The organism is Streptomyces sp. NPDC058008 (assembly GCF_042886395.1).
GTDB lineage: Bacteria > Actinomycetota > Actinomycetes > Streptomycetales > Streptomycetaceae > Streptomyces.
Genome location: NZ_JBHVQX010000021.1, coordinates 57253 through 157968 on the forward strand (window position 1 = coordinate 57253; position 100716 = coordinate 157968).

At 72.2% G+C, this 100716-nt stretch carries 80 protein-coding genes, 2 tRNA genes, 2 pseudogenes and 1 riboswitch (1 of these 85 only partly in view); of the genes and pseudogenes, 33 read left to right on the top strand and 51 right to left on the bottom strand.

The features are described 5' to 3' along the window. Positions 1-1249, bottom strand: the 5' portion of a protein-coding gene (gene hutU, locus ACFVS9_RS21900) for a urocanate hydratase (RefSeq protein WP_383116097.1). It extends 416 nt beyond the left edge of the window; only the first 1249 of its 1665 coding nucleotides appear in the window; the start codon lies at positions 1247-1249; its stop codon lies beyond the left edge, outside the window. Between the two features lie 199 nt (positions 1250-1448). On the opposite strand from hutU, the gene ACFVS9_RS21905 reads away from it, so the two are divergent. The 4 genes from ACFVS9_RS21905 (at position 1449) to ACFVS9_RS21920 (ending at position 3644) form a co-directional block, all read left to right on the top strand. Further along, complete coding sequence (locus ACFVS9_RS21905) at positions 1449-1853, top strand: hypothetical protein (protein WP_383116098.1); 405 nt, start codon at positions 1449-1451, stop codon at positions 1851-1853. Continuing rightward, complete coding sequence (locus ACFVS9_RS21910) at positions 1850-2656, top strand: transcriptional regulator (RefSeq protein ID WP_389934655.1); 807 nt, start codon at positions 1850-1852, stop codon at positions 2654-2656. Before ACFVS9_RS21905 ends, ACFVS9_RS21910 begins: the two co-directional genes overlap by 4 nt. Positions 2657-2694: 38 nt before the next feature. Next, positions 2695-3162 (top strand): roadblock/LC7 domain-containing protein, encoded by a 468-nt coding sequence (locus ACFVS9_RS21915; RefSeq protein WP_389934658.1) that lies wholly within the window; start codon positions 2695-2697, stop codon positions 3160-3162. 107 nt (positions 3163-3269) lie between these two features. Continuing rightward, on the top strand, positions 3270-3644 hold the full coding sequence (locus ACFVS9_RS21920) for a hypothetical protein (RefSeq protein ID WP_383116101.1): 375 nt from the start codon (positions 3270-3272) through the stop codon (positions 3642-3644). Positions 3645-3653: 9 nt separating this feature from the next. On the opposite strand, the gene ACFVS9_RS21925 is transcribed toward ACFVS9_RS21920, so the two are convergent. Next, positions 3654-4193, bottom strand: a complete 540-nt coding sequence (locus ACFVS9_RS21925; RefSeq protein ID WP_389934760.1) for a hypothetical protein — start codon at positions 4191-4193, stop codon at positions 3654-3656. A gap of 139 nt (positions 4194-4332) precedes the next feature. Continuing rightward, the gene (locus tag ACFVS9_RS21930; RefSeq protein WP_389934662.1) at positions 4333-5181 is read right to left on the bottom strand and encodes a MurR/RpiR family transcriptional regulator; all 849 of its coding nucleotides are present in this window, start codon (positions 5179-5181) and stop codon (positions 4333-4335) included. 175 nt (positions 5182-5356) lie between these two features. Between ACFVS9_RS21930 and ACFVS9_RS21935 the strand changes: the two genes are divergently transcribed. Beyond that, entirely contained in the window at positions 5357-5938 is a 582-nt protein-coding gene (locus ACFVS9_RS21935; RefSeq protein ID WP_383116103.1) for a thioredoxin domain-containing protein, read from the top strand. A 39-nt stretch (positions 5939-5977) separates the two neighbouring features. On the opposite strand, the gene ACFVS9_RS21940 is transcribed toward ACFVS9_RS21935, so the two are convergent. After that, positions 5978-6781 (bottom strand): maleylpyruvate isomerase family mycothiol-dependent enzyme, encoded by an 804-nt coding sequence (locus ACFVS9_RS21940; protein ID WP_383116104.1) that lies wholly within the window; start codon positions 6779-6781, stop codon positions 5978-5980. 129 nt (positions 6782-6910) lie between these two features. Here ACFVS9_RS21940 and ACFVS9_RS21945 point away from each other — a divergent pair, with 129 nt between their 5' ends. Further along, the gene (locus tag ACFVS9_RS21945; protein ID WP_389934666.1) at positions 6911-7327 is read left to right on the top strand and encodes a hypothetical protein; all 417 of its coding nucleotides are present in this window, start codon (positions 6911-6913) and stop codon (positions 7325-7327) included. A 283-nt stretch (positions 7328-7610) separates the two neighbouring features. Here ACFVS9_RS21945 and ACFVS9_RS21950 read toward each other — a convergent pair whose 3' ends face one another. Next, positions 7611-9014, bottom strand: a complete 1404-nt coding sequence (locus ACFVS9_RS21950) for a cystathionine beta-synthase (protein WP_383116106.1) — start codon at positions 9012-9014, stop codon at positions 7611-7613. A gap of 155 nt (positions 9015-9169) precedes the next feature. Between ACFVS9_RS21950 and ACFVS9_RS21955 the strand changes: the two genes are divergently transcribed. The 3 genes from ACFVS9_RS21955 to ACFVS9_RS21965 all read left to right on the top strand — a co-directional run bounded on the left by ACFVS9_RS21955 (position 9170) and on the right by ACFVS9_RS21965 (position 12758). Next, on the top strand, positions 9170-10228 hold the full coding sequence (locus tag ACFVS9_RS21955; protein ID WP_383116124.1) for an SGNH/GDSL hydrolase family protein: 1059 nt from the start codon (positions 9170-9172) through the stop codon (positions 10226-10228). A gap of 160 nt (positions 10229-10388) precedes the next feature. Then, positions 10389-11609, top strand: coding sequence for an acetyl-CoA C-acetyltransferase (locus ACFVS9_RS21960; RefSeq protein ID WP_383116107.1), 1221 nt, complete (start codon positions 10389-10391; stop codon positions 11607-11609). 300 nt (positions 11610-11909) lie between these two features. Further along, a complete protein-coding gene (locus tag ACFVS9_RS21965; protein ID WP_383116108.1) occupies positions 11910-12758 on the top strand; it encodes a hypothetical protein in 849 nt (282 codons plus the stop codon). Here the strand turns inward: ACFVS9_RS21965 and ACFVS9_RS21970 are convergent. The 9 genes from ACFVS9_RS21970 to ACFVS9_RS22010 all read right to left on the bottom strand — a co-directional run bounded on the left by ACFVS9_RS21970 (position 12755) and on the right by ACFVS9_RS22010 (position 22796). Then, positions 12755-13084, bottom strand: a complete 330-nt coding sequence (locus ACFVS9_RS21970; protein WP_383116109.1) for a hypothetical protein — start codon at positions 13082-13084, stop codon at positions 12755-12757. The genes ACFVS9_RS21965 and ACFVS9_RS21970 overlap by 4 nt on opposite strands. A gap of 184 nt (positions 13085-13268) precedes the next feature. After that, positions 13269-14156: a Bax inhibitor-1/YccA family protein gene (locus ACFVS9_RS21975; RefSeq protein ID WP_383116110.1), complete on the bottom strand. Its 888-nt coding sequence runs from the start codon at positions 14154-14156 to the stop codon at positions 13269-13271. Positions 14157-14500: 344 nt separating this feature from the next. Further along, positions 14501-14587, bottom strand: a tRNA-Leu gene (locus tag ACFVS9_RS21980). A 249-nt stretch (positions 14588-14836) separates the two neighbouring features. After that, the gene (locus ACFVS9_RS21985) at positions 14837-17242 is read right to left on the bottom strand and encodes a glycoside hydrolase family 2 protein (protein WP_383116111.1); all 2406 of its coding nucleotides are present in this window, start codon (positions 17240-17242) and stop codon (positions 14837-14839) included. Next, positions 17239-18132 (bottom strand): ATP-binding cassette domain-containing protein, encoded by an 894-nt coding sequence (locus tag ACFVS9_RS21990; RefSeq protein ID WP_389934673.1) that lies wholly within the window; start codon positions 18130-18132, stop codon positions 17239-17241. Before ACFVS9_RS21990 ends, ACFVS9_RS21985 begins: the two co-directional genes overlap by 4 nt. Beyond that, positions 18132-19076, bottom strand: a complete 945-nt coding sequence (locus ACFVS9_RS21995) for an ABC transporter ATP-binding protein (protein ID WP_383116113.1) — start codon at positions 19074-19076, stop codon at positions 18132-18134. Before ACFVS9_RS21995 ends, ACFVS9_RS21990 begins: the two co-directional genes overlap by 1 nt. A gap of 4 nt (positions 19077-19080) precedes the next feature. Beyond that, complete coding sequence (locus tag ACFVS9_RS22000) at positions 19081-19986, bottom strand: ABC transporter permease (protein ID WP_389934676.1); 906 nt, start codon at positions 19984-19986, stop codon at positions 19081-19083. Next, positions 19983-20978 (bottom strand): ABC transporter permease, encoded by a 996-nt coding sequence (locus ACFVS9_RS22005; protein WP_389934678.1) that lies wholly within the window; start codon positions 20976-20978, stop codon positions 19983-19985. Before ACFVS9_RS22005 ends, ACFVS9_RS22000 begins: the two co-directional genes overlap by 4 nt. A gap of 84 nt (positions 20979-21062) precedes the next feature. Continuing rightward, on the bottom strand, positions 21063-22796 hold the full coding sequence (locus ACFVS9_RS22010; RefSeq protein WP_383116116.1) for an ABC transporter substrate-binding protein: 1734 nt from the start codon (positions 22794-22796) through the stop codon (positions 21063-21065). A gap of 224 nt (positions 22797-23020) precedes the next feature. Here ACFVS9_RS22010 and ACFVS9_RS22015 point away from each other — a divergent pair, with 224 nt between their 5' ends. The 3 genes from ACFVS9_RS22015 (at position 23021) to ACFVS9_RS22025 (ending at position 27573) form a co-directional block, all read left to right on the top strand. Further along, the gene (locus ACFVS9_RS22015; protein ID WP_383116117.1) at positions 23021-24040 is read left to right on the top strand and encodes a LacI family DNA-binding transcriptional regulator; all 1020 of its coding nucleotides are present in this window, start codon (positions 23021-23023) and stop codon (positions 24038-24040) included. A gap of 172 nt (positions 24041-24212) precedes the next feature. Beyond that, entirely contained in the window at positions 24213-24980 is a 768-nt protein-coding gene (locus ACFVS9_RS22020; protein ID WP_015577481.1) for an ABC transporter ATP-binding protein, read from the top strand. A gap of 58 nt (positions 24981-25038) precedes the next feature. Beyond that, positions 25039-27573, top strand: coding sequence for an ABC transporter permease (locus ACFVS9_RS22025; RefSeq protein ID WP_389934682.1), 2535 nt, complete (start codon positions 25039-25041; stop codon positions 27571-27573). Between the two features lie 65 nt (positions 27574-27638). On the opposite strand, the gene ACFVS9_RS22030 is transcribed toward ACFVS9_RS22025, so the two are convergent. The 14 genes from ACFVS9_RS22030 to ACFVS9_RS22095 all read right to left on the bottom strand — a co-directional run bounded on the left by ACFVS9_RS22030 (position 27639) and on the right by ACFVS9_RS22095 (position 44584). After that, positions 27639-28943: a class I SAM-dependent methyltransferase gene (locus tag ACFVS9_RS22030; protein WP_383116119.1), complete on the bottom strand. Its 1305-nt coding sequence runs from the start codon at positions 28941-28943 to the stop codon at positions 27639-27641. Between the two features lie 252 nt (positions 28944-29195). After that, on the bottom strand, positions 29196-30581 hold the full coding sequence (locus ACFVS9_RS22035; RefSeq protein ID WP_383116120.1) for an NAD(P)/FAD-dependent oxidoreductase: 1386 nt from the start codon (positions 30579-30581) through the stop codon (positions 29196-29198). 449 nt (positions 30582-31030) lie between these two features. Next, positions 31031-31972 (bottom strand): exopolyphosphatase, encoded by a 942-nt coding sequence (locus ACFVS9_RS22040; RefSeq protein ID WP_389934686.1) that lies wholly within the window; start codon positions 31970-31972, stop codon positions 31031-31033. Between the two features lie 35 nt (positions 31973-32007). After that, positions 32008-32550 carry a DUF501 domain-containing protein gene (locus ACFVS9_RS22045; protein ID WP_389934763.1) on the bottom strand — a complete coding sequence of 181 codons (543 nt, stop codon included), beginning with the start codon at positions 32548-32550 and terminating at the stop codon, positions 32008-32010. A gap of 88 nt (positions 32551-32638) precedes the next feature. Then, on the bottom strand, positions 32639-33109 hold the full coding sequence (locus ACFVS9_RS22050) for a septum formation initiator family protein (RefSeq protein ID WP_383116122.1): 471 nt from the start codon (positions 33107-33109) through the stop codon (positions 32639-32641). A gap of 94 nt (positions 33110-33203) precedes the next feature. Then, positions 33204-34490, bottom strand: coding sequence for a phosphopyruvate hydratase (eno, locus tag ACFVS9_RS22055; RefSeq protein WP_014155837.1), 1287 nt, complete (start codon positions 34488-34490; stop codon positions 33204-33206). A gap of 328 nt (positions 34491-34818) precedes the next feature. Beyond that, positions 34819-35511: a transglycosylase family protein gene (locus tag ACFVS9_RS22060; protein ID WP_383117725.1), complete on the bottom strand. Its 693-nt coding sequence runs from the start codon at positions 35509-35511 to the stop codon at positions 34819-34821. Continuing rightward, positions 35512-35682, bottom strand: a riboswitch (cyclic di-AMP (ydaO/yuaA leader). A 290-nt stretch (positions 35683-35972) separates the two neighbouring features. Next, complete coding sequence (locus tag ACFVS9_RS22065; protein ID WP_389934690.1) at positions 35973-36938, bottom strand: transglycosylase family protein; 966 nt, start codon at positions 36936-36938, stop codon at positions 35973-35975. A gap of 105 nt (positions 36939-37043) precedes the next feature. Continuing rightward, complete coding sequence (locus tag ACFVS9_RS22070) at positions 37044-38336, bottom strand: cytochrome P450 (RefSeq protein WP_383117723.1); 1293 nt, start codon at positions 38334-38336, stop codon at positions 37044-37046. After that, positions 38333-39319: a nucleoside triphosphate pyrophosphohydrolase gene (locus tag ACFVS9_RS22075; RefSeq protein ID WP_389934693.1), complete on the bottom strand. Its 987-nt coding sequence runs from the start codon at positions 39317-39319 to the stop codon at positions 38333-38335. The genes ACFVS9_RS22070 and ACFVS9_RS22075 overlap by 4 nt, the downstream gene beginning before the upstream one ends. A gap of 30 nt (positions 39320-39349) precedes the next feature. Then, positions 39350-40006, bottom strand: a complete 657-nt coding sequence (locus ACFVS9_RS22080; RefSeq protein WP_389934696.1) for a SurA N-terminal domain-containing protein — start codon at positions 40004-40006, stop codon at positions 39350-39352. Between the two features lie 170 nt (positions 40007-40176). Beyond that, positions 40177-41730 carry a protein kinase gene (locus ACFVS9_RS22085; RefSeq protein WP_383117720.1) on the bottom strand — a complete coding sequence of 518 codons (1554 nt, stop codon included), beginning with the start codon at positions 41728-41730 and terminating at the stop codon, positions 40177-40179. Beyond that, positions 41727-42380: a hypothetical protein gene (locus tag ACFVS9_RS22090; protein ID WP_389934699.1), complete on the bottom strand. Its 654-nt coding sequence runs from the start codon at positions 42378-42380 to the stop codon at positions 41727-41729. Before ACFVS9_RS22090 ends, ACFVS9_RS22085 begins: the two co-directional genes overlap by 4 nt. 95 nt (positions 42381-42475) lie before the next feature. Then, positions 42476-44584: an N-6 DNA methylase gene (locus tag ACFVS9_RS22095; protein ID WP_389934702.1), complete on the bottom strand. Its 2109-nt coding sequence runs from the start codon at positions 44582-44584 to the stop codon at positions 42476-42478. Between the two features lie 193 nt (positions 44585-44777). Between ACFVS9_RS22095 and ACFVS9_RS22100 the strand changes: the two genes are divergently transcribed. From ACFVS9_RS22100 to ACFVS9_RS22110, 3 genes and pseudogenes are all read left to right on the top strand, one after another. Continuing rightward, a complete protein-coding gene (locus ACFVS9_RS22100) occupies positions 44778-45590 on the top strand; it encodes a DUF4352 domain-containing protein (protein ID WP_389934705.1) in 813 nt (270 codons plus the stop codon). Positions 45591-46218: 628 nt separating this feature from the next. Beyond that, entirely contained in the window at positions 46219-46950 is a 732-nt protein-coding gene (locus tag ACFVS9_RS22105; protein ID WP_383117716.1) for an HNH endonuclease family protein, read from the top strand. Positions 46951-47183: 233 nt separating this feature from the next. Further along, positions 47184-47555, top strand: a pseudogene (locus ACFVS9_RS22110) (TetR-like C-terminal domain-containing protein); the annotation flags it as partial. Here the strand turns inward: ACFVS9_RS22110 and mfd are convergent. From mfd to ACFVS9_RS22125, 3 genes are all read right to left on the bottom strand, one after another. Then, positions 47533-51063 (bottom strand): transcription-repair coupling factor, encoded by a 3531-nt coding sequence (gene mfd, locus ACFVS9_RS22115; protein ID WP_383117715.1) that lies wholly within the window; start codon positions 51061-51063, stop codon positions 47533-47535. The pseudogene ACFVS9_RS22110 and the gene mfd sit on opposite strands and share 23 nt — an antisense overlap. Before the next feature lie 622 nt (positions 51064-51685). Beyond that, entirely contained in the window at positions 51686-54265 is a 2580-nt protein-coding gene (locus ACFVS9_RS22120; protein ID WP_389934709.1) for an ABC transporter permease, read from the bottom strand. Continuing rightward, positions 54262-55050, bottom strand: a complete 789-nt coding sequence (locus ACFVS9_RS22125) for an ABC transporter ATP-binding protein (protein WP_389934712.1) — start codon at positions 55048-55050, stop codon at positions 54262-54264. Before ACFVS9_RS22125 ends, ACFVS9_RS22120 begins: the two co-directional genes overlap by 4 nt. Positions 55051-55388: 338 nt before the next feature. On the opposite strand from ACFVS9_RS22125, the gene ACFVS9_RS22130 reads away from it, so the two are divergent. Then, positions 55389-57002 carry an MFS transporter gene (locus ACFVS9_RS22130; RefSeq protein WP_383117712.1) on the top strand — a complete coding sequence of 538 codons (1614 nt, stop codon included), beginning with the start codon at positions 55389-55391 and terminating at the stop codon, positions 57000-57002. 21 nt (positions 57003-57023) lie between these two features. On the opposite strand, the gene ACFVS9_RS22135 is transcribed toward ACFVS9_RS22130, so the two are convergent. From ACFVS9_RS22135 to ACFVS9_RS22145, 3 genes are all read right to left on the bottom strand, one after another. Continuing rightward, the gene (locus ACFVS9_RS22135; RefSeq protein ID WP_383117711.1) at positions 57024-57920 is read right to left on the bottom strand and encodes a cellulose-binding protein; all 897 of its coding nucleotides are present in this window, start codon (positions 57918-57920) and stop codon (positions 57024-57026) included. 204 nt (positions 57921-58124) lie between these two features. Beyond that, entirely contained in the window at positions 58125-60554 is a 2430-nt protein-coding gene (locus ACFVS9_RS22140) for an SUKH-4 family immunity protein (protein WP_389934715.1), read from the bottom strand. Positions 60555-60559: 5 nt separating this feature from the next. Beyond that, positions 60560-61537: an SMI1/KNR4 family protein gene (locus tag ACFVS9_RS22145; RefSeq protein WP_383117726.1), complete on the bottom strand. Its 978-nt coding sequence runs from the start codon at positions 61535-61537 to the stop codon at positions 60560-60562. A 238-nt stretch (positions 61538-61775) separates the two neighbouring features. Between ACFVS9_RS22145 and ACFVS9_RS22150 the strand changes: the two genes are divergently transcribed. Further along, positions 61776-62297: a YwqJ-related putative deaminase gene (locus ACFVS9_RS22150; RefSeq protein WP_389934718.1), complete on the top strand. Its 522-nt coding sequence runs from the start codon at positions 61776-61778 to the stop codon at positions 62295-62297. Positions 62298-62307: 10 nt separating this feature from the next. Continuing rightward, complete coding sequence (locus ACFVS9_RS22155) at positions 62308-62826, top strand: SUKH-3 domain-containing protein (protein WP_383117708.1); 519 nt, start codon at positions 62308-62310, stop codon at positions 62824-62826. 4 nt (positions 62827-62830) lie between these two features. On the opposite strand, the gene ACFVS9_RS22160 is transcribed toward ACFVS9_RS22155, so the two are convergent. Then, positions 62831-64144 carry a sensor histidine kinase gene (locus ACFVS9_RS22160; RefSeq protein ID WP_383117707.1) on the bottom strand — a complete coding sequence of 438 codons (1314 nt, stop codon included), beginning with the start codon at positions 64142-64144 and terminating at the stop codon, positions 62831-62833. A 611-nt stretch (positions 64145-64755) separates the two neighbouring features. On the opposite strand from ACFVS9_RS22160, the gene ACFVS9_RS22165 reads away from it, so the two are divergent. From ACFVS9_RS22165 to ACFVS9_RS22190, 6 genes are all read left to right on the top strand, one after another. Next, a tRNA-Gln gene (locus ACFVS9_RS22165) sits at positions 64756-64826 on the top strand. Positions 64827-64933: 107 nt separating this feature from the next. Further along, the gene (gene glmU / locus ACFVS9_RS22170) at positions 64934-66382 is read left to right on the top strand and encodes a bifunctional UDP-N-acetylglucosamine diphosphorylase/glucosamine-1-phosphate N-acetyltransferase GlmU (protein ID WP_383117330.1); all 1449 of its coding nucleotides are present in this window, start codon (positions 64934-64936) and stop codon (positions 66380-66382) included. Positions 66383-66502: 120 nt separating this feature from the next. Continuing rightward, positions 66503-67480, top strand: coding sequence for a ribose-phosphate diphosphokinase (locus tag ACFVS9_RS22175; RefSeq protein WP_203186723.1), 978 nt, complete (start codon positions 66503-66505; stop codon positions 67478-67480). Between the two features lie 230 nt (positions 67481-67710). Further along, positions 67711-68298, top strand: coding sequence for a 50S ribosomal protein L25/general stress protein Ctc (locus tag ACFVS9_RS22180; RefSeq protein ID WP_383117329.1), 588 nt, complete (start codon positions 67711-67713; stop codon positions 68296-68298). A gap of 111 nt (positions 68299-68409) precedes the next feature. Continuing rightward, a complete protein-coding gene (gene pth / locus ACFVS9_RS22185; RefSeq protein WP_383117328.1) occupies positions 68410-69003 on the top strand; it encodes an aminoacyl-tRNA hydrolase in 594 nt (197 codons plus the stop codon). A 75-nt stretch (positions 69004-69078) separates the two neighbouring features. Next, positions 69079-69549, top strand: a complete 471-nt coding sequence (locus ACFVS9_RS22190; protein ID WP_383117327.1) for a hypothetical protein — start codon at positions 69079-69081, stop codon at positions 69547-69549. 34 nt (positions 69550-69583) lie between these two features. Here ACFVS9_RS22190 and ppc read toward each other — a convergent pair whose 3' ends face one another. Then, complete coding sequence (gene ppc / locus ACFVS9_RS22195) at positions 69584-72313, bottom strand: phosphoenolpyruvate carboxylase (RefSeq protein WP_389934725.1); 2730 nt, start codon at positions 72311-72313, stop codon at positions 69584-69586. A 328-nt stretch (positions 72314-72641) separates the two neighbouring features. Here ppc and ACFVS9_RS22200 point away from each other — a divergent pair, with 328 nt between their 5' ends. Both ACFVS9_RS22200 and ACFVS9_RS22205 read left to right on the top strand, forming a co-directional pair. Next, complete coding sequence (locus ACFVS9_RS22200) at positions 72642-73628, top strand: acyl-CoA desaturase (RefSeq protein ID WP_383117325.1); 987 nt, start codon at positions 72642-72644, stop codon at positions 73626-73628. Beyond that, the gene (locus tag ACFVS9_RS22205) at positions 73625-74311 is read left to right on the top strand and encodes a TetR family transcriptional regulator (protein WP_383117324.1); all 687 of its coding nucleotides are present in this window, start codon (positions 73625-73627) and stop codon (positions 74309-74311) included. Before ACFVS9_RS22200 ends, ACFVS9_RS22205 begins: the two co-directional genes overlap by 4 nt. A 185-nt stretch (positions 74312-74496) precedes the next feature. Here the strand turns inward: ACFVS9_RS22205 and ACFVS9_RS22210 are convergent, their stop codons facing one another. Further along, complete coding sequence (locus tag ACFVS9_RS22210) at positions 74497-75294, bottom strand: trans-aconitate 2-methyltransferase (RefSeq protein WP_383117323.1); 798 nt, start codon at positions 75292-75294, stop codon at positions 74497-74499. An 88-nt stretch (positions 75295-75382) separates the two neighbouring features. Here ACFVS9_RS22210 and ACFVS9_RS22215 point away from each other — a divergent pair, with 88 nt between their 5' ends. Next, entirely contained in the window at positions 75383-75880 is a 498-nt protein-coding gene (locus ACFVS9_RS22215; RefSeq protein ID WP_383117322.1) for a MarR family winged helix-turn-helix transcriptional regulator, read from the top strand. Here the strand turns inward: ACFVS9_RS22215 and ACFVS9_RS22220 are convergent. Next, positions 75839-76633 carry a LuxR C-terminal-related transcriptional regulator gene (locus ACFVS9_RS22220; RefSeq protein WP_383117321.1) on the bottom strand — a complete coding sequence of 265 codons (795 nt, stop codon included), beginning with the start codon at positions 76631-76633 and terminating at the stop codon, positions 75839-75841. The genes ACFVS9_RS22215 and ACFVS9_RS22220 overlap by 42 nt on opposite strands. Positions 76634-76903: 270 nt before the next feature. Here ACFVS9_RS22220 and ACFVS9_RS22225 point away from each other — a divergent pair. Continuing rightward, positions 76904-77341: pseudogene (locus ACFVS9_RS22225) on the top strand (GNAT family N-acetyltransferase); the annotation flags it as partial. On the opposite strand, the gene galK reads toward ACFVS9_RS22225, so the two are convergent. From galK to galT, 3 genes are read right to left on the bottom strand one after another with little or no spacing between them, the layout of a single operon-like run. After that, a complete protein-coding gene (gene galK / locus ACFVS9_RS22230; RefSeq protein ID WP_389934730.1) occupies positions 77331-78506 on the bottom strand; it encodes a galactokinase in 1176 nt (391 codons plus the stop codon). The pseudogene ACFVS9_RS22225 and the gene galK sit on opposite strands and share 11 nt — an antisense overlap. Next, a complete protein-coding gene (galE, locus tag ACFVS9_RS22235; protein WP_383117319.1) occupies positions 78503-79483 on the bottom strand; it encodes a UDP-glucose 4-epimerase GalE in 981 nt (326 codons plus the stop codon). The genes galK and galE overlap by 4 nt, the downstream gene beginning before the upstream one ends. Beyond that, positions 79480-80523, bottom strand: a complete 1044-nt coding sequence (galT, locus tag ACFVS9_RS22240) for a galactose-1-phosphate uridylyltransferase (RefSeq protein WP_383117318.1) — start codon at positions 80521-80523, stop codon at positions 79480-79482. The genes galE and galT overlap by 4 nt, the downstream gene beginning before the upstream one ends. Positions 80524-80761: 238 nt before the next feature. Between galT and ACFVS9_RS22245 the strand changes: the two genes are divergently transcribed. Further along, positions 80762-82432: a sodium:solute symporter family protein gene (locus tag ACFVS9_RS22245; RefSeq protein ID WP_389934733.1), complete on the top strand. Its 1671-nt coding sequence runs from the start codon at positions 80762-80764 to the stop codon at positions 82430-82432. 15 nt (positions 82433-82447) lie between these two features. Beyond that, complete coding sequence (locus tag ACFVS9_RS22250; protein ID WP_383117316.1) at positions 82448-82735, top strand: hypothetical protein; 288 nt, start codon at positions 82448-82450, stop codon at positions 82733-82735. Between the two features lie 36 nt (positions 82736-82771). Here ACFVS9_RS22250 and ACFVS9_RS22255 read toward each other — a convergent pair whose 3' ends face one another. From ACFVS9_RS22255 to ACFVS9_RS22275, 5 genes are all read right to left on the bottom strand, one after another. After that, positions 82772-83464, bottom strand: coding sequence for a LuxR C-terminal-related transcriptional regulator (locus tag ACFVS9_RS22255; RefSeq protein WP_383117315.1), 693 nt, complete (start codon positions 83462-83464; stop codon positions 82772-82774). Positions 83465-83709: 245 nt separating this feature from the next. Next, on the bottom strand, positions 83710-85578 hold the full coding sequence (locus ACFVS9_RS22260) for a PQQ-binding-like beta-propeller repeat protein (protein WP_383117314.1): 1869 nt from the start codon (positions 85576-85578) through the stop codon (positions 83710-83712). A gap of 58 nt (positions 85579-85636) precedes the next feature. Then, on the bottom strand, positions 85637-87481 hold the full coding sequence (locus tag ACFVS9_RS22265; RefSeq protein WP_389934738.1) for a PQQ-binding-like beta-propeller repeat protein: 1845 nt from the start codon (positions 87479-87481) through the stop codon (positions 85637-85639). Positions 87482-87960: 479 nt separating this feature from the next. Then, a complete protein-coding gene (locus tag ACFVS9_RS22270) occupies positions 87961-89352 on the bottom strand; it encodes a PQQ-binding-like beta-propeller repeat protein (protein WP_389934740.1) in 1392 nt (463 codons plus the stop codon). A 422-nt stretch (positions 89353-89774) separates the two neighbouring features. Further along, the gene (locus ACFVS9_RS22275) at positions 89775-91592 is read right to left on the bottom strand and encodes an ABC-F family ATP-binding cassette domain-containing protein (RefSeq protein ID WP_383117311.1); all 1818 of its coding nucleotides are present in this window, start codon (positions 91590-91592) and stop codon (positions 89775-89777) included. 147 nt (positions 91593-91739) lie between these two features. Between ACFVS9_RS22275 and ACFVS9_RS22280 the strand changes: the two genes are divergently transcribed. Further along, entirely contained in the window at positions 91740-92390 is a 651-nt protein-coding gene (locus ACFVS9_RS22280) for a lipoprotein (RefSeq protein ID WP_389934743.1), read from the top strand. 348 nt (positions 92391-92738) lie between these two features. Here ACFVS9_RS22280 and ACFVS9_RS22285 read toward each other — a convergent pair whose 3' ends face one another. The 5 genes from ACFVS9_RS22285 to rsmI form a co-directional block, all read right to left on the bottom strand. After that, a complete protein-coding gene (locus tag ACFVS9_RS22285) occupies positions 92739-93638 on the bottom strand; it encodes a 4-(cytidine 5'-diphospho)-2-C-methyl-D-erythritol kinase (protein ID WP_383117309.1) in 900 nt (299 codons plus the stop codon). Beyond that, the gene (rsmA, locus tag ACFVS9_RS22290) at positions 93635-94507 is read right to left on the bottom strand and encodes a 16S rRNA (adenine(1518)-N(6)/adenine(1519)-N(6))-dimethyltransferase RsmA (RefSeq protein ID WP_383117308.1); all 873 of its coding nucleotides are present in this window, start codon (positions 94505-94507) and stop codon (positions 93635-93637) included. Before rsmA ends, ACFVS9_RS22285 begins: the two co-directional genes overlap by 4 nt. A gap of 110 nt (positions 94508-94617) precedes the next feature. Continuing rightward, positions 94618-95478, bottom strand: a complete 861-nt coding sequence (locus ACFVS9_RS22295) for a TatD family hydrolase (protein WP_383117307.1) — start codon at positions 95476-95478, stop codon at positions 94618-94620. Positions 95479-95510: 32 nt separating this feature from the next. Next, positions 95511-95903, bottom strand: coding sequence for a hypothetical protein (locus tag ACFVS9_RS22300; RefSeq protein ID WP_383117306.1), 393 nt, complete (start codon positions 95901-95903; stop codon positions 95511-95513). A gap of 173 nt (positions 95904-96076) precedes the next feature. Continuing rightward, complete coding sequence (gene rsmI, locus ACFVS9_RS22305; RefSeq protein WP_383117305.1) at positions 96077-96973, bottom strand: 16S rRNA (cytidine(1402)-2'-O)-methyltransferase; 897 nt, start codon at positions 96971-96973, stop codon at positions 96077-96079. A 53-nt stretch (positions 96974-97026) separates the two neighbouring features. On the opposite strand from rsmI, the gene ACFVS9_RS22310 reads away from it, so the two are divergent. Both ACFVS9_RS22310 and ACFVS9_RS22315 read left to right on the top strand, forming a co-directional pair. Further along, complete coding sequence (locus ACFVS9_RS22310; RefSeq protein ID WP_389934748.1) at positions 97027-98793, top strand: dolichyl-phosphate-mannose--protein mannosyltransferase; 1767 nt, start codon at positions 97027-97029, stop codon at positions 98791-98793. Positions 98794-99006: 213 nt separating this feature from the next. Next, positions 99007-100641 (top strand): penicillin-binding transpeptidase domain-containing protein, encoded by a 1635-nt coding sequence (locus ACFVS9_RS22315; RefSeq protein ID WP_389934751.1) that lies wholly within the window; start codon positions 99007-99009, stop codon positions 100639-100641. The last annotated feature ends 75 nt before the right edge of the window (positions 100642-100716 follow it).

Below are 100716 nucleotides of genomic sequence, written 5' to 3' on the forward strand. Positions count from 1 at the left end.
CCCCGGCCCGGTCGCGTTCGCCGTAGCCGAGCCAGCAGATCCGGGCGGGGAGCCCCTGGAAGCGGACCCGTTCGCCGGCCATCCTGATCCAGCGGTGCAGCGACTCGTTCTCCGGGAAGAGGTCGAGCAGCGCCTTGTCCGTCCGGTGGATGTCCGACGCCTCGCCCGACAGCGCCGCCCACCGGAAGGGCCCCTTGCCCTCGCAGAAGAGCGGCCGGATGTACGCCGGCACGAAGCCGGGGAAGTCGAACGCGCGGGCGTACCCGGCGAGCTGGGCCTCGCCCCGGATCGAGTTGCCGTAGTCGAAGACCTCGGCCCCCGCGTCCATGAAGCCGACCATCGCCTCGACGTGCGCGGCCATCGACTCCCGGGCGCGCCGGGTGAAGTCGGCCGGCTTCTCGGCGGCGTAGGCGGCCATGTCGTCGAAGGCGACGCCGACGGGCAGGTAGGCGAGCGGGTCGTGCGCGCTGGTCTGGTCGGTGACGATGTCGACGGGGGCGCCCTCGGCGAGCAGGCGGGGCAGCAGCTCCGCGGCGTTGCCGAGCAGTCCGATGGAGAGCGGGCGCCGCGCGTCCCGCGCCTCGACGGCCAGCTGGAGCGCGTGCTCCGGCGAATCGGCCCGGACGTCGAGGAAGCGGTGCTCGATCCGGCGCTCGATGGCGCGCGGGTCGCAGTCGACGCAGAGGGCGACGCCGTCGTTCATGGTGACGGCGAGCGGCTGCGCGCCGCCCATGCCGCCGAGGCCGGCCGTCAGCGTGATCGTCCCGGCGAGCGTTCCGCCGAACCGCTTGGCCGCGACGGCGGCGAACGTCTCGTACGTGCCCTGGAGGATGCCCTGGGTGCCGATGTAGATCCAGGACCCCGCGGTCATCTGTCCGTACATGGTGAGCCCGAGGGCCTCAAGGCGCCGGAACTCCTCCCAGTTGGCCCAGTCGCCCACCAGGTTGGAGTTGGCGATCAGGACCCGCGGTGCCCACTCGTGGGTCTGCATGACGCCCACGGGCCGGCCGGACTGGACGAGCATCGTCTCGTCCTGCCTGAGCGTCCGCAGCGTACGGACCATGGCGTCGAAGGACCGCCAGTCACGGGCCGCCTTGCCGGTGCCGCCGTAGACGACGAGCTCGTCGGGGTGTTCGGCGACCTCGGGGTCGAGGTTGTTCTGGAGCATGCGGAGGGCGGCTTCCTGCTGCCATCCCAGGGCGCTCAGTTCCGTACCGCGCGGTGCCCGTACGGGGCGGGGTCCTGACATGGGGCTGCCTCCTCGCGAACGTGACTCACCTATTCACATCCTGTCGGCCTGAATAAGGCTAGTCAACAGGGGGGTCACCAGCAGCCTTTACACGGCCGACCGCATGTACCAACGGAAAATGCCAGAACTCCCACCAGGAGCGCACACGTTGCGTAGCCTCTCCACTACATCCGTACGCCACGTCGGGAGGGAGTTCGCGTTGCCCGGAATCGACGAATGCCTGATCGAAGTCATGAGGCTGCCCGGTGCCCGGGGTGCCTCGGTGGTCGACTGGACGAGCGGTCTCGCGCTCGGCACCATCGGCGAGTCGCCCAACGGCGACCACGAGGCCACGGCCGCCGAGACGGCGGAGGTGGCGAGGATGGCCGCCGAACAACCCGTCTTCGCGCAGGCCGACGCCCCCACCGGACCGACGGGCCTGCCCGCCCCCGCCGTCGAGGACGTCATCGTCACCACCGCCCCCGGCTACCACATCCTGCGTTTCGTCGAGACGGCCTTCGACAGCAGTGTCTTCCTCCACCTCTGGCTGGACCGCGCGGAGGGCAACCTCGCGCTGGCCCGCATACGGCTCGGCGAGATAGCGGAGCGGCTGGTCCTGGCATGAGGCCCACCGCCGCCGCCCGGCCCGGCGCGCCCGAACGGGCCGCCCTCTCCCCCATGTTGCAGCGGCTCGCGGCGGAGCGCGCAACCGGCGCGCTGACGCGCGACCGGGGCACCCTGTACCTCGCGGACGGCCAGGTCGTGCACGCGGAGAGCCCCGCGACCCCCGGGATCGACGTCCTGCTCACCGCCGGTGGTGCGCTGCGCTCCGAGGGCTGGTGGGACGCGGTCGCCCAGGCGGGCGCCGGGCAGCGGGTCGGCCGCTACCTCGTGGACAGCGGCCGGGTGCCCGGCGGCGCGCTGGAGCTGTGCCACCTGGGCGCGCTGTACGACGCGGCCTTCTTCGCACTCGCCCCCACGCACACACCGGCCCGCTTCCGCTACGGGGTCTCCCACTGGATCGGCCCCGTGCGTCCCGTACCCGTGCACGCGGTGCAGCGCGAGACGCTGCGGCGGCGCGAACTCCTGGACCGGATCTGGCCGGACGCGCTCACCGACAGCGCACCGCTCTCCCGCACCGCCCACCCGGTCGACACCCCGGTCCCCCCGCGCCAGCGCCGCGTACTGGCCCTGGTGAACGGGGACCGCACGGCCACGGACATCGCCCGGGAGCTGGGCCGCTCGGCCTTCCACACCCTGGTCGACCTGCGCCGGCTGGCGGCTGCCGGGCTGGTCGAGGCGCTCCGCCCGCTCCCCGCCGGTTCCGTACCGGGGTCCGGGCACGGCCACATCACGCTGCCGGAGGTCACGAACGACCCCGACGTCGCCCTGTTGCGCCGGCTCAGAGACGCATTGGAGGCCCTGTGATACGCGCGCTCAGACAGCGTGCCGGGAGGAGACAGCTGATGGTGCCCGAGGCAGAGGCGCAGGACGTCCTCGACGAGCTCCACCGATTACGCGCCCGGGTGCCGCTCCTGACCGGTGCGCTGGCCGCCAGCACCGACGGTCTGATCGTCGCCCAGGACACCCCGGGCATCGAGGCCGAGGGGGTCGCCGCACTGACCGCGGCCGCACTCGGTGTCTCGATCCGGATGGCCGACGCCACCGGCCGCGGAGGCTTCCGCGAACTTCTGATCCGTGGCGAGAAGGGCTACATCGCCACCTACGCGGCGGGCTCCTCCGCCGTCCTGACCCTGCTGGCCGAGGACCGCATCAACGTGGGCCGCCTCCACCTCGAAGGCCGCCGCGCGGGCGCCCGCATCGGCGAAGTGGTCGACGCCGCCCAAGACCCGGCCGACCGCCCCGTGCCGCCCCGGCGCCCGCAGCAGTCCGGTGCCCTGCCCCGCCGCACCACTCCCCCGGATCCCACGTGACATCCGCGTCAGCCACGGACGGACCCGGCCGGGCACGCACCGGCCGGAAACGCACCACTCAGTTACGGACCGGCCACCGGGCCGGCCAGGGAAAGGAAACGAGCACTATGGCCAACACCGAAGCGTCACTGAAGGATGCGATGGCGTCGATCGAGGGGACCCTCGGTGTCGCACTCGTCGACTACACCAGCGGCATGGCCCTCGGCACCCTCGGCGGTGGCAAGGACTTCAACCTGGAGGTCGCCGCGGCCGGCAACACGGACGTCGTCAGGGCCAAGCTCCGGACCATGGAGCACCTCGGGATCAAGGACGAGATCGAGGACATCCTGATCACCCTCGGCACCCAGTACCACCTGATCCGACTGCTCAGGACCCGTGGGAGCAACGGCCTGTTCCTCTACCTCGTGCTGGACGGCGGCCGGGCGAACCTCGCGATGGCCCGCCACCAGCTGCGGAAGATCGAGGCGGGGCTGGAGGTCTGACCCTCGCCCTCACCGGCGGTGACGCCGCGCCCCACCGGGTGCGGCGTCCCCCGCCACGGGCCCGGTCGTCCGGTAGCCCTTCACCTGCCTGCCCGTCGGCCGGCCCCGGTCCGCCCAGTCGGTGCGCACCCAGTACAGGACGTCGTCCCGCCGCTCCCGCTGCCCGATGCGCACGGCCTTGAGCCACAGCCCGGCACCGGCCCCGGCCAGGACGAGCCCGCCCGCACCCGGCAGCACGTACGCGCTCGCGACGGCCACGAGGAACCCGCCGGCCGTCCACCAGCGGTGGCGGCGGCGCCGGTCGCGTACGGTCACGGCCCGGTCCTGGAGGAAGTCGCCGCGCCCGGCCCGGGTGGCGCCCTTCGCGAGTTCGGCGTACCGCCCCGTCCGCGCGGTCGCCACGACGGCCAGGACCACCAGGAACAGGGCGGCCCCCGCCAGCAGACCGATACGGCGGCCGGTGAGGCCCGGGACGAACGCCCCGACGGCCGCCGCCAGCAGCCCGGGCCACCACAACGGCGCCGCCCCGGCCCGCACGATCACGGCCACCCTCGCCAACGACTGTGCTCCGCGCCCCACGTCCGTGCTCCTTCTCCCGCGGTCCCCGGTGGACCCTCCGGGCGCGGAGGCTAATCGGCACAGATGAGCGGCGTCTGAGAATCCGCCGCTCCCGGCGGACCGGGGGCGGCTACCCGGCGAACAGCCCCCGCGCGGCGGCCCGCGCGTCGAACTCCTCCAGGCGGGCCTGCGCCTCCGGGAGCCCGTCGCACATGGCCTCCAGCAGCACCCGCCCCAGCAGCATCGGCGCGCACGCGGTGTCGAAGGCCAGCCCGGTCCCCACGCCGGCGGGAATCAGCAGATCGCTGTGGGCGGCCACCGGGGCGAACGCCGAGTCGGCCACGGTCACCACCGTCAGCCCCTGCTCCCGGGCGTACGCGAGCGCGTCCACGGCCTCGCGCGGGTGGCGCGGCAGCGCGAAGCAGAGGAGCACGCTCGCGCCGGCCCGCCGGGCGGCGTCGACGCGGTCGTGCAGCATGCTGCCGCCCTCGTCGACGACCCGTACGTCCGGGTGCACCTTGGCGGCGAAGTACCCGAAGCCCCGGGCCTGCGAGGAGGCGGCACGCAGCCCGAGCACCAGGAGCGGCCTGGACGCGGCGAGCAGCCGCCCCGCCCGTTCCACCGGAGCGGGGTCGGCGAGCAGCGCGGAGAGCTGCCGCAGGTTCTCGATCTCCGCGCGCACCGCCTGCTGGTACTCGTTGAGGGCCTCCCCCTCGCCGTCCCCGCCGTCCGCCCCGGCGGGCGTGACCTCCCGCAGGTGCTTGCGCAGCGCGGGGTAGCCGTCGAAGCCGAGGGCCACGGCGAAGCGGGTGACGGACGGCTGGCTGACTCCGGCCAGCTCGGCCAGCTCCACGCTCGACAGGAACGGGGCGTCGGCGGCCCGCCGCACCATCGAGTGCGCGATCCGCCGCTGGGTGGGCGTGAGCCGCTGCCCCTCGAAGAGCCGCTGCAACCGCGCGGCCGGGCTGCTCCCGCTCATGCTGTCCCCTCCAGAGTTCCGCCGCACCGGTCCCGGCACCGAGGAAACCATTCAGCCAGCAAGCGGTCTGCATGTCCATATACAGCCCCCGGTCCGGGACGCCGGAGCGTCCGGGTGCCCCCGCCGGCCCGCCGCTCGCATTGCGGGACCGCTCTCCGCTGCCGACCCTGGGATCATGATCCCAGCCAATACGAGAGGTCCGGGCGGCATCGTCGTCCGCTACGGCGACGCCGATGCCGCACACGTGCTGAGCGTCTACGCCGATCTGCGCTGCCCCTACTGCAAGCGCATGGAGCTCGGCCTCGGCGCGGTGATGGAGCAGGCCGCGGACGAGGGCAGGTTCGCGGTGGACCACCATTTCGGCACGTTCATCGACGACTCGGCGGGCGGCAGCGGCTCCCTGGAGGCGCTGGCCGCACTGGGAGCCGCGGCGGACTCGGGGCAGAGGCCGTTCATGCACTACCTGCGGGCCCTGTACGCCGATCAGCCCAGCGAGGACGTGGACGCCTTCGCCGACCGGGAGAACCTGCTGCGGCTGGCCGACGAGGTCGAGGCGCTGCACTCCGACGGCTTCCGGCAGAAGGTCATGGAGCGCACGTACCTGCCCTGGGCCGCGCAGGTGTCGGCGGCCTTCGGCGCGAGCGGCGTCCGCTCGACCCCGACGGTCCTCATCGACCGCACCCCGGTCCCCGTCATCAACTCCCTCGGGTACGCGGTCACGCCCGAGGCCTTCCTCGCCGAGGCCGCTCCCGTGTGAGCGGCCGGCCCGTGCCGTGGCGGCCCCGGCCCGCGGGCGTCAGAACACGACGCGGGCCGCCGTCAGCGCGGCTCCCGCGCCGGGGTCGCCCTCCAGGTCCAGGCGGCCACGCGCCGGCCGCCCCGACAGGTGCCGGGCGAAGTCGACGGCGTCCGCGTGGAGCGTGGCCGCCGGGGTGCCGATGCCCAGCAGATGGCGCCCTCCCGCCGGCCCGTGGAGGTCGACCTCGACGGCCGGTCCCGTCCAGGCGAGCGCCAGGTCCAGCACCACCTGGCCCACGATCTCCGCGTCGTGCCCGTCGAGGGCCAGTCCGCCCCCGGTGGCGTCGCTGAGGTCCACCCGGTGCATCCAGGTGTCGCGGACGACGAGGACGTTGCCGAGGTAGTCCATCGAGTCGTCGGGCAGGTCCCTCGCCTCCGGGTAGAGCAGGCTCAGCCGGACCCTGCGGCGGACCGGAGCCGGCGTGCGCCGGAGCGCGATGAGCCCCTGGGGTGCGAAGTGCGCGAGGGCGCCGATCAGTTCGCGCCCCGGCACCGCCTTGCGGTCCTCGATCTGCGCCTCGTTGTGCCCGTCCAGCCGGCCGAGGTGCGGATGGGTCCGCGCGGCACGCCGGATCCGGCGCAGGGCCACCCAGGGGCGCGGCAGCTCCTCGTACTGGCCGACGGTGTGGGCGAGCATGTCGCGGACCGTCCAGCCGGTGCAGGCGGTCGGCCGCTGCCAGTCCTCGTCGGAGAGTTCGCGGAACGTCGAGAGCGTCGCCCGCAGCTCGGCCTCGTTGACCAGGCGGGCCCTCGTCCCGGACGTGCGCGGGATGGCACGGGCGGACGATGTCGTGGTGCCCATGGGCGCACCTCCCGTCTCCCGGCAACCACGCTACGCCGACCGGGCACGGCCCGCCCTGTGCGGCGGACCGCCGGAACAGGGGGGCTGGCCCCACTGACCGGGGCGCCCGGAGTTCGTACCGTGAGGCGCATGGAAGCCCGTGACCCCGAACTCAGGCGAGAGCTCGACGCCACCTTGCAGGCCCGCCGTGAGCTGGGCCCCGAATACGAGTCCGCGCTCGTCGACTCGTTCCTGGAGAAGGTCGAGAGCCGGATCGCCGGTACGCGGGACCAGCGGGCGCGGCGGGTGGCGGCCGAACGGCGGACGGCCGCGGCGCGGGGCGCCCGGCCCGTGGCACCGGCCGCGACGTTCGGGGAGCGTTTCGCCTTCGGGGCCGTCTCGCTGGTCCTGGCCGTCCCGCTGAGCGCGATCGGCGCCGCCCAGGCCGGAACCGGGGGGCTCGTCGTGGCCTGGCTGGGAATCGTCGGTGTGAACGCCGTGCACGCCGCCCGGACCGGGCCGTGGGCCCGGGGGCGGCGGCGGACCCCGTCCGAGTGGGACGACTGAGGGGGCCGGGGCACACGAATAATCGCGGGGACCGCCGCACCCCCGGTTGCCCGGAGGGCGGGACGACGGCGGTCCCCGCGAGGGACGCGAACCCGGGTCAGGGCCGGGTGTCGCGTCCTGGCGACGGTGGAGGTCCGGGAGCCGCTCCGTAGTCCGTGTCGCCGTATGTGGTGCCGGCGGGTTTCCCTGCCGACACCCCTTACTCTGCCGGAGCCGTGTTAAGCCGGTGCTGCGTCGACGTGTCGCGCTCGTACCGTTTTCGCGAACCCCGGAGAACCGGCGGTCACGGCTTCGGGGCGGCGCCCTTCGCCAGGAAGGCCAGCAGGTCCTGCCTGCTCACCACGCCCTTGGGCTTGCCCTCGACGAGGACGATCGCCGCGTCGGCACCGTCCGTACCGCTGAGCACGGCCATCAGGTCCTCGACCGGTTCACCGGAGCCGACCTGCGGCAGCGGGGACGACATGTGCTTCTCCAGCGGGTCGGAGAGCGTGGCCCGCTGGGTGAAGAGCGCGTCCAGCAGCTGACGCTCCACGACCGAGCCGATGACCTCGGCGGCCATCACGTCAGGGTGGCCGGCGCCGGGCTTCACGATCGGCATCTGCGAGACGCCGTACTCCCGCAGTACGTCGATGGCCTCGCCGACCGTCTCCTCGGGGTGCATGTGGACGAGGGAGGGGAGCGGGCCCTCCTTGAAGTCGAGGACGGCGCCGACGCGGGCGGACGGGCCGGTGTCCTCCAGGAAGCCGTAGTCGGCCATCCACTCGTCGTTGAAGATCTTGCTCATGTATCCGCGGCCGCTGTCCGGCAGCAGGACGACCACCACGTCCTCGGGGCCGAGGCGCTTGGCGACCTCCAGGGCCGCGACGACCGCCATGCCGCAGGAACCGCCGACGAGCAGCCCCTCCTCCTTGGCCAGGCGGCGGGTCATCTGGAAGGAGTCCTTGTCCGAGACCGCCACGATCTCGTCCGTGACCGTACGGTCGTAGGCGCTCGGCCAGAAGTCCTCACCGACCCCCTCGACGAGGTAGGGGCGTCCGGAACCGCCGGAGTAGACGGAACCCTCCGGGTCGGCGCCGACGACCCGCACGGCGTTGTCGCTGACCTCCTTGAGGTAGCGGCCCGTGCCGCTGATCGTTCCTCCGGTGCCGACGCCCGCGACGAAGTGGGTGATCCTCCCCTCCGTCTGCTTCCACAGCTCCGGGCCCGTGGTCTCGTAGTGCGAGCGCGGGTTGTCGGGGTTGGAGTACTGGTCGGGCTTCCAGGCCCCGGGCGTCTCACGGACCAGGCGGTCGGAGACGTTGTAGTACGAGTCCGGGTGGTCCGGGTCGACGGCCGTCGGGCAGACGACGACCTCGGCGCCGTACGCGCGCAGCACGTTGATCTTGTCCGTGGACACCTTGTCCGGGCAGACGAAGATGCACTTGTAGCCCTTCTGCTGGGCCACGATGGCCAGGCCGACGCCCGTGTTGCCGCTGGTGGGCTCCACGATCGTGCCGCCCGGCAGCAGTGCGCCGCTCTCCTCGGCCGCCTCGATCATGCGCAGCGCGATGCGGTCCTTCACCGACCCGCCGGGGTTGAAGTACTCGACCTTGGCCAGGACCGTCGCCTGAATGCCTGCCGACACATTGCGCAGCCTGACCAGCGGGGTGTTGCCGACAAGACTGATCATCGAATCGTGGAATTGCACCGTGTACTCCGGGATCTCCGTGATGGTCAGCCAAGAGTATGCGTACGGGCAGGAGATTGGACTGCGAGATTGAGCTACGCCCTCCACGGGGCAGGTAGTGCTGTGTACGGCTGTACGGCACGAAGGAGGTGGACCGGACTGTGTCGAGAGCGCGGGTGGCACGGCGGATCGCGGCGGGTGCCGCCTACGGGGGTGGCAGCGTCGGGCTGATCGGAGCGGCCACGGTGGGGCTGGTACTGGCCGAGGTACAGCTGGCGAAACGGCAGGTGGGCGGAGGGAAGGCGCCCGTCCCGCCCAGCGCGGACGGACGGTACGGGGTGGCGTTCGCCGGGCCCGCGGATCCGCTGCGCTTCGTCCTGCTGGGCGATTCGACGGCGGCGGGCCAGGGGGTGCGCAGGGCGGGCCAGACCCCGGGCGCGCTGCTGGCGTCGGGGCTGGCGGCGGTGGCCGAGCGGCCGGTGGACTTCAGGAACGTGGCCCTGCCGGGGGCGCGGTCGGACGACCTGGAGCGGCAGGTGTCCCTGGTGCTGGCCGATCCGTCGGGGGTGCCGGACGTCTGCTCGATCATGATCGGCGCGAACGACGTGACCCACCGGATGCCGGCCACGCAGTCGGTGCGCTGCCTGAGCACGGCCGTACGCAGGCTGCGCACGGCCGGCGCGGAGGTGGTCGTCGGCACCTGCCCGGACCTGGGCACGATCGAGCCGGTCTACCAGCCCCTGCGGTGGCTGGCCCGGCGGGTCAGCCGGCAGCTGGCGGCGGCCCAGACGATCGGGGTGGTGGAGCAGGGCGGGCGGACGGTCTCGCTGGGCGACCTGCTCGGGCCCGAGTTCGAGGCGAACCCCCGGGAGCTGTTCGGCCCCGACAACTACCACCCCTCGGCCGAGGGGTACGCGACCGCCTCGATGGCCATGCTGCCGACCCTGTGCGCGTCGCTCGGCCTGTGGCCGGAGTCCGATCATCTGGACGGCTCACGCCGCGAGGGCATGCTGCCGGTCGCCAAGGCGGCCTCCCGTGCCGCGCGGGAGGCGGGCACCGAGGTCACGGCGGCGCGGGCGCCCTGGGCCCTGCTCAAGCACCGCAGGCGCCGGCGTCTGCCCGCGCACACGGAACCGGTGCCGCCGGAGGAGACCGGGCAGGACGGCGCGGCGCGGGAAGGGGACGACGGGCCGGCGCACGGGCACGGTCCGGGGGCGATCTGGCGGCGGGCGTGAGCGCGGCACCCGCGCGGCGGGGGAACAATGCGGGCGACTGAGCGGTTGCTTAGAAAAGAGGCCCGCATCACATCACCTGTCGGGTGACCTCAGCTGTACGTCCGGGTAACTTCCAAGGCAGCCCCGCCTTCCTGCCTTCCAGCCCTCATGGAGCCGCGTGATGTCCGAAGCCGTGATCGTCTCTGCCGCCCGTTCGCCCATCGGCCGGGCCTTCAAGGGTTCCCTCAAGGATCTGCGCGCGGACGACCTGACCGCGACCATCATCCGGACGGCGCTGGCCAAGGTCCCGGAGCTGGACCCCCGGGACATCGACGACCTGATGCTCGGCTGCGGCCTCCCCGGCGGCGAGCAGGGCAACAACCTGGGCCGGATCATCGCCGTGCAGATGGGGATGGACCACCTCCCCGGCTGTACGGTCACCCGCTACTGCTCGTCCTCGCTCCAGACCAGCCGCATGGCGCTGCACGCCATCAAGGCCGGCGAGGGCGACGTCTTCATCTCCGCCGGTGTCGAGATGGTGTCCCGCTTCGTGAAGGGCAACTCCGACAGCCTGCCGGACACGCACAACCCGCTCTTCGCCGAGGCCGAGGCCCGCACCGCCGCCCGCGCCGAGCAGGAGGGCGCGAGCTGGACCGACCCGCGCGAGGAGGGCCTGGTCCCGGACGCCTACATCGCGATGGGGCAGACCGCCGAGAACCTGGCCCGCACCAAGGGCGTCACCCGCCAGGACATGGACGAGTTCGGCGTACGTTCGCAGAACCTCGCCGAGGAGGCCCTCAAGAACGGCTTCTGGGAGCGCGAGATCACGCCGGTGACCACGCCGGACGGCACGGTCGTCTCGAAGGACGACGGCCCCCGCGCGGGCGTCACCCTGGAGGGCGTGCAGGGCCTGAAGCCGGTGTTCCGCCCCGACGGCCTCGTCACCGCGGCCAACTGCTGCCCGCTCAACGACGGCGCCGCCGCCCTCGTGATCATGTCCGACACCAAGGCGCGCGAGCTGGGCCTGACCCCGCTGGCCCGCATCGTCTCGACCGGCGTCTCCGGCCTCTCCCCCGAGATCATGGGCTACGGCCCGGTCGAGGCCAGCAAGCAGGCGCTCAGGCGTGCCGGGCTGACCATCGACGACATCGACCTGGCCGAGATCAACGAGGCGTTCGCCGCCCAGGTCATCCCGTCCTACCGGGACCTCGGCCTGCCGCTGGACAAGGTCAACGTCAACGGCGGCGCGATCGCGGTGGGCCACCCCTTCGGGATGACCGGCGCCCGCATCACCGGCACGCTGATCAACAGCCTGCAGTTCCACGACAAGCAGTTCGGCCTGGAGACGATGTGCGTGGGCGGCGGCCAGGGCATGGCCATGGTCATCGAGCGGCTGAGCTGAGCCGCGGCCGGAGCGGCCGGGGACACCGTCGGCCGGACCCGGTCCGGCCCCGCCCCTGCCGCACGGCGCCCACCCCGAACCGGCGCGAACTCCGATCGTGACCGAATCTCCCCCAGGATGTGATCTACACCCTGGGGGAGAGTCGTTTCCGCAGGTCACGCCGGACTCGGGGCTAAACACCGGGCCGAAAGACCTGTCCAATTCGTGACGTAATGCACTGACAGCGGGCACCGGTACAGGACAAGCTGATGTAGGAAGTCGGGGGTGTCGATTGAAACCGGGAGTATGTCAGTGAGCGCCATGCCGTTTGCCCTGTTGCTGACCACCGCCGCTGCCACGGCCGTCGGCGCCGCCGCTCTGCACGCCGCTCACGGGCTGCGCAAGCAGGTGACAGCCCTCCGCACGGAGCTGGCGGAGGGACGGGCCCTCCAGGCGTCCGTGCCCGAACAGCAGAACCGGAGCGCCGGCACACCCGTCGAGGAGATACGCGCGGCGGTCGCCGACGCGCTCGCCGAGGAGCGGGAGCGCGAGCTGGCCGAGGCGCGCGCCTTCTGGGCGGCCCAGGAGGCACGTGACGCGGCCGACGCCCCGTCCCTGCTCGGTGGACTCGGCGACGACGCCCCGTTCTTCATGCCCCGGCAGACCGACTTCGCCGGCCTGGAGGCGATGGACCTGGAGGCCACCGAGGCCCTGGAGGAACTCGCCGAGCTGGCCGAGCTGACCGACGTCCCCGGGGCCGCAGAGGTCACCGAGTACGCGGAGTTCGCCGAGGACTCCCCCGAGCTGGCCGCGGCCCGCCGCCGCCACCCCTCGCACCCGGACTTCGTCCCCGTGCAGACACCCGTGGTCACCGACCATGAGCGTACCGTGAACCGGCTGGAGCGGCTCGCCGACACCGGTACCGAGCTCACCGACGTGCGCCCCGGCCCCCTCGGGACCCTCGACGTGTACGTCTTCGCCGACGGCACCACGCTCTGCATGACCCCCGGCCACCGGGAGACCGCCGAGCGCCTCGCCGACTCCCTGCGCTCCGGCGAGCAGCCGGTGCTGCTGGGCGGCTCCGGGGTCTCCGGCGCCTACGCGCTGACCTTCTCGTGCGGCGAGGAGAACGTCTACATCCTCGCCGACCGCGTCATCGCCTCGTTCTAGCGCGGCCCGGGTGCGAACGCCCGCGCAGCCGCCTCCTCGACACGACGCACGGCCTCGTCCAGCTCCTGGGACGAGGCCGTTTCCAGTGCCGCGGCCAGGTCCCGGCCCGCGACCGCGAGCTGGTCGCCGACGGCGAATATCCCGGCGTCGGGCATGATCCTCGGCTCCCGGTCCGGCGCCTCCGCGCGCTGGGCACGGCTGGACAGCTCCCTGGCCGCCTCCAGCGCCTCGGCGGCCACGCCGTGCTGCAGACGGCTCTGGGGGGTACTGCGCAGCCGGTCGGCGAACCGGTCCACGGCGGTGATCAGCGGGGTCGTATCGAGCACGCCGCGACCTTACGCGCCCGCACCGCACGGCTGCCAACGCGCACCCCGCCGAAGGACCCCCCTTGCCCCGCGGCAGCGGCGGGCCGCGCGGGATCCCAACGGAGCGCACCACCGCGACAGCACACGGAACGGCCCGCAGGCGCTGTGCCTGCGGGCCGTTCCGTGTGCTGTCGCGCCTACGGGGTCAGTCGTCCCCGTTGAGGATGGAGAGCAGACGCAGCATCTCCAGGTAGATCCACACCAGGGTCAGGGTGAGGCCGAAGGCCGCCAGCCAGGACTCCTCGCGCGGTGCGCCGAAGTTGATGCCGTCCTCGACCTGCTTGAAGTCCAGGGCCAGGAAGCAGGCACCGAGGATGATGCCGATGACTCCGAAGAGGATGCCGAGGCCGCCGCTGCGGAAGCCGAGGCCGTCACCGCCGCCGAAGACGGAGAACAGCATGTTGACCATCATCAGGAGCACGAAGCCGATGGCCGCTGCCGTCACGAAGCCGTAGAAACGGCGGGTGACGCGGATCCAGCGCATCTTGTACGCGACGAGGACACCGGCGAAGACACACATGGTGCCCAGCACCGCCTGCATCACCGTGCCGGGGCTGATGTAGGTGCTGACCGTGCTGGAGATCACTCCGAGGAAGACACCCTCGAAGGCCGCGTAGGCCAGGATCAGCGCGGGCGAAGCCTTGCGCTTGAACGACTGGATCATCGCGAAGACGAACGCCACCAGGGCGGCGCCGATGCCGATGCCGTACGACTTGCCGAGATTGGCCTCGTCGACCGGCAGCAGGGCCCAGGAGAGCGCGGCGGTGAGCACCACGGTGCCCAGCGTCATGGCCGTGCGCGTGACGACGTCGTCGATCGTCATCGCGCCGGAGCGCGCGGGCGCCTGCGGGGCGCCGTACTGGGTGTCCTGCTGGGCGTAGGGGTTCGTGGCGTACGGGTTGGCGGCGGCGCCCTGCGCGTACGGGTTCGCACCCGCTGCGGCGGCCCCGGCCTGCGGCGCCGCGTTGAAGCCCGCGTAGCCGTTGTCGCGGCTGAACCCCCGTCGCGAGAAGACCGGGTTGCTGCTCCTCATCTCACTCCTCCATGGCCACCGTGCGTGGCCTTCCCATAAGAGTAATGGGTAGGCAAAACAATGACCCTAGTGCCAGAGGAGGATCTTTGAGAGAAGATCCATCCACCTGACGTCCCGGTTCGGGGTATGACCTGCGCGGACCGGGGTATGCCGGCAGGTCCGGCACGGGCCGGCCGTGCGGGCGTCCGTCCGTGCCCGGGAGTGGGCGGGTCCGTACGCTCGGTGACCGGGTGACGCCGGCCGGGCGCGCCCCCGCGGGGAAGGCCGGGGGCGGCGGCAGGGGCGTGGTGTCCGGAGGGCGGCCGGAGCGGCGGGAGGCCGGCCGGCCCCACCGACGGTGCGGGTGGTGCCCGGAGCCGGACTCGAACCGGCACGCCCCCGAGGAGGCAGCGAGGTTTAAGCTCGCCGTGTCTGCATTCCACCACCCGGGCGTGGGCGCGCGGCTCCGCGTTTGGCACATGACCCTATCCGGGGGCTCCCTCGAACAGCGGAACAGCAGCTCGATGTTGTCTTATTTTATTGATCGTGTGAGGGTCCGTCAGACACCCGCCTCCCTCTCAGCGCAAGCCCGGCCGGGGCATGGGGGACGAACCCTGGCAAACGGGAATGACGGAAAGTCGCCGCACCCGTACGGCGCATTCGCCAGGGGCCGCGCCACCGTTCGCCAGGGCCGCGCCACCTCACCCCTCGACGAGGTCGTTGACGCACCGCAGGACGGGCCGCGACAGCAGCGCGTCCGGGTCCTTCAGCACCGCCCCCGTGACGTGGAACACGGCGCTCTCGCCGGGCAGCAGCGTGACGAGCATGTCGTCCACCTCGGCCGCCGGATCCAGCCGGTCGGGGAAGAGCGCGACCTCGCGCAGCAGCGTCCGCGCCGTCACCGTGACCCGGTAGCCGATGCCCGATGCGTCACCCTGGGTGACGGTCGCGTCGTACCGGGCCGGCGCCAGGGCGAGGCGGGTGTCCTCCTCGTAGAACTCGACCGTCCGCACTCCGCCCAGCTCGGCCACCAGCACCTCGCGGGTGGCGTCGCCGGGCTCGGCGACCGAGGCCGGCAGGGGCACCCGGGTGACCCCGCGGGCCGCCGTGTCCACCTCGGCCGTCTCCTCGGCCAGGACGGTCCCGTCCAGGGAGCGCCGGGTCAGCCGCAGCACGCCCTCCCAGGGCAGCGCCGAGTCGTTGACCAGGTGCAGGGCGCCGTCCCGCAGGGCGATCAGCCGGTCCGCGTAGACCGAACGCAGGGCGTACCAGAGCGGTTTGCGGCGGCCGTCGCCGTCCACCGCCGCCCAGGAGACGACCGGCCAGCAGTCGTTGAGCTGCCACACGACCGACCCCGAGCAGTACGGGCTGTTCGAGCGGAAGTGCCGGATGCCGAAGGCGACCGCGCGGGCCTGGTTCAGCTGGGTGAGCCAGTGCCAGTCGTCGAAGGACGCGGGGCGCGGCAGGTGGTCCCCCAGCCCGCGCAGCAGCTTCGCGTCACCGTCCTCGGCCTTCTGGTGATGGGCGAGCAGCGGGGCGCCCGGGTCCAGCGGGCCGCTGACGGCGCGGCGCAGGGTGGCGTACGCGGGCGGGCCCTGGAAGCCGAACTCCGCCACGAAGCGGTGGGCGGTGTCGGCGTAGTGGCGGTAGTCCACCCGGTTCCACACCTCCCAGAGGTGGACCGTGCCGAGGGCGGGGTCGTTCGGCGGCAGCTCCGGGGAGCCCGAGTAGGGCGACCCCGGCCAGTACGGGCGGGAGGGGTCGGTCTCGGCGCACAGGGCGGGCAGCAGCTCGTGGTAGTAGCCGTGTCCCCAGGTGCGGCCCTCCAGCTTCTCCTGCCAGCCCCAGTCGGCGTGGCCCTCCAGGTTCTCGTTGTTGCCGCACCACAGCACCAGCGAGGGGTGCGGGGCGAGCCGCACCAGGTTCTCGCGGACCTCCGCGGCCACCTCGTCGTACAGCGGCTGCTCCTCCGGGTAGGCGGCGCAGGCGAAGGGGAAGTCCTGCCAGACCAGCAGCCCCTTCTCGTCGGCCAGTTCGTAGAAGTCGTCGCTCTCGTAGAGGCCGCCGCCCCACACCCGGACCAGGTTGACGCCCGCGGCGACCGCCTGGTCGAGGCGGTCGGAGATCCGCTGCCGGGTGATCCGTGCCGGGAAGCAGTCGTCGGGGATCCAGTTCACCCCGCGGACGAAGACGGGCTCGCCGTTGACCAGGAGGCGGAAGGCCTCGCGCTCCAGTCCGGCGCTCCGGAAGCCCGTCCTGCCGTTCCACGCGTCGTCGCCGAGGCGGACGGTGACGTCGTGGAGCGGCTGCTCGCCGTGGCTGTGCGGCCACCAGCGCGCCGCGCCGGGGACGGCGAGGGTGACGGCGGCGCGGTCCTCGCCCGCCGGGACGGTGAAGTCGGCCCGTTCCCCGGCCACTTCGACCGAGGCCTCCAGGGGGCCGTCGCCCGCCCGGTCGACGTCGAGGGTGAGCGAGAGGCGCGGCACCCCGTCGCCGTCGAGGTCGGCGAGGACCTTCGCCCGGGCGATGCGCGGACCGGACCAGGACTCCAGGGCGACCGGCCGCCAGATGCCGGAGGTGACCAGGGTCGGGCCCCAGTCCCAGCCGAAGTTGCAGGCCATCTTGCGGATGAAGGCGTACGGCTCGGTGTAGGCGCCGGGCCGGTCGCCGAGCTCGTCGCGCAGCGCCTCGGCGTAGGTGTAGGGGGCGGTGAAGCGCACGGTGAGGGTGTTGAGGCCCTCGCGCAGCAGCGGACGGACCGGGAAGCGGTAGCCGCGGTGCTGGTTGGCGGTGGTGCCGGTCTCCGTCCCGTTGAGCAGGACGGTGGCGACGGTGTCGAGGCCGTCGAAGCACAGGTCGGTGAAGTCGTGCCCGTCGTCCGCCCAGGTGAAGGAGGTGCTGTAGGTCCAGTCGGTGCGGCCGATCCAGCCGAGCCGGTTCTCGTTGTCGTCGAGGTAGGGGTCGTCGATGAGCCCGGCGGCCAGCAGGTCGGTGTGGACGCAGCCGGGGACGGTCGCCGGGACGCCGTCCGCGGGCAGTGCCACCGGTACGGCGCCGTCGGCGCGCAGCGTCCAGCCGTCGTGCAGGGGCAGGTGGTGGGGAGTCACGCGGAGGTCCTTCCGCAGTCGGGGAGTCCGGCGCAGGCGACGAAGTGGTCCGGCTCGGCCTCGTGGAGGCCGCTGCCGGGCGCGCCCGCCTCGTGGAAGGCGCAGGCCTCCACGGGTACGGCGGACGTCCAGGGCCGGTTCAGCCGGGGCACCGCGGCCAGGAGCGTACGGGTGTAGGGGTGGAGCGGGTTGCCGAAGACCGTCCGGGTGTCGCCGCGTTCGACGACCCGGCCCTTGCGCAGCACCACCGTCCGCTCGGCGAGGTAGGTGCCGAGCGAGAGGTCGTGGGTGATGTAGAGGACGCCGAGGCCGCGTTCCTTGAGGCCGGCGAGGAGGTTGAGCACGTCGATGCGGGTGGAGGCGTCGAGCATGCTGGTGATCTCGTCGGCGACCAGGAAGCGCGGGTCGAGCAGGAGGGCGCGGGCGATCAGGAGGCGCTGCAACTGCCCGCCGCTGAGCTGGTGCGGATAGCGGCCGAGGACCTGCCCGGGGTCCAGGCGCACGTCCCGTACCGCCTTCTCCACCCGGTCGGCCCACTCCGTGCCGGAGACGCCCGGATGGTAGGCCTGGCGTACGAGGGCGAAGACGCGGTCGGCCTTGAAGACGGGGTTGTAGCAGCTGAAGGGGTCCTGGAAGACGCCCTGGACCCGGCGGTAGAAGTCCTTGCCGGGACGGACCTGTTCGCCGTCCAGGGTGAGGCTGCCCGAGCTGGCCCGGGTGAGTCCCAGGACCATGCGGCCGATGGTGGACTTGCCGCTGCCGCTCTCGCCGATGAGCGAGACGAGTTCACCGGGCGCCGCCTCGAAGGACACCTCGTCCACGGCGGTGACGGAGCCGCCGCCGAAGGCGCCGGCCCGGAAGGTCTTGGTGACGCGGTCGAGGGTCAGCATCAGGCCGCCTTCCAGCATGCGACGGTGTGGCGGGGGGCGACCTCGACGACCGGCGGCTCCTCGGCGCAGCCGCTGTCGGCGAGCGGGCAGCGGGCGCGGAAGCGGCAGCCGGCCGGCGGGTCCAGCAGGGAGGGCGGGGAGCCCTCGATGCCGCTGAGCGGCTTGTCCTTGTAGCGGGCGCCCACCTGGGGCAGGGAGCCGATCAGCATCTTCGTGTAGGGGTGGCGGGGCTCGGCCGTGAGCACCTTCGTGGGGGCCTTCTCGGCGAGCCTGCCCGCGTACATCACCATGATCGAGTCGGCGATGTGCGAGGTCAGCCCGAGGTCGTGGGTCACGAAGATCATGCTGGTGACCAGGCCCTCGTCCCGGAGCCCGGTGAGGGCGCCGACGACGGCCTGCTGGTTGGACACGTCCAGGGCCGAGGTGACCTCGTCGGCGACGAGCACGGAGGGGTCGAGCAGCGTGGAGATCACCATGACGGCGCGCTGCTTCATGCCGCCGGACAGTTCGATCGGATAGCGGTCCAGGACGTCGGGCTCCAGTCCGACCAGCGCGAGCCGGCGGCGCAGTTCCCCGGTGTCCACGGTGACGCCCCGCGAGGCGAGGAGTTCGCGGATCATGCGGCCGATGCGGCGGGTCGGGTTGAGCGCGCTCATCGAGTACTGGGGGACGAGCGAGATCCGGTGGAAGCGGTAGGCGTTCATCGCGCGGTCGTCGGACAGCGGCAGTTCGTCGCCGTCCAGCGTCACGGTGCCCCCGACGTGCCGCATCCGGCCGTCGAGCCGGATGAGGGACTTGCCCAGGGTCGTCTTGCCGCAGCCGGACTCACCCGCCAGGCCCAGGATCTCGCCGTCCGCGAGGTCGAAGCCGACGCCGTCCAGGGCCCGGACCTCGCCACGCAGCGTGCGGTAGTGGACCCGCAGGTCGTTGACGGTCAGGGTCATGTGCTCAGGACTCCCTCAGCTTCGGGTTGAAGACCTCGTCGAGGCCCACGTTGGCGACGTAGAGCGCGCCGACGATCGCGGTGATCCCGGCACCCGGCGGGAGGAACCACCACCACATGCCGAGCTGGAGCGCGCTCCACTGCTGGGCGCTCTGGAGCATCAGGCCGAGCGAGACGCCCTCCGTCGGGCCGAGCCCGATGAAGTCCAGCGAGGACGCGATGAGGATGGACCCGCCGAAGAGCAGGATGAACGTCATGAAGAGGTACGAGCTCATGTTGGGCGCGATCTCGCGGAAGACGATCCGCCAGGTGCCGCTCCCGCTGAGCCGGGCCAGGTCCACGAACTCCCGGGTGCGCAGCGAGAAGGTCTGCGCCCGGATCGCACGCGCCGCCCAGGGCCACGAGGTCAGGCCGATGAACAGGCCCTGCACGGCGACGCTGCGCACCCCCAGGTAGGCGTTGATGATCAGCAGGACGGCGAGCGCGGGGATCACCAGGACGACGTTGGTGAGCATGTTGAGGATCTCGTCGGTGACTCCGCCCCGGTAGCCGGCGAGGAAGCCGACGACCATGGCGATGACGGCGGCGATGGCCCCGCCGACGACGCCGACCAGGAAGGTGGCGCGCAGCCCGTGCACGAACTGCGCGTACACGTCCTGGCCGAAGGTGGTGGTGCCCATCCAGTAGGTGCCGTCCGGCGGGGCCGCCTGCGGGCCGACGTACTCGTTCGGGTTGCCGTTGTCGAGCAGCAGCGGTCCGAGGAGGCCGGTCGCGAGCAGGACGGCGACCAGGCTCACGCCGATGATCAGCTTGGGGTTGCGCACCGCGTAGTGCAGCGACTCGCGGCCGGGCCCCGCCGGGGGCGGCCCGGCGGAGGGCGCCTCGGGGGCCGGGTCGGGCAGTGTGCTCATGACGTGCCTCCTGCCATGCCCGTACGGGTGCGGGGGTCGACGACGACGTACACGATGTCGATGAGGAAGTTGGCGATCAGTACGCCGATGACGATGAACAGGAACGCGCCCTGGAGCAGGAAGAAGTCCTGGTTCTGGATCGCGGCCAGGATCAGTGAGCCGAGCCCCGGGTAGGCGAAGACGATCTCGGTGACGAGCGCTCCGGCGACCAGCACGCCCAGCTGGAGCGCCAGTCCGGTGATCTGGGGCAGGACGGCGTTGCGGAAGGCGTAGCGGCGGATGAGCCGCTGGGGTGCGCCGAGGGCCGACAGGTACGACGCGTAGTCGGACTCCAGCTCGTAGATGATCATGTTGCGCATGCCGATGGCCCAGCCGCCGAGCGCGACGAGGAACAGCGAGAGGAACGGCAGCACCCAGTGGTGCAGGACGTCCAGCGCGAAACCGGCGCTCCAGCCGGGCTGGATGTCCAGGCTGTAGCCGCCGGACAGGGGGAACCAGCCGGCCTTGGCCCCCAGTGCCCAGGCGAGGATGACGGCGATCCACATGTACGGCATGGCGGTCAGCAGGTACCCGGCCGGCAGCACGGTGTTGTCGAGGACCTTGCGGCGGGCGGACAGCGCGCCGATCCAGTTGCCCGCGAACCAGCTGAGCAGGACGGCCGGGATCATCAGGCCGAGGGTGTACGGCAGCGCGTCGAGCAGGACGTCGCCGACGGGCGTCGGGAAGACGAAGACGGAGATCCCGAAGTCGCCCCGGAGCAGCGCGCCCCAGAAGTGCAGGTACTGCTGCCAGAGGGGTTCGTCGAAGCCGAACAGGTTGTTGTAGTAGGTGCGCATCGCCTCGGCCGCCTCCGGCTGCGAGACGCGGGCACGGGCGACCATGGCGGAGACCGGGTCACCGGGCATGAAGCGCGGGATCATCCAGTTGACGGTGACGGCGACGACGAAGGTCAGTCCGTAGACGAGAAGTTTGCGGGCGAAGTAGCGGCGCAAGGGTGCTCCCCTGGTGGAGAGCCCCGCCGTACGCACGCGGTCAGGTGGCGCGCGCACGGCGGGGCGGTCATGGAGTCGGCGGCGTCACGTGGCGGGCTTCAGCTGGGTGAGCGTCTCGAAGCCGCCCATCTCCAGCCAGTTGCGCCACAGGGCCGGTGCCGTCTTCGGAGCTCCGGCGGCGTCCGACGGCCAGTTCTTCCAGGTGCCCGTGGTGGACTGCGACCAGAGGCCGTTGTACCAGAGCGGGATGATGGGCATCTCGGTCAGCTGGATGTCCTGGATCTTCGAGACGGCGGCCTTCATGCCCGCCGTGTCGTCGGTCTTCACCCCGCCGAGCTCCTGCACCAGCTTCCAGGCCTCCGGGTTCTCGTACCGCCCGAAGTTCACCGTGTTCTGCTGCTTCTGGACCGGCAGCTGGAAGATGTAGTCGTAGTACGTCCAGGGCGTGTTGGAGAGCTGGCGCTCGTTGTTGATGACGAGGTCGAAGTCACCCTTGCCGCGCTGCTCGTTGAGGGCGTTCTGGTCGGGGAACTCGGTGGTGATCCTGATGCCCGCGTCCTTGGCCCCGGCGGCGATGACCTTGGCGGCCTCCATCCAGTCGGTCCAGCCCGAGGGCACGGCCAGCTTCAGGCCGAGGGCGGAGCCGTCCTTGTTCTCGACGAAGCCGTCACCGTCCGCGTCCTCGTACCCGGCGTCCGCGAGCTCCTTCCTCGCCGCGGCGGCGTCGTGCGTGAAGCCCTTCCCGGCGATGAGGGCCTTGTCCTCGTACTGCTCCCACTGGGGCAGCAGTCCGGTCGGGGAGGCGGGCTTCACCAGGTCGCCGTACACCCCCTTGACGATCTTTCCGGTGTCGACGGACGCGGCGAGCGCCCGGCGGAAGGCGGCGTCGTCCATCGGCTTCTTCGTGGTGTTGGGCACCAGCCAGGCGGTGTTGGCGGACAGCATGTAGGGGGCCTTGTCGTAGTAAGACACGACCTTCTTGCTCTTGACCAGTGAGGACGCGCCGGGCAGGAAGTTGTTGCTGAGGTCGAGCTGGCCCTGGCCGAGCTGCCCGATGACCACCTCGTTGCTCGGGTTGGAGACGTCGACGATGTAGCGGGGGGCCGGGGTCATGTCCAGCGCCTTCGTGCCCCACCAGTCGTCGCGCCGCTCCCACACGACCCGGTCCTGGGTCTTGCTCTTCAGCCGGTACGCGCCGGTGCCGACCGGCTTGTCGTTGACGCCGTTGAGGATGTCCTCCTCGGTGCGGGAGCCCCAGACGTGCTCGGGGACGACCGGCTGGCCGTAGAGGGTGTAGTCCCACTCCTGGTAGCGGGCCTCCTTGAAGGTGAAGCGGACCGTGGTGCCGTCCACGGCCTCCGCGCCGGACAGCCAGCTCCACAGCGAGTGGAAGGCGGAGGCCTCGATCTTGCCGAGGCCGTAGGAGTACGCCACGTCCTTCGCGGTCAGCGGCTCGCCGTCGGCCCAGGTGATGCCCTGGCGCAGCTTCACCTCGTACGTCTTGTCCCCGGTCCAGCCGCCCGACTCGGCGAGCCAGGGCGTCAGCCTGCCCTCCTGGGGGTCGAAGTGGAACAGGGTCTCGTAGACCAGCCCCTTGGTGCCGGTCGCGTGGTCCCAGTTGCGCAGCGGGTTGTAGTTGGCCGGGGGCCCCCACTGGGTGCCGGTCGTGTAGAGCGTCTCGCCGCGCGGCAGCGAGCCGCCCTTGCCGGCCGGGCCACCCGTGCCGCCCGCACCCGATCCGCCTCCCGTGCACGCGGTCGCGGCGAGTGTGAACACGGCGAGCGCGGTGGCGACCCGCATCCGGGTACGCGTACCCATAGCCCCTCCTCTTCCCCCCGCCGTCCCTGCCGAGCGGAGTTACTGAACCGGGTAAGTGCCCGTGAAGGTATGGGGGCCCCGGAGGAGTGTCAAGGGTGCGGGAGCGCTCCCATCCCTCTTGTTTCAGGGACTTTCAGAGAGGTCTGGACCGCCGACGGGAAGACGGAGGTCAGGGACCTGCGGCTAGGATGCGTGCTGAACACGAACCGGTTAAGCGAGGTCCCATGTCCAAGCACCGCCCCACGATCGCCGACATCGCACGCCGCGCCGGGGTATCGAAGGTCGCGGTGTCGTACGCCCTGAACGACCGCCCGGGCGTCTCCCCCGCGACCCGCGCCTCCATCAAGGCCATCGCGCAGGAGATCGGCTGGCGCCCCAACAGCGCGGCCCGCGCCCTCACCCGCGCACGGGCCGACACCGTGGGCCTGGCGCTGTCCCGCCCGGCCAGGATGCTCGGCGTGGAGCCGTTCTTCATGGAGCTGATCAGCGGGATCGAGACCGAGCTCTCCGCCCGGGGCTGCGCCCTGCTCCTCCAGGTCGTCGCCGACCCCGCGCAGGAACTGGAGATGTACCGCCGCTGGTGGGGCGAGGGCCGGGTGGACGGGGTGTTCCTCGCCGATGTGCGCTCCCCCGATCCGAGGATCGGGGGCGTCGCCGAGCTGGGCATGCCGGCCGTCGTCATCGGCGATCCCTCGGCGGCCGGGACCCTCACCCCCGTGTGGTCGGACGACTCCGCGGCCCTGCGGGACACCCTGACGTACCTGTCCGCCCTCGGACACCGCTCCGTCGCCCGGGTGGCCGGACTGCCCGAACTGGCCCACACCCGGCTGCGCGACAGCGCTCAGCGCGAGATCAGCGCGGAACTCGGACTGGACGAACCGGTGGTGGTGCACACCGACTACTCCGGCGAGGAGGGCGCGCACGCCACCCGGCGGCTGATCGGCTCCGCCCCCCGGCCCACCGCCGTCCTGTACGACAACGACATCATGGCCGTCGCCGGACTTTCGGTCGCCCAGGAGATGGGGCTGGACGTGCCGGCCGACCTCTCGCTCGTCGCCTGGGACGACTCCCAGCTCTCCCGTGTCGTACGCCCTCCGCTGACCGCCCTGAGCAGGGACATCCCCGCCTACGGCACCCATGCGGCCCGCACCCTGCTGACGATGGTCGCCGACGGCTCGGCCCCGGGGTTCGAGGACGCGGCGGCCCGCCTGGTGCCCCGCGGGTCCACCGCCCCGCCCCGCTGAGGGGACCGGGGCACTCAGGGTCGGTCTCCTACCTCAGGTGTACGCCGAGGCCCGGCGGGTGCGACTCAAGAGGGCCCCGGGAACGGGTACGAGGACTGACGACCCGGCACGGGTACGGAGGCGAGGATGAAGGGGTCCCCGCGAACCTCTCGTCCGAACCTGGAGTACCCCTGTGACCACCACCACCGTCCACCGCACCACCGCGGTCGCCGCCCGCGCCACGGAGCTGTCGAAGGTCTACGGCCAGGGTGAGACCCAGGTCGTCGCCCTCGACCGGGTGACCGTGGACTTCCCGCAGGGCGAGTTCACCGCGATCATGGGCCCGTCGGGTTCCGGCAAGTCCACGCTGATGCACTGCGTGGCCGGCCTCGACAGCTTCAGCAGCGGCTCCGTGCGCATCGGCGAGACCGAACTGGGGACGCTGAAGGACAAGCAGCTCACCCAGCTGCGCCGGGACAAGATCGGCTTCATCTTCCAGGCCTTCAACCTGCTCCCCACGCTGACCGCGCTGGAGAACATCACGCTGCCGATGGACATCGCCGGGCGCAAGCCCGATGCCGCCTGGCTGCAGAAGGTCATCGACATGGTGGGCCTCTCGGAGCGGCTGAAGCACCGCCCCACGGAGCTCTCCGGCGGCCAGCAGCAGCGCGTCGCGGTGGCCCGCGCCCTCGCCTCGCAGCCGGAGATCATCTTCGGTGACGAGCCCACCGGCAACCTCGACTCCCGCTCCGGCGCCGAGGTCCTCGGCTTCCTGCGCAACTCGGTGCGCGAGCTCGGCCAGACCGTGGTGATGGTGACCCACGACCCGGTGGCCGCCTCCTACGCGGACCGCGTGGTCTTCCTCGCGGACGGCGCGGTCGTCGACCAGATGCTGAACCCCACCGCCGACGGGGTCCTCGACCGGATGAAGGCGTTCGACGCGAAGGGCCGCACCAGCTGACGCGGCACCGCCGCCGCTCCCCTCCCCCCTTCCGGAACCCATCCCAGGACACACAGACATGTTCCGTACCGCCCTGCGCAATGTGCTCGCGCACAAGGCCAGGCTGCTGATGACCGTGCTCGCCGTCATGCTCGGCGTAGCGTTCGTCTCCGGCACCCTCGTCTTCACCGACACCCTCGGCAACGCCTTCCGCAACCAGTCGGCCAAGAGCTACGACGACGTGGCCGTCTCCGTCAAGACCTGGGCCCAGCGCGGCGACGACGAGGCCGCCGGCGTCGACGAGGCCACGCTCAAGAAGATCCAGGACCTCGACGGCGTGGCGGGGGCCACCGGCCGCGTCTCCGGGTTCGCCGGCGTCGCCGACACCGGCGGCAAGCTCATCGGGGACGGCTGGTCCAACACGGGCTCCAACTTCTCCCCCGGGGCCGGCGGCAAGGACTCCCAGTACACGTTCACCGAGGGCACGGGGCCGGTGCGGCCCGGCCAGGTCGCCCTCGACAAGGAGACCGCCGCCAAGGGCGCGTACCGCGTGGGCAAGCCGGTGCGGGTCGCCACGAACGGTCCGGTGAAGGAGTACACCCTCTCCGGGATCTTCACCACCGAGGACGGCGCGGTGAACGCCGGCGGCAGCCTGGTGCTCTTCGACACCGAGGTCGCCCAGCAGCTGTACCTGCGGCCCGGCGAGTTCAGCGACGTCACCGTGGCCGCCACGGCGGGTACGTCCGACCAGAAGCTCCTGGACGCGGTGAAGCCCCTCATCCCCGAGACCGCCGAGGCCAGGACGGGCGCGGAGCTCGCGGACGAGGAGGCCAGGATGACCGAGTCCGGCCTCAAGAGCCTCAACGCGATGCTGCTGGCCTTCGCGGCCATCGCGCTCTTCGTCGGCGTGTTCCTGATCGCCAACACCTTCACCATGCTGATCGCCCAGCGCACCAAGGAACTCGCCCTGATGCGCGCGGTCGGCGCCTCCCGCCGGCAGGTCAAGCGGGCCATCCTGCTCGAAGCCGGCGTGGTCGGTACGGTCGCCTCCGTGATCGGCTTCGCCCTCGGCGTGGGCCTCGCGGTGGGACTGCGTTCCGCGATGGGCATGTTCGGCGGGAAGATCCCGGCCGGCCCGCTGGTCGTCTCCCCCACCGCGGTCGGCTCGGCGTTCGCCGTCGGCGTGCTGATCACCGTGTTCGCCGCCTGGCTGCCCGCCCGCAGGGCCGCCAAGATCCCGCCGGTCGCGGCGATGAGCAGCGTCCACGCGGTGGCCACCACCAAGTCGCTGGTCCTGCGGAACTCCTTCGGCGCGGTGCTCACCCTCATCGGTTCCGCCCTGATCGTGGCCGGTGCGGCCCAGGGTGACGAGAACGGCCGCTGGCTCCTCGGCGGCGGGGCCTTCTTCGCCCTCACCGGTGTCATCGTCCTCATCCCGCTGCTGTCCCGTCCGGTGATCGCGCTGGTGCGTCCGCTGCTGGGGAAGCTCTTCGGGGTCTCCGGCAAGCTGGCCTCGCAGAACGCGGTCCGCAACCCGCGCCGCACCGGGGCCACCGCCTCCGCGCTGGCGATCGGCCTCACCCTGGTCACCGGCATCTCGGTGCTCGGCGTCACGCTCGGCCAGGCCATCGACAAGATGACGACGGACAACATCCGGGCCGACTACATGGTCTCGATGGCCAGCGGGGACTCGCTCGACGAGTCGGCCCTCACCGCCCTGCGCAAGGCCGACGGGGTCGCGGCGGCCTCCCCCCAGCGGTCCGTCTGGCTCCTCGTCGGCAAGGACGAGAAGGGGGTCCCGGCCTCCGGGGTCACCCCGGGCGACGTCGAGAAGGTCTTCGACCTGAAGACGGTCTCCGGCTCCCTGTCCTCGCTGAAGGACGGCGAGATCGCCGTCGACAGCAAGACCGCGCGGTCCAACGGCTGGAAGACCGGTGACAGCGTCCCCGTGTCCTTCCAGGACGAGAAGAAGGAGACCCTGAAGGTCGGTGCGCTCTACGAGGGCAACGAGTTCCTCTCCCCGGTCCTGATCTCCGAGACCGTCGTCGCCCCGCACGAGAGCGCCGCCGACATCCGCGAGGTCTGGCTGGCCATGGAGGGCGGCCAGAGCGACGCCAACGAGAAGGCCGTGGTCGACGCGCTCGGCGACAACCCGGCGATGAGCATCGTGGACCGCCAGGGCATCCGGGACATGTTCGGCGGGTTCATCAACACCGCGCTGAACATCATGTACGCCCTGCTCGCGATGGCCCTGGTGATCGCCGTCCTCGGTGTCGTCAACACGCTGGCCATGTCCGTCTTCGAACGCCAGCAGGAGATCGGCATGCTGCGGGCGATCGGCCTGGACCGGCGCAGGGTCAAGCGCATGATCCGGCTGGAGGCCGTCGTCATCTCGCTCTTCGGAGCGGTGGTCGGGGTCGCCCTCGGTACGTTCCTGGGATGGGCGATCGGCAAGAGCCTGTCCGCGGACATCCCGGGCTACGCCCTGGTCATCCCGTGGGACCGGATCGCGGTCTTCCTGGCGCTGGCGGGACTGGTGGGCGTGCTGGCCGCGCTGTGGCCGGCCCGCAGCGGCGCGAAGCTCAACATGCTGACGGCCATCAAGACCGAGTAGACGAGGCGCACGGATCAAGGGCCGGTACCCGCACCCGCGGGTACCGGCCCTCCGTGCTTCCCGGATCAGCTCCTCGCCGACGCCGTCCAGTCGCGGGCCCGCAGCGGCATCCCCGCGGCGCCGCCCTCGCGCGGACGCACCGCGAGGATCTGGTTGACCCCGATCTTGTTGTGCTCGAAGGAGAGCGCGGAAGCGGCCATGTAGAGCCGCCACACCCTGGCCCGCCCGGGCGAGGTGGCCCGTACGGCTCTCTTCCAGTGCTTCTCCAGATTGGCCACCCAGTGGCGCAGGGTCAGTGCGTAGTGCTCGCGGATCGCCTCGACGTCCCGGGTCTCGAAGCCGGCCTCCTCCAGCGTGGCCACCGTGCGGCCCACCGGCGCCAGTTCACCGTCGGGGAAGACGTACGCGTCGATGAAGTCGTCGACACGGTAGGCCGACTCGTCCCTCTCGGGGCGGCGGGCGATCTGGTGGTTGAGCAGCCGTCCGCCCGGCTTCAGCAGGGCGTAGAGGTCGTCGGCGTACTCACGGAAGCGGACCGAGCCCACGTGCTCGGCCATCCCGATCGAGGAGATGGCGTCGTACGGGCCGTCCCTGACGTCCCGGTAGTCCTGGACGCGGATCTCGATCCGGTCGGTGAGGCCCTCCTCGGCGATGCGCTTGCGGGCGAAGGCGGCCTGTTCGGTGGAGAGGGTGACCCCGGTGACCCGGGCGCCGTACTCGCGGGCGGCGTGGATGGCCATGGAGCCCCACCCGCAGCCCACGTCGAGCAGCCGGTCGCCCTCCTGGAGGGCCAGCTTGCGGCAGACGAGGTCGAGCTTGTCGCGCTGGGCGTCCTCCAGGCCGGCGCCCTCCTGCCAGTAGGCGCAGGAGTAGACCATGGACGGGCCGAGGACCATCGCGTAGAAGTCGTTGCCCACGTCGTAGTGGTGGCTGATGGCCTGCTTGTCCCGGCGCCTGGTGTGGAGCGCGCCGGTGCGGCGGTGGATCTCCTCGGCGGGCGGGGGCGGCGGCGGCCAGGGACCGGCCAGCCGCACGAGGCCCCGGCCGAACGCCCGCACCTTCGGGTCGCGGACGGGGTGGACGCTGTCCTTGGCGTCGGCTCCGCGTTCCCAGAGGAGCGAGGCCAGGGCGTCCAGTACGGCGTACAGGTCACCGTCGACGTCGATCTCGCCGGCCACCCAGGCGCGGGCCAGGCCCAGCTCGCCCGGCTTCCAGAGGAGACGGCGAAGGGCACGGCGGTGGCGCAGTACGAGGGTGGGGGCGTCCGGCGGCCCGGATTCGCTGCCGTCCCAGGCCCGGATCCTGACCGGCAGGGACTCTCCCAGCAACTCTTCGGCGAGAGCGGTCAGCCGCGATGCGGCGTCGGCCATGGTGCACACCTCCGTGGTGGTGTTTCCGAATGTGCCTAAATTCGCATATACGCACCCGAACCGGGCCGCGACACCTCGGGGCCGCGGCGAGGTACACCAGCCTCAACGCCGCCCGGCGCCCCCGCCATCCCGCCCCAGGGCAACGGAACGGCAAAATACCTGCACTCACCACCTAGTTGGTGGCGGCGGGGCACACCGAAGGGGCCGCCCGCACCACGGATGGCGGACGACCCCTTCGGTGACGTACGGGCGCTAGGAGGCCTTGGCCTTCTCGCCGTCGGCCTTGGCCGCGACCGGCGGGGGGCTCGGCTTGGCGGCCTCGTAGAACTCCTCGCGCGGAGTCTCCATGGCGCCGAGCGAGACGACCTCGCGCTTCAGGAACATCGCCAGCGTCCAGTCGGCGAAGATCCGGATCTTGCGGTTCCAGGTCGGCATGGCCATGCCGTGGTAGCCACGGTGCATGTACCAGGCGAGACGGCCCTTGACCTTGATCTTCACCTTGCCCACGACGATCATCGCGACGCCCTTGTGCAGGCCGAGACCGGCGACCGCACCCTTGTTGGCGTGGCTGTACTCCTTCTGCGGGAAGCCCCGCATGCCGGAGATGACGTTGTCGCCGAGGACCTTCGCCTGACGCAGCGCGTGCTGGGCGTTCGGCGGGCACCAGGCGTTGGGGTTGCCCGCGCGGCGGCCGACCATGTCCGGGACCTGGGCGTTGTCGCCCGCGGCCCAGACGTAGTCGGTGCCCTGCACCTGGAGCTTCTCGGAGGTGTCCACGTGGCCGCGGGGGCCGAGCGGCAGGCCGAAGCGGGCCAGCGCCGGGTTCGGCTTCACGCCGGCCGTCCACACGATGGTGCTGGAGTCGACCTCGAGGCCGTTCTTCAGGACCACGTGGCCGTCGACGCAGGAGTCCATGGAGGTCGAGAGGTAGACCTCGACACCACGGCTCTCCAGGTGCTCCTTGCCGTACGCGCCCAGCTTCGGGCCGACCTCGGGAAGGATCTTGTCGGCGGCGTCGACCAGGATGAAGCGCATGTCCTCGCGCTTCACGCTCGTGTAGTACTTGGCCGCGTCGCGGGCCATGTCCTCGACCTCACCGATGGTCTCCGCACCGGCGAAGCCGCCGCCCACGAAGACGAACGTGAGCGCCTTGCGGCGGACGTCCTCGTCGGTCGTGGAGTCGGCCTTGTCCAGCTGCTCCAGGACGTGGTTGCGCAGCCCGATGGACTCCTCGATGCCCTTCATGCCGATGCCCTGCTCGGCGAGGCCGGGGATCGGGAAGGTGCGCGAGACGGCGCCCATCGCGATGACCAGGTAGTCGAAGGGCAGCTCGTAGGCCTCGCCGACGAGCGGCGCGACCGTGGCGACCTTGCGGTCCTGGTCGATGGTCGTGACTCGGCCGGTGAGGACCTCGGCCTTGGGCAGTACGCGCCGCAGCGGGACGACGACATGCCGAGGCGAGATGCTGCCGGCAGCAGCTTCGGGGAGGAAGGGCTGGTACGTCATGTACGAGCGCGGGTCGACGACCGTGACGGTCGCCTCTCCATACCGCATCTTCTTCAGAATGCGACGAGCTGCGTACAGGCCTACGTACCCACCGCCTACAACGAGGATCCTGGGACGCTCCGTGGTGCTCATGCCATCGAGTATCCACCCCCCTCGGGGGGCATGCTCGTGAGCCCCTTCACAAGGTATGCGCCACCCTCTGCTACACTTCGCCGCCCACGTGACCCAGGTCATGATGCGGGTGGGGAACCACAGGGTCCCGGCGAACGTTGTTCACCGCTTGTGAGCTGGCCCTTGAGGCCTCGGCCGGGGCGAACCGGCGGCCCGGGACACACCCCGGCCACACCCCCGAAACCTCACGGCACCGCCCGCGCGCGGACCCCCGGACCGCCCGCACGGCCCCTCGGAGGCGGAACTTCCCCCAGGAGGGCCGAATTCCTTGTGAAGAAGTTCACGAACTTGGTCGCGGCGGCTCGCGGAAGACCTCCCCGGAGAGGTCCGGGGAGGTCGTCCGCAAGCTCAGAAGTGCAGGCCGGAATGCGATTGAGCGGCGTCCCGCCGCTCCCGCGCCCCCGCCGCGGTCAGCCCGTCGACCAGGCGATCCCGTCGAGGATGTCGTGCTCGCTGACGACGACCTCGCGGGCCCCGGCGCGCTCCATCACCGCGAGCAGCACGAGGGCCCCGGAGGCGATCACGTCGACCCTGCCCGGGTGCATCGCGGGGATCGCCGCGCGCTCCGCGTGCGTCGAGGCCAGCAGCCGCTCGGTGAGCTCCCTGACCCGCTCGACGGAGACCCGGGAGTGGTGGATCGCCGCGGAGTCGTACTCCTCCAGCCCGAGCGCCATCGCGGCGACGGTGGTCACCGTCCCGGCCAGGCCGACGAGGGTCGCCGCCGAGGAGAGCGGCACGGTCCGCTCGGCCAGGTCCAGGGCGGCGCCGATGTCGGCCCGGATCGCGGCGATCCGGTCCGCCGTGGGCGGGTCCACGACGGCCCCGTCCACGACGAGGTGACGCTCCGTCATCCGCACGCAGCCGATGTCCACGGACCGGGCGGCGCGGACCCGGTCGTCGCCGACGACGAACTCGGTGGAGCCGCCCCCGATGTCCACGACGAGGTACGGCTTCTCCAGGCGGTCGCTGCCCACCAGTTCCTTGGTGGCACCGTCGAAGGAGAGCTGCGCCTCCTGGTCGCCGGTGACGACCTCGGGCTCGACGCCCAGGATGTCCAGGACCCCGCGGACGAAGTCGTCGCTGTTCTCCGCGTCACGGGACGCGGACGTGGCGACGAACCTGATCCGCTCGGCGCCGAGCTCCTTGATCACGGCCGCGTACTCGCGGCAGGCGTCGAAGGTCCGCTCCAGCGCCTCGGGCGCCAGCCGGCCGGTCCGGTCGACGCCCTGGCCGAGCCGGACGATCCGCATGCGGCGGTCGAGTTCGGCGAAGTCCCCGGCTGCGGGGTCCACGTCGGCCACGAGCAGGCGGATGGAGTTGGTACCGCAGTCGATGGCGGCAACGCGGGTCATGGGGCTCCTGTGGTTGTACGGGTACCGCGCGGGGGTCAGGACGCTTCGGGTCCTGCGTCGGGGGCGCACGGCGTGACGCACGGGCCCTTCGCCCACCACCGGGGCAGCATGGCGAGGGCCTCGTCGCCCAGCGGGTTCACCCCGGGGCCGGCGGCCAGCGAGTGGCCGACCAGGACGTGCAGGCACTTGACCCGGTCCGGCATGCCGCCCGCGCTCGGGAAGCCCTCCAGGACCTCGATCGCGTCGCGCCGCGCGAGGTAGTCCTCGTGCGCGGCCCGGTAGGCGGCGGCCAGCTCGGGGTCGGTCGCGAGCCGCTCGGTCATCTCCTTCATGACCCCGTTGGCCTCCAGCGTGCCGATCGCGGACGCGGCACGCGGGCAGGTCAGGTAGTACGTCGTCGGGAACGGCGTGCCGTCCTCCAGACGGGGCTGTGTCTCGACCACGTCCGGGTTGCCGCAGGGGCAGCGGTGCGCGATGGCGCGCAGTCCGCGCGGCGGCCGGCCGAGCTGGAGCTCGAACGCGGCGATGTCCGCGGCGGTGGGCGTGGTGGATTCGGTCTGCGGAGGGGGCGTGTCCATGCCTGCCTTGAATGTCATCGGTCGGACTGTATGAACCGGCGCGGGGCCGGGGCACGGCACGTGCCCGCGGACCCGCACCGGTGCGGGGTCATCGGCGGTCGGCGCTGTCCACGCCGTCCCAGAGGTTCGTGTGCCAGGGCCGCCCCGTCGCCCCCGGCTCGCCCCGGCGCACCTCGGCCGCGTCCGGGTCGACGACCGTGTAACCGGTCTCGCCGGGCATGACGTAGTGGAGGTGCTGGCGCGCGAGACGGCGGATGTACGCGTCGTCCCTGAGCCGCGCCTTCTCGTCGCGCAGCTCCTCGGTCCGCCGGTGCGCCTGCTGCGAGAGCCTCTCCTGTTCCGCGATCTGGTCGCGCTGGGAGATGTACTGCCGCATGGGGTACGCGAGGGCGACCACCAGGGAGCAGACGATCAGCGCGAGGAACGCCGCCCGGCCGGTGAGCCGGGAGCGCCGGGCCTGGCGCCGGTTCTGGGACCGGTAGACACGGGCCGCCGTCTGCTCGCCGAGCAGCCGCAGCCTGGTCGCGGTGGAGAACCGGTCGCGGTCCTTCCCGGCCATCTCTCACGCCTCCCCGTTACGCACGTCCGTCCCCGCACACGGTACGGGACCGGATGCGGGGACGGACGGAGGCTGGTGCTCCGGACTCGGGCTGTCAGCCCTCGAAGCGGAACCGCGGGAACGCCGAACGCCCGGCGTACACGGCGGCGTCGTCGAGGATCTCCTCGATGCGCAGCAGCTGGTTGTACTTGGCGACGCGGTCCGAGCGGGCCGGGGCGCCGGTCTTGATCTGGCCGCAGTTCACGGCGACGGCGAGGTCGGCGATGGTGACGTCCTCGGTCTCACCGGAGCGGTGGGACATCATGCACTTGAAGCCGTTGCGCTGGGCCAGCTCGACGGCGTCGAGGGTCTCGGTCAGCGAACCGATCTGGTTGACCTTGACGAGCAGGGCGTTGGCCGAGCCCTCCTCGATGCCGCGGGCGAGGCGCTCGGGGTTGGTGACGAACAGGTCGTCACCGACGATCTGCACCTTGGAGCCGAGCTTGTCGGTGATGACCTTCCAGCCCGCCCAGTCGTCCTCGTACAGCGGGTCCTCGATGGAGACCAGCGGGTACGCGGAGACGAGCTCCTCGTAGTACTCGGTCATCTCGGCGGCCGAGCGGGACTTGCCCTCGAACTCGTAGACGCCGTCCTTGTAGAACTCGGACGCGGCGACGTCGAGCGCGAGCGCGATGTCGCGGCCCGGGACGTAACCGGCCTCCTTGACGGCCTCCAGGATGAGGTCGAGGGCGGCGCGGTTGGACTCGAGGTTGGGGGCGAAGCCGCCCTCGTCACCGAGACCGGTGGACAGGCCCTTGGTCTTCAGGACCTTCTTGAGCGTGTGGTAGATCTCCGCGCCCCAGCGCAGGGCCTCGGAGAAGGACTCGGCGCCGATCGGCGCGATCATGAACTCCTGGATGTCCACGTTGGAGTCGGCGTGCGAGCCGCCGTTCAGGATGTTCATCATCGGAACGGGCAGCAGGTGCGCGTTCGGGCCGCCGAGGTAGCGGAAGAGCGGGAGGTCGGAGGCCTCGGACGCGGCGTGCGCCACGGCCAGCGAGACGCCGAGGATGGCGTTGGCGCCGAGGGAGCCCTTGTTCTCGGTCGCGTCCAGGTCGAACATCGCCTGGTCGATGAGGCGCTGCTCGGTGGCGTCGTAACCGACGAGCTCCGGGCCGATCTGCTCGATCACGGCGAGGACGGCCTTCTCGACGCCCTTGCCCTGGTAGCGGTTGGGGTCACCGTCGCGAAGCTCGATGGCCTCGAACGCACCGGTGGAGGCGCCGGACGGAACAGCAGCACGTCCCGTGCTGCCGTCGTCGAGGCCAACCTCGACCTCGACCGTGGGGTTGCCCCGGGAGTCGAGGATTTCCCTGGCTACGACGACGTCGATGGACGGCACGAGGCATCTCCTTCTGGGATCTGACACTGGTTGTGCAGGGTCACTGTGGCCTTGCGCCACGAGCCTAACCGGCTCGGCCCGCTCCGTCGGCCGTCCGCCCGTCCCCTGGGACGAAAAAGCACTCAAGGGCCTTCATTACGGGCAAAGCGCCAGAATCTTACTGGCAAGTAACCGCAAGGACCGGGCGCACCCCCGGCGGCGCGCCCCGCGACAGGGCCCCGGGCACGCCGGCCCCGCAGGGCCCTGACACGGCCGCGGCCCGGCGCGCGGGGGGTCTGCGCGCCGGGCCGGGCCGCCGGGGCGGAGGAGGACCCCGGACCGCTCGCGGTTACTTCAGGTGGAGCTGCTGGCCCGGGAAGATCAGGTCGGCGTCGTCGACGATGTCGCCGTTCAGCTCGAACAGCTTCTGCCAGCCGCCCTCGACCTTCTCGGCGCCGGCGATCCTGCTGAGGGTGTCGCCGGCCTTCACCTTGTACTCGCCGTCACCCTTCTCGACCTTCTCGCCGGTCGGGGTGGTGACGGTCTTCTCGGGGGCCGTGCGCTTCTCGCTGCGCGTGGCGGGCTGCTCGGTCCCGCGCTCCGGCGCGGCCTTCGGGGCCGTGTCGCCGTTCTTCGCGGAGCCGGTGTCGACGCCCGGGTCCACACCGTCGTTCGTCAGGCCGCCGGCACCGGCGCAGGCCCAGGCGCCCGGGCCCTGGAGGTCGAGGAGCTTCTCGGCGACGGCTATCTGCTGGTCCTTGGTGGCCAGGTCGGCGCGGGCGGCGTACTGCGTACCGCCGGCGGCGGCCCAGCTGGACTGCGAGAACTGCAGGCCGCCGTAGTAGCCGTTGCCGGTGTTGATGGACCAGTTGCCGCCGGACTCGCACTGGGCGACGGCGTCCCAGGTGTCGACGGAGGCGGCCGAGGCGCCGGTCGCGCCCATCAGCGGCACGGCGACGGCGGCACCGGTGACGCCGGCCAGGGTCGCGATGCGGACGGCCCTGGACGGGCGGCGGTGCTTGCCCTTGCTGGAAAGCAGCATGGTTCTCCTCACCGACGCCTACGAGGTGAGCTGTCGGGTTCGGGCCTGTGAGTTGCCCGGCCACCCGCACTCGCGGACGGCTTCACCCCGAGCCGCACCCTCACCGTCTCGCGACGGCCGGGTCCGGCACCTACCTGGGTCCCCCGCTCCTGCCTACGGCGCTTTACGCGTGGGTCCCCTTCGGCCGACGGCAGGATTCGGCGTGACGGTCGAAGGTGCCCGCGGTGCGAGCGGCTCCGACCGTAAACACACGCAACCCCTACATTCAAAGATGGACATAACGAGCAATCAGCGCGTAACGGTTCGGGAGGACGGATCATTTCCGCAGGTCGGAGCCAATATGGACGGACCGGGCGGACGGGGCGCACCAGTTGAAGCAAAGAGACCCATGTCTCACTTACGCATAAGTGGACATAGGCCTCTGAACTGCCCCCGCTTTCGGGGTGTTTTCCCGTATTTGATCAGCTGGCGGCGGGAGTCTCCGTCTGCGCGTCCGACGCGAGGCCGAGGTCCAGGCTCTGGCCGGGAAGGATCAGGTCCGGGTCGGAGCCGAGCGCGTCCTTGTTGGCCTCGTAGAGCGCGGGCCAGCCGCCGGGCAGCTCCTGCGCGTCGGCGATCGCCCAGAGGTTGTCGCCCTCCTGGACGGTGTACGTCCCCTCGGCGCCCTGACGGGCCTCCGAGGCGCCGCGCGAGGCGTGCCTGCCGCCCTCACGGCTGTCGTCGAGGTCCGTTCCGGCACTGGCCTCGGGGGCCGGCGCGCCGCGGTGCTTCCCGGCCTTCGCGCCGTCGCCCTTCGCGGAACCGGAGGTCTCGGACGCCTCGGGCGACGGCGTGGCGGACGGAGTCGTGCCGCCCTTGCCCGCCCCGTCACCCTTGCCCGCCGTGTCGCCGGACGCGTCCTTGTCGGTGCCGCTCTCCGTGTCGGCCCCGTCCGTGCCGTCCGCCGCGTCGGCCGGGTCCGACACCTCGGGCGAGGGGGTCCCGGACGGTGTGGCGGTGTCCGAGGGCTCGGCGGTCGGGTCGGTGCCCGGGTCGACGCCCGGAAGCACGCCGTCCAGGGCCAGCCCGGAGATCACGGCGCAGCTGGGCCAGGCCTGCGGGCCCTTGGCGTCCAGCACCTTCTCCGCGACGGCTATCTGCTGCGAGCGGCTCGCGAGGTCCGCCCGCATGGCGTACGCCGTACCGCCGTACGCGTCCCAGGTGTCCTCGGTGAACTGCAGGCCGCCGAAGCGGCCGTTGCCGAGGTCGGCACTCCACATGCCGCCGCTCTCGCATTCGGCGACCCGGTCCCAGGTCGACGCGTCGGCGGCTTGCGCGCCGCCCGCACCGAGCAGCGGGATGGCGATGGCCGATCCGGTGACGCCTGCGGCGACGACGATGGCGGGTGCCTGGCGAGGGCGACGGTGTCTGCCGGTCGCGGAGCCCATGGGATTGCCTTCCGTGTGACTGACATGTGACGGGTGAGTCGAACGGTGAACCTAGCCCTACTCGAACGTGTGTCACAAGTCGATGCAGCGGAGATCACGTGAAAGTCACGGAGTTGACAATCTGTCACCTTCACCGGGCGGGCGCCCGGGACCGAACTCCACGGGAAGCGTGCGTAGTCCACGCATGATGAGCCCGCCGCGCCAGCGCAAATCGGCAGGTTCCGCAGCGAGCCGCAGGTCAGGGAGGCGTCGCAGCAGTGTCGCGAGCGCCACCTGGCCCTCCAGCCGCGCCAGCGGCGCCCCCAGGCAGTAGTGGATGCCGTGCCCGTACCCGAGGTGCTGATTGTCACTCCGTGCGAGGTCCAGGGTGTCCGCATCCTGGAATCTCTCCGGATCCCGGTCGGCGGCGGCCAGCACCACGAGAACGGGGTCCCCCGCCGCGATGTCCTGCCCTCCCAGCGTCACGGGCTCGGTGGCGTAGCGCCAGGTCGCCAGCTCCACGGGCCCGTCGTAGCGCAGCAGCTCCTCGATGCCCGTGGCGAGCAGTTCCGTCTCCCCCGCCGCCAGCGAGCGCTCCAGGCGCTCACGCTGGGCGGGATCGCGCAGCAGGGCGTAGGTGCCGTTGCCGATCAGGTTCACGGTCGTCTCGAAACCGGCGAACAGGAGGATGAAGGCCATCGCCGCGGCCTCGTTCTCGGTGAGGTGCTCGCCGTGGTCGCTCGCCCGGATCAGCCCCGAGATGAGGTCGTCACCGGGGTTCTCCCTCTTGCGGTGGATGAGCTCGGCGAGGTACCCGCGCATCTTCTTGACCGATCTGGCGACCCCGCCGCGCGGTCCGCCGCCGTGCCGGATCATCATGCCCGCCCAGTCGCGGAAGTCGTCCTGGTCCTCGCGCGGCACTCCCAGGAGGTCGCAGATCGCGTAGATGGGGAGGGGGAACGCGAAGTCGTGGATGAGGTCGGCCTCGCCGTTCCCGGCGAAACCGTCGATGAGGCGGTCCGTCAGCTCCTGCACGCGGGGCGCGAACTCCGCGACCCGGCGCGGGGTGAACGCCTTGGACACGAGCCGGCGCAGCCGGGTGTGGTCCGGCGGGTCGATGTTGAGCAGATGCGTCATCAGCTCGGCCTTGCGCTCCCCCGGAATGCCCGTCTTGCCCTTGGCGCTCGCGGACCCCGCGTGGTGGGCCGGGTTCTTGGAGAGCCGGGTGTCGGCGAGGGCCTGCCGGGCGTCGGCGTACCGGGTCACCAGCCAGGCCTCGACCCCGCTGGGCAGCGACGTGCGGTGCACGGGGCTGTGCTCACGGAGCCAGGCGTAGGCGGGGTAGGGGTCGGTGGCGAACTCCCAGGTGAAGAGTTCGGGTGCTGCGGGCGCGGAGGCGGTCTCAGAGCTGTCGTTCACTCCTCGACGCTATCGGGAGCGGTCGCGAGCCCCTCCGCCGCCCGGATCGCGTCCCGGTAGGCGCGGGCGGCGGCCCGCAGGGCGGCCTCCGGGTCCGCACCGTCCCGCTCGGCCTCCACGGCGAGGGCGAGCAGCCGGTGACCGACCCCCTCGCCCCCGGGGAGCGCGACCTCGAGACCCGCCGTACGGGCCCTGCCGCCCAGCTTGGCCGCCAGCGCCAGACCGGGCTGCCCGAGCGGCACCCCGTCGGTGACCGATTCCCGCTGCTTCTCGACGGCCTTCGTACGGAGCCAGTGGGCGTGCACGTCCTCCGGCGTCTCGGCGGTCTCGTCGCCGAACACGTGCGGATGACGGTGGATCAGCTTCTCGACGAGCGTGGCGGCGACGTCGTCGATACCGAACGGCTCCTCCGGGTCATCCTGCGCGATGCGCGCGTGGAGGGCGACCTGGAGCAGTACGTCGCCGAGCTCCTCGCGCACCTCCGCGCGGTCGCCGTCCTCGATGGCCTCGACCAGCTCGTAGGACTCCTCGATGGCGTACTTCGCGAGGCCCTCGTGCGTCTTCTGCGAGGTCCACGGGCATTCGAGCCGGATCCGGTCCATGACCTGGACCAGGTCCAGGAGGCGCGCGCCGGGCAGGTCGTACGAACCGGGCAGCAGCTCCAGGTCCGGCATCCGCACCCGGCCCGAACCGCCGAGCCGCGCGAGGCCGTCGGTGAGTGGCTGGTTTCCTTCGCCGCCCACCAGCACCACGACGGTCCGGCCGCCCGCGCAGTCGTCCACCAGCTCCTCGGCCGAGGGCACCCCGTGCCCGACGGCGACACCCGCCTCCGCCAGGTACGGCAGCTGCGGGTGCTCCCGCTCGGAGCACAGGACCCGGTCGGCCGCGTGCAGTGTCTGCCAGGCGGGCCAGGACAGCAGACCGGGGGCGACCCGGTGGCTGGCGGTGAGCAGGACGATACGGCCGGGGTCTTCAGCGTTCACACCCCCGAACCTACCCCCGGGCGGCGGGGGTCAGGCGCCCGCCTCGGGGTCCTGGCCGCGCACGGGGGTGACCTGGGTGATCCACGGCGCCTGGTACGTGCTGAGCTGGACCTTCTGGTTGTCCCAGGCGCCGTAGCGCGGGTTGACGTCGATGCGCAGCGCCTTCGACGCCCCGGTGAGGGCCTCCCCGACGGCCTGCACCCCCGCGGGGCTCTGGAGGTCGGCGCCGAGCGCCTGGGCCAGCTTCTGGAGCTGGACCTCCTGGCGCAGGCTCGCCTCGATCTGGCCGGGCGCCACCCAGCGCTGCTCCAGCATCAGCGTCCGCACCCCCTGCTCCCCGCCGGACTGCGCGGCGGCGGTGCTGCGGATCTGCTGGATCTCCTTGCGGCTGACGCTCACCCCGGCGTCCTTCGCGGCCCGGTCCAGGACCCGGCCGAAGATCAGACCGGACAGCTTGACGCGGATCAGCTGACCCGACTTCGTGACCAGTTCCGCGGACCGCCCCGGTTCCTGCTGCGCGCTGCGCACGTCGGCCGCCTGCGCCTGCACCGTGGCCACGTCGATCCGGTCGCCGCCGACCACCGCCGCGGCACCGGGGTGGGCCGCGCCGCCGCAGGCGGTCAGGAGAGGTGCCGCGACGAGCGTGGCGGCGGTGAGTGCGAGCGCGGTGCGACGTCGGCGGTGCAAAGGAGCCTCCCGGGGAGAGTTTGTGCATCAGTGCACAAAGCCTTGCGGTGATCGATGTTAGGCAGTGGACGTGGTTCGGGCCACTGCTTCGACCAACGATTTCCGGACCGGTCAGTGTGGGGTCGGGGGCGAAATCCCTTCCGTTCCGCCCTTTTCGGCCGGTGGGCGCCTCACACCGAGCCGCGTACGTCCTGGTGGTGGGTCAGCTGGCGGCGTAGCTCCGTGGGGAGCGGGTGGTGCGGGCCGTAGGCGCGCTCCGTGTCGTACAGGAGGGCCTGGAGCTGGGCGCGGCCCGCGTGGTGGTCGCCCATCCCGAGCAGGAGGTGGGCGATCCGCCGGCGGATGTCGAAGGCCCGGCCGGGGCCGTCGGAGGCGGCGTAGCCGTTCTCGTAGTGGGGAAGGACCGCGCGGTACTCGGCGAGCGCGGCGGTCGCCTCGCCGAGCTGTTCCAGGCACTGCGCGGCGTCGTAGCGGAACTGGAGCGTCCGGGGGTCGGCGGGGCCCGCCTCCGCCGCGCGGTCGTCCGCCAGGCGGCGGAGCTCCGGCAGGGCGCGGCGGTACTGGCCGTCGTCCATCAGGGTCGCCGCGTACTGCTTGCGCAGGATCCGCACGACCGGGGAGTGCTCGCCGTGCTCCAGTGCCGCGGCGGGCAGGATCCCGCCGAGGATGTCGACGGCCTGGGTGATGCGGCCCTCCCCGAGCAGCCGCTTCACGTCGTCGACGGCCTGCGCCACGTTCGGCCGGGCGGGCGCCTCCCGGGGCGCGGCGGGCGGCGGTACGGGGGCGGGCGCGGGCGCGGGGACGGCGGCCCGGTCGGGCCAGGGGGCGTGCGGGCGCAGGAAGGGCCTGGTCGGGTCCAGGGGGCCGGCCGGCGCGCCGCCGGCGGGCAGCAGGGGCCTCAGGGACTCGTAGACCTCCTGGGCGGAGGCGGGACGGTGCTGGGGGTCCTTGGAGAGCAGCCGCAGGACGACCGCTTCGAGCGCGGCGGGGACCTCGGGCCTGAGCTGGCGGACCGGGAGGGGCGGTTCGTAGAGGTGGCGGTGCAGGACCCCCAGGGCGGTGGACCCGGCGAACGGCACGTCGCCGCTGAGGAGTTCGTGCAGGAGCACCCCGAGGGCGTAGAGGTCGGTGTACGGGCCGACGGCGCCGCCCATCGCCTGCTCGGGGGCCATGTAGGCGGGGGAACCGATCGGTGAGCCCGTGTGCGTCAGGCGGGTGGTGTCGGTGTCCATGACGGAGGCGATGCCGAGGTCCAGCACGGTGACGGTGCCGTCGGGCCTGACCATCGCGTTGCGCGGCTTGAGGTCGCGGTGGACGATCGGCACCGCGTGCACGGCGGAGAGCACCGCGCAGAGCTGGGCGGCGACCGCGACGGCCCAGGGCCACGGGTAGGGGTCGTGCTCGGCGAGGTGGTCGGCGAGGTCGGCACCCTCGACGTACTGCATGACGAGGTAGAGGTCCTCGCCGTCGCTCCCCGCGTCGTGGACCGTGACGAGGCCGGGGTGGTCGACCTGCGCGGTGACCCGGCACTCGCGGACGAACCGGCGGCGCAGCTCGTCGGCCGCCTCGCTGCCGGAGGGGCCCGCGACCCGGTCGGGGCGCAGCAGCTTCACCGCGACCCTGCGGTCGAGGCGCTGGTCGTACGCCGTCCAGACCTGCCCCATGCCGCCCTGGCCGAGAAGGGCGGCCAGGGCGTAACGCCCGGCGATGACGCGCCCGTTCACCGCCCGTCACCCTCCTTGCGGAGGTAGTCGCTCAGCTCGTCGAGCTCGGCGCGCACCTGGTCCAGGCGCTGGGGCTTGGGGGGCCTCGGCGCCGCGGGCGGCGGCGTCGGACCCTGCCGCGGGCCGGGGCCCTGCCCCGGGGCGGACGGGTAGCCGTACGCGGGAGTGCCGGCCACGGGCGGGTCGGGCACGGTGGCCCGCGAGGCGTATCCCCCGGACGGGAACGTGGGCGCCCCCGGGTTGCCGCCGTACGGGCCGGCGAAGGGCGCCGCGTAGGGGTTGGCCGGCGGGCCGCCGTACGGACCGAAGTGCCGTATCTCCGTGTACAGGTAGTAGGTGACCGTGCCGACGAAGGTGACCAGCATCCAGGTCAGCATGACGATCGCCTGACCGTCGGTCAGCACGTCGTCCTCCTCCGGCAGCGACCCGAGGTACATGATCAGCCCCGTGTTCAGCGCCAGCACGAGACCGAACATCCACCAGTCGCGCCGCTTACGGGTGACGATCGCCAGCCGCAGCATGGCCGCCCAGGCGAGGAATCCGCAGCTCAGCAGCGCGAGAGCCACGAAGACCACACGCAGCGTCACCAGGGTGGACGAGGACGGACGACGCGTCGGCTGCTGCTCCGGCGGATAGCCGTAGCCGTGCATGTGCTGCTCCCGGGCGTGGATCGGACGTGTGCAGTGAGCGTATACACCGACACGGACAACCGGTCCTCGGTTGTGCACAACCGTTGTGCTTCACGTCACTTCGGAGCGATCGAACCGTCCGTGAGGCCGTCGTACATCCCCTGCACCAGCTGCCCGCCGAGGCGCCCCGCCGTGCGCAGGGCGTCCTCGAACGCGGCGAGCGCGCTGAACTGTTCACCGTACGTGCGCTGTTCGGCCAGCGGAAGGCGCGGCACCTGGAGGCGGCGGGCGTCGAGCCGGGTGGTGGTGGAGGCGTAGCTGCTGGCCTGCCGGTTGTTGGCGGTGCCGCGCAGGAAACCGGCGAGGAACCAGGGGTCGAGGGCGGCCGGGTCGGGCCGCAGCAGCTGGAGGTTGCGGCCGAGTGCGGCGCCCGCGGTGGCCTCGTCGACGACCCTGGCGACCGAACCGCCGCCGACCACCGGCACGACGACGTCGCCCGCCTCCAGCAGGAGCGGCTCGTCCTCCGGGGACGCGGCCTGCGTGGAGGGCGTACCGCTGGGGGCCGTGCCGGCCAGGACGTCGTGCTCGGTGAGCACCGGCACCGCGCCGTGGCCGGCTCCGGACCCGGTCCGCAGGTGCAGGGCCCCCGCGCGCGCCAGTTCACCGACCGTGGTGAAGGGCCGCCGGACCGTGTCGCAGGGGGCGGCGGGCGGGGGCGTGAGCCGGGCGGTCAGTTTCAGGGTCTCGTCCAGCCGCTCCCGCACACGGACCAGTTCGGCCGCGCCGCCGCCGCCGGCCGGTGGCGGCAGATGGCGGGCGGGGGCCAGGTCCACGTCGTCGTCGAGGAGTTCGATGACGGGCACGGCGCGGCTGGTGCCGGGGCGTTCCTCGACGGGGTCGCGGCGTCCCGGCGCGTCGAAGGGGGTCCACGCGTCGAGTACGGCGTCGCGGACCGTGGGCCAGTCGAGCCGGTCGCGGCCGGCCGGGGCGCCGGAGGTCTCGGGGTCCGCCGCGTCGACGACGAGCAGTTCGGGCGTGGAGGTCAGTTCGGCGCCCGGTTTGCGCAGGACCCAGATGTGCAGCGGGATGCCGTACGGGGGTGCGGCGCCGGCCGGGAGCGCGATGACGGCCCGGAGGGCGCCGCGGCGCAGCAGGTCGGCGCGGATCCGGCGGCCCGATCGGCGGGAGGCGGCGGCCGGGGGCATCAGCAGCACGGCGGTGCCGCCCTCCCGCAGATGGGCGAGGGCGTGCTGGACCCAGGCGAGTTCGGACTCCGTGCGGGCGGGGAAGCCGTACTCCCAGCGCGGGTCGTAGGCCAGTTCGTCGTGGCCCCAGTTGCGCTCGTTGAACGGCGGGTGGCAGAGCACCGCGTCCACCGTGAGTCCGGGGAACGCGTCGCCGCGCAGGGTGTCGCCGGTCCGCACCGCGAGCGCGGGACCGTCGGCCCCGCCCGCCGCGGAGTGCAGGGCGAGGCGGAGCGCGGTGAGCGCCGCCAGGTCGGGGTCGGCCTCCTGCGCGTAGAGCGCGGAGGGCCGGCCCGCGGCGCGCAGCAGGGCCCCGGTTCCGGCGGCCGGGTCGAGGACCGTGGGGGAGCCCGGTCCGCCGCTTCGCCGGGCGGCGCCCCCGGCCGGCTTCGCGAGGTCCGCCATGAGCTCGGCGAGGCCGGGCGGCGTGAGCGTGTACTGGCGCGGGTTGGCGTCCAGTTGGCGGCCGAAGAGGAAGTCGAAGGCCTGCCGGGCGCCGGTCTCCGCCGCGAGTTCGGCCACGGCGCGCAGCAGCGGCACGGACGGCAGGAGAGCGGAGGCCGTGGGGGTGGGAAGGGCCCGCTCCGCTCCGAAGCGGTCCGCCAGTACGTGGTCCAGGGCGCCCGGCAGCACACCGGCCATCCGGGCGTCCGAGACGGCGGTGATCTCCAGCCAGGCGCTGGGCCTGTCCCGGACGAGCAGGAGCGCGCACCCCGCGTGGACCAGGGCGGTGACGGCCCCGTCGGGGTGGCCGGCCAGCTGCTGCCAGACCCGCTCGCGCAGCGGGACCTCGGCGAGCTTGCCCTGGTCGCGCAGCCAGTGCTCGACCTCGGAGAGCGCGAAGGAGGGGCTGGCCTCGGTGCCCCCGACAGGTTTCGGGAAGTCGGCGTGCCGGCGGCGCCAGTTGCTGACGGCCGCGCGGCCCACCCCCGCGAGCCTGGCGATTCCGGCCGCGGTCACCTCTGTCGAGCTATCCGGCACTGGGCTGTCTCCCGTTCCGCGCATCGGTGTCGATGCTGTGTGGGGGTGAGCATACCGACAGCGCGGCGCCGTCGGTTCACAAGATTGCTTCTGTTGACTCGGTTCACAGACAATGGTCTTATTGACCCGTCGCCCACTGGTGCGGCGAACTGTCCCGCTCACACTCCTCGTTGTTCATCGGAAGGGCACAGCCATGTCCCAGTACACACAGCCGCCGCAGCCCCAGCAGCCGTACGCCCCCGCGCAGATGCCGGGCGCTCGCCCGGCCCGGAACGGCCTCGGCACCGCCGCCCTGGTGCTCGGCATCATCGGGACGGTCTCGGGGCTGATCCCGTTCTTCTTCTGGCTCGCCGGGATCCTCGGCCTCATCGCCCTGATCCTCGGTCTGGCCGGACGGGGCCGCGCCAAGCGCGGGGAGGCCACGAACAAGGGCGTCACGACGTTCGGCGCGGCCCTCGGCCTGGTCGCGCTGATCCTGTCCGTCGTGGGGGCCGTCCTGACCTTCAAGGCGGTGGACGAGGTGGTGAAGGAGGTCAACAAGACGGTCGCCGAGACCTCGGCCTCCGCGAAGCCGGCCACCGGTGGCGGTGCGGGCGGCGGCACCGAGGGCAAGGACGACGTCCTGCGGGCGGGTGACTCCGCCGCGTACGACGACGGCCTGGAGATCACGGTGGCGGCCCCCGCGGCGTACACCGCCGACGAGTTCGCGATCGGCCACACCAAGGGCAACCGCGCCTACACGGTCTCGGTCGTCATCGAGAACAAGGGCAAGGAGAAGTTCGACGCGACGCTCGTCGGCGTCGACGCCCGTGCCGGCGAGGACGGTGTGAGCGCCGAGCAGATCTTCGACGGCAAGGTCGGCGAGGGCTTCACCGGCACCGTCATGCCGGGCAGGAAGATCACGGCGACGTACGCCTTCGACGCCCCGGCCGACGCCCGGAGCCTGACCGTCGAGGTCGGCCCCGGTCTCGACTGGGACGCGAGCCAGTGGGAGCTGAAGCTCTGACGGACGGACCGCGCGCGAGGCCCCTCCACCGGTCCGCGTGCCGTCCGTCCGAGGGGCGGAAGGCCGCCCGCAGGCTCTCACCTCCCCTCCGCCCGCCTCCACGGGGCCGGCCTCCCTCACGGGCGGGCCGGCCCCGTGGTCCCTCGAAGTCCGCTGCCGCACCCGCACCACATCCGGGGGCCGGTGGTGCCGGTATCCGCCCGCGTCCCGGCGCCCGAGGGGCGAACCGCACACCGTGGGCGCGCGCCATCACCACATCCGGAGGCCGGTGGTGCCGGTATCCGCCCGCGTCCCGGCGCCCGAAGGGCGAACCGCACACCGCGGGCGCGCGCCACCACCACACCCCGGGGGCCGGTGGCCACGAGCCCGTACCCCCGGGGACTCCCGCCCGGCCCTGGGGAAACCGCCTCAGCCGACCGGGCCCTCGCGTACGCCCGGGGCCGGACGCCGGGCGTCTCCTCACCGCCCGGGCGGGTTCCGGGCGTTCGGCGGGAGTGGTGGTGATCACGTTCTCTCCCGATGCCACGCGTCCGCGCCCATGGGCCGGCCCGTTTCCGGGGCGCCGGCGGACGGCCCGCACGCCATGCGCCCTCCCTGACACCGCCCGCTGCGCCTACCCTGATGCCTCGTGACACTCTTCCGCGCCTCGCTCCGCGCCCGCCGCCGCCCCCTTCCCGTCGCCGCCCTGGCCCTCACCGGCGCGCTCGCCCTGTCCGGCTGCGAGGTGACGGACGGTCCGGCGGACACGGCGCCCGGGCCCGCCGCGGCCGGTTCGGCGCTCCAGGCCTCCGACGGCCTGCCGGTGAAGGGCCGTGCGCCCAAGACGGGTTACGAGCGCGGCGCCTTCGGCTCGGGCTGGATCGACACCGACCACAACGGATGCGGGACCCGGGACGACATACTGGCCGAGCAGCTCGACGACGTCTCCCGGGACGCCGACGGCTGCAAGGTGCTGCGCGGGGTCCTGGACCCGGAGCCGTACACCGGGGGCCGCGTCACGTTCCAGCGCGGACGCAGCAAGATCGACATAGATCACCTCGTCGCCCTGTCGGACGCCTGGCAGAAGGGCGCGCAGAAGTGGAGCGACGCCAAGAGGCGGGCCTTCGCGAACGATCCGCTGAACCTCGTCGCGGCCGACTCCTCCACCAACCGCAGCAAGGGCGACGGGGACACCGCGACCTGGCTGCCGCCCAACACGGCGTACCGCTGCACCTACGTGGCGGGGCAGGTCGCGGTCAAGAAGAAGTACGGGCTGTGGGTGACGCAGGCCGAGAAGGACGCGATGACGAAGGTGCTGAAGGACTGCCCGGACCGGAAGCTCCCCAGCGGCGGCACCCCGACGGAGGCCACCACCCGCTGACGGCGACCCGTCCGCCTGCCGGTCAGGGCGTCGGCGGCACGCCCGGTCCGGCCGTGCCGCCCTGGCCGGGGCCCGTGGCTCGCCCACCCGCCACCGCTGTTCGGGCCCGCACAGACGTGCGCCGACCGGGAATCACCCCTCGGAGCACACCCGTTGTCCCGGTCCGCCCCGCCCACTGCCAGGCCAGGGCCGCCCGCCCTCGGACCAGGGCGGCCCCTCCGCCTCTCGGACGGGCCGACGCCCCGGACCTACGGGAGCGCGGCGTCGCCTACGTACGGTTCGCGGCGGGGCACCCCGCGCACTTCCAGGTGATGTTCCGCCCCGAACTGCACCGGAGCGACGACCGGGAGCCGGCCGCGGCGAAGGCCCGCGCCACCGACGCGCTGCGCGCCGGGGTCTCCGGCCTGCCGGGGAACGCCCGGGGCGGCGACGACCGGCCGGCGGGAGTCGCCGCCTGGTCCCTCGCCCACGGCTTCGCCACCCTGCTGCTCAGCGGCAACCTGACGGCACCCGTGGGCGACAGCGCCCCCGAGGACGTCTTCCGGGACCTCGCCGGACTCCTGTTCCTCCGGACGCCTGGCGTCACGACCCCAGGATCGTCGTGAGGAACTCCCCTGTCCACGAGAGGAGTTCGCGGCCCACCACCGGCTTCCCGCCGATCCGGCCGGCCGTCGGCCTCGGCACCAGGATCTGGTGGGCGGCCTGCTTGATGACCGTCTTCGGGTGCAGCCGCTTCAGCCGCAGCTCCTGCGACTCCCTCAGCTCCACCGGCGCGAAGCGGATGTTCGGCCCCTGGAGCACGATCTCGCCCACCCCGCAGGCCCGCGCCAGCATCCGCAGGCCCGCCACCAGAAGGAGGTTCTCCACCGGCTCCGGCAGCTTGCCGTAGCGGTCGGTGAGCTCCTCGCGCACCGCCCTGATGTCCTCCTCCGAATTCGCGGAGGCGATGGCCCGGTACGCCTGGAGGCGCAGCCGCTCGCCCGGGGCGTAGTCGTGCGGGACGTGCGCGTCGACCGGGAGCTCGATCTTGACCTCCAGCGGCGGCTCCTCCTCGACCCCGCCGTCCACCGCGGCCCGGTAGTCCGCCACCGCCTCGCCGACCATCCGGATGTACAGGTCGAAGCCGACGCCCGCGATGTGGCCGGACTGCTCACCGCCGAGCAGGTTGCCCGCGCCGCGGATCTCCAGGTCCTTCATCGCCACGTACATGCCCGCACCCATCTCGGTGTGCTGGGCGATCGTCGCCAGACGCTCGTGCGCGGTCTCCGTCAGCGGCTTCTCCGGCGGATACAGGAAGTAGGAGTAGCCACGGTCCCGGCCACGCCCGACGCGGCCGCGCAACTGGTGCAGCTGGGAGAGGCCGAAGTTGTCACCGCGCTCCACGATCAGCGTGTTGGCGTTGGAGATGTCGATGCCGGACTCGACGATCGTCGTGGAGACCAGCACGTCGAACCTCTTCTCCCAGAAGTCGACGACGACCTGCTCCAGCTGGCTCTCCCCCATCTGCCCGTGCGCCGTCGCGATCCGCGCCTCGGGCACGATCTCCCGCAGCCGCGCCGCGGCCCGGTCGATGGACTCGACCCGGTTGTGGATGTAGAACACCTGGCCCTCACGCAGGAGTTCACGCCGGACGGCCGCGCCGATCTGCTTCTCCTCGTACGGCCCGACGAAGGTGAGGACCGGATGCCGCTCCTCGGGGGGCGTCGTGATCGTCGACATCTCGCGGATGCCCGTGACGGCCATCTCGAGCGTACGGGGGATGGGGGTCGCCGACATCGTCAGCACGTCCACGTTGGCCCGGAGCTTCTTCAGCTGCTCCTTGTGCTCGACGCCGAAGCGCTGTTCCTCGTCGACGATGACCAGGCCCAGGTCCTTGAACTTCGTCTCCGACGAGAACAGCCGGTGCGTGCCGATGACGAGGTCGACGGACCCGTCCTTCAGCCCCTCCAGCGTCGCCTTCGACTCGGTGTCCGACTGGAAGCGGCTCAGCGCCCGCACGTTCACGGGGAACTGGGCGTACCGCTCGGTGAACGTGCCGAAGTGCTGCTGGACCAGCAGGGTCGTCGGCACCAGCACCGCGACCTGCTTGCCGTCCTGGACCGCCTTGAAGGCCGCGCGCACCGCGATCTCCGTCTTGCCGTAACCGACGTCGCCGCAGATCAGCCGGTCCATCGGGACGGACTTCTCCATGTCCTCCTTGACCTCGGCGATCGTCGACAGCTGGTCGGGCGTCTCCGCGTACGGGAAGGCGTCCTCCAGCTCCCGCTGCCACGGGGTGTCCGGGCCGAAGGCGTGACCCGGGGCGGCCATCCGCGCCGAGTACAGCTTGATGAGGTCCGCGGCGATCTCCTTGACCGCCTTCTTGGCCCGCTGCTTCGTCTTCGTCCAGTCGGCACCGCCGAGCCGGTGCAGGGTCGGGGCCTCGCCGCCGACGTACTTGGTGACCTGCTCCAGCTGGTCGGTGGGGATGTAGAGGCGGTCCCCGGGCTGGCCGCGCTTGGCGGGGGCGTACTCGACGAGGAGGTACTCGCGGGTCGCGCCCTGCACCGTGCGCTGGACCATCTCGATGTAGCGGCCGACACCGTGCTGCTCGTGGACGATGTAGTCGCCCGCCTGGAGGGTCAGCGGGTCGATGGTCTTGCGGCGCCTGGCGGGCATCCGCCCCAGGTCCTTGCTGGCCGTGCGCTGCCCCGTCAGGTCCGTCTCGGTCAGCACCGCCAGCTTCAGCGCGGGATCGACGAAGCCGTGGTCGATGGCTCCGCACGAGACGTGGACGAGCGAGGGCGCGAGGTCGGCCAGGTCGGGGTCGAGCCTGGCCGCGATGCCCTCGCCGCCGAGCACCTCGACCGTGCGGGAGGCGGGGCCCTGCCCCTCGGTGACGTACACGGTGCGCCACCCCTCGGCCAGCCACCCCTTGGTGTCGGCGAGCGCGCGGGCGGTGTCGCCCCGGTACGCCTCGGGGGCGTGCATCCCGAGCTTCAGGGTGTCCCCGTCCAGGTCCTCACCGGCGGCGAACGGGGAGGTCGACCACCACATCATGCCCAGCTCGCGGGCCCGGTCCCGGACGTCGGCGATGCCCCGCAGGGAGGCCGCGCCGACGTCGATCGGGGCCTCGCCGCCGCCGGCGGTGGCCGCCCAGGACGCCTGGAGGAACTCCTGGCTGGTCGCGACGAGGTCCGCGGCCCGGGTCCGCACCCGCTCCGGGTCGCAGACCAGCGCCATCGAACCGGCGGGCAGGACGTCGAGCAGCAGCTCCATCTCGTCGACGAGGACCGGGGCCAGGGACTCCATGCCCTCGACGGCGATCCCCTCGGCGATCTTCCCGAGCAGCTCGCCCAGCTCCGGGTGCGACAGGGCGAGTGCGGCGGCGCGGGCGCGTACGTCCTCGGTGAGCAGCAGCTCACGGCAGGGCGGGGCCCACAGCCCGTGCTCGGCGACCTCCAGGGACCGCTGGTCGGCGATCTTGAAGTACCGGATCTCCTCGACGTCGTCGCCCCAGAACTCCACCCGCAGCGGGTGTTCCTCGGTCGGCGGGAAGACGTCCAGGATGCCGCCGCGCACCGCGAACTCGCCGCGCTTCTCGACCAGCTCGACACGGGCGTACGCCGCTGCGGCGAGCGCCTCCACGACCTCTCCCAGATCGGCGCTCTGCCCACTGCTCAGCGCCACCGGCTCCAGATCGCCGAGCCCCTTGACCTGCGGCTGGAGCACGGAACGGACCGGCGCGACGACGACGCCGACCGGGCCCGTCTCCGGGTCGTCCTGCCGGGGGTGCGCGAGCCTGCGCAGCACGGCGAGGCGGCGGCCCACGGTGTCGGAGCGGGGCGAGAGCCGCTCGTGGGGCAGGGTCTCCCAGGAGGGGAACTCCGCCACGGTGTCGGCCGGCAGCAGGGTCCGCAGCGCGGCCGCCAGGTCCTCGGCCTCCCGGCCGGTCGCCGTGACGGCGAGCACCGTACGCCCCGTCTCACGGGCCAGCGCGGCCACGGCGAAGGGGCGGGCGGCGGGCGGACCGACCAGGTCGACATGGGCCCTGTGGCCGTCGGCGGCGGCCTTCACCGCTTCGGAGAGCGCCGGGTCGGTGACGACGGCATCCAGCAGACCGTGCAGGCTCATGAAGACATTCCGTCCGGTGTGGCGAGTGAGCAACGCGAAGGGCCCGACACGTGGGACGGGCCGGGGTGTCCAGCGTACGACGCCGGTGTGTCACTCGCGCGGGGGAACGCCGTTGTCCGCACGGCGGCGGGGACGGCCCCCGGCCGGCCCACGCCCCGTGCGGTACGCCGCGGAGGGCGCTCCGGCGCCACCGCGTGCGCGGGCCCCGGACGTACACGCTCCCGGATCCGGGCGACGGGCCGGGACCCCGTCGGCGGGGAGACCGCGGGCGGCCGGGCGAGACCCCGTCGGCGGGGACCGCCGTCCACCCCGGCGCGGAGGCCTCCGCGGGCGATCACCGTGCGGGACCCGTTCCCTTTCCTCCGGCTGAAAGGCTCCGTGGCGGCGGACCGGCCCGCGATCACCACGGGGCACGGGGCGGGCCGCGTCCCCGCTCCACCGTGCCCCCTCCGTCCGCGTCCTCGCCGCGCCGGGCCCCGGCCGGAGGCCGGACGGCCGTCGCCCGTGGGGCATCGGCAGGGCGTACCGGGCACGCCCGCCCGGACCGTGTCCGGACGCGGGGCGGCCCGGGGCGCCCGGAGGAACGCCCCGGGCCGGCCCGGTCATCCCGCGTCCGGCACCGTCACCCGTCCGTGGCGATCGCGCTCAGGACGTTCATCCGGCCGGCCCGGAAGGCCGGGACCAGGGCGGCGAACAGTCCGACGAAGGCCGAGGCGACGAACACCGTGAGGATCGTCGGCCAGGGGATCTCCAGGACCCCGAGCCCCTCCAGGGCCAGCAGTCTCTGGGCCGAGGTCCCCCAGCCCATGCCCAGACCGAGCCCGAGCAGCGCGCCGAACAGGGCGATCACCACCGACTCCAGCCTGATCATGCGCCGCAGCTGGCGCCGGGAGAGGCCGATCGCCCGCATCAGGCCGATCTCGCGGGTCCGCTCGACCACCGACAGCGCGAGGGTGTTCACCACGCCGAGCACCGCGACGACGATCGCGAGGGCGAGCAGCCCGTAGACGATGTTGAGCAGCTGGTTGACCTGGTCCTTCAGGTCCTGCTTGAAGTCGGCCCGGTTCTGCACCGTGTACTGCGGGTAGGCGGCCAGGGCGCTCTTGAGGGCGGCGTACGCCTCCTTCTCCTTGCCGTCCCGTGCCGTGGCGAACATGATCATGTTCGCGGGCATCCTGTCGGCGGCGACGTAACGCTCGGCGGTCGTGACGTTCATGTACATCGCGCCCTGGTCGACCGTCGTGTCGTCGGAGGTGATCGCGGCGACCTCGAGCTTCGCGGTCCCGCCGGCCCTGAACGCGACGGTGATCTCGTCCCCGACGCCGATCCCGTGCCGGGCGGCGTAGTCGGAGCCGACCGACATGGAGTCCGGACCGTACGCCGCCGCCAGGTCACCGGCCACGGTCTCGCGCCGCAGGTCCTGCGGGAACGTCGGGTCGGCGGCGGTGACCTCCTCGTCGACGGTCGAACCGTCGGGGTTGGTGAGCTTCGCGGGCAGGACCTTGTAGTCGGTGACCCGCGCGATGCCCGGCACCTTCACGACGGCTTCGGCGGCCTGCGGCACGATCAGCTGGCCCGTGCCCGACTGGACGACGAAGTCCGTGCCGACCGACTTGTCCAGCTCGTCGGTGGCCGAGGCGACCATGGAGGAGCCGACGACCGAGAGGCAGGCCACCAGCGCCAGGCCGATCATCAGGGCGGCGCCCGTCGCTCCCGTACGCCGCGGGTTGCGCAGCGCGTTGCGCTCCGCCAGCCGTCCGACCGGGCCGAACAGCCGCAGGACGGCGAGGCCGAGCACCCGCACGACCGCGCCGGCGAGCAGCGGGCCGATCACGATGAACCCGACGAGGGTGAGGACCACGCCCAGACCGAGGTAGAGGGAGCCCTCGCTCGCCTCGTCCGCCCGCGTCGTCGCCCACAGACCCGCCGCCCCGGCCCCGGTGAGGACCAGGCCGATCACGGCGCGGATCCAGCCCGACCTCGCGTCCGCCGGGGTCCCGGCGTCCCGCAGGGCCGCCATCGGGGAGACCTTGCCCGCCCGGCGGGCCGGGACGTACGCGGCGAGGACGGTGACGACGATGCCGAGCGCCAGCCCGGTCACGGGCGTCGTCCAGGCGATGGTGAGGTCCCTGGTGGACAGCTCCATGCCGACGGCGCCCATGAGCTTCATCAGCCCGACGGCCAGCCCGATGCCGGCGGCGACGCCCAGGACCGATCCGACGACACCCAGCAGCACCGCCTCGACGAGCACGGACCGGTTGACCTGCTTGCGGCTGGAGCCGATGGCCCGCATCAGGCCGATCTCGCGGGTCCGCTGCGCGACGAGCATCGAGAACGTGTTGACGATCAGGAAGATGCCGACGAGGAACGCGATCCCGGCGAAGCCGAGCATCGCGTACTTCATGACGTCCAGGAAGGAGCCCATGGAGTCCTTGCCGGCGTCGGCGGCCTCCTGCTGGGTCCGCAGCTCGTACACGGCCGGGCCGCCCAGGGCCGCGGCCACGTTCTTCTTCAGCTCGGTGTCGCTCACTCCGGGTTCGGCGGTCACCTGGATGTGGGTGAAGACGTCGGGGGCGCCCAGCAGCTTCTGCTGCGCGGTGGCGGTGTCGAGGTAGACGACGGCGGCGCCGGGATTGGTCACGGTGAAGGCGGCGATGCCGCTGATCCTCGCCCTGATGTCCCCGGTGACGGAGATGGTGCGCACCTCGTCGCCGGGCTCCAGGTGGTGCTTCTCCGCGGTGTCGGCGTCGATCATGGCCTCGGTCGGGCCGCGCGGGGCGTGGCCGGCGGTGATCTCCATGGACCGCAGGTCGTTGTCGGTCCAGTTGCCGGCGATCGTCGGGGCACCCGTGTCGGAGCCGAGGTTCCTGTCGCGGCTGTCGACGAGGGTGACGGCCATGCTGCTGACCGCGCCCTCGGCCTTGCGTACGCCGTCCGCACCGGCGACCCGGGCCACCAGGGACGCGGGGAGCGCCTCGGGCTTGCCGTCGCCGGGGCCGTCGTCGCCCTTCGGCCTCTTCGGGCTGACCGTGACGTCGGCCGAGGTCGCCGCGAAGAGCTTGTCGAAGGTGGTGTTCATCGTGTCGGTGAAGACGAGCGTGCCGCACACGAACGCCACCGACAGCAGGACGGCGACGGCGGAGAGCGCCATCCGCCCCTTGTGCGCGAGGAAGTTGCGCATCGAGGTCTTCCAGACGGTCATGACGTCCGCCCGCGTGCGTCGAAGTCCTTCATCCGGTCCAGGACCTGCTCGGCCGTCGGGTTGCTCATCTCGTCGACGAGGGAGCCGTCCGCGAGGTAGAGGACCCGGTCCGCGTAGGAGGCGGCCACCGGGTCGTGCGTGACCATGACGATCGTCTGGCCGAGCTCGTCGACCGATCTGCGCAGGAAGGACAGCACCTCGGCGCCGGCCCGGGAGTCCAGGTTCCCCGTGGGCTCGTCACCGAAGATGATCTCCGGGCGGGCTGCGAGCGCCCTGGCCACCGCGACGCGCTGCTGCTGGCCGCCGGAGAGCTGGGTGGGCCGGTGCTTGAGCCGCTCGGCGAGGCCGACGGTCTCCACGACCTGCCGCAGCCAGGCGTCGTCGGGCCTGCGGCCCGCGATGTCCATCGGCAGCGTGATGTTCTCGATCGCGTTGAGCGTCGGGAGCAGGTTGAACGCCTGGAAGATGAAACCGATCCGGTCCCGGCGCAGCTGGGTGAGCTTCTTGTCCTTGAGGCCGGTGATCTCGGTGTCGGCCAGGTGGATCTGACCGGAGGTCACCGTGTCCAGTCCGGCGAGGCAGTGCATCAGGGTCGACTTGCCGGACCCGGACGGGCCCATGATCGCGGTGAACTGCCCCCGGGCGATGTCCACGTCGACGTGGTCGAGCGCCACGACCCGGGTCTCGCCCGCCCCGTACGCCTTCACGACCTGCCGTGCTCGCGCGGCGACGGCCGTACGCCCTCCAGTGTCCCCGTGCCTGGGAATGGTCACAGCCGATGTCACGGTATGTCTCCTATGCCGGTTGATGCGCGGACGTCTCTGGGTACGTGCCGAGTCTCTGGTGCGAGAGGGGTCGGGCGCGCTGGTGCCCGGCGCAGTCTTCATGTGGGGTTTTCCCCACCCCTCCCCCTGCGGCGGGCCACATCAGCGCTGTAGGAACACGGTAAGGAGGGCCGCACCCCGCCCTCGTCCTCCGGCGGGAGGAACGGCCCCCGGGCGCAACTCCGTAGCTCCCCCTAGGGGTCCGGGCATCGGGGCCGGGATCCGTGTAGGGGTCTCACCCCTCGGCCCGTGACTCCCGCGGAGCCACGGGCGGTGAGACAGTGACCCCCAGGAAATAGATGCATAGGGAAGGGACCCCTGTGGGCGGCACGGACGGCACCGGCGGCACGGACAGCCAGGAAGCGGTACCCGGGGCGGCCGTCCCGGACGGCGCACCGGACACCGGCCGCAGCCGCCGCCCGGTCGCCGCGGCCCTCATGCTCGGCATGGGGCTCGCCGCCATCGACGGCACCATCGTGGCGACCGCCGTCCCGCAGATCGTCGGCGACCTCGGCGGCTTCTCGGTCTTCTCCTGGCTCTTCTCCGGCTACCTGCTCGCCGTCACCGTCACCCTGCCCGTGTACGGGAAGCTCTCCGACACCTTCGGCCGCAAGCCCGTCCTGATCGCCGGCATCATCGTCTTCCTGGCCGGCTCCCTGCTCTGCGCCGCCGCCTGGAACATGGCCGCCCTCATCGCCTTCCGGGTCGTCCAGGGCCTCGGCGGCGGCGCCCTCCAGGGCACGGTGCAGACCATAGCCGCCGACCTCTACCCGCTCAGGGAGCGCCCGAAGATCCAGGCGAAGCTGTCCACCGTGTGGGCCACCTCGGCCGTCGCGGGACCCGCCGCCGGGGGACTCCTCGCCGCGTACGCCGACTGGCGCTGGATCTTCCTCATCAACCTGCCGGTCGGCGCCCTCGCCCTCTGGCTGGTGGTCCGTCACCTCCACGAACCCGCCCGGCCCCGCCCCGCGACCCGCCCCCGCATCGACTGGGCGGGCGCGCTCGGCGTCTTCGCCACCGGCGCGCTGCTGCTCACCGCGCTCGTCCAGGGGGGCGTCGCCTGGCCCTGGTTCTCCGCCCCCTCCCTCGGACTGCTGGCGGCCGCCGCCGCACTGGCCGCCCTCACCGTCGTCATCGAGCGCCGCGCCGCCGAACCCGTGATCCCCGGCTGGGTCTGGCGGCGCCGCACCATCGCCTCGGTCAACCTCGCGCTGGGCGCCATGGGGCTGCTCATGGTCGCGCCGACCGTCTTCCTGCCGACCTACGCGCAGTCCGTCCTCGGACTCGGCCCGATCGCCGCCGGGTTCGTGCTGTCCGTGATGACCCTGAGCTGGCCGGTCTCCGCCGCCCTCTCCGACCGCGTCTACAACCGCATCGGCTTCCGCCGCACCGCCATCACCGGCATGACCGGGGCCCTGCTGGTCCTGCTCTGCTTCCCCCTGCTGCCCTACCCCGGCGCCGCCTGGCAGCCCGCCCTGCTCATGCTGCTGCTCGGCGCGACGCTCGGCCTCTTCCAGCTCCCGCTGATCGTCGGGGTCCAGTCGACGGTCGGCTGGACCGAGCGGGGGACGACGACGGCGTCCGTGCTCTTCTGCCGCCAGGTCGGCCAGAGCCTGGGCGCCGCGCTCTTCGGGGCCGTCGCCAACGGCGTACTCGCCTCCCGGCTGGCCGACGCCCCCGTCCCCGGACTGCCCGGCGACCTGGACGCGGTCTCGCGCGCCCTGGAGGACCCGGGGAGCCTGTCCGCCGCGGCGACCGACTACCTGCGCAGGGCCGTCGACACGGCCGTCGACCACGTGTTCACCGGAGCCGCGGTCGCCGCCGCACTCGCCCTGCTGGTACTCGTCGTCCTGGCCCCGCGCCGCTTCCCCGTCCTGGACGAACACGACAGCCCCGCCCCGAAGGGCGGCTGACCCGCCGCCCGGGGGCCGGGACTACTCGACCGGGCCCCCCACCGCGCGCCCCGTCAGGGCCGCGAGCGAACTGCGTACGTGCGCCATGTGCGCCTGCACCTCCTCGCGGCTCTCCTCGTGCTCCCGCAGGACCCGCTCCGTCTCCCGGACCACGCGCTCCTGTGCCACTCCGGCCGCCGACAGCAGCTCGGCCGCCCGCGCCTCCGCGTCCTCCTGGCCGTGCCGGGCCGCCTCCTCCGTCTCCGCGAGCTCCCGTCGCGCCCGGGCGAGCAACGCCTCACCCCGGGAGGCCAGTTCGGCCTCACGCTCCGCCGTGGCGGCCTCCGCCGCCGCCATCTCCGCATCGGCCGCCTTGCCCCGCTCGGCATGCTCCTGCTCCTGGTGCGTCAGCACACCCGCCGTGCGCCGACGCGTCGCGGCCATCTCGGACTCCGCCGCACCGCGCAGCTCACCGGCGTCCTGCCGGGCCGCCTCCACCAGCGCGCCGGCCGCCTCCCGCGCCCGCGCCAGCGACTCCTCCGCACGGGCGTCCGCCGCGCCCCGCACGCCGCCCGCGGCCTGACGCGCCGCCTCACGGACCTCCCGGCCCGCCGCGTCCGCCGCGTCCCGCAGCGCCTGCGCCTCCTCCAGTGCCGCGCCCCGCGCCGCCTCGCCCTCGGCCTCCGCCAGCGCGAGGATCTGCTGGGCCCGCTCCCCCAGCGACACGAACGTCTGCGGCGCCAGCGAGGCCACCACCTCACCCAGCCGCGCCGCCTCCGCCGCCAGTTCCTCCGCCAGCCCGGTCAGCCGCGAGAGCCGCTCCAGAGCCCCGTCCCGCTCCGCCGAGAGCGAGGCGATCACGCGGTCCACCTGCTCAGGGCGGTAACCACGCCCCCGTACGCCGACAAAACCGTGCGCGGACACCGGTCCACCACTCATCCCTGAGCCCTCTTTCCCGCTCGCCGACTCCCCGACCATGAAGCAATACGTCAAGGATGCGGTAATTGGCACGGAAGTCTGAATCGATCAACAGCATTCAGGACCGAAGCGACCCGCATCACAGAACCCTGCACAAAAGGCGTCCGCCCTCACCACAGGACGAACGCCTCTCGCGCACAATTGATCAGACCCGATCGGGCCGGATCACAGCAGCCCGTCCCACATCTGCTCCAGCAGCACCGACCACCAGCTCTCCGGCGACGCCAGCGCCGCCGGATCCAGAGCCACCAGCTGCGCCTGGAAGTCCACCGTCCAGCGGCCCGCCTGCTCCGGATTCAACCCGTACCGCAGCCGCCACATCCGGCCCAGCAACGCCATCGACCGGACGAACTCGGGCAGCCCCGTGTTCACGAACTGCGGCGGCACCGACCCGCCGTCCGGACCCGCCTCCACCGGAACGGCCACGATGTTCGCCGTTCCGTACTGCACACAGATCGCCCGGCCGAAGTCCGAACCCATCACCAGGTACGACCCCGCGTCCGACGCCGGCCGCACCCCGCGCTGCCCCGCCAGCTCCGCCAGCGTCGGCACCACCGGATGCCCCGGCTGCGCCCAGAAGAACGGCCCGAAATCGGCCGGCAGACCGGCCCACACCAGCGTCCGCGCCACCACGTCCGGCACGCCCTGACGGGACACCGCCCGCTGGTCGAACCGCAGCACACCGGGGCCGAACGCCCCGTGCAGCTCCTCCGCCAGCGCCTCCGGAGGCACCGCCGCCGCCTGCGGCACCTGGGGCAACGGCGCCCGCACCGGCGCCGGCCGCGCCGGGCCGTCCGCCACCTGGTGCAACTCGCCCTGGTGCGTGAGCAGATGCCGCATCCCCTGCTGCCTGCTCGCGTGGTCCGTACCGTACGGCGCCACACTCGTGATCCGGACCTGCGGCCAGGTCTCCCGGATCATCCGCGCGCAGTAACCACCGGGAAGCTCGCACGACTCCAGCTCCGTGTGCAGCTCGATGACCTGCTGCGGCGGCACGTTCATCGCCCGCAGCTCGTGCAGCATCTGCCACTCCGGATGCCCGGTACCCGGCGCCGAACGCCGGATCAGCTGCTGCTCACTGCCGTCGGGCGCACGGAAGCGCAGCACGGCCTGGTACCCCGGCCCGACCGTCGGCTGCCCGGCCGGCTGCTGCGGATAGCCGTACGCCCCCGGGGGCGGCGGCGTGTGCGGACCCTGGCCGGGACCCGGCGCGCCGGGAGTCCCCGGCGGACCGGGCGGCTGCGGCACACCCGGACCCGCCAGCATCGTCGCGGCATGGTGCACCCCGCCGCCCGGAGGCGGCGTCGCACCCGGAGGAGGACCGGGAGGACCGGGAGGAGCCGGAGGACCGGGAGGCGACGCGGGACCGGGAGGCGGCGGCACCGCACCCGGAGCACCCGGAGGGCCCGGAGGCCCGGGCGGACCCGGAGGACGCGGCGCGTTCGGACCACCGATGCTCGCGTCGGCGAACATCGTCGGGGCGTGATGCACCCCTCCGCCCGGAGGCGGCGTGGAACCGGGCGGAGCGGGCGGAGGCGGCGGCTGCGCACCCGGAGCCGGAGGACCGGACTGCGAGACGAGCTGCGTCGGCACGTACCCGCCCGCCGACGCACCCGGCCCCGGAGGCGGCGGAGCCGCCCCAGGACGCACCCCCGGCGTACCGGGCGCCCCCGGCGGCGGCGGAGTCGTCGCACCCGAACCCCGCGCACCCCGTGGCGGCACGACCGCCTTGCTCGTGGCCGCGTCCGCGATGTCCCCCGCCCCGGCACCCGGAGCACCCGGGGCGGCGGGAGCGGGCGGACCCGGCGGCGCAGCCTGCGGATCGAGCCCAGGAACGACCGCCGTCGGCGGCAGATGGCTGCCACCCGACATCAGGGCCGTCGGCGCCTCCGCCGGAACGACCGGCGGCGGAGCACCGTCGTCGTCCGAACCCGAGAGCGGCGGCGCGAACACCGTCGCGGGCAGCGGCACCGCGCCCTCGTCCGCGCCCCCGTTGGTGTCCGTACCCGCCCAGGGAGTCCCCCCGGCCGGCACCCCGTCGTTCGCCGTCGGCTCGTGATCCCCCTGCCCGCCGGCGGCAGGCCACAACGCCCCCGAACCGGCGGGCGCGGGCGCGGGACCCGCAGGAGGGGCGGGCGGCGACGGGCGCTCCGGCACCGGAGCGGAGGAGGACCGCTCCGCGGGGCCCGCGGAAGCCCCCTCGGACTCCGCACGCCCGTCCGGAATCCCCAGCTTGTCCGCCGCCTCCTGGAGCCACTCCGGCGGAGTCAGCAGGAACGACGTCTGGTTCAGGTCGATACGCTGCGGCGGCTCCGGAGCCGGCCGCGCGTCCACCGGCGCCCCGTAGTGCTCCTCGTAGCGCCGTATCACCTCGCCCACCGGCAGCCCCGGCCACAACGTGGCCTCACCGCTGTCCCGGGCGATCACCAGCCGCTGACGGCCCCCGTCCGAAACAGGGCCCTCCGCCCGGTCCTCGGCCCACACCACGAAACCCAGCTCGAACTCACGGACCCGGACCTCACGGTGCTGATACGCGGGCACGTCACCGTTGACCCACTCATCCGCCCGCTCCTGCGCCTGCGCGAACGTCACCACCGCGCTCACCCCTCCACCGGGACGGCCCGCGCGAAGCCACCGTCCACCATCAGGTTCGCCACCGTCTCCAACTCCGGCGGATTGCCCGCCAGACGCTGGAGGAACGCATCGAAATCCTCACCGCACGGCAACAGGAGCCGGTCCACCCGCTCCTGCACCCCCCACCCGTCCCGATCCCGCGCGTCGTCGTACGCGCAGAACCACACCGACCCCACGCCACCCCCACGCACCTTCACCGCGACGATGCCGCCCTGGACGAAACCCACGCCCAGGAAGTCCTTCGTGAAGTGGTCCCGCAGACACTTGTTCACGTACACCAGGTCGTTCATGGCGGCCTCCTCACGCACCGTGAAGAACGGCTGGTCCACCAGCAGGCCCAGCTCCGCGTCCAGCGCCGCGCCCACCGGCGCCGAACCGCCCGCCGCCTTCAGGAACGACCGGTACGCGCCCGGCAGGCGGTACCCCAGGTCCTCCTCGACACCCAGGATCTGCTGCTCCCCCACCGCCACAGCCGCCTTGGGCAGCCGGAAATGGGCGGGCCGCGTCTCCTGCAGCGGACGCGTGCCCCGACGGTTCTGGTCCACCGCGGTCGTCGCCAGCCCACCGTGATGACGCAGCAGCGCCTTCACCTCGACCGGCACCAGCTCCATCCGCCGGCCACCCGCCACGTGATGCCACGTCCACCCGTGCGGAGTCGCCACCGAGGGGATCGTGTCCCACAGCTCATGACCACTCGCCGCCAGCGCCGCGTTCGCCGACACGTAGTCCGTCAGCCGCAACTCGTCGACCCCGAAGCCCGGAGGGGGGTCGGCGATCTCCGCGGCGGCACGCGCGTACGGCGAAAGCACCGGATAGCCGTCACCGTCCACGCGCACACCTCTGGGGTGGCGGGACGCCCGGACAGGATCCGGGAAGTGCACGACCTGCCCGGCATAAGCCGCGTTCGGTGGCGCGGCTTGCTGCCCGAGCCGACCTGTCGTCATGGCGGTTGCCCCCTGCTGCGTCCGGTGTTGCGGCACAGCCTATGCCGTGCCGCAACAAGGCCCCCCGGCCCCCGCGCCCCCTCACCGAACGTCACCGGCGCGTGACGGACACGCCACGACACGGCCACCCGGCCGCGACACGAAGACACGATTCCTCCACCCAGCTTCCCCACCACCCTGCACATTTGGCAGGCTGTCCCCCGCAACTCGGGGGATTGCAGGGAGGGAAGCGAGCACCATGCACACAGCACAAACAGTCACATCCGGAGATCCGCGACTCAGTTGGAGCACCACCGAGCCACACCGCGCACCCCACCTCCACCACCGCCGCGACGGCATCCTGCCCGCGGTGGCCGCAGCCCTGTCCGTACGCGGGGAAACGCTCACCTGCACCGCGGGCAAGGGCGACCAGCCACCCGTACTCCACCCCCTCGTACAGGACTTCCTGGACACCCTCACCAGCAACCAGCGCGAACGCTTCACCGGACGCTGCCCCGAAGCCATACTCCTGTCACGCCAGCTCACCGCCGCCGACGACAGCCGCTCCAAACGAGCCCAGCGCAAACCCCTCACCAACGGTGAAGCCCGCCGCGCCCTCAAGCACGCCCGCATCACCACCCGCCGCATCCGTGAGGACGGCGACCCCCTCCACGGCAGCTACACACCCCCCTGCCGCTCCTGCACGGTGATGCTCGCCCACTTCGGCGTACGCCCCGTCGACCTCACCACGAGTGCGGCGGCCACCGCCGAGAAGGGCTGACCCCGCCACCATGCACGACCCGACCGACCTGCCCGGCCGACAGGGCCGCACCACCAGCAGCCGCTTCCCCGCCGCCGTCGACACCGCGCTCCGCGACGCCGGATGGCGACCGGGCCGCTGGGACATCCGGCAGGCCGAGGAGTGGGCCGACGCCCTCCGCTCGCACGCCTCCCCCGCCGGACACCAGCACGCCGTCTTCCCCGCCGCCGTCGAGGCCTGGGCCGAATTCGGCGGTCTGCGCATCACCCCGCCCGCACCGGGCCGGCAGATCGCGACCACGACCGTGCGCATCGACCCGCTGCGCGGACTCCACCTGGCCCGCACCCTCGGCGACCTCGGACGCGCGCTCGAGACCGAGGTCGCCCCCCTCGGCGAGGAAGGCGACGGACAGGCCGTCCTCGCCATCGACAACGAGGGCCGCGTCTACTCCATCGACCACACCGGCGACTGGTACCTCGGCTCCGACATCGACCGCGCCCTCGAAACCCTCGTCACCGGAGCCCAGCCCGCACGGCTCACCTCCGGCTGACCCCCTACGCCGCTTCGCCGTCCGGCAGTACCGCCGACACCCGGAAACCCCCCGCGTCCGTCGGACCCGACACGAACACACCCCCGAGCCCCAGCACCCGCTCCCGCATCCCGACCAGCCCGTTGCCACCGCTCGGCAGCCCCGCATCCGCCGCCGCACCGTCCGACGGGCCGTTCTCCACCTGCATCGCCACCTCCTCCCCCCGGTGCGCCAGACGCACCCACGTCTTCGCACCCGCGGCGTGCTTGTGCACGTTCGTCAGCGCCTCCTGCACCACCCGGTACGCCGTCTGCTCCACCTCCGGCGCGTACGGACGCAGCTCCCCCTCCACCGACAGCTCCACCGTCATCCCCGCCTCGCGGGACTGCGCCACCAGCGCCTCCACCTCACGCAGCCGCGGCCCGTCCTCCGCCACCACCGCGGCCCGGGCCGCCGCCCGCCCCACCGAAGCCAGCGGCACCCGCCCCGGCCGCGGAGACACCAGAGCGTCACCGCTCCGCAGCACCCCGAGCATCTCCCGGAGCTCCGTCAGCGCCTGCCGGCCCATGTCCCCCACCAGCGCGGCGTTACGCACCGCCTTCGCCGGATCCTTGGGAGCCACCGCCTGCAGCGCCGCCGCGTGCACCACCATCAGGCTCACCCGGTGCGCCACCACGTCGTGCATCTCCCGGGCGATCCGGGTCCGCTCCTCCGTACGCGCCCACTCGGCCCGCTCCTCGGCCCGGTCCGCCAGCAGCGAGAGCTCCCGCTCCAGCGAATCCGCGCGCTCCCGCAGGCTCTCCATCAGCCTGCGCCTCGCCCCGATGTACAGACCGAACAGCACCGAGGGCGCCGTCAGCCCCAGCGACATGAACAGGGACACCACCGGGACGTACCAGACCCCCGGCCCGAAATCGGCATGCGCGTCCAGGCTCTGCCGCAGCCGCACGTACGACACGATGAAGGAGCCGACCAGCGTCATCCCCGTCAGCACGACCGTGATCCTGCGCGGCACGTCGGAGGCGGCCAGCGTGTACAGGCCGACGATCCCCATCAGGAAACCCATCTCGGCGGGCGTCGTCGCTATCGACACCAGCACCACCGCGATCGGCCACCGCCTCCGCACCACCAGCACCGACCCCGCCAGCAGCCCGAAGAGCACCGCCAGCGGCACCGGCAGCCCGGTGTCCTCGGCGAACTCCAGCCCCTCCAGCGCGCACTCCAGCGCCGAGACCAGCGCCAGCCCCACGTCCAGGGCGACACTCCGCCGCCGCTCCCACCACCAGTAGCCGCGGGTGGCCGGACCCGCCGCTTCCCGGTCTGCCCCCGTTGCGGTCATGGCATCCAGCCTACGGGCGGACGCATCTCTTTTTCCTGAGACTCCTCGTGCACGGAAAGTGACCGGTCGGGCCACGGACGCGGGCGGACCGAACCCGCCCTCGCCCCGGACGCTCGCATTCCGGACGACCCCGCCCGAGTGACGCACGCCACTGCGCGTACGCCGCTTCCGGGGGCCCGCGCACGGAGGCGGCCGTACGGCTCCGGAACCGCGGGCCCGGGGGCCCGGCCCACGACCGGATCCGACGGGAGCGGGGCCGCCCGAGGGGCTCGGTCCCGCGCCGGGTGCGGGCTGCGCCGGAGCCGGAACGCGAACGCACTCCGGGGCGGACCTCCGGGACCGCTCGCCGCGGCCGGGAAACGGCACTCCGGCGGCGCGGCACGGGACGGGCACCCCGGCGGAGGGCGGCGGAGCCGGGACCGGCCCACCTGGGCTCCTCCCCCGGGCGTGGGCCCGCACGGAAGAACACGGGCGAGGATGAACGGGGTTGTCCCGTGGTCCGGGTTCCGGAGAGTGCGGAGCCGTACCGTCGCGTCGAGGGCCGGTGGTGCGGCATAGTAGGGGCTGCGCGATGCGTCGATCAAGGAAATCGGACACAACGCCACGAGCTATCCCGGGTCGTCTAATGGCAGGACAAATGGTTTTGGTCCATTGAATGAGGGTTCGATTCCTTCCCCGGGAGCCCTGAGCGCGGGCCCCGACCTCACGGTCGGGGCCCGCGCTCGTTTCGGGCATATACGCCCCCGGTATCCTGCGGGTGTCCACCACCCGAAGCCGAAGGGCAATTCCGTGAGCGTCCACCACCCGGCCGCCGTCGTCGTCCTCGCAGCGGGTGAGGGCACCCGCATGAAGTCGAAGACACCCAAGGTCCTGCACGAGATCTCCGGGCGCTCGCTCGTCGGACATGTCGTCGCCGCCTCCCGTGAGCTCGCCCCGCAGCACCTCGTCGTGGTCGTCGGCCACGCCAGCGAGCAGGTCACCGCGCACCTCTCCGCCGGGGACACCCCCGTGCGCACCGCTTTCCAGGCCGAGCAGAACGGCACCGGGCACGCGGTCCGGATGGGCCTGGAGGAGCTCGGCGGCACCGTGGAGGGCACCGTCATCGTCGTCTGCGGCGACACCCCGCTGCTCTCCGGCGAGACCCTCTCCGCCCTCGCCACGACGCACGCCGCCGACGCGAACGCCGTCACCGTGCTGACCGCCGAGGTCCCGGACTCGACCGGCTACGGCCGGATCGTCCGTGACGCCGCCACCGGCGCGGTCACCGAGATCGTCGAGCACAAGGACGCCACCGAGGCGCAGCGCGCGATCCGCGAGATCAACTCCGGGGTCTTCGCCTTCGACGGCGGTCTGCTGAGTGACGCCCTGGGCAAGGTGCGTACGGACAACAGCCAGGGCGAGGAGTACCTCACCGACGTGCTGTCGATCCTGCGTGAGGCCGGGCACCGTGTGGGCGCGTCGGTGGCCGGCGACCACCGGGAGATCCTCGGCATCAACAACCGGCTCCAGCTGGCGGAGGCGAGGCGGCTGCTCAACGAGCGGCTGCTGGAGCGCGCGATGCTGGCGGGCGTGACGGTCGTGGACCCGGCGTCCACGCTGATCGACGCGACGGTGACGTACGAGCGCGACGCGGTCGTGCACCCGGGCACGCAGCTGCTGGGGGCGACGCACCTGGCCGAGGACGCCGAGGTGGGCCCGAACTCGCGGCTGAAGGACACGGTCGTGCACGCGGGCGCGCGGGTGGACAACACGGTCGCCGACGGCGCCGAGGTGGGCCCGGGGGCGACGGTCGGTCCGTTCGCCTATCTGCGGCCGGGGACGCGCATGGGCGCGCGGTCCAAGGCGGGTACGTACGTGGAGATGAAGAACGCGACGATCGGCGAGGGCACGAAGGTCCCGCACCTGAGTTACGTCGGTGACGCGACGATCGGTGATCACACCAACATCGGTGCGGCCAGCGTCTTCGTGAACTACGACGGGGTGGCCAAGCACCACACGACGATCGGGTCGCACTGCCGGACCGGGTCGGACAATATGTTTGTGGCGCCTGTCACGGTCGGGGACGGCGTTTACACCGCGGCCGGTTCGGTCATCACCAAGGACGTACCGTCGGGTTCGCTGGCCGTGGCCCGGGGCCAGCAGCGGAATATCGAAGGCTGGGTCGCCCGGAAGCGCCCCGGGAGCGCGGCGGCCCAGGCGGCTCAGGCGGCCACGCAGGAGCCCGACGGCGAAAGCTGACCGGAAACAGGTGCGCCAAAGGCGGCGTACCGTGATAGATGCTCACCCCATTTCGGCTGGCTCGTCGCACATCGGGACTCATGCGCGCGGTGCCAGATACACGTCCGAGGAGACTGTGCTGTGACCGGGATCAAGACGACCGGCGAGAAGAAACTGATGCTCTTCTCCGGCCGCGCCCACCCCGAGCTGGCCGAGGAGGTCGCACATCAACTGGGTGTCGGTCTCGTGCCGACGAAGGCCTTCGATTTCGCCAACGGTGAGATCTACGTACGGTTCCAGGAGTCCGCGCGTGGCGCCGACTGCTTCCTGATCCAGAGCCACACCGCTCCGATCAACAAGTGGATCATGGAGCAGCTGATCATGCTGGACGCGCTGAAGCGCGCGTCCGCCCGGTCGATCACGGTGATCGTGCCGTTCTACGGTTACGCGCGCCAGGACAAGAAGCACCGTGGCCGTGAGCCGATCTCGGCGCGCATGGTCGCGGACCTGATGAAGACGGCGGGTGCGGACCGCATCCTGACCGTCGACCTGCACACGGACCAGATCCAGGGCTTCTTCGACGGCCCGGTGGACCACCTGTTCGCGCTGCCGATCCTGGCGGACTACGTCGGCGCGAAGGTGGACCGGTCGAAGCTGACGATCGTGTCCCCGGACGCCGGCCGGGTGCGGGTCGCCGACCGCTGGTGCGACCGTCTGGACGCGCCGCTGGCGATCGTCCACAAGCGCCGCGACAAGGACGTCCCCAACCAGGTCAGCGTGCACGAGGTCGTCGGTAACGTCGAGGGCCGGGTGTGCGTGCTGGTCGACGACATGATCGACACGGGTGGCACGATCTGCGCCGCCGCCGACGCGCTGTTCGCGCACGGCGCCGAGGACGTCATAGTGACGGCCACGCACGGCGTGCTGTCCGGGCCGGCCGCGGACCGTCTGAAGAACTCGAAGGTCAGCGAGTTCGTCTTCACGGACACCCTGCCGACCCCGGGTGAGCTGGAAATCGACAAGATCACGGTTCTCTCGATCGCTCCGACGATCGCGCGTGCGGTGCGTGAGGTCTTCGAGGACGGTTCGGTGACGAGCCTCTTCGAGGAGCAGGAGTGATCACCCACGGGTGACCCTCCGCGGGTGACGGCCCCGGGCGGTCACGTCCGGGGTGATCGACTTTGGGTGCGGCCTCCCCGCCGGGTAGACTCAGTGAGTTGCTCGGCGAGGGAGGCCGTTCTCATGCGTGGTCATGGGAGTCGGTGCTCCGTTATCGACGCGCTCTTCGTAGCAGGCCTGTCGTGGGCCGGGTGACCATCGGTTTTTCGTCACCTCACGAGGAGTGCAGCATGGCTGAGATCAAGCTCGACGCAACGGTCCGTACGGAGTTCGGCAAGGGCGCTGCCCGTCGTACCCGTCGCGCCAACCTGGTTCCCGGGGTCGTCTACGGCCACGGTGCTGAGCCGGTCCACATCAACCTGCCGGGCCACGAGCTGCTTCTCGCCCTGCGTACCGCGAACGTCCTGATCGGTCTCGAGATCGACGGCAAGGACGCCCTCGTGATCCCGAAGGCCGTGCAGCGCAACGCCATCAAGGGCAACATCGAGCACGTCGACCTGCTGACCGTGAAGCGCGGCGAGAAGGTCAACGTCGAGATCGCGGTGCACGCCGAGGGCGACCTGGCGCCGGGTGCGAACCTGCTCGAGTACGTGCAGAACACCCTGCTCGTCGAGGCCGAGGCCACCCACATCCCCGAGTCGGTCACGGTCTCCGTCGCCGGCCTGGACGCGGGTGACTCGATCGCCGCGAAGGACATCACGCTGCCCAAGGGTGCCGTGCTCGCCGGTGACGAGGACGCCATCGTGCTGCAGGTCGTCGCCGCGCAGGCCGAGGAGTCGCCGGCCGAGGGTGCCGACTCCGAAGGCGCCGAGGCCTGAGCCTCGCCCCACCTGCTTGACTGACGGGGTGGCGGTTCCCTTCCGGGGGTTCCGCCGCCCCGTTCGCCTGTATCGACCCGTATGTACGCACTGCGAGGAGACCGAGCTCTGATGTCCGACGCCACCGACCCCTGGCTGATCGTGGGCCTCGGCAATCCCGGTCCCGAGTATGCGGCGAACCGGCACAACGTGGGCTTCATGGTGGCCGATCTGCTGGCGGAGCGGATCGGCGGGAAGTTCAAGCGGGCGCCGAAGGCGCAGGCGCAGGTGCTGGAGGGGCGGATCGGTCCGCCCGGGCCGCTGAGCCGTCGTGTGGTGCTGGTGAAGCCGATGTCGTACATGAATCTGTCCGGGGGGCCGGTCACGGCGCTGCGGGACTTCTACAAGGTGCCGACGGACCACGTGGTGGCGGTGCACGACGAGCTGGACATCGACTTCGGGATGCTGCGGCTGAAGCTGGGCGGGGGCGACAACGGGCACAACGGGCTGAAGTCGATGACGAAGGCGATGGGCCCGGACTACCACCGGGTGCGGTTCGGGATCGGCCGGCCGCCGGGGCGGATGCAGGTCGCGGACTTCGTGCTGAAGGACTTCTCGTCGGCGGAGCGCAAGGAACTGGCGTATCTGGTGGACCGCTCGGCGGACGCCGTGGAGTCGTTGCTGGCGGAGGGGCTGGAGCGGGCCCAGTCCGCGTACAACTCCTGACATTCCTGGTGCTTCCTGGGTGTTTTTCGGCCACAGGTTGACCGGCGGCAGGGCTCTGCCCAAAGATCTGCCCCCATGAAACGGAGTACCTCGCACCGGCTGCTGGCCCACGGCCGTACGTTCGCCGCGGGCTGTGTCGTCCTGTTGCTGTTGTTCGCGGGCGCCTGGTCGTCGTGGGACACGGCGCACCACATCGTCCTGGCCAAGGGCCGTGAGCACGGGACGATGGTGGTGACGGCGTGCGGTGAGGACACCTGCACGGGGTCGTTCGCGCCGGACGCGGATGCGCGGGAGCGGGACTCGGTGTCGGTGGAGCGGTCCGTCGCGGCGGAGAAGGGCGACCGTTTCCCCGTCGTGGTGAAGCCGGGGACGGGGGACGTCGTGCGGACCGGGACCGCGGGCCTGCTGCATTCCTGGCTGCCGTTGGGCGGTGCGCTGGTGCTGGCGGCCCTGGTGATCGGTGGCGGTATGCGGATGACGCGGACGGCGTGGGGGACGGGGATCGCGGGTGCGGTCCTGCTGACGGCGACGTTCGTCGCCCTCTGACAGGGCCGCACCCGCGGGGTGTTCCCGGGTGGGGTCAGCCGGTGTTGCGGAGGCCCGCGGCCACACCGTTGACGGTGAGCAGCAGGGCCCGTGCGAGCAGCGGGTCGGGCTCCTGGCCGCTTTCGGCGGCCTGGCGCTGGCGGGCGAGCAGGGACACCTGGAGGTAGGAGATGGGGTCCAGGTAGGCGTCGCGGATGGCGAAGGTCTGCTGGAGCACCGGGCTGGTGCCGAGGAGTTCCTTGCCGCCGGTGACCTTGAGGACTTCCTGCACGGTGAGTTCGTGCTCGGCCTGGATGACGTCGAAGACGTGCTTGAGCTCGTCGGGGACGAGGGTGTCGACGTAGTGCCGGGCGATGCGCAGGTCGGTCTTGGCGAGGGTCATCTCGACGTTGGAGAGGAAGTTCTGGAAGAAGTGCCACTGTTCGTGCATCTCGTCCAGGACGGTGTCGAGGCCGGCTTCGCGCAGCGCCTTGAGGCCGGAGCCCACGCCGAACCAGCCGGGGACGATCTGCCGTGACTGGGTCCAGCCGAAGACCCACGGGATGGCGCGCAGGCCGTCGAGCGAGACGCCCGAGCCGGGCCGGCGGGAGGGCCGCGAGCCGAGGTGCAGGTCGGCGAGCTGGTCCACCGGGGTGGAGGCCAGGAAGTACGCGGGCAGGTCCGGGTCCTCGACGAGCTTGCGGTAGGCGTCGTGGGCGGCGTCGGAGACGGTGTCCATGGCCGCGTCCCAGCGGGCGAGCGCTTCGTCGGACTGGCGGGGTGCGGTGTGGAGTGCGGAGGCCTGGAGGGTGGCCGCGACGGTCAGTTCCAGGTTCTCGCGGGCGAGGGCGGGGATGAGGTACTTGTCGGAGATGACCTCGCCCTGTTCGGTGACCTTGATCTCGCCTTCGAGGGTGCCCCAGGGCTGGGCGAGGATCGCGTCGTGGGACGGGCCGCCGCCGCGGCCGACGGTGCCGCCGCGGCCGTGGAAGAGGCGCAGGCGTACGCCGTAGCGGTGGGCGACGTCGCGGAGCCGGCGCTGGGCGCGGTGGATCTCCCACTGGGAGGTGGTGATGCCGCCGAACTTGGAGGAGTCGGAGTAGCCGAGCATGACCTCCTGGACGTCGCCGCGCAGCGAGACGAGGCGGCGGTAGGAGGGGTCGGCGAGCATCTCGTCGAGGATGACGTCGGCGGCGCGGAGCTCGTCGGTGGTCTCCAGGAGGGGCACGATGCCGATCTTGGCCCAGCCGGCGTGGAGGTCGAGGAGCCCGGCTTCGCGGGCGAGGACGGCGGCGGCGAAGACGTCGTCGGCGCCCTGGCACATCGAGATGATGTAGGACTCGATGACCTCGGGGCCGAAGCGTTCGAAGGCCTGCTTGATGGTGTGGAAGACGCCGAGGGTCTTGTCCCCGGCCGCGTCGAGGGGGGCCGGGGTGGGGGCCAGGGGGCGGCGGGAGCGGAGCTCCTTGGCGAGGAGCTTCTGCCGGTAGTCGCGGGGCATGTCGGCGTAGCGCCAGGATTCCTCGCCGAGCCGGTCGAAGAGCTGGCCGAGGGCGTGGTGGTGGGCGTCGGCGTGTTCGCGGACGTCCATGGTGGCGAGCTGGAGGCCGAAGGCGGAGAGCGTGCGGATGGTGCGGTTCATGCGGCCGTCGGCGAAGAGTCCGCCGCGGTGCTCGCGCAGGGAGGTCTGGATGACCGCGAGGTCGGCGATGAGTTCGGCGGTGCCGAGGTAGTCGCAGCCGGGGCGGTGGGGGGTACCTGCGGCGAGGCGCTCGCGGGTGTTGACGAGCTTCTGGCGGATGCAGGTGGCCTTGAGCCGGTAGGGCTCCTCGGCGTTGAGCCGCTTGTAGCGCGGGCTGATCTCCGGGAGTCGCTCCAGGTCGGTCTGGAGGGAGGTGAGGAGCTCGTCGGTGGCTCCGGTGTAGCGGATGGAGTTGGAGAGGAGTCCGCGCAGGTAGTCGACGAGTTCGAGGGCGTCGGTGATGCCGTGCTCGTGCTGGAGGATGAGGACGTCCCAGGTGACGGCGGGCGTCACGTTGGGGTTGCCGTCGCGGTCGCCGCCGATCCAGGTGCCGAAGGTGAGGGGGCGGGTGCCGGCGGGGAGTTCGACCCCGACGCGCTCCAGTTCGGCGGCGAGGTCCTCGAGGACGTCGCCGACGGCGTTGGCGTGGAGTTCGTCGAGGTAGTAGATCGCGTTGCGGGCCTCGTCGGCGGGCTCGGGGCGTACGACGCGGAGCTCGTCCGTCTGCCAGATGAGGTCGATGTTCTCGGCGAGCCGGAGGTCGTGGCGCCGGCGGTCGGCCTCGATGACGGGGGTGTCCAGGAGCTCGGCGATGCGGCGGAGCTTGTTGAGGACGGAGCGGCGTGCCGCTTCGGTGGGGTGTGCGGTGAAGACGGGCCGGACGTTGAGGTTCTTGACCGTCTCGCGCAGGTGTTCGGGGTCGGCGTCCTTCAGGCGGTCGGCGGTGCGGGCGAGGAGCCCGCCTTCGGCCGACCGGCGGTCGCGCATCTCGTGGGCGCGGTGGACCTGCTCGGTGACGTTGGCGAGGTGGAAGTAGGTGGAGAAGGCGCGCACGAGCTGCGCGGCGGTCTCCAGGTCCGTGTCGCCGAGGAGTTCGGCTGCCGCCTCGCCGTCGGTGCGGGTCAGGGCGCGGACGCGTTCGACGAGGTCGAGGAGATCCTGGCCCTCCTGGCGTACGAGGGTCTCGCCCAGCAGGTCTCCGAGGCGGCGGATGTCTGCCCGCAGTTCGGTGTTCGCGGCAGGGGTCTGGTCGGCACTGCTCACAGTGTGCGGCTCCTTGCAGTGGTTGAGCACGTCTGTCAGGGGGGCCGGGGCGCTCGCGGTGCTGACGGGGCACCCCGGATGTGCAGAGTGCGGACCGCGCTGTCCGACGCACCCAGGATAGGTGTCCGGGGGTCCGGTGTGCTCGGTGCCCTGCGCGGTGGTTCCGATCGGCGGAGGGCGAGGGGCGAGAGGGTGCGGCGCACGCGGGTCGCGGCAGCGGCGGTCTCGTGTGGTGCGCCTCTTCGCTGCCATACTTACGTTGCCGTAGGTTACGGAAGCGTAGCCCACTCATACCGTCATATTTCCTCACCTCACAGGGGACTCCCCAATGCCCATCAGCCCCGATGTGATCGACGACGGCCTGCCGGCGACGGCAGGCGATCCCGCACTCCCCTCCGCCACGCTCGGCGGGGACAAGAAGCGCTCGGTCGAACAGATCGCGCTGCTGCTGTTCATCGTGGTGCCGTTCGCGGCCCTGGTCGCGGCGGTGCCGCTGGCCTGGGGCCGTGGTGTCAGCTGGCTCGACCTGGGGCTGCTGGTGGTCATGTACTACTGGGGCTGCCACGGCGTGACGATCGGCTTCCACCGCTACTTCACGCACGGCTCGTTCAAGGCGAAGCGTCCGCTCCGCATCGCTCTGGCCGTCGCGGGTTCGATGGCGGTGGAGGGGCCGCTCGTGCGCTGGGTGGCCGACCACCGCAAGCACCACCGGTTCTCCGACGCCGAGGGCGACCCGCATTCGCCGTGGCGGTTCGGCGAGAACCTCCCGGCACTGCTGAAGGGCCTGTGGTGGGCCCACATCGGCTGGATGTTCAACGAGGAGCAGACGCCTCAGCAGAAGTACGCCCCCGATCTGGTCAGGGACCCGGCGCTCCGCGCGATCTCGCGTCACTTCCTCGGCTTCACGATCCTCTCACTGGCGATCCCGCCGCTGGTCGGCGGCCTGGTCACCCAGTCGTGGTGGGGTGCGTTCACCGCCTTCTTCTGGGGTTCGCTGGTCCGTGTGGCGCTGCTCCACCACGTGACGTGGTCGATCAACTCGATCTGCCACGCGGTCGGCAAGCGTCCCTTCAGGTCCCGCGACCGGTCGGGGAACGTCTGGTGGCTGGCGGTGCTCTCGTGCGGCGAGTCCTGGCACAACCTGCACCACGCGGACCCGACGAGCGCGCGGCACGGGGTGCTCCGGGGGCAGATCGACTCCAGCGCCCGGCTGATCCGCTGGTTCGAGAAGCTGGGCTGGGCGGACGACGTCCGCTGGCCCGACGCCTCCCGTATCGCCTCCCGGCGCAAGCCCGCGGGCGCCGACCCGGCATGATTGACGACGTGGCGACCGACGGAAGCACCAGCGGCGAGAAGAGCATGCCTGCCCCCACGCGACGGGCCCGGCGGGTCCGGATGACGGGTAAGGAGCGCCGCGAGCAACTGCTGGACATCGGCCGCACCCTGTTCGCCGACAAGGGTTTCGAGGGCACGTCGGTGGAGGAGATCGCGGCGCGCGCCGGGGTCTCCAAGCCCGTGGTGTACGAGCACTTCGGCGGCAAGGAGGGCCTGTACGCCGTCGTGGTCGACCGTGAGATGCGCCAGCTGCTGGACCTCGTCACGGGGGCGCTCACCGCCGGTCATCCGCGTGAGCTGCTGGAGCAGGCCGCGTTCGCGCTGCTCGACTACATCGAGAGGTACACGGACGGTTTCCGGATCCTGGTCCGTGACTCCCCGGTCGCCCAGTCCACGGGCACCTTCGCGTCGCTGATCAGCGACATCGCCACCCAGGTCGAGGACATCCTGGGCCTGGAGTTCAAGGCCCGGGGCTTCGACCCGAAGCTGGCCCCGCTGTACGCGCAGGCCCTGGTCGGGATGGTGGCGCTGACCGGCCAGTGGTGGCTGGACGTGCGGAAGCCGAAGAAGGCCGAGGTCGCCGCCCATCTGGTGAATCTGGCGTGGCACGGGCTGGAGAACCTGGAGTCGAAGCCGCGGCTGATAGGCCACCGCAAGAGCTGAGCCCGGCCGCGTCGCACGCGTGCTCACCCGTCGTGATGACGCGGCCGCGGACCGGACCCCACCGCGGCCGGGCCGGACCCGGAACCCCGTCCCGGGGAATCATGACCGGCCGAGGACCGGCGTCCCGCCCCGCCGGACACCTCGCCGGGGGCGCTCGGCGCGCTCCGAGCGCCCGGCGGCCGGGCTCACCCGGCGGTGCGGGCGACGGCGAAGATCCGGCGGAACGGGAAGACCGTGCCGTGCGGGCCCGCCGGGTACGCGGTGCGGAGCAGGTCGCGGTATTCGGCCAGGAAGGCCTCCCGGGCCCCGGGGTCGTCGGCGAGGGCGTCGAGGAGGGGGCGCAGGCCGGTGCCCTTGACCCAGTCGAGGACGGGGTCCTCGCCCTGGAGGAGGTGCAGGTAGGTGGTCTCCCAGACGTCCACGGTGCGCCCGGGGGCGGCCAGGTGCTCCAGGTAGTGGGCAGGGGTGTGCACGGCGTCGCCGTGGCGCAGGAGGCCGCCGAGGCGGTCGTGCCAGCGGGGGGACGCGGCCAGTTCCCGCATGAGGGTGTGGCTGGGGGCGTCGAAGTTGCCCGGCACCTGGAAGGCGAGGGTGCCGCCGGGGGCGAGGGCGTCCAGCCAGCGGGGGAAGCGGGCGGTGTGGCCGGGGACCCACTGGAGGAGGGCGTTGGAGACGATGAGGCCGTACGTCTCGGTGGGGGCCCAGGTGGCGGCGTCGGCCTCAGTGAAGTCGAGGCGGGGGCCCGCGTGGGTCCGGGCGCGTTCGAGCATCTGCGGCGAGCTGTCGTAGCCGGTGACGCGGGCGCCGGGCCAGCGTGCGGCGAGGAGGGCGGTGACGTTGCCCGCCCCGCAGCCGAGGTCGGCGATGCGGGGGGCCTCCTCGTGCGGCAGGGGCCCGACACGGGCCAGGAGGTCGTGGAAGGGGCGGGTGCGGTGGTCGGCGTGGCGGAGGTACTGCCGGGGGTCCCAGGTCGGTGCGGTCATGGGGCCAGGATCACCGGGAAAGTATCTTGATGTCAAGACACTTGAATTCAAGAGACTTCATGTCGAGGGACCCTCTACACTGATCGACATGGAGGACGAGGTCGACCGGCTGGTCGCTGCATGGCGTCGCGAGCGCCCTGACCTCGACGTGGAACCACTCGAGGTCCTGAGCCGCGTCTCCCGCCTGGCCCGGCACCTGGACCGGGCCCGCAGGATCGCCTTCGCCGAGCACGAGCTGGAGCCCTGGGAGTTCGACGTCCTGACGTCCCTGCGCCGCGCCGGCGCCCCGTACCAGCTCTCCCCCGGCCAGCTGCTCACCCAGACGCTGGTCACCTCGGGCACGATGACGAACCGCATCGACCGGCTGACCAAGAAGCACCTCGTGGAGCGGCTGCCCGACCCGAGCGACCGCCGCGGCGTCCTGGTCCGGCTGACGGACCGGGGCCGGGACAAGGCCGACCAGTCGCTGGCCGGGCTGCTCGACCAGGAGCGGGCCATCCTGGGCGAGCTCTCCCGCCAGCAGCGGTCCGAACTGGCCGGACTGCTACGCCAGTTGACCGCCCCGTTCGACAACGTCCCCGGTTAGCGCGGCCGGGCCCACCCCGGCCCTCCGGGCCAGCGCCACCGCCGCCAGGGTCGAGTGGACGCCCAGCTTCCCCAGCACGTTCTGCATGTGCGTACGCACCGTGTGCGGGGACAGGAAGAGCCGTTCCGCGACCGCCTTGCGCCCCAGGCCCGCCACCATGCAGCGCAGCACCTCGCGCTCGCGCGGCGTCAGCGACTCGACGAGCTGCTCACTCTCGGTGCGGTGCTTGCGGGCCGCCGTCAGCTCCCGCAGGACACCCGTCAGCAGGGCCGCCGGCAGGTGCGTCTCGTCGCGCAGCACGCCCCGTATGACCGCCAGCAGGCGTTGCAGGGAGCAGTCCTTGGCGACCCACCCGGAGGCACCGGCCTGTAGCGCCGTCGCGGCCCGGCGCGGGTCGTCCCTCTCGGCGAGCACCACCGTACGGATGTGGGGCTGCCCCGAACGCACCCCGGCCACCAGCGCGATGCCGTCCACCGGGGCGCCCGCGGACCCGCCGTCGGGCGCCCCGCGCGGCGCCGGCACGGGACGGCCGCCTCCCGTGGCGAGGACGCCCAGGTCGGCGTCGACCAGCATCACGTCGTAGCGGCGCCCCTCGGCGGCCGCACGCTCCAGACAGCGCAGCGCGGCGGGACCGCTGCCCGCCGCGGACACGTCGACGTCCGGTTCGGCGGCGAGGGCCGCCGCGAGGGACTCGGCAAAGATGCGGTGGTCGTCGACCACCAGAACCCGGATACGCGCCACAGACACCCCCATGCTGTGTGAACTCCTGGGGCGCCCCGTTCATGGCCGGCCCCGACGGGGACCGACTGCGGCGGACACGGCGCCCGGAGCGTTCCGGGTGGCGTCCGGCGCACGGCCGCCGCCGTGTGCCCGTCGCCGCCCGCCCCGGGCGTCGTGTCCGACTGTCTCGTCCCCTGAAACGACACCGGCCCCCACCGGTGCTGAGCATCAGCGTACGGGGGGCGGTGGGTGCCGGAAGGCGATTCGCGGAACTGACCACCCAACGTGTTTAGGGTGTTGTCCATGTTCCGTCTTGAGACCGAAGTGGACAAGGAACGTCGTATATTGCTGGGCCGCCGGCTGCACGACGCCAACTGGGACGGATCACCGGAGCTGCGCGCCCTGCACACGACCTCCGCCGAACACGAAGTGCCCCTGGACGTATGGCTCCTGGACGACGCCGGCGGGCTGGCCGGGGGGCTGAGCGGGCGGACCTGGGCCTACTGGCTCCATGTGGACCTGCTCTGGGTCGACGACCGCCACCGCGGTCTCGGCCTCGGCTCGCGGCTGCTCGCCGAGGCGGAGCGCCTCGCCCGCGACGACCGGGCCTGTACCCGCTCCCGGCTGGAGACCTGGGGCTTCCAGGCCCCGGACTTCTACCGGAAGCAGGGGTACGAGGTGGTCGGCGAGGTCGAGGACTACCCGCCCGGCGTCGCGGAGTTCATCCTGGTCAAGCGGCTGGAGCGATCCTACGGGCCCCCGCCGAGGGAACCGCGGGGAAGACTCCCGGGGCTGCGTGGCCGGCCGCGCTGAAGGCCTCCGACACCGCCTTGGCGACGGTGTCCGCCATCGCCTCCTCCACCAGCACGATCGCCGAGCCGCCGAAGCCGCCGCCGGTCATCCTGGCCCCGAGCGCCCCGGCCGCCCCGGCCGTGGAGACCACGAGGTCCAGCTCCGGGCAGGAGACCCGCAGGTCGTCGCGGAGCGAGGCGTGGCCCGCGTCGAGGACCGGGCCCGCGGCGCGCACGTCGCCCGCGTCGAGCAGCGCGATGACCTGCTCCACGCGGTGGTTGTCGCTCACCACGTGGCGGACGTAGCGCACGACGGACTCGTCCTCACCCGCGGCGGCGAGCCTGTCCAGCGCGGCGTCCAGGTCCTCGTACGGAAGGTCGCGCAGGGCGCTGACGCCGAGCGCGCGGGCGCCCGCCTCGCAGCCCGCCCGGCGCTCCGCGTACGCGCCGTCGCCCAGGGCGTGCTTGACCCGGGTGTCGACGACGAGCAGCTGGAGTCCGTGCGCGGCCAGGTCGAAGGGGACCTGGCGCTGGGTGAGGTCGCGGGTGTCGAGGTACAGCGCGTGGCCCTCGGTGCAGCACGCCGAGGCCATCTGGTCCATGACGCCGCAGGGCACACCGACGAACGCGTTCTCGGCGCGCTGGCCGAGCAGGGCGGTCTCCGGAGCGCTCAGGCCCAGTTCGAAGAGGTCGTTCAGCGCGAGCGCCGTGACGACCTCCAGGGCGGCGGACGAGGAGAGACCGGCGCCGACGGGGACCGTCGAGGTGAGCTGGATGTCGGCACCGGTGACCGGGTGGCCGGCCTCGCGGAGCGCCCAGACGACGCCGGCCGGGTAGGCGGCCCAGCCGTGGCCGGAGTGCGGGGTCAGCTCGTCGACGCTCAGGGAGACGACCCCGCCGGGTACGTCGGTGGAGTGCAGGCGCAGCTGTCCGTCGGTGCGGCGGGCGACGGCCGCGCGGGCGGTGTGCGGGAGGGCGAGCGGCATGACGAAGCCACCGTTGAAGTCGGTGTACTCACCGATCAGGTTCACTCGTCCGGGTGCGGCCCAGATCCCCTCGGGGGCCCTCCCGTACAGCTCGGTGAAGGAGGCGGTGAGCTCGGCGTTGTCGGTCATGATGCGGTGGGTTCCTCTCGGCGTGCGAACGTCCACGCGTCGGCGACGATGGCGGCCAGGTCCGCGCGCGACGGCTTCCAGCCGAGCCGTTCCCTGGCGGTGGCGGCGGAGGCGACGAGGACGGCAGGGTCCCCGCCGCGCCGGGGGGCGGCGGTCTCGGGGACCGGGTGGCCGGTGACCTGGCGGACGGTCTCGATGACCTCGCGCACGGAGAAGCCGTTGCCGTTGCCGAGGTTGCAGATGAGGTGCTCGCCGGCGGTGGCCGCTTCCAGGGCCAGGAGGTGGGCCTCGGCGAGGTCGGCGACGTGGATGTAGTCGCGTACGCAGGTGCCGTCCGGGGTGGGGTAGTCGTCGCCGTAGACGGAGATCGCCTCGCGCTGCCCCAGGGCGACCTGGAGGACGAGCGGGATGAGGTGCGACTCGGGGCTGTGGCGCTCGCCGCAGCTGCCGTAGGCGCCCGCCACGTTGAAGTAGCGGAGGGAGACGGCGGCCAGCCCGTGGGCGGTCGCCTCGCCGCTGATCATGTGGTCGACGGCGAGCTTGGAGGCGCCGTACGGGCTGGTGGGGGCGGTGGGGTCGGTCTCGGTGATGGGGCTGGAGACCGGCTCGCCGTAGGTCGCCGCGGTGGAGGAGAAGACGAGGGTGCGCACCCCGGCGTCGCGCATCGCGGCGAGGAGGGCGGTGGTGCCGCCGACGTTGTTGACCCAGTACTTCTCGGGGTCGACGACGGACTCCCCGACCTGGGAGTACGCCGCGAAGTGCAGCACTCCGTCGTAGGAGGCGTCCAGCCACGTCGCGGCGTCCTGGATCCGGCCCTCGATGAACTCGGCGCCCTGCGGGACGCCTTCCCGGAAGCCGGTCGACAGGTCGTCGAGGACGGTCACGGTGTGACCGGCCTCCAGCAGGTGTGCGGCGACGACGCTGCCGACGTATCCCGCGCCGCCCGTCACCAGGTACTTCTTGCCGGTGTTGCTCACTCGCTCGCTACCTCTCGCAGTCGCTGGGCCGCGGCCTCCGGCGGCACGTCGTTGATGAACACGCCCATGCCGGACTCGGAGCCCGCGAGGAACTTCAGCTTTCCGGTGGTCCGCCTGATGGTGAAGAGTTCGAGGTGCAGCCCGAACTCCTCACGGCCGGGGGCCCTGAAGGGAGCCTGGTGCCAGGCGGAGATGTACGGGGTCGGCGGCTCGCCGGGGCCGAAGATCCGGTCGAATCGCCTCAAGAGTTCCAGATAGATCTGTGGGAACTCTGTGCGGGCGCCCTCGTCGAGTTCCCGCAGGTCGGGAACGCGGCGGCGCGGGTGGAGGTGGACCTCGTAGGGCCAGTGCGCGGCGTACGGCACGAAGGCGACCCAGTGCTCGCCCTCCAGGACGACGCGGTCGCCGTCGGCCAGTTCGCGGGCGACGACGTCGTCGAAGAGGTTGCGGCCGGTAGCGGCGCGGTGGGTCTCCATCGAGCGCAGCATGAGCTCGGTGCGCGGGGTGACGAAGGGGTAGCCGTAGATCTGTCCGTGCGGGTGCCCGAGGGTGACGCCGATCTCGGCGCCGCGGTTCTCGAAGCAGAACACCTGGGCGACCTGCGGAAGCTCGGCCAGGTCGGCGGTGCGGTCGGTCCAGGCCTCCAGGACCAGGGCCGCCTGCTCCTCGGTGAGCCCGGCGAAGGACACGTCGTGGTCCGAGGTGAAGCAGACGACCTCGCAGCGGCCGGAGTCACCGGCGAGGGAGGGGAAGCGGTTCTCGAAGACGGCGACGTCGTAGTCGGTGTCGGGGATCTCGCTGTGCCGGCCCCCGCCCGAGGGGCAGAGGGGGCACTCGTCGGCCGGCGGGTGGTAGGTGCGCCCCTGCCGGTGCGAGGCGATGGCCACCGAGTCGCCGAGCAGCGGGTCGCGGCGGATCTCCGAGGACGTCGAGACGGCGTCCAGCGGCCGGGGGTCGACGGCGTCGCGGACGCGGTCGTCCGCGGCGTCGTAGTAGATCAGCTCACGTCCGTCGGCGAGGGTCGTAACCGTCTTCTTCACCAGGCTCCTCCATGTAACGCCCTCTAAACAGAACCGCACATAACAAATCACAAGTAAACACGATGCGTCAATGCCGCCGAATCCTGTGAACCGACTACACGAGCGTAGGGAGGTATGGGGACATTTCAACTCTTCCGATCACGATCAAACAAAGAACGCCAGGTGAACTGTTCATTTTCTGAACACAGAAGCGTAGGTTCCGACGGGTTCAGTTCGCGCAACGAAGCGAGTACCCCCCATGAACTATCTGGCCGAAGGGCTCCGGCTCCCCACGAACGGGCTCGATTACACAATTCTGGCGATCTACTTCGTCGTGGTGCTCGGCATCGGCTTCGCCGCCCGGGCCAGCGTGAAGACCAGCCTCGACTTCTTCCTCTCCGGGCGGTCGCTGCCCGCCTGGGTGACCGGGCTGGCCTTCGTCGCGGCGAATCTCGGGGCCACCGAGATCCTCGGCATGGCGGCGACCGGCGCGCAGTACGGCGTCGCGGTCGTCCACTGGTACTGGATCGGCGCCATTCCCGCCATGGTCTTCCTCGGCCTGGTGATGATGCCGTTCTACTACCGGTCCAAGGTGCGTTCCGTGCCGGAGTTCCTGCTCCAGCGCTTCGACAGGTCGGCGCACCTGCTGAGCTCCATACTCTTCGCCTTCGCGGCGATCCTGATCGCGGGCGTGAACCTCTACGCCCTCTCGATCGTCGTGGAGGCGCTGCTGGGCTGGGACCGCTGGGTGGCGATCGTCGTCGCCGGCGTCTTCGTCCTGCTCTACATCACCATCGGCGGGCTCTCCTCCGCGATCTACAACGAGGTGCTGCAGTTCTTCGTCATCCTCGCCGCGCTGATCCCCCTCACCATCCTGGGCCTCAAGCGCGTCGGCGGCTGGGACGGGCTGAGCGGCTCGCTGGAGGACCAGCACGGCGCGGACTTCATGTCCGCCTGGGGCGGTACCGGCATCGGTGACGCCAACCCGCTCGGCGCCAACTGGCTGACGATCATCCTCGGCCTGGGCTTCGTGCTCTCCTTCGGCTACTGGACCACCAACTTCGCCGAGGTGCAGCGCGCCCTGTCCGCGAAGAACCTGTCCGCCGCGAAGCGCACCCCGCTGATCGCCGCCTTCCCGAAGATCTTCATCGTCTTCGCGGTGATGATCCCGGGCCTGGTCGCCGCCGTCGTCGTCCCGAACATCGGGTCGAAGGAATCCGGCCTCACGTACAACGACGCCATCCCGCTGCTGATGCGGGAACTGCTTCCCAACGGTGTGCTCGGCATCGCGGTCACCGGCCTGCTGGCCGCGTTCATGGCCGGTATGGCCGCCAACGTGTCGTCGTTCAACACGGTGTTCACCACGGACATCTGGCAGCGGTACGTGAAGAAGGACCGGTCGGACGCCTACTACCTGCGCTTCGGCCGGGTGATCACGGCGGTGGGTGTGCTGGCCTCGATCGGCACGGCGTTCATCGCCGCCAGCTTCTCCAACATCATGACGTACCTCCAGACGCTGTTCTCCTTCTTCAACGTCCCGATGTTCGTCGTCTTCATCATCGGCATGTTCTGGAAGCGCGCCTCGATGAAGTCCGGTGTCTGGGGCCTCGTCGCGGGCACCTCGGCCGCGATGGTGAACTACTTCGTCCTCTACGAGCAGGGCATCATCGGCATCCCGTCCGACCAGGGCGCCAACTTCGTCTCCGCCATCGTCGGATTCGTGGCCGGCGCGGTCGTCATGGTGGTCGTCACCCTCTTCACCGAGCCCAAGCCGGAGGCCGAACTGGCCGGTCTGGTCTACGGGACGGAGTCCCCGGACGCCGACGAGGCACCGGAGGAGGGCGACAGCGCCTGGTACCGCAGGCCCGCCCTGCTCGGCTGGGGCGCCATCGTCCTCGCCGCCCTGTGCTACCTGCCCTACTCGCTCTGATCGGAGGCACTCACCATGTCCGACCTGCACAAGGAAGTCTCCGAACTGGAGCGCACGTCCGCGACCGCGGCCCGGCTCTTCGACATCCGGCGCATCATCGGCGGTCTCTTCGTGGTCTACGGAGTGATCGTCACCATCGCCGGCATCGACCCGTCCGACGCCGACCTGGAGAAGGCCGAGGGCGTCCACATCAACCTGTGGACGGGCCTGGCCATGCTGGCACTCGGACTCTTCTTCCTGATCTGGATGAAGCTGCGCCCGGTCCAGGTACCGCACGAGGACCCCGGTACGCCGGAGGACTGAACCGGAACCGCCCGCGGGGGCCGTCCGGTCACGCGTTCACGCGAGGCCGTCCGGCCCCCGCCGCGTTCCCGCCGCCCGGTCGAGCAGTCCCGTACGGGCGGCGAGCGCGGCGGCCTCCAGCCGGGAGCCGACGCCGAGCTTCATCAGCACCCGCTGGACATGCGTACGCGCGGTGCTCGGCGCGATGCCCATACCGGCCGCGATCAGCCGGGTGTCCTCACCCTCGGCGACCCTGACCAGCACCTCGATCTCCCTCGGGGTGAGCATCCGCAGCAGCCGCTGGCCCTCGTCGTCCGGCTGGACCGCGGGATGCAGCAGCTCGGCGAACGCGCCCCGCAGCAGCTGCGGGGCGACCGCGACCTCTCCCGCGCGGGCCTTGACCATGGCGCGCTCGACGCCCTCTATCCGCTCGTCGTGGCGGACGTACCCGGCCGCTCCCGCGGCGAAGGCGGCGGCGATCCCGCGCGGGTTCGGCACCGGGCCGAGGACCACCACGGCCACCTGCGGGCGCTCCCGCCCGATCCGCGCGATCGGGTCGAACGCCCCTGGTTCGGCGGGCGCCGCGGTGCCGAACAGGCAGACCTCCGGCGCCCTGCTGACGACCAGTTCCGCGGACCCGGACGTCGGCGCCGCCGCGGCGAGCACCCGGTGCCCCCGCAGTTTCAGCGCCGAGGCGAGTGCCTCGGCGAGCAGACGGTGGTCGTCGACCACCATGAGCCGCACGCCCATCGAGATAGCCCCCAAGTGTGCGGCGCCGAACCGCCGCGTAACCCTGAACAGGCCCCCCGGCCCCTCTGACCCGGCAAGTTACACGCTTGTTCGACGCGGCGCGCCCACTACCCGGCAGAAGCCCTCAGAATGCCGAATTCTGCGCCGTTCGGGGCTGGATGGCGGGCGGAAAACGACCGGCCCTGCCGGTCGGATGATCAACCGGCAGGGCCGTCGTCGCGGGCCCGGGGTGCGGGCCGGGCGGATCAGCCGGTGCTGAAGGAGACGACGAGGTACTGCTTGTCGTCCACCGCAGCGGACTTCCTGGGCTCACTGACCATCTTCTCGGAGATGAACAGCCGGCCCTTCTCGTAGCGGAACTCGGCGTAGTCGACGGAGAAGCTGGTCTCCGCGTCACGCACCGCCTTGTCGTCCGGATTGACCATCAGCACGGTCTCCTTGAAGGTGGAGCCGTCGATGGAGACGATCTGGCCGCCCTTGTCGTAGGGGGGCTGCTTGTACGCGATGACGTTGGAACCGTCCATGCGCAGCGGGGTGAGCTTGTACCGGTCCCCCGCGTCGGCCTTGCCGCCGGCGAGCTTGCCGGTGGTCAGGTCGAAGGCGACGATCTCGTTGGTGTTGCCGTACTCGCCCTCGCCCTCGTGCTCCTCGGTCGGCACGTAGATCTTGTTGTTGCCGACGACCAGCGCGGTGCACTGCTCGACCTCGGTGGAGTCGCAGTCACCGGCGTACTTGTCCGCGTCGGCCGAGATGCGCACGATGAGCTTGCCGGTGGCCGCGTCGATGGAGAAGAAGTCCGAGATGCCGCTGCCGTCACCGGCGGTGTCGCCGACGTCGGCGGCGACGACCAGGGGCTTCGTGGAGACGATGCTCGCGTAGTCGACCCCGGCCGGCATGTCGAACGAGGAGATCGGCGCGCCGGTGGCCGGGTCCAGTGCCTGGATGCTGAGCTGGGGGTCGTCGTAGCTGCCGCACTTGCGGACCACCGCGAGGGCCTCACCGCCGCCGTACCCCGTGTCGTAGCAGTTGTTGGTGTCGGCCTTGGGCCTCCAGAGCTCGGCGCCGTCCGCGAGGTTGAAGGCGGCACCGCCGCCGGTCCCGCCCGCGGCGACCGTGGATCCGCTGAGGGTGACCTCGCCGAACCTGACGGGCTTGTCACCGCTGGACGCGGAGGTGACGGACTTGCTCCACAGGAGCTTGCCGGTGGCCAGGTCGAGCGCGCCGACCTGGGTGCACGAGGGGTACTTGTTCGCGGCGCTGGGCTTGCCCGACTCGAAGGCGACGGCCGTCCTGTAGTCCTTGCTCATGTGCCGGGACGCGGCGCAGACCTGGCCGGTCAGCGGGATCGACCAGACCTTGGTGCCCTTGGCGAGGTCGTAGCCGACGATCTCGTAGACCCCGGTCTTCACGTACACCTTGTCCGTGACCCAGGAGCCGTCGACGACCGTGGTGTCGGTGACCTTCGGGTGCGGGAGCTGGAAGCCGACCTTGGACTTGGTGTCGGAGGGGGCCTTCTCCGTCCCGCCGGCCAGGCCGTCGCCCTCACCGCCCTTGTCCTCGCCGCCGCCCGTCCCGGCCGGGGCCACGTCGTCCTGCCTGCCGTCGTCACCGCCGGAGGCGTAGACGATGCCGCCGCCGACGATCAGCACGATGGCGACGACCGCGGCGAGGATGATCCGCGCCTGGGTGCCGAACTTCTTGCCGCCGCCGGGCGGGGGCGTGCCGTACTGCGGCTGCATGGGTGCGGTCGGGTAGCCGTACCCCTGCGGAGGCATGCCGGGCTGTCCGGGCGGCGGCCCCTGCGGGTAGCCGTACCCGGCCGGCGGGGCCTGCGGGTAGCCGTATCCGGCCGGCGGCTGTCCGGGCGGCGGGGCCTGCGGATAGCCGTACGCCGGATCCTGCGGCGGCTGCCCCGGCGCGGCCGGCGGCGGGCCGCCGTACCCCCCGGCGGGCGGGGTCGGCGGACTGCCGTACCCCCCGGCCGGCGGGGTGGCCGGCGGCTGCTTGCCGAGCGGGTCTGCGGGCGGCGGGGTGGGGGCGCCGAATCCGCCGGGCGGCGGGTCCTGCGGGGCGCCGAATCCGCCCTGGGGCGGTTCGCTGGGCGGCTGAGTCATGGCGTACGTACCTCTGCGGTGTCTGAGGAGAAGGGGCTGCGGTTGCCGTCGGCGGCCGTCACCTGCCGAAGGCCATCATGGTCGTCTGCTCCTTCTCCTCCTCGTCGTTCCCGGCGCTGACCCGGTCGTTGACGACGAAGGAACGGCCGCCCGCGTAGGCGACCTTGGACGTGAAGAAGTTCTCGATCCGGGTCGTCGAGTCCGGGTGCTGGAGCACCACCTGGGGGGCGCCTCCGGTGGGTGCGAGCGTCGCGATCGCCCCGCCCTTGTCGTACGAGGGCTCCAGGTAGACCAGGACCTTGCCGCCCTCCATGCGCAGCGGCTTCATGGTGCGCTCGGCGGGGGCGGGCGACTTCCACTTGGTCTTGCCGGTGTTCAGGTCGAAGGCGACGACCTTGTTGGTGCGGCCGGTGCCGCTGGTGTCGTCCTCGGTCATCAGGTAGAAGGCGTCGGCGTCGGCGGCGAGGCCGCTGCACCCTTCGAGCTTCTCGCCGAAGACCGCGAAGTCGTGGCCGCAGTCGACGGAGAAGTTGTCGCCCTTGTCACCGACCAGCTGGGAACGGAGAGTTCCGTTCTCCTTGATCGCGAGGATGGACCACTTCTTCTCCTCGCGCTGGGTCACCGAGACGACCAGGGGGCTGACGGAGTAGACCTTGTCGATCTCCCAGCCGCGCTGGGGCTGGTAGGTCCACTTGGCCTTCCCGGTGACCGGGTCGAGCTCCTGGACCTGCTGCTGCGGGTTGTCGACGTCGTCGGTGCGGCAGTTGACCGCGGCGATGAGCTTGGGGCCTCCGGCGAAGGCGAACGGCTGGCAGTCCCCCGCGGGCTTGCCGAACAGCTCCGTGCCGTCGCTGACCCGGTAGGCGTTGGAGTTGCTCGTGCGGCCGACCGTCACGGTGTCGCCGCTGACCGCCAGCCCGATGTCGGACATCAGGTCCCAGGTGCCGTTCTTCTTGATGGGCTTCTTCCACCCGGCCTTGCCCGTGTTCAGGTCGATCATCTGGAGGACGGAGCAGTCCGCCTTCTCCGTGGTGCCGCTCATCACGCCGATGACGATCTTGCCGTCCGCCGTGGCGTTCCCGGGCGCCGCGCACATCTTCGCGGGCAGCGGGACACTCCACTTCTGCTTGCCGTCGGCCACCGAGTAGCCGTTGACCGAGCGGTACATGCCCTTGACGAGGGTGTCCCCCACGATCCACGGGCCGTACACGTTCGCACCGTTGCGCGGGAGGTCGACGTCGTTCTTCGTCAGCCAGAGGACCTTCGCCTCGCCGTCCTTGCGGCCGGCGTTCAGGTCGTCGTTCGCCTCGCGGCCGTCGCCCTTCCCGTCGCCCTGGTCGACGTCGTCCGGCCCGCCGGTTTCCACGGCGCCCTCGCTGGACTTGCTGACGGGTTCCTTCCCGCCGCCACCGCCGTCCCGGGTGGCGAGGAAGACGCCGCCGCTGACGACGAGGATCGCGGCGAGCGCCGCACCGATGATGACGGCGGGCTTGCCCTTGAAAGGCCCGCCCCCGGAACCGCCGCCGGGCGCGGGAGCGCCGGGGTACTGCTGCTGCGGGTAGCCGTGGCCGGGCTGCTGCGCGTAGGGGCCCGGCTGCTGCGCGTAGGGGCCCGGCCCGCCGGGCTGCGGGCCGTAGGGGCCGGGTGCCTGCGCGTACGGGCCGGAGGGCTGCTGGCCCGGTGCCTGGGGGTAGCCGTGACCGGGCTGCGCCCCGGGTGCCTGCGGATAGCCGTAACCCGGCTGCGCGGGAGGCGTCTGCGGTGCTCCCGGGAGCGGCGTCCGCGGAGGGGCGGGCGGCATCGGCGGCGGTGACTGCGGCTGGGGCGGCCGAGGAGTGTCCTGCGGGTCCTGCGGAGCCCCGGAACCCCCCTGCGGCGGTTGCTGGCTGGGCGGCTGGGTCATCAGCACGTCCCCCTTCGTGCGGTCCGGTGCCCGGTCCGGTCTCCCCCGCGATTCCGCTGGGTTCAGAGGATGACGTGCTCGAACACTCTGAATTCCCTCCGGAAAGGAGCGAATCGGGCATGGGTTCCGCTGCGGTACGACAGTCGAGCGGGGCTTCTTTGTACCACCCGCACCACACGGCGCACCGGTTCGGTCCACGCCCTGTTCCCAAGGGAGAACCGGGCCGTGATGCCGCCGTTACGCGCCTGTCGTGACCATGCGGAGCACGCCGATCCGACGCTCCGTCAACTCCGTCCGGTGAGAGCGGTCTTCACGGAATCCACGCAGTCACGGCCTCGTTCACCGAAGTCCGGCGCGGCGGCCGGCGGCTTCCCGTCGCTGTCCCGCTCCTCGCCCGCGCGCCACGGGAGCGGGAAGGAACGCCCGTCCCGGCAGGCGTCCTTCGGCTCGGAGAGCGGACCTCGGTGACGCCCGCCCGTTCACTCACCGAAGGCCATCATCGTCTTCATCTCCGCCTCGGCGTCGTCGTCCTCGACCGTGCCGACGGTCGGGAGGCTGAGCAGGGAACGGCCGTCCTCGTAGACGACCTCCGCCGCGGTCATGCCCGCCTCGATCGAGGCCGACGAGGCCGGATGGGCCAGCAGGGTCCGAGGGGCCCCTCCGGTGAGCGGGAGGGTGGCGATCTCGCCGCCCCGTGTCCGGGTCGCCGCGATGTGGAGCAGCAGTTTCCCGTCCTCCGTGCGCAGCGGTTCCATCCTCCGGCCGGGCGGGGCGTCGGCCGTCCACTTCTGCCGGCCGGTGTCCAGGTCGAAGGCGACGACCCGGTTGTCGACGTCGAAGTCGACGTGCTTCCGCTTGGTCGAGACGTAGTAGGTGTCGTCGTCCGCGGCGACCCCCGCGCAGTCGTCCCTGTTCCGGGTCACCACCAGGTAGCCGCCGCACCGCACCTCGTACTCGGCGAAGCCGAGATCGACGTCCCGGGTGCCCAGCTCGACGCGCGACCGCAGGGTGCCGTCGTCCCGCAGGGCCAGGAGCCGCCACCGGTCGCCCTTGAGCACCGAGACGAGCAGGGGGCTGACGGAGTGGACCTGGTCGACGAACCAGCCCTGCTCGACCGCGTACTCCCACTTCTTCCTCCCGGAGCCGGGGTCGAACTCCTGGACCGTGTTGCCGCCCGGGCAGTCAGCGACCGCGAGGGTGCGGGCGCCGCTGAGGAACGCGTACGAGCGGCACTCGCGGGGCTCCGACGCGAACAGCTCCTGTCCGTCGCCCGCCCGGTAGGTGTGGACGTGGCCGGGCCGGGAGTACGTCACCGTGTCACCGTTCGACGCCATGACGACCCGCTTCTCCGTCTCCGCGACGGCGGCCGCCTCCAGGGTCTTCCTCCAGCCCGGCTTCCCCGTGCGCAGGTCGATCATCTGCAGGACCGTGCAGTCCGTCCCGTTGTCGGACTTCTCGGCCTCGACCGCGACCACGATCTTGCCGTCGTCGGTGGGCCGGGTGGGGGCCGCGCAGATGTCGTCCGGCATCCGCAGGCTCCACAGCTGCTCGCCGTCGGCCATCGCATAGCCGTACACGGTGCGGTGCATGGCCTTGGCGACGACGTCCCCGGCCCGCCAGGGCCCGTACACGGTCATGGCCCTGCCCGGCAGGTCCACGCCCAGGCTCTGCACCCACCGGACCTTCGCCTCCCCCGGTTCGCGCCGGGCGTCGAGCCGCGCGGCCAGCTCCGTGTCGCTGATCCGGGCGGCCTTGCCGTCGCCGTCGTCCTCCGGGGAGCCCGACGCCTCACCGGCGACGGGCTTCCTCCCGTCGTCGCCGCTCACGGCGAACCAGACACCGCCGCCGGCGATCAGGACCAGGGCGAGCACGGCACCGACGAGCAGGCCGGTCCTGCCCCTGAAGGGGCCTTTGCCGCCCGGCCCGTGCGGCGGTGCGACCGCGGGCGGCCGCGGCGGACCCGGCTGTCGCTGCCCGTACGGTCCCGGCAGGTGCCCGTACGGCCCGGGGCGGGACTGCCCGTACGGCCCGGCCGGCTGCGCGTACGGGCCGGGCTGCCGCCCGTACGGCCCCGGGGCCTCTCCCGGCGCGGCCGGGGGGCCGTACCCCGGGGCGGGGGCCTGCGGGGGCTCCGGCGGCGGATCGTACGGTGCCCCGAAGCCTTCCTGCGGTTGCGGACCGGGAGGCTGGGTCATCGGCGGATCCCCTCGTACGGACATGGCTCCGCAGGGGTCACTCCGACCCGGGCGGTCCTACTTTCTACCACCCGCCCGGGTCCGGCCCCGACAGTCCGTCAGGCCTCCTCGGCCAGCTCCAGCCAGCGCATCTCCAGGACGTCCCGCTCCGCCACCAGCGCACGCAGTTCGGCGTCGAGCGCGGCGACCTTCTCGAAGTCGGTGGCGTTCCCGGCGATCTCCGCGTGCAGTGACGTCTCCTTCGTCGACATCTTGTCGAGCTGTCGCTCGACCTTCTGGAGCTCCTTCTTCGCGGCACGCGCCGCCTGCGGCGAGACCGCCTCGGCCGGGGCCTGCCTGGGCGCCGGCGATCCGGCGGCGGAGGCGGGGGTGGCCGTCTCCTCCATGCGCTGCCTGCGCTCGATGTACTCGTCGATGCCGCGCGGCAGCATCCTCAGCGCCCGGTCGCCGAGGAGCGCCATCACCCGGTCCGTGGTCCGCTCGATGAAGAACCGGTCGTGGGAGATCACGATCATCGACCCGGGCCAGCCGTCGAGGAGGTCCTCCAGCTGGGTCAGCGTCTCGATGTCCAGGTCGTTGGTGGGCTCGTCGAGGAAGAGGACGTTGGGCTCGTCCATCAGCAGACGCAGGATCTGGAGCCGGCGGCGCTCACCACCGGACAGGTCCCCGACCGGAGTCCACTGCTTCTCCTTGGCGAAGCCGAACTGCTCGCAGAGCTGACCGGCCGTCATCTCACGGCCCTTGCCGAGGTCGACCCGGTCGCGCACCTGCTGGACGGCTTCGAGCACCCGCAGCTTCGGGTCGAGCTCCGCGACCTCCTGGGAGAGGTAGGCGAGCTTGACCGTCTTGCCGACGACGATCTTCCCGGCGGCGGGCTGTACGTCGCCCTGGCTGCGGGACGCCTCGGCGAGGGCGCGCAGCAGCGAGGTCTTGCCCGCGCCGTTGACACCGACCAGGCCGATCCGGTCACCGGGGCCGAGCTGCCAGGTGAGATGGGTGAGCAGGGTCTTGGGCCCGGCCTGGACGGTCACGTCCTCCAGGTCGAAGACGGTCTTGCCGAGCCGGGCGTTGGCGAACTTCATCAGCTCGCTGGTGTCGCGCGGGGGCGGCACGTCGGCGATCAGCTCGTTGGCGGCCTCGATGCGGTAGCGCGGCTTGGACGTCCGGGCGGGGGCCCCGCGCCGCAGCCAGGCCAGCTCCTTGCGCATCAGGTTCTGCCGCTTGGACTCCTCGGTCGCGGCGATCCGCTCCCGCTCTGCGCGGGCGAACACGTAGTCGCTGTAACCGCCCTCGTACTCGTGGACCGAGCCGCGCTGGACGTCCCACATGCGGGTGCAGACCTGGTCGAGGAACCACCGGTCGTGGGTCACGCAGACCAGTGCGGAGCGCCGGGTCCGCAGGTGTCCGGCCAGCCAGGAGATGCCCTCGACGTCGAGGTGGTTGGTGGGCTCGTCAAGCACGATCAGGTCCTGCTCGGCGATGAGCAGCTTCGCGAGGGCGATCCGGCGGCGCTCACCACCGGAGAGCGGGGCGATGACGGTGTCCAGGCCGTGCTCGAAGCCGGGGAGCGCGAGGCCGCCGAAGAGGCCGGTCAGCACGTCGCGGATCTTGGCGCTGCCCGCCCACTCGTGGTCCTCGAGGTCGCCGATCACCTCGTGCCGGATGGTGGCCCCGGGGTCCAGCGAGTCGTGCTGGGTGAGGACGCCGAGGCGCAGCCCCCCGTTGTGGGTGACGCGGCCGGTGTCCGCCTCCTCCAGCTTGGCCAGCATCCGGATGAGCGTCGTCTTGCCGTCGCCGTTGCGGCCGACGACGCCGATCCGGTCGCCCTCGGACACCCCGAGGGATACACCGTCGAGCAGGGCACGGGTGCCGTACACCTTGCTGACCTGCTCGACATTGACCAGATTGACGGCCATTTCACTCCTGCCTCGGGGATCCCTGCGTCGGGGACCGCTCGACGTCCCAGAGTAGTCGCCGCGCGGGGTGCGGTAGCGTGCGGCGATCGATCCTCGGGAGTAACCCCAGGTCGGAGCGGTTCGGGAACATCTGCGGGTGGGGTCTTCATGATGCGTGGCGCGGGGCGGGTCCTGGTTCCGGCGATCGTGGCGTCGGTGGCGCTGGCGGGGTGCGCGTCGCCGTCAGGCGGCGGTGACGGAAGTGCTCCGGCGCCCAAGAACGGCGACGCCGCCCCCGCGAGGTCAGCGGACAGCGCGGTCGCGACGCGGGGCGGCACCCTGGGCGGCGCGGGCTCGGCCTGCGCGCTGCCGGTGGCCTTCGGCCTGGCGGAGGACTGGGAGCCGCAGGCGGTCACGGTGGAGCCCGGCTCGGGCCTGGAGGAGCTGGGACGGCAGGGGCCGCTCACGCTGGTCTGCGAGATCGACGCGAAGCCGGCGGGGAACATCGGATACCTCAGAGTGTGGCGGGGAAAGCCGTCCGGCACCGGCTCCCGTGAGGTGCTGGAGGCCTTCGTGGCCGCCGAACCGGGGGCTGCCGGGGCCGCGTACGCGGAGGTCCGCGCGGGTGCGCTGCCCGCGACCGAGGCCGGGTACACCGTGGACGGCGAGCTGCTGGACGGGCCGAAGCGCGAGCGCGCCTTCGCCGTCACGACGCCCGAGGGCCCGGTCGTGGTGCACCTGGGCGGACTGGACTCCCCGGAGCACGAGGAGATGCTTCCGGCGTACGAGCTGGCGAAGAGGACCCTGGAAGCGGGCTGACGGATCCCCCGCGCACCGCCGGGCCCCTCGGCGTCCGGCCCGTTCGACCGGCCGCCGAGTGCCGTCGCCTCGGCGGCGGGGGCGCTGACGTGGGCGGCTGTCAGCGGTGCGGTGCGCCCTCCCCTCGGTCCCGCGCGGCCCATCGCGGACGGGTCCAGGACACCGAGCGGGGCGAGGGCCGCGCCGGTCGCCGGGACGGCTCCCGCGCCGTTCGCGGGCGTGCCGGGGACGCGGCCGTTCGAGGGTGCGGAAGGCCGCGACGACACGTGGTCCCGTGCGGACACGGTCGCGCCGTACGCCCCGGGGCGGCGGCGCGACCGTGTCCGACCGCGGTACGGGGAGCGGCGGTCAGACGACCGTGGCGCCCGGCGCCGGGGACACGGCCACCCGCGCCGTCCGGCAGGTACCCGAGGCCAGCAGTACGTCGGCCACCTTCCGCGCGGACTCCTCGTCGGCCACCAGGAACGCGGTGGTCGGCCCGGAGCCCGACACCAGTGCGGCCAGCGCGCCCGCCGCGGTGCCCGCCGCGAGGGTTCCGGCCAGCGAGGGGCGCAGCGAGAGGGCGGCGGGCTGGAGGTCGTTGCCGAGGGCGTCCGCGAGGGCGGTGGCGTCCCCCTTGCGCAGGGCGGTCAGGAGCGCCGGGGAGGCGGCCGGTTCGGGTACCCGGGTGCCGGCGGTGAGGCGGTCGAACTCGCCGTACACCGCCGGGGTCGAGAGCCCGCCGTCGGCGACGGCGAACACCCAGTGGAAGGTGCCGCCGGTCTCCAGGACGGTCAGCCGCTCCCCCCGGCCGGTGCCGAGCGCCGCCCCGCCGATCAGGCTGAACGGGACGTCGCTGCCCAGCTCGGCGCAGATCTCCAGGAGTTCCTCCTGGCTCGCTCCGGTCCCCCACAGGGTGTCGCAGGCCAGGAGTGCGGCGGCGGCGTCGGCGCTGCCGCCGGCCATGCCGCCCGCGACGGGGATGTCCTTGGCGATGTGGAGGTGTACACCGGGGTCGATGCCGTGGCGTGCGGCCAGGGCGGTCGCGGCGCGGGCCGCGAGGTTCGTGGCGTCCAGCGGGACCTGGTCGGCGTCGGGTCCCGCGCAGGTGACGCGCAGGGTGCCGGCGGGGGTGACGGTGACCTCGTCGTACAGGCCGACGGCGAGGAAGACGTTGGCCAGGTCGTGGAAGCCGTCGGGGCGGGGGGCACCCACCGCGAGCTGCACGTTGACCTTGGCGGGTACGCGGACGGTGACGCTGCGGGTCATGCGGTGGGCTCCGGCCTGTTCTCTGCGATGGCGGCGAACTCCTCGACGGTCAGGGCCTCGCCCCGGGCCTGCGGCGAGATCCCCGCGGCGGTCAGGGCGGCCTCCGCGGCGGGCGCCGAGCCCGCCCAGCCCGCGAGGGCCGCGCGCAGCGTCTTGCGGCGCTGGGCGAAGGCCGCGTCCACGACGGCGAAGACCTCGGCCCTGCTCGCGGTCGTACGGACCGGTTCCGTACGCCGGACCAGGGACACCAGGCCCGAGTCGACGTTGGGCGCGGGCCAGAACACCGTGCGGCCGATCGACCCGGCGCGCTTGACGTCGGCGTACCAGTTGGCCTTGACCGACGGCACGCCGTAGACCTTGTTGCCGGGCCGGGCGGCGAGCCGGTCGGCGACCTCGGCCTGCACCATCACGAGCGTCCGCTCGATGGTGGGGAACCGCTCCAGCATGGTGAGCAGCACGGGCACGGCGACGTTGTACGGCAGGTTGGCGACGAGCGCGGTCGGCGCCGGGCCGGGCAGCTCGGTGACGAGCATGGCGTCCGAGTGGACGAGGGCGAAGCGGTCGGCCCGCTCGGGCAGCCGTGCGGCGACGGTGGCCGGCAGGGCGCCCGCGAGCACGTCGTCGATCTCGACGGCGACGACCCGGTCGGCCGCCTCCAGCAGGGCCAGGGTCAGCGAGCCGAGGCCGGGCCCGACCTCGACCACCACGTCGTCGGGCCGCACCTGCGCGGTACGAACGATCCTGCGGACCGTGTTGGCGTCGATGACGAAGTTCTGGCCGCGCTGCTTGGTGGGGCGTACGCCCAGCGCTGCGGCCAGCTCGCGGATGTCTGCGGGGCCCAGGAGGGCGTCGGGCTCAGTGGTGCTCACCCGTTAAGCCTACGGCCGCCGCGGGCCCCGGGGGCCGCGGCCCGGCGGGGCCCCGCGGCCTCCGCGTCCGCGGGGGCGGCCGGCGTGCCGTCCCCGCCCGGCGGCGGGCCTCAGAAATCGAAGGCGCGCGCGGTGTTGTCGTAGACGGCGGCGGCCAGGGTGTCCTCGTCGGTGCCCCGCACCTCGGCCATGGCCCGGAGAGTGACCGGGATCAGGTAGGGCGCGTTCGGCCTGCCGCGGTAGGGGGCGGGGGTGAGGAAGGGTGCGTCGGTCTCGACGAGCACGAGTTCGGCGGGGGCGACGGCCAGCGCGTCGCGCAGCGGCTGGGCGTTCTTGAAGGTGACGTTGCCCGCGAAGGACATGTAGTAGCCGGCCGCCGCGCAGATCCGGGCCATGTCGGCGTCCCCGGAGTAGCAGTGGAAGACGGTCCGCTCCGGCGCTCCGGCGTCGGCGAGGATGCGCAGCACGTCCGCGTGGGCCTCGCGGTCGTGGATGACCAGGGCCTTGCCGTGCCGCTTGGCGATCTCGATGTGGGCCCGGAAGGACTCCTCCTGTGCGGCCACGCCCTCGGGGCCGGTGCGGAAGTGGTCGAGGCCGGTCTCCCCGACGGCACGTACGTGGGCGAGGGCGGCCAGCGCGTCGATCTCGGCGAGCGCCTCGTCGAGCGCCGCCTTCCCGCCCGGCTCCCGGGCGCCCTCCCGGCCGTCCGGATCGCCGTGCACGATGCGGGGCGCCTCGTTGGGGTGCAGGGCGACGGAGGCGTGCACGGAGGGGTGGGCGGCGGCGGTCGCGGCGGCCCAGACCGAGCCCTTGACGTCGCAGCCCACCTGGACGACGGCGGTGACGTTGACCGCCGCGGCGCGGGCGAGACCCTCCTCGACGGTTCCGTCCTGCATGTCCAGGTGGGTGTGCGAATCGGCGACCGGAACCCTGAGGGGTTCGGGGAGCGGCGGGGCTTCGGTACGGCTCATGCCCATGACTCTACGAGGGCACGAGCTCCCTCTCACCGCCGGTGGAAGGGGCGCAGCAGGTCGGAGAACTGCCAGTGGTGCGGTGCGGGCCCCGGTGCCCGTACGGCCGCGACCGCCATGTCCTCGGCGGCCGTCCCCTCACCGGCCTCCTTCGGGTGGGTGACCTGCGGGGGGCGGAGCAGCTGCTGGACGGTGGAGACCCGCCCGGCCCGCATGATCCGGACGACGTGGCCGCCGCACTTCGCGCAGGTGGGGGTGGACAGCGGCGAGGGCACGCGCTGTCCGTCCGCGGTGTAGACCACGAAGGCGTTGCCCGAGTGGTCGACGTGGTGTTCTATCTCGTAGGCCTGTTCCCAGCCGTACCCGCACCTCATACAGGCGAAGGCGTACGCCTCGTGCACGGTGGGTGCTGCGATCTCACTCATGCCTGCTCCTCTTGTCCGATGGACAAGCACTCCGGACAAGCACTCCGGACGGTGCGTTCCACCCCTCAAGTGGACGCCCTCACCGGCGGCGGCGCACCAGGTCTGCCGAGTGTTTTAACGCTTTTGGCCGATCCGTGGCCAAAGGGCACGGTACGCGGCCCGCGCTTTACGTTTCAGGCTAGTCCTTTGCCCTGTCCCTGGCCGGTCCGAGCCGCGTTCTTTGCCGCGACCACGGCATCGAACACCTCGCGCTTGGGCAGCCCGGCCTCGGCGGCGACCGCCGCGATGGCCTCCTTGCGCCGCTCCCCCGCCTCCTCGCGCACCTGCACCCTGCGTACCAGTTCCTCGGCGTCCGGTCCTTCTCCGCCGGAGTCGGTGGCGCCCTCGACGACGACGGTGATCTCGCCCCGCACGCCCTCGGCCGCCCAGACGGCCAGGTCGCCCAGCGGGCCGCGCTTGACCTCCTCGTAGGTCTTGGTCAGCTCCCGGCACACGGCGGCCCTGCGGTCGGACCCGAAGACCTCGGCCATCGCGGCCAGGGTGTCGTCCAGCCGGTGGGGGGCCTCGAAGAAGACCATCGTGCGGCGCTCGCCCTCGACCTCGCGCAGCTTCCCGAGCCGTTCGCCCGCCTTGCGCGGCAGGAAGCCCTCGAAGCAGAAGCGGTCCACGGGCAGGGCGGACAGCGCGAGCGCGGTGAGCACGGCGGACGGGCCCGGGACCGCGGTGACCTTGATGTCCCGCTCCACGGCGGCGGCGACGAGCCGGTAGCCGGGGTCGGAGACCGACGGCATCCCGGCGTCGGTGACGAGCAGGACGCGGGCCCCGCCGGCCAGCGCCTCGACGAGTTCGGGCGTGCGCGCGGTCTCGTTGCCCTCGAAGTACGACACGACACGCCCCGTCGTGTGGATGCCCAGCGCCTGGGTGAGCCTGCGCAGCCGCCGGGTGTCCTCGGCGGCCACGACGTCGGCCGTCTCCAGTTCGGCGGCGAGCCGTGGCGGGGCGTCCGCCACGTCGCCGATGGGGGTCCCTGCGAGTACGAGCGTTCCAGTCGTTCCAGTCACATCGGCCATCCTCCCAGCACGGGCGGCGCCGCTCGCACAGAAGCGTTCCCTACGATGGCGCGGTGACGAGTACTGCGCCCGAAGCCCACCAGGGCAACGACGCCGGGGATCACACCGGCGACCAGCCGCCTTCCTGGCAGCAGCGGCTGCGCCGCTTCGGCCATGTCCCACGGCCGGAGACGGGGCTGCGCGAGCGCCTCGTCCCGCCGTACGCCCGCCCCGGTGGCCAGTTCTGGAGCGTCCTCGCGGTGCCCGCGCCGCTCGCCGGCCGCCTGGTGCGCTGGTCCGCCTGGGGCGGGCCGCTGCTCGTGGCGCTGGTCGCCGGGGTGCTGCGGTTCTGGAACCTGGGCAGCCCGAAGGCGGTGATATTCGACGAGACGTACTACGCCAAGGACGCGTGGGCGCTGATCAACCAGGGGTACGAGGGCTCCTGGCCCAAGGACGTCGACAAGCTGATCCTCCAGGACCCGTCGTCCGTGCCCGTCCCGGTGGACCCGGGCTACGTCGTCCATCCGCCGGTCGGCAAGTGGATCATCGGGCTGGGCGAGCAGCTCTTCGGCTTCACGCCGTTCGGCTGGCGCTTCATGGTGGCGGTGCTGGGCACCGTCTCGGTCCTGATGCTGTGCCGCATCGGACGCCGGCTGTTCCGCTCGACGTTCCTGGGCTGCCTGGCCGGCACCCTGCTGGCCGTGGACGGGCTGCACTTCGTGATGAGCCGGACCGCGCTGCTCGACCTGGTGCTGATGTTCTTCGTCCTCGCCGCCTTCGGCTGCCTCCTCGTCGACCGCGACTGGGCCCGCCGCAAGCTGGCCGCGGCGCTCCCGGCCGACGAGGACGGGATCCTGCGCCCGGACGCCCGTATCGCCGAGACGCTCCGCCTGGGATGGCGCCCGTGGCGGATCATGGCCGGCCTGATGCTGGGGCTCGCCTTCGCGACGAAGTGGAACGGGCTCTACATCCTGGCCGCGTTCGGCGTGATGGCGGTGCTGTGGGACGTCGGCGCGCGCCGCACGGCGGGCGCCGTGCGGCCGTACCGGGCCGTGGCCCTGAAGGACCTGCTGCCCGCGTTCGTCTCCACCGTGCCGGTCGCCATCGGCACGTACCTGGTCTCGTGGACCGGCTGGATCGTCACGGACAAGGGGTACTACCGCAACTGGGCGGCCACCGAGGGCAAGGGAGGCAGCTGGACCTGGCTGCCGGACTGGCTGCGCAGCCTGTGGCACTACGAGTACCAGGTCTACGAGTTCCACGTCGGCCTGACCTCCGGCCACACCTACCAGTCCAATCCGTGGAGCTGGATCGTGCTGGGCCGCCCCGTCTCGTACTTCTACGAGGAGCAGACGGGCTGTCTCACGTCCGGGACCGGCAAGTGCGCCCGCGAGGTGCTGGCGCTGGGCACCCCGCTTCTCTGGTGGTCGGCCTGCGCGGCGCTGCTGTACGTGCTGTGGCGCTGGTTCTTCCGCCGCGACTGGCGGGCGGGCGCGATCGTGTGCGCGGTGGCGGCGGGCTGGGTGCCCTGGTTCTTCTACCAGGAGCGGACGATCTTCCTCTTCTACGCGGTCGTGTTCGTGCCGTTCCTGTGTCTCGCGGTCACGATGATGGTCGGGGCCCTCATCGGGCCGGCGGCCGGCACGGGGACGGGACACCGCCTGGGCATGGGGTCCGCCGATCCCACGGGCGAGCGCAGACGCACCCTGGGCGTGATCGCGGCGGGCGTCCTGGTGCTGCTGATCGTCTGGAACTTCGTCTACTTCTGGCCGCTCTACACGGGCACGTCGATCCCGGAGAACTCCTGGCGCGACCGGATGTGGCTGGACACCTGGGTGTAGCGCGCCACCGGGCCCGCGGACGGGCGGCGGGCCGTCGCCGTACGGGTGGCCGTCCTGGCGGGCCGCGCCCGAGGACCGGCCGGAAAGCGCTCTCCGGCGAAGCATCCCGGTCCGGTAACAACCGCCTCGCGGGTCACCGGTGTCCCGTACAGTCCCGGAGGAAGACCTTCTTGAACACGTTCAAGAAGGTTCACGGGGAGGGGGACCGCACAGATGCGCAGTGGAGCGAAGATCGCCGTGGTCGGCGGAGTGTTCGTGCTGGTGGCCGGAGGGCTCGGCTACGGCGTGTACGAGACGGTGCTGGGAGGCGGTGGGTCCGGGGGCACGGAAACGGCCTCCGCGTCCTCCGAGGTGAGGACCGGACCTCCGGGCAAGGAGGAGGTACGGGAGACCGCGAAGGGTTTCCTCGAAGCCTGGGCGTCCGGCGACGCGCCGGCCGCCGCCCTGCTCACGAACAACGAGTCCGCCGCCGAGCCGCTGCTGACCGGCTACGCCGAGGACGCCCACGTCACCGGGGCGGTGATCACACCGGGTCCGGCCGTCGGCACGAAGGTGCCGTACACGGTGAAGGCGACGGTGTCCTACGAGGGCAGGACCAAGCCCTGGTCCTACTCCTCGGAGCTGACCGTGGTGCGGGGCCTGACCACCGGCAAGGCGCTGGTCGACTGGCAGCCCGCGGTGATCCATCCGCAGCTGACCGACGGCGCGGTGCTGAGGACCGGCGAGTCGTCGACGGCGGCGATCGAGGCCCTCGACCACGACGGCAAGGTGCTCGACAAGGAGACGTACCCGTCGCTCGGACCGATCCTGGACAGCCTGCGCGAGAAGTACGGTGACAGGACGGGCGGTTCCCCGGGCATCGAGACCTGGATCGAGCCCGAGGGCGAGGGCGCCGCGAACACCACGCTGCTGACGCTCGCCAAGGGGAAGCCCGGCAAGCTGCGGACGACGCTCGACGCGGGCGCCCAGGCGGCGGCCGAGAAGGCGGTCAAGCAGTTCAGCGGGGCGTCGGTGGTCGCGGTGAAGCCGTCCACGGGATCGATCCGGGCCGTCGCCAACAACCCGGCGACCGGCTTCAATGCCGCGATGCAGGGCACGCAGGCGCCCGGCTCGACGCTGAAGATCGTGACCGCCGCGATGCTCCTGGAGAAGGGCCTCGTCTCGGCGGGCGGCGCCACGGAGTGTCCGAAGGAAGTGCTGTACCAGGGACGCACGTTCCACAACCTGGACCACTTCGAGCTTCCGTCCTCCAGCAGCTTCACCACCAGCTTCGCGCGCTCGTGCAACACCGCCTTCATCAAGCTGATCGACGACACGGAGGACGACGCCGCACTCCCCAAGGAGGCCCGCGACGTCTTCGGGATCGGCCTCGACTGGAAGACCGGCATCACCTCCTTCGACGGCCGCGTGCCGGAGGAGTCGGGCGGCGAGGCGGCGGCCCAGTACATAGGCCAGGGCACCGTGCAGATGAACGCGCTCACCATCGCGTCCATCGCGGCGACCGCCCGCACCGGAACGTTCCGTCAGCCGGTGATCGTCCCTCAGGACCTGGACGGCCGGCAGCTCGCGACCGCTTCCCGCTCGCTGTCGCCGAACGTCACCCGGCAGCTGAACGACATGATGCGGGCCACCGCCTCCTGGGGCACCGGCAAGGCGGCCATGGCCTCGGTCGGCGGCGACAAGGGCGCCAAGACCGGCTCCGCCGAGGTCGACGGGCAGGGCACGTCGAACAGCTGGTTCACCGGCTTCAGCGACGACCTCGCGGCAGCGGCGGTCGTCCAGTCCGGCGGCCACGGCGGCGACGCGGCGGGCCCGGTGGTGGCGGCGGTGCTGCGCGCGGGCTCGTAGCGCGGCGACGCGGACAGGGGCGACCGGCCGGGGGCGGGGGCGGCGACAGCCCGCCCCCCCGCCGGCCGTGTGCGG

Coding starts and splice junctions, on each gene's coding strand:
- ACFVS9_RS22130 (WP_383117712.1), top strand. CDS start 55,389: ATGCATAGGGAAGGGACCCCTGTGGGCGGCACGGACGGCACCGGCGGC.
- pth (WP_383117328.1), top strand. CDS start 68,410: ATGTCCGACGCCACCGACCCCTGGCTGATCGTGGGCCTCGGCAATCCC.
- ACFVS9_RS22100 (WP_389934705.1), top strand. CDS start 44,778: ATGTCCCAGTACACACAGCCGCCGCAGCCCCAGCAGCCGTACGCCCCC.
- ACFVS9_RS21920 (WP_383116101.1), top strand. CDS start 3,270: ATGGCCAACACCGAAGCGTCACTGAAGGATGCGATGGCGTCGATCGAG.
- ACFVS9_RS22250 (WP_383117316.1), top strand. CDS start 82,448: ATGTCCGACCTGCACAAGGAAGTCTCCGAACTGGAGCGCACGTCCGCG.
- ACFVS9_RS22155 (WP_383117708.1), top strand. CDS start 62,308: ATGCACGACCCGACCGACCTGCCCGGCCGACAGGGCCGCACCACCAGC.
- ACFVS9_RS22245 (WP_389934733.1), top strand. CDS start 80,762: ATGAACTATCTGGCCGAAGGGCTCCGGCTCCCCACGAACGGGCTCGAT.
- ACFVS9_RS22205 (WP_383117324.1), top strand. CDS start 73,625: ATGATTGACGACGTGGCGACCGACGGAAGCACCAGCGGCGAGAAGAGC.
- ACFVS9_RS21990 (WP_389934673.1), bottom strand. CDS start 18,132: ATGCTGACCCTCGACCGCGTCACCAAGACCTTCCGGGCCGGCGCCTTC.
- ACFVS9_RS22145 (WP_383117726.1), bottom strand. CDS start 61,537: ATGACGACAGGTCGGCTCGGGCAGCAAGCCGCGCCACCGAACGCGGCT.
- ACFVS9_RS22035 (WP_383116120.1), bottom strand. CDS start 30,581: ATGAGCACCACGGAGCGTCCCAGGATCCTCGTTGTAGGCGGTGGGTAC.
- ACFVS9_RS22120 (WP_389934709.1), bottom strand. CDS start 54,265: ATGACCGTCTGGAAGACCTCGATGCGCAACTTCCTCGCGCACAAGGGG.
- ACFVS9_RS22015 (WP_383116117.1), top strand. CDS start 23,021: ATGTCCAAGCACCGCCCCACGATCGCCGACATCGCACGCCGCGCCGGG.
- ACFVS9_RS21915 (WP_389934658.1), top strand. CDS start 2,695: ATGGTGCCCGAGGCAGAGGCGCAGGACGTCCTCGACGAGCTCCACCGA.
- ACFVS9_RS22050 (WP_383116122.1), bottom strand. CDS start 33,109: ATGGCCGGGAAGGACCGCGACCGGTTCTCCACCGCGACCAGGCTGCGG.
- ACFVS9_RS22295 (WP_383117307.1), bottom strand. CDS start 95,478: ATGAGCCGTACCGAAGCCCCGCCGCTCCCCGAACCCCTCAGGGTTCCG.
- ACFVS9_RS21995 (WP_383116113.1), bottom strand. CDS start 19,076: ATGACCCTGACCGTCAACGACCTGCGGGTCCACTACCGCACGCTGCGT.
- ACFVS9_RS22090 (WP_389934699.1), bottom strand. CDS start 42,380: ATGCACGGCTACGGCTATCCGCCGGAGCAGCAGCCGACGCGTCGTCCG.
- ACFVS9_RS22285 (WP_383117309.1), bottom strand. CDS start 93,638: ATGACCCGCAGCGTCACCGTCCGCGTACCCGCCAAGGTCAACGTGCAG.
- ACFVS9_RS22065 (WP_389934690.1), bottom strand. CDS start 36,938: ATGGGCTCCGCGACCGGCAGACACCGTCGCCCTCGCCAGGCACCCGCC.
- ACFVS9_RS22200 (WP_383117325.1), top strand. CDS start 72,642: ATGCCCATCAGCCCCGATGTGATCGACGACGGCCTGCCGGCGACGGCA.
- ACFVS9_RS22045 (WP_389934763.1), bottom strand. CDS start 32,550: ATGGACACGCCCCCTCCGCAGACCGAATCCACCACGCCCACCGCCGCG.
- ACFVS9_RS22275 (WP_383117311.1), bottom strand. CDS start 91,592: ATGGCCGTCAATCTGGTCAATGTCGAGCAGGTCAGCAAGGTGTACGGC.
- ACFVS9_RS22040 (WP_389934686.1), bottom strand. CDS start 31,972: ATGACCCGCGTTGCCGCCATCGACTGCGGTACCAACTCCATCCGCCTG.
- mfd (WP_383117715.1), bottom strand. CDS start 51,063: ATGAGCCTGCACGGTCTGCTGGATGCCGTCGTCACCGACCCGGCGCTC.
- ACFVS9_RS22060 (WP_383117725.1), bottom strand. CDS start 35,511: ATGCTGCTTTCCAGCAAGGGCAAGCACCGCCGCCCGTCCAGGGCCGTC.
- ACFVS9_RS22210 (WP_383117323.1), bottom strand. CDS start 75,294: ATGACCGCACCGACCTGGGACCCCCGGCAGTACCTCCGCCACGCCGAC.
- ACFVS9_RS22135 (WP_383117711.1), bottom strand. CDS start 57,920: ATGAGTGGTGGACCGGTGTCCGCGCACGGTTTTGTCGGCGTACGGGGG.
- ACFVS9_RS22255 (WP_383117315.1), bottom strand. CDS start 83,464: ATGGGCGTGCGGCTCATGGTGGTCGACGACCACCGTCTGCTCGCCGAG.
- ACFVS9_RS21975 (WP_383116110.1), bottom strand. CDS start 14,156: ATGAGGAGCAGCAACCCGGTCTTCTCGCGACGGGGGTTCAGCCGCGAC.
- ACFVS9_RS21930 (WP_389934662.1), bottom strand. CDS start 5,181: ATGAGCGGGAGCAGCCCGGCCGCGCGGTTGCAGCGGCTCTTCGAGGGG.
- galK (WP_389934730.1), bottom strand. CDS start 78,506: ATGACCGACAACGCCGAGCTCACCGCCTCCTTCACCGAGCTGTACGGG.
- ACFVS9_RS21935 (WP_383116103.1), top strand. CDS start 5,357: ATGATCCCAGCCAATACGAGAGGTCCGGGCGGCATCGTCGTCCGCTAC.
- ACFVS9_RS21910 (WP_389934655.1), top strand. CDS start 1,850: ATGAGGCCCACCGCCGCCGCCCGGCCCGGCGCGCCCGAACGGGCCGCC.
- ACFVS9_RS22150 (WP_389934718.1), top strand. CDS start 61,776: ATGCACACAGCACAAACAGTCACATCCGGAGATCCGCGACTCAGTTGG.
- ACFVS9_RS22180 (WP_383117329.1), top strand. CDS start 67,711: ATGGCTGAGATCAAGCTCGACGCAACGGTCCGTACGGAGTTCGGCAAG.
- ACFVS9_RS22030 (WP_383116119.1), bottom strand. CDS start 28,943: ATGGCCGACGCCGCATCGCGGCTGACCGCTCTCGCCGAAGAGTTGCTG.
- ACFVS9_RS22215 (WP_383117322.1), top strand. CDS start 75,383: ATGGAGGACGAGGTCGACCGGCTGGTCGCTGCATGGCGTCGCGAGCGC.
- ACFVS9_RS22160 (WP_383117707.1), bottom strand. CDS start 64,144: ATGACCGCAACGGGGGCAGACCGGGAAGCGGCGGGTCCGGCCACCCGC.
- ACFVS9_RS21945 (WP_389934666.1), top strand. CDS start 6,911: ATGGAAGCCCGTGACCCCGAACTCAGGCGAGAGCTCGACGCCACCTTG.
- ACFVS9_RS21960 (WP_383116107.1), top strand. CDS start 10,389: ATGTCCGAAGCCGTGATCGTCTCTGCCGCCCGTTCGCCCATCGGCCGG.
- rsmI (WP_383117305.1), bottom strand. CDS start 96,973: ATGGCCGATGTGACTGGAACGACTGGAACGCTCGTACTCGCAGGGACC.
- ACFVS9_RS22280 (WP_389934743.1), top strand. CDS start 91,740: ATGATGCGTGGCGCGGGGCGGGTCCTGGTTCCGGCGATCGTGGCGTCG.
- ACFVS9_RS22190 (WP_383117327.1), top strand. CDS start 69,079: ATGAAACGGAGTACCTCGCACCGGCTGCTGGCCCACGGCCGTACGTTC.
- ACFVS9_RS22265 (WP_389934738.1), bottom strand. CDS start 87,481: ATGACCCAGCCGCCCAGCCAGCAACCGCCGCAGGGGGGTTCCGGGGCT.
- ACFVS9_RS22010 (WP_383116116.1), bottom strand. CDS start 22,796: ATGGGTACGCGTACCCGGATGCGGGTCGCCACCGCGCTCGCCGTGTTC.
- ACFVS9_RS22300 (WP_383117306.1), bottom strand. CDS start 95,903: ATGAGTGAGATCGCAGCACCCACCGTGCACGAGGCGTACGCCTTCGCC.
- ACFVS9_RS22220 (WP_383117321.1), bottom strand. CDS start 76,633: ATGGGGGTGTCTGTGGCGCGTATCCGGGTTCTGGTGGTCGACGACCAC.
- ACFVS9_RS21965 (WP_383116108.1), top strand. CDS start 11,910: ATGCCGTTTGCCCTGTTGCTGACCACCGCCGCTGCCACGGCCGTCGGC.
- ACFVS9_RS22025 (WP_389934682.1), top strand. CDS start 25,039: ATGTTCCGTACCGCCCTGCGCAATGTGCTCGCGCACAAGGCCAGGCTG.
- ACFVS9_RS22000 (WP_389934676.1), bottom strand. CDS start 19,986: ATGAGCACACTGCCCGACCCGGCCCCCGAGGCGCCCTCCGCCGGGCCG.
- ACFVS9_RS22260 (WP_383117314.1), bottom strand. CDS start 85,578: ATGACTCAGCCGCCCAGCGAACCGCCCCAGGGCGGATTCGGCGCCCCG.
- ACFVS9_RS22315 (WP_389934751.1), top strand. CDS start 99,007: ATGCGCAGTGGAGCGAAGATCGCCGTGGTCGGCGGAGTGTTCGTGCTG.
- ACFVS9_RS21940 (WP_383116104.1), bottom strand. CDS start 6,781: ATGGGCACCACGACATCGTCCGCCCGTGCCATCCCGCGCACGTCCGGG.